Here is a 115,343-nt window from a genome sequence, read left to right as displayed (position 1 = left end):
CCGCTGCATTACTTACATCCAGCAATTTACCTTTAAAATAACCCAATTGATTCAGTTTATAGGTGTTTAAGTTTGCACTCGATGTATTCAACGGAATTTGTTGACCATCATAAATCGTATCGTATTTCATGAATGGACCCTGCAATAAGTTTACAGTTGCCTTAATCAATTTGCTTGAGTCACCATTCAGGTAGAAATTCAGTACGTTTTGTCCTTCTTTAGGTAAAGTATCTACGTAAGCAACAATTTTTTTCACTTGTGTTGACTTACCATTGATTGTCCGAATCACATCTTGGGGTGAACCCACGGTATGAACGGATACACCAGAAAGCTCGCTAATTGAACTAGGTGTACCATTAACAATGATAAACTCCATACCTACAGGCACAGATGGAGCATCTGTAGTCTTGTTCTTCATAGAACTTCCCGTTAATTTCATAGCTTCATCTATGGCAGCAGCTTGATCAGACCCACTACCATTAATTCTACTTAACAGCTGATTATTAAAATCAGGGAGAAAGTTCACGTCGTCAATATAAGGCTGAGTGCTGCTGCGCAATGTAAATTGAACCGCAGATGCATTGGAGCTTGTTCCATCTGCAAACCCTACACTCAGGGATGCACGAATCAAGTGGTCAGTTACGATACCATCAGGCACAGTTACCTGGAACGGATATACTTTGTAACCACTGGATGTAACAACATTGGCTGTATCAATCGTAGCATCAATTCCATTGGTATCCCCAATGGCGCTACCGTTATTGCTTACATCCGTAAATCTGGCATTAATTTTGCTCACTACTGGATCAGTTGCTCCGGAAGGAACCAGAACATTACCTTTCAAAACCACACCGCTTGTAGACGATACGGTAAAGTCAGGCGAAGTCGTCAGATCAGCAGACACATTGCCGTCCTTATTCAAAGTCAGATCAGAAAATTCAGGTTTCCCCGTATAAATCGTAATCTCACGCGTAACCGTAAGAGCCTGAGTTCCGTTGTTCACTTTAATCGTCACTATATTTTTACCCGGACTGAGTACAACACTACCTGTTAGTTTATAGCCGGTATAAGAGGAGACATTATACGAATTACTGCTTTTTGTTGAAGTGAGCGTTACACTGTCAGCATTAGGAGCTGTACCTTGAATGACTACTTTCACGTCATCTGTGCCGCTATTTTTTGCATCTGTCAGCACTGCTGTCTGATTCTCTAGCAACTGCTGGGTTTGGCCATTCAGCGTAGCAGACAGATCATATAGCTTGGGTCCATCCTGATACTCAATGTAAATGGAATCCTTCATTTCGGCTGAATTTTGACTGCTTTGGAATGTAATTCGGTTCAAACCAGGGAACAGTTTAATATCTGAAATTTGAATTGTAGAGCCATTGACCGTAATTCCGCCCTTTTGACTCTCATTTTTATTAACTACTGTAAGGTTTGTTCCATTTTTGGAGAGTTGGAATACACTATAAGATATAGTACTTCCATTCACTCCGTTAATCGTACCGTTAACTGTAACACGGTCGGTGTTTACCATTCTGGCCGAATCCGCATCATATTTTTCATTTGGAAAAATGAAATAAGTTCCTGTCGCAGCATGAGCCGTACCTACCAGGGCCGCCGGCACCAAGCCAATGATGAGACCAACCGTCAGCAACATGGATAGCAATCGTTTCAAATCATTGTCCTCCTTTGATTCTGTCGCACCTTGGGGTACGTAATCATTCATTACTTTTTTTATCGGTAGCAAACATACAAAAAATTAGTAAATTCTCAAAAAAGGAGGGAGTTTTTTTACAGCAAACATCAAAAAAGCCTTCAAACCCGCGGTATACCGCTAAGCTTGAAGGCTTACATTTAAATTAAAATTATAATTTCGATCGCGTCTGGGAATCTGGCTTAGCCAACAACCGAATTAGTGTGTTAAGAACAGGACGTTTGGTTTTGCCAACGAGCCCAATAACTTCTGCCCCGATCTGTAGGAAGAACATCATGATACATATCACGACAAAGGTGACCCAGTTGGCTTCATTAAGCGCAGCCGACGATTGAATCACGGCTAATATACCGAAAAATACAGCAATACCGTAGATAATCAACACCGTCTGTCTGTGGCTGAAGCCTAGTTCGCGTAAGCAGTGATGCAAATGGCCTTTATCCGGTGAGAATATCGGTTTTTTCTGCAACTTGCGACGAATAATAGCAAAGAATGTATCTGACAAAGGCACACCGATAATAATCAATGGCGTAATAAATGATACGATAGCAATTTGCTTGAACCCAAGCATTGAAAGCATAGCCAGAGAGAAACCTAAAAATAAGGACCCTGTATCACCCATAAATATTTTTGCAGGATGAAAGTTGAAAAACAAAAATCCGATAATACTGCCCAACAGCACAAGGCAAAGCATGGCTACCATGTAATTGCCCATTAGTAGTGACATCACAGCGATCGTTCCAATCGCAATTCCTGAGACACCTGCAGCCAGTCCATCCAGACCGTCAATCAAATTGATGGCATTGGTCACACCTACGATCCAAAAAATCGTAAGCGGAATGGAAATCCAGCTTTCTAAGGAAGAGTATGCATCTTGAAAAGGTACATTTACAAAATCCACACGAATATCAAAAGCAAACACGACCATACACGCCACGGCAATTTGAGCCAAAAATTTCAATTTTGCATTAAGATCAAGACGATCATCGAGAGCACCGATCAATGTAATCAACGTACCACCAATCAGAAAGGCTGCAATAAAGTTAATATCCCGCGAGGACAGCATTCCGTCAGGCACAAAAGGTAACATCGCCAATAAGGACAACAGAAATGCCAAGAAAATCCCCAGACCGCCAAGACGCGGCATAATTCGGGTATGTACTTTTCGGGCATTCGGCACATCGACGGCTCCAACCTTCACAGCGAATTTCTTGACGAGCGGTGTCAGTAACAGCGCAAGTCCCAGTGCCATGATGAAACCAATAATATAGATCAATAACATTTGATCATTCGACCCCCAATTTTAAAGCAATGCCTTTTCAGATGTAACCGCATTGAATTATACTCTGATCAAAAATAAATACCAAGCCTCATATTCTGGCAAATTAGCGGGTTTTAAAGGCAGATTCAAGCTATTTATCACACTTTTGTGACGTTTTCTTTTTCACGCATCACTTTCACTGCGAATTTCGGCAACGCAAGCATTCTTTTGTAACGAGTGGGCTCTTTTAGAAGTCTATATAACCACTCGGCTCGTAGCTTTTGAAACAGTTTAGGTGCGCGTTTTGTTTTGCCTGATATAACATCAAAACTACCGCCGACCCCCATCATCACCGGCACACCAAGTTTCTCCTTGTATTTACCAATCCAAGGTTCCTGTGTGTCCGCTCCACGTGCTACAAACAACAAATCAGGGTTCGCTTCACGAATAGCCGCAATCACTGCTTCGTCCTCGTTAGGACCAAAAAAACCATCGCGCTTGCCACAAACCGTAATTCCGGGATAAAGCTCATGTACCCGCTGAGCGGTCGCCTGAATCACTTCAGGCGTCGATCCAAGTAAGTAAACTTTCCAATGATAGTTTTCTCCAGCTGCGAGCAATTCATGTAACAAGTCAAAACCCGCCACCCTCTCGGGTACAGGATGCCCAACATAGTTTGCAGCCCAGACCACACCAGTTCCATCCGGAACAATCAACTCTGCCTGTTTCATCACATTCATATACACTGGATCTTCCAATGCAGCCATTACCATAATCGGATTGGCAGTGATCACTTGATGGGGGCGGCGAGACTTCACCGCCTGAATTAATACATTTAATGTATCTTTCATATTAAGCCTTGATACCTGAACACCGAAAATCGGGACGGTAGGCACACTCGTAACCTTATCAACTGTCACTGTATCCATCATCCTTTGCGACACAAGTAATTAACGATATGTTGTGCTGGTAAGCGAGCCTCACTTTTTAACAAAGCAATTGCTGCCCCCTGGCTCTCAATCCATTGACTGCGCTGATCCAGCAGTCGTATGGACTCATTAGCCAGCTTTTGCCCATCCAGTGCATCTGTAGTACCTACAGGCTGGCTACCAACACGGCTGAGGAAATGATCAATTTTGGGATCGTAAGATATCCCCAACGGGGGCACCTGATGGGACGCTGCATAAATTAAGCTGTGCAGCCTCATCCCGATCATCAAACTACATCTGCTGACTTCCAAAAGCATCTGCTGCGGATCGGTAACTTGTTCACACATGCTGACAAGGCTTCCCGTCCCCCTAATATCCCCCAACAAATCCATTACCATCCTTGAAGCCTGTACGTCGTCAGGTAAATGGAATGGCAAGAAACGCAAGTGAACACGGCGTTCCGCGGCTAATCTTTTTAAGCCGTCTGCAATAGCCGTTAAATCGCGTTGTTCCTTATCCCAGTAGCGTACAGACACACCAACGACCGGGCGTTTATCCTCATCAGTCTCAGTTGCTGCATTATGCAGCTCGGAACCAGAGGGCAAAGGAAGCCCCATTACAGGGTCAGGAACAACATGAACAACCGGGCGTTTCAGTTTCATGGTACCCAGCAAAGCAGCAGATTGCTCATCTCTGACGGAAACATATTCACAGCGTTGAAACACAGATCGGATCATAGGATAAAATATCTTCCGCTGTACCGGGCCCATGCCCTGAGCGTATACAAACGTAGGCTTTCCAGCCCATTGAGCCAGTTTCAGAATCGCTAGATAATAAGGAATGCTTTTAGGGCTTGTAGCATCCTGGAGCAGACTCCCGCCGCCACTAATTAGCCCATCGCTGTTTTTAATCGCTCTCCGCACTTCTCCTAGGCTCATACGCGGAACAGCTTCTACTCCGTACATTTTCTGTGTCCAAGCAGGGTCAGAAGATAGAACAACAGGCTTGACCGTAATCCCCGCCTGACGACTCTCCTCTTCTAAAGCAGTCAGAATCGACTTGAGCACCGCTTCATCCCCACTATTGCGAAACCCGTAATAACCCGAGATTATTATCGTTTTAGCTGTGGTGACCATTTCTTCCAACATCCTTCCAGCACTTGCCACACGACAATTGCGATGATTCCCAGCACCAGACCCAATCCCAATCCCAACAGCCCGCGACTAAGCGAGAGTGCAGCTGGAGAGTGAATGTGAGCAAAGGTATCCACCATCGAGGCTTGACCAATAGCAGCTATGATCAGCAAATAGATTGCTTTGCGATATTTCAAAGCCAAGAATATCCCTGCAATAAACAGTGGGTGAGCCATTAAAAATTCCTTATTACGCGGGCGTACACCAAACGCATTCTCAAGGAAATTACGGAAAACCAGTTCTGTGTTCGACACCGTACCTGCGTTTCCAGTACGAGTCAAATAGTAGTAGCCTGCCGCTGCGATAACAGCCAATGCGATAACCCACAATACAGTAATCGGCGTACGTAACAGTTTGGAGATTTCCTCCCGTATAGAAACGCCACGATAAAAGAAAATATAAATCGCAGCCAAGAAGATCGGCAGAATGTGAAGCAAGCTTACACCTCTAAATTGGTTTAACACCAGACTGTAGGCAATGCTGTTCAACAGTGCAATAACAAAAGGCACTGCAGCCAGCGACAAGATCGCTGTCTGTACGTATAGTATAAGCGTTTGACTCAAACGTTGACCTACAGAAAGTTCAGGTCCCTGTTCACGTTTAATTCTGATCGTACGCACTGCAATGATCATTGCAACCGTAGGTCCGCTAATCGCTGCGAGCAGCGCCAAACCTTGTTCCATTAAGCTGGAGTTCAAAACATAAAGCCCTGCAGAGCCTACCAAACCGAGTGCAAATGCAAGCAGAGTCAATGCCGGAACGAAATAGGACACCATTATGGAGAAGAAAGCTAGTGCACCCAGTACGACGATCATTTTGAGATAGCGCTGAATGGAGGAATCGACCACTTGGAACGGTTCAGCTTGCCCAAGTTCAAACCCTTTTTTCTCCATTCGTTGTACAGCGTTGCCCGGTTTGTCTAAGCTGTGAATCAGGTTGTCAACCGAGTCTTTCACCTTGGCCTCAGCAACACTACGACTAGGCGCGGTATTCAGATACAACATGCGAATATTCCGATCCTTGGTGGCCAGTGCAAAACGATCGGCCAACGTTTCCACATCGAGCGTTGCATCTTTATCACTTAGTGAGTATAGACGCACCACATTATAATGGATATCGTAAGCAAGCTTATTGAAGCCTGCCTGCGGTTTTTTTAAGTTTTCGATAGCAGCTAGGCCAATATCATATTTGTTCAGCAATTTAGCAAATGCCGCTAAGCTATGCTCTTTCTCATTATCAGTAAAGCCTTTGACTGAATCACCTTCAAACAAAATGCGTTTTACACCATTTTGCTGAAAAGAAGCCAGCATCTCTTCCGTCAACTCCTGGTTATAGGGAAGGCTGTCACTCATGCGTGGAACAATAAAAAACCCTTTGCTCCGAAGCTGCTTCATAGCAATCGGGTCAGGCTGCATAGGCTTGAGATACGCATCCTCGGGGGATGTTTCCACAACAAGCCCCTCCTGTCCCTGATAACTCCACGGCTTTACGTTGATGCCCAAACTTGTAAACGTACGTAAAATTAACGGCTTTAGTGCCTCAGCATTTTCTTTGTCAGCGAAAACAACGTACGTATAATTCTCATTTGCAGGTGAAAGACGTTTTTCTAGATCCGCAACATTCTGAGTCGTATATGTTACAATACGGCCCGCTTTACGGAAATCATCCAGCGTACTTTCATACATCGCCATGCTGTTCACACCAGCCTGTTGTAAGCGGTCAAGCTGCTCATTCAGATAGTCCTGCGGATGAGCCTGATACGAAGCCGCCTCCGTCAAATCCCGATAATCGAATACAATCTCTACTTTTTTACTCGAGGATTCTGTCTTTACACGATCGGCGATGACTGGAATGGAAGCCAGCAAGCCAACAGCGACCAGAATCCACAACCATTTTCGAGAAGCCGTATTCCAATACTGCCATTTCTGATACACCAAAGAACCTCCTTAATATTCGGGATTTTGCAAAATTCAATGCTGCCCACTTGCCATTCTGCCCTTTAGGTAGGTCACTCATTGAATTTTGCAAAATCCTCCGTTGCCGGAATAAGCCTATTTTTCCAAAGCCTCTTCCAGGTTATTCTGCAATACAGAGAAATGACCTCCACGGCGTACTGCCCTTTGCCGTGAGAGGTCACCGATTACTCATTTCATATCTAATTACCTTAACCTATTCTATTATAAAGGGAATTTTCTCAAGCGTCTACGCGAGCCATAACAGCATCGACCAGCTGACCGATTCTTTGCTCCGCGTCTGACAGCGAGGAACCACGTACTGCAAAATATACTTTGATTTTAGGCTCTGTGCCCGAAGGACGCAGGCAGAACCATGAACCGTCCTCCAATAAAAACTTGAGTACGTTTTCCTGCGGAAGTCCGTCCAGGCCTTGTGAGTAGTCCAGTACTTTGTCTACCTTCACACCTGCAATCTCTTGAGGTGCGTTGCTGCGCCAATCCGTCATTTTGCCCTGAATTTGCTCCACTCCATTCTTCCCCTTGAGTGTACGAGACTCCAGCTTCTCAAGGAAGTAGCCAAACTGCTCGTACAGCTCTTGTAAAACATCATAGAGCGTCTTGCCTTGCGTGCTGTAATAAGCAGCAGCTTCAGCGATCAGCATGGCCGCCAAAACAGCATCCTTGTCACGAGCATAATTTCCTGCCAGATAGCCGTAGCTCTCTTCATAGCCAAACAGGTAGGTATACTCGCCAGTTTGGTCAAACTGGTTCATTTTCTCGCCAATATACTTGAAGCCAGTTAGCGTGTTAAACACTGTTGCTCCAAAATGCTCAGCAATAACTGCACCCATTTCGCTAGTTACGATGGTTTTGATAACTGCACCATTATTCGGAAGCTTGCCGGTTTCTTTCAGTTGATTCAGCAAGTAGTAAACCATAATGGCGCCGGACTGATTACCGGACAAGACCACATATTCGCCATCACGGTTTTTCACAACTGCCCCCATACGGTCAGCATCAGGGTCTGTTCCGATCAACAGATCTGCACCAATTTTCTCACCCAGCGCAATGGCCAGTTTGAACGCATCACGTTCTTCCGGATTAGGCGACTTAACGGTTGAAAATTCTGCATCTGGCTGCTCTTGCTCAGGCACAATATGCACCTGTTCAAAACCGATTTTTTCCAGCACACGACGAACAGGTATATTTCCAGTACCATGAAGAGGTGTAAACACAACTTTGAAGTTTTTGCCCGGTCCAGCTGCAATCAGTTCCCGGTTTACACTCACACTGGCTACCGTATCCACAAACGCTTCATCTTCCTCTTCTCCAAGCCAAACCAACAATCCCTGTGCCTCTGCTTCTTCACGTGTCAGACTTTTGATGTCAGCAAAAGAAGGAACCTCACGAATATAGCCAATCACCTTTTCAGCCTGATCAGGAACAAGCTGACCACCTTCATTATTGTATACCTTGTAACCATTGTACTCGGGAGGGTTGTGACTCGCTGTTACAACAATCCCTCCACTGGCACCCAAATGACGTACACTAAACGAGAGCTGTGGTGTTGGACGCAAGGAAGGGAACAACTTAGCTACGATACCATTGCCCGCCAGCACCAAAGCTGCATCCAGAGCAAACTCTGGCGAAAAATGACGCGAATCATGTGCAATGACAACTGAAGGTTTTCCTTCTTTGCCAGCATGCTGCTCTAAGATATAGCGAGCGAGCCCTTGAGTCGCACGTCCAATCACATAACGATTCATCCGGTTACTGCCTGCCCCGATCACTCCGCGCAGACCGCCTGTACCGAATTCCAGTTCTTTGTAAAAACGATCCTCTAGTTCTTGGTCGTTGCCTTGCAATGCGCGCAACTCCTGTTTGGTTTCTTCATCAATATAAGGGTCTTGCAGCCAGCTCTCAATGCCTTCTAATGCTTTTTTACTCAACTGCGTCATACGGAATTTCCCCTCTCCATTTTTGGGTTGTCAAAACAGGATCTCTATGTACACATGCACTCGGTTCAGACGTCGTGCTTATGTCGGCAGGGCTTGTCTATTGTGGTGGGTCTGATAAAGCAAACATAATCTCGCCCTCAGCTACTACCGTGTCGCCCACTTTCGCCGTAGCTTTCCCTTTGCCAAAAGCGCCTTTGGAACGAGTAATTTCCACTTCAAGTGTCAGCGTATCCCCAGGGACTACCTGTCCACGGAAACGGAAACCGTCCAACCCTGCCAAAAAGCCGATTTTGCCGCGATTGCTCTCTAGGTGCAGTAATGCGACTGCTCCGACTTGCGCCAACGCTTCAGTGATCAACACACCAGGCATAACGGGATAACCCGGAAAATGTCCAATGAAATGAGGCTCAGTCATCGTTACATTTTTAATGCCTACTGCTCTCTTCCCTTCCTCCAGTTCAATAATACGGTCCACCAACAAAAATGGCGGTCGATGCGGAATAATCTCCTGAATTTGATTAACATCCAATTGCAATTTGTCCATTTAGCTTAATAACTCCTCCCGCTTGCAGATTTCACTCTGTTCAGCCAGAGTTACTGCAAGCATAATATTACCCCGCTAACGCTGTATAAAAACAGCTCATCACGGCAACAATGTTAGATATCCTTCACCTACTGCAGAAGTGAAGGTTGAGATAAGGGGCTTTTTCCGCCGGTTACGCAACCAGAGGCGAGAAGAAGCCCTTTTGCTCGTGCTTGGTTTTACCCCGCAGTGTTATAAACTCCCCATCATTATACATTCATCAGGTGCAAAAAGAAAATTATGCGGAAGTACCATATTTGTTGCTCCTATTATGGAGTGAAGCGAAGTTTCAATTGAGTCAAGGTGAGCAGGCTACGGGGGATGGATCATTCTTCCGATCGCTGTTATCCTCAGATTTTCCATTATATAAAACCCGAAAGGGTTAAAATCCGAGGATAAAGGCGAACGCTATCGCTTCTTCAGAACGATTCCATCCCCTCCGCCAAGTTATTTTTGACTCATAGAGAAAGCCCACCTCAATAATACTCGCTTGTCGTGAAGGGCAGAGAAACAATCGGAGGACTCTGCGAATGGCCTACATTGGCCGCAATCCATGCGTGCTACGCTGGCGGCTCTTGCCGTCGGCGACATAACAAAACCCTGCGCCACTGGCACAGGGTTTTGTTTTCTATACTCCCCACACAATCGCGGGTGGTTTATTTTAATAAGAGTGGCCCTAATGGCGGGTAGCTAGCGGAGCGGGCAGAATTGTTTTGGAGAAGCACAGCGTTTGCCTTTATCCCCGGATTCAAACCTTGAATGCCTTAAAATCAAAATGAATCTGGGGATAACAGCAATCGGAAAAACAATCTGCACGCAGAGCGACCTTTCCCGCCCCCACTCATTAAAGTAAACTAAGGCGCAAATATAAGATCAATGACATGCTGCCAGGTTTTCCATTCAAATACGCCTGCCAGCCCTTGCTTACCTACAATTACATATCCTGCAATTAAGCCGCCTAACAGCGAGAACAGGAGCAGCAACGGAACTACGAAATAACGAGCAGTACGCCAGCGGGATTTAGTCTTTTCAGGCATCGGACGGGAATCAGATTGTTCTTCCTTCATCACCAAATCCTTAAGCCCTCAAATTGTTAGCCAGGTTCATCATGGTATCGCTAGAGGTTAATGCCCGTGCCGCCATTTGATACATCCGCTGGACTTGCATCATATCCGTCATTTCGCCCGCTAAATCCACATTAGACTCCTCAAGATAACCGGAACGCACAGATACGTCCGTTGGAACAGCACCTGCCACCCCTGCTGCACCGAATACGTCGGCTTCTGTCACGCCATTTGCTAACACAAACAGGTTATCATCCCGCTGTTGCAAACCTTCTGGACGCTGTACATCCATTAGCTTAATTCGCTGACCAACTGTCGGAGCGCCAGTTCCATTAGCACGAATCAGCAATTCGCCATCGGAGTTAATAGCTACTTTGGAACCCGCTGGTGCAGTCACAGGAACATCGTTATTATCCAGCACAGAATAACCTTCGGCAGTGGTCAACATCATCGTCTCATTATCATTCGGATCAGGAATAAAATGAAAGCTGCCATCACGCGTCCAAGCTTTTTGCCCATTTCCTTGGATTTCAAACAAAGCATTCCCCTGGATCGCCAGATCGGTAGGAAGTCCCGTCTCCTTGAGCGGACCTTGCTCCATATTTTTCATAATTGCGGCCGTTTTGACTCCGTAGCCCAAATTATAGCCGAGCGGCATCGCCCGTCCATTTTGGAGATACGTCGAAGGCTGTTGCTGCACATTAGCCAATACATCTTCAAAGGAACCTTGTTTACTCTTATAACCAACTGTATTGACATTGGCGATATTATCGGCAATTAAATCCAAACGCTGCTGCACACTGGCCATAGACACCATTGCGCCAATCATGGAGTTGTTCATCACTTACCCCCTGTTATACACGGCCTACTTCGTTAACGGCCTTGTCCAAGCTTTTATCATAAAATTGAATAACCTTCTGATTCGCTTCATACGCTCTTAACGCAGCCATCATATCCACCATCGACTGAGCAGCATCTACATTAGATACTTCCAGATAGCCCTGGCGAACAGATACAGTATCGTTAGCGGTCATCATTCTAGCCGTAGCACCATCCGTATCATTCAGACGGAAATTACCGTTGCCCTCACGAACGAGCTGGTATGGCCGATCAATAACACTAATTCCAAGCGTCGTTCCGAGCAACTGGTTAGATTGGCTGTCCACCAATTGACCCCGTTCATTTACTTTAAGCGCTGAGACAGGCCCCGTCAATTGAATTGGGTTTCCATTCGTATCCAACACTGCTGAACCAGTCGACGAAAGCAATGCTCCCGTTCCATTTACTTGAAAATGTCCATCACGTGTATAGCGGACATTACCATTATTGTCCCGTACCGTAAAAAACGCTTCTGGACGATAGGTGACTTCACCGTTAGCATTGATGAATTTTCCCGCCTGATCAAAAGCCATAGGTCGACCAGTAGCCGGGTCATTCACATTAATATTGGACTGTATCGCAAAATCCGTAGTTTGTCCACTATCCTTCAACGCTCCCTGAATGTAAGGAGAGAGGCTTTCCTCAGCAAAAACGCCAGTATTAAGCTTGCCGACCGTACGGTCCGGGTTATCAGGGTTTCCCCCCGTCATGGAAATAAGCATTTCGGGGAATGAGCGCTGAACGCTATTCTCCTGTTTATATCCCGTGGTATTCATATTAGCAATATTTTGCGTCACAGTGTCATGACGTCGTTGTTGTGTCATCATTCCGGCGGCCGCAGTATATAAACCTCTCAACATGTATTGTGCACCCCAATCCTATACTCTGCTCATCAATTATATGCTCGCATGGAGGCACTAAAGCCAAAATGCTAGGCAACCTGCCTGACCGCACACGAGTCTCTTATAGTCACTATCGGCAGATTAGAACTTTTTCTTAACCACATGATCCAAATTATCCAGCATAATTCCTGTACCTTTAACGACACAATGCATCGGATCTTCGGCAACCAGCACTGGAACACGCAATTCTTCAGCAAGCAGCTCGTCCAAACCGCTAAGCAACGCACCACCGCCAGTCAAAATGACACCACGGTCAATAATATCGGCTGATAGCTCCGGTGGCGTCTGCTCCAGTACAAACTTAGCTGCAGCTACAATCGCTGACACGGGATCTCTCAGCGCGTCCTGCACTTCTTCCGCGGAAATACTTAACGTTTTGGGCAATCCGGATACCATATCCCGTCCACGGATGTCCATCTCAGCACGTCGTCCGCTCGGATGCACGGTTCCGATAGCAATCTTGATATCCTCAGCCGTACGTTCCCCGATGAGAAGCTTGTACTTCGTTTTCACATATTTCATGATGGCTGTATCAAATTTGTCCCCTGCCATTTTAATAGAAGAAGCTGTTACAACATCTCCCATAGAGAGGACTGCAACGTCTGTTGTTCCGCCACCAATATCTACGACCATGTTGCCGCTAGGCTCAAAGATATCCATTCCGGCCCCGATGGCAGCCGCCTTTGGCTCTTCCTCCAAAAATACTTCTTTCGCCCCGCTACGCTCCGCCGCTTCACGAATCGCTTTTTGCTCCACTGAGGTAATGTTCGTCGGCGCACAAATCAAAATACGAGGGTGGCTGTACCAGCTTTTACCCCCTACCCGATTAATAAAATATTTTAACATCGCTTCCGTTACTTCAAAATCGGCGATGACACCATCACGTAATGGACGGATGGCTATGATATTACCAGGAGTACGTCCTACCATACGGCGCGCTTCTTCTCCGACAGCCAGAACTCTTTTTGTATCGCTTTCTATCGCAACAACGGAAGGTTCGTCAAGAACAACCCCCTTACCTTTGACGTGGATAAGCACGTTGGCCGTACCGAGGTCGATACCGATATCATTACTGAACATATTAAAAAGGCCCCCAAAGTGATATTTTAAAAAGCTAAGATTCGACAAGAAGCGGCAAATATATGTATAAACCTACGGTTACATGTCATTTTTCGTCTTGTACCATCTTTTAACATATCATACTTCAGGGGGTTGATTCAATGGCTTTGCCAGCCAATTCACTATATATTTTTAGGACTTGCCAGAAACAAGAATTCCCCTTCTTTTCCCACTCGTTTTTTTGTATTTAATTTTCGTCGCTTCACCCCCCCGCAGATGACGGATGGATTTATGGTATTCGAGAATGTGCTTCACCTGATCGGCAAGATCCGGGTTAATCTCAGGCAGCCGTTCGGTCAGATCTTTATGCACCGTGCTCTTGGAGACACCAAATTCCTTGGCAATCGTACGGACCGTATTCCTTGTTTCCACGATACAGCGACCGATTTTGATGGTCCGTTCCTTGATGTAATCGTGCACGCTCCCGCCTCCCTACTGTGGATAGTTTGGTACATTATATGAGGAGCGTGCCTATATATTCGCGGTTTGGTGGTAAGACATGCTTCGGAAGGCCTATTTATTTGGCAAAAGTAGCTTATGTTTACCTTATGCGCTAAAACTACACAAGAAAAAAGCAGGGAATATGAATTCCCCGCTTTGCATGCAAAGCTATGACCCATTTATTTTTTAGGAAGCAGACCTGTTGGATTCACCGGCTTGTCATCCTGGTACACTTCAAAATGCAGATGTGTTTTCAAATCCTTTTCGAGCTCATTGCGACCTGCTGAAGCAATCACATCATTTTGTTTCACTTGATCGCCTTCTTTTACTTTCAGATCGCTCAAGCTTTGGTACACTGTTTTGAGATTATTATCATGCGTGATTTCTACGACGTTACCTACCAGCGGATGTTGTTCCACACGGGATACTTTCCCACTCAGTGCAGCTCTCACTTCAAACGCTTGATCGTCGGACCGAGAAAGGTCAATCCCGGTGTTAGCGGTAAATGTTTTATCGTACTCTACCATAGCTGCCGCTTGCTCATCAGCCGTCGCGTTTTCGTCAAAGAAAGGCTTAACGACCTGCACTGCGCTAGCATCTGCCACCGGCCATGCGATATTTTCCGACTGAGCAACAACCTCCACACTTTCTGGTTGTTGTTCGTTAACATCGGTACTCACTGCGCTTGTGCTTTGTACCGATGGACTAGCTGGGTCTGGTTTGAAAGACTTATGGCTAGCATCCTGATAGACCCACACTAAGGTTAGTATAATGGCTGCTGCGGCAATGTAGGCTGCCGGGTATGCCCACCTTTTGGACAACAGCTTTTTCCACGAAGACGGCCGTGAAGCTCTTCCACCCTGAAAGGTTTTGGGTGTATCTTCATGATTTTGGTTCTGGTTTTTATTTTGTTCACTCATTTGCTCATCACCTCAGTAACCAGTGTTACCGGGCGCAACTCTTTTATACTTCAAAGTTACGAAAAATTTACTAACTTAGAATACGAGAGGCATTCGCAAAAGAAATGCCAGTATAATAGTGAAGAAGAATCTGAGTGGCCGTATGGCCTTCCTTGGCCATTCCGTTGGCTCCCCACTGACTCATACCGACGCCATGGCCATAACCGTAGGTCGTTATAGCAATCCGATCCCCTTCGGTCTTCCACGTAAATTCAGCCGATCGTAGCCCTAGTTTGTTACGAATCTCCGGTCCCGTAAAGAGCGAACCTCCCACCTCAATCTTTTTGATGCGATGCCCTTCTGTTTTGGAGAGTATACGAATCTCTGGCATACTCCCCCCTCCAGTAGAAGCAGTGACCGCAGCACGACTCAATCCTAATCTATCGAACAAGCTCTGACGGCTCAGTGTAACGGTTTCTGTAAAACGAGGAGCCAACTGCTTGTCCCATGGACTGGACACACTTCGTAAATAGGGCACGGCCTTCGCCCATACATCCTCTGAATTTTCGGTATAGCCGTTGCTGGTAGAAAAAAAAGAAGCTGTAATGGGTTTGCCATCATATACCATGATTGTATCCTTGGTGTCGCGTACAGCCTGACGAATTTTAGTCAGATCTGCGGATTTACCAGAATGCTCCCATTCTCTAGTAAGTTTAGCTTTGGAGATGTAAGCCTGGTGTTTAACGGTATCTGTCACATCTGCGCCCGCCGGGGCACCACTGGTATCATCAGCCAACAAACGCCGGGTAATGAAGGTACGCGCGGCAATGGCCTGTGCCTTCAATGCCTCTTCCTCAAAGCTGGGCGGCATTTCAGCTGCTACTACGCCGACAATGTATTGCTCCAAAGGCAGTGTCTCCGTCCGGCCAGTAGACGTGACGTACACCCGCACGTCCGGCTCTGCCGCAGCCGGCACGCTGCGCGCTGGAGCAGCCGGTACGGCTGGCATCGGCGGGACACCCGGCAGGCGCGTAACGGGCGCCTCGCTCTTTGCCGCCGTATTAGGCTGCGCGGGTGCGGCTGTGCGGCTCCCAGACGGCAAAGGCTGCACTGCCTGACGTGGCCATGCCATTAGTGCGGGCACCGCCATGGCAAGCACCAGCACCCCTGCCATGGCGGCAAAGGGCAGCCATGGGCGGCGGCTCCCCCAACGCGGGGCTCGCCCGGCTACAGGCCGCAGATGCGGCTGCGGTCCCTGCCGCCTGCTTGCGTCGTATGTGTTACCGGGAGCTGTTCCAGTGTCAGGAAGCATCGCACCGACAGTGTGTATAGTGGAAGTCAACGCTGTGGTACGCCGATGGGTCTTGGCGATAGGCGGCAATGCGCCTGTTGTGCCTGGTTGCTGCTGCATAAGCTTATTTTTCTGCAACGAAGTTGCTATAGAGCCAGAGCTTTCCTTCGCAAGTGAGGCCTGGCGATGTTCCTTAGGATGATGTATTGGTATACGGATGCGAACCTGTGAATCTTTCATAAGCTGAAACCTCCATCAAAGGGTTAAGTGTCCGGCTAAAGTACACATATACTCCAGCAGATATTCTCAATCATATGAGGTCGTCCACTTTGATAGAACCGTTTTGAGAGAACTGAAAGAATGAAAAAGACAGGCAGCAAAAACACAAAAAAACCAAGTCCTTTCGGACTTGGTTCTAATGGTTCAAGTTAATACTTATGCCAATACGTTAAAGGTTAGGCGAGGGAAGGTTGAATCTTCTTGAACAGATTCCCTGACGTTTCTTCTGCCACAACGCGCTCTGTGCTGGCCGAATGATCCAGTTTGGATTCATCTACAGTCACTCTGTAAATATCCGCTCCCAATCCAGTCAGTTTCTCAGCCAAATGAACGTAACCACGATCGATGTGATGAACGCCAGATACCTCCGTTGTACCTTCCGCAATAAGTCCGGTCAGAATTAACGCAGCTCCTGCACGCAAATCTGTCGAGGTTACTTTCGCACCCGTCAGCTTAGCATTGCCAGTTACAATCGCCGAACGACCTTCGACCTTAATTTCCGCATTCATGAGATGAAATTCATCCACATGCATGAAACGATTTTCAAACACAGTTTCCGTAATGATGCTCGTTCCTTCAGCGGCAAGTTGAAGTGCCATCATTTGAGACTGCATATCGGTCGGAAACCCAGGATAAGGCAGCGTTTTAACATCAACGGCCTTTAGCGGCTTATCCGCAATGACACGAATACCATTTTCATCGGGTTGAATCGTTACACCCATTTCTTCCATCTTGGATATAACCGGTCCCAAATGATCGGATATCGCGCCTTCTACATATACGTTCCCGCCTGTGATCGCAGCAGCAACCATATAAGTACCTGCTTCTACCCGGTCGGGAATGACCGTATGTTTTACACCATGCAGCTTCTCGACGCCTTCTATACGAATTACGCCTGTGCCTGCACCGCGTACTTTGGCTCCCATGCCATTCAGGAAGTTGGCGAGATCAACGATCTCAGGTTCCTTAGCAGCATTCTCAATGGTAGTTACGCCCTCAGCAAGAGTAGCGGCCATCATAATATTCTCGGTTGCTCCTACGCTGGCTACATCCAAATAAACTTTAGCTCCGCGCAGACGACCGTTACTTTTAGCTTCAATAAAGCCCTGGCCCAAGCTTATCTCGGCGCCCAACGCTTCGAACCCCTTCAAATGCTGATCAATAGGTCTTGTTCCAATTGCGCATCCGCCTGGAAGCGAGATTCTTGTACGTCCCAAACGTGTAAGCAATGGCCCCATAACCAAAAATGATGCGCGCATTTTCCTAACCCACTCGTAAGGGGCTTCACAGGAAATTATCTTCCGCGCGTCAACACGAATGACCTCGTCTTGGTATGTAACGCCTGCTCCTAAGGACTCCAGCACTTTGTTAATGGTCATCACATCGTCTAGAGGAGGTGCATCCATAATAACACTTTCTCCTTCTTCTCCTAACAGAGAAGCGGCGATGATCGGCAGAACTGAGTTTTTGGCTCCGCTGACTTTGACACTCCCGGTCAATCTGTTGCCACCGCGGACGATAAATTTGCTCATCTATGGTTCCCTCCGCGCGTCATTTCTCTTTTCCATTTTTGAAAAAAAGAACATATTCCGCTATTTTCATGCCTTGCTTTTTCATTACATAAAAAAACAAGATTTTACTAATACCCTAACTGCCATCATACCACTGATTAAAACAAGTATACAAGCGTTTTTTTGTACTTGACGACCATTGCGTTCTAACTGATTGAGCCAGTTATACATGTATGGTTCTTTTGTTTACCATTGTTAACAATATGGCACGATGTTATTCGACAATTCCTGCAACATCCACAGTCATAAAATCATATAACCCGCCTACTTCATGTTAAAACAAATTCTAGAGCATCTGGCTCCAAGAGATGTAGTTCAACAAGAAACCAGAAACCAACTGTCCCAAAATTATAGCAAGAAACAAGTGCAGCAATCTGCCCTGCGGTCCTTTGGGTTGCCGGATTAACAAATCCAGCTTTAAGCTTTGCAAAGCCCACCAAGCTAACGCTATACAGACGAGCGATACGATCATGGAGATCAGCGCGGTCATACTCGCCGATTGACTTAACTGTTCAGCCAACTGCTGCTTCCCGTTCATCCGTAATTCCTCCCATCTGCGTCACAGACTTCTTTATAATACTCGGCGAGCGCCTAATATGCCAGTGCTATTTCTGTTTCCAGTACATTTATTTCGACAAAATGTGAATAATCACTTCTGTTTCGCGAATTTAAAAGGTACTAAATACCTAGCCATCAAACAAGAAATAGGACTATATTTTTGGAAAAGACAGCTAAAAAAGGGCTCGATCACAGTGATCGAAGGAAGCAAAGGCGTCACTTACCTTCTGCAGGCATTCTTGGGCAGAAGTTATGAAGTGGTCTCTTTGTCATTCCATCCGTATACTATGCCGAACCCTTTTAAAATTCCACTCAAAATCCAATATTAATTCTTATTGGTTCTGATACTTGTAGCATTCAATCGGTTAAGCGCCCGTTGCAGAGCGACTTCTGCCCGATGATGATCTATCTGTTCCTGCTTGCTCTGGAGCCGCAGTTCTGCCCGCTCCCTTGCCGCACGGGCACGCTCCACATCAATATCTTCGGAACGTTCCGCACTCTCAGCCAAAATGACCACTTTATCTTTGCGGACTTCAACAAAGCCCCCATTGACCGCGATCACTTCAGTTTGACCACCGATTTTAATACGTATCGGTGCAATCTTCAAGGGAGTGACCAAGGGAAGGTGTCCTGGTAAAATCCCAAGATCGCCTTCCGAGCCGCGAACACTGATGCTGTTTACCTGTTCCGTATAGACCAGGCGCTCCGGCGTCACAATCTCTAGTAAATACGTGCTCACTTGAATCCCTCCTGGAAGCTGTCCGCAGACAGCTCACTTCGTAAGGCTCGGCTATTCTCTGCCTGTATGTTTACAACGTTTTAGCTTTTTCAACTGCTTCTTCGATGGCTCCTACAAAAAGGAAGGCCGCTTCTGGAAGGTGGTCATACTTGCCCTCCAAAATTTCTTTGAAGCTTCGTACAGTTTCTTTAACCGGCACATATTTACCCGGGAAGCCGTTAAATGCTTCGGCAACATGGAAAGGTTGTGAAAGGAAACGCTGGATTTTACGGGCACGTGCTACCAGCATTTTATCTTCTTCACTCAACTCGTCCATACCCAGGATCGCAATAATATCCTGAAGCTCATTGTAGCGGGCCAAAATTTGTTTTACCCCTTGCGCTACATTATAATGCTCTTCACCCACAACGTCTGGAGCCAAAATACGGGAGCTTGATGCGAGTGGATCAACCGCTGGGTAAATACCCATTTCGGAAATTTTACGTTCCAGGTTTGTTGTAGCATCCAAATGGGCAAACGTCGTAGCAGGAGCCGGGTCAGTGTAGTCATCCGCAGGCACGTAGATTGCCTGAATGGAAGTAACTGAACCTTTTTTAGTAGAAGTAATCCGTTCTTGCAATTGACCCATCTCAGTTGCCAGCGTAGGCTGGTAACCTACTGCGGAAGGCATACGTCCCAACAGGGCAGAAACCTCAGAACCTGCTTGGGTAAAGCGGAAAATGTTATCAATAAAGAGCAACACGTCACGGCCTTCTTGATCACGGAAATACTCAGCCATCGTCAGACCTGTGAGGGCAACACGCAAACGCGCACCCGGAGGCTCGTTCATTTGTCCAAACACCATCGCTGTTTTGTTGATAACGCCGGAATCTCTCATTTCATGGTACAAGTCATTTCCTTCACGTGTACGTTCACCTACACCTGCGAATACAGAAATACCACCATGCTCCTGAGCGATATTGTTAATCAATTCTTGAATGGTTACGGTTTTACCTACACCAGCACCACCAAACAATCCGACTTTACCACCTTTGGCATAAGGAGCCAGCAAGTCGATAACCTTAATACCAGTTTCGAGCATCTCTGCTTGAGTTGTCAATTCTTCGAAAGAAGGCGCTTGACGGTGAATCGGATTTCTAGCCGTTTCACTCATATCAGCACCATTATCAATTGGCGTTCCAAGCACGTTAAATACACGTCCAAGAGTAGCTTCGCCGACAGGTACCGAGATAGGCGCTCCCAGATCTATTGCTTCAGCTCCACGAACCAAACCATCTGTGGAAGACATGGCAATACAACGCACACGGTTGTCACCTAGATGTTTTGAAGCTTCGAGCGTCAGATCAATTTTGACTCCGCTCTCCAGCACAGTCCCAATATGAATGGCATTCAGAATTTCCGGAAGCTGCCCACGTTCAAACTCAACGTCGACAACCGGACCCATGATGCTCACTACGCGTCCTTTGTTCATCTTTTGGTTTCCCTCCTACAAGCTTGCACAGCCGCAAATCCGAACCATTCTGATTGGTTTTGCGCCCGCAATTTATCATAATAGTGTAGACCCTGTTATAAAACAGTCGCAAGAAGTCGCATTAAGACTGAGCGTTAGCCCCTGCGACAATTTCCGTAATTTCCTGGGTAATAGCCGCTTGACGAGCACGGTTATAGGTTAAGGAAAGCTCTCCAATCAACTTGGTAGCATTCTTCGTAGCTGATCCCATTGCCGTCATCTTCGCTCCCAGCTCACTTGCTTTACCATCCAGCAAAGCGCCGTAAATGAGCGTTTCCGCGTAACGCGGCAGCAATACTTCAAGCACACCTTCTGGTGAAGGTTCATACTCATAGTTAATTGAGGATGAAGTCGTAGCAGAATCCGGTGTTGCCATCGGTAACAAACGATCAACTGTTGGAATTTGAGTCAATGCGTTGACAAAGCGGTTATAGCATAGATAAAGCTCATCAAATTCTTTAAGTTCAAAGCCTTGTACTGCCTTGCTAGCAATCGTTTTGATATCTGCAAATGCAGGTGTATCTGACAGATCTGTTACCGATTCAGCGATAGGAAATTCACGACGTCTGAAATAATCCCGTCCTTTTCGCCCAATGATGAAAATCATAAATTCATCCTGTGAACGGTGACGTTCAGCAATCGTCTGCGTAACCTGTCGCAAAATATTGGCGTTGTAACCACCAGCCAGACCACGATCAGATGTAATGATGAGATAAGCCGTCTTTTTAACTGGACGCGTCTCTAGCATTGGATGCTTGATGTTATTCGCTCCAGAAGCAATGCTACTCACAACTTCTTTAAGCTTTTCCGAGTAAGGACGAGCCGATTCCGCTTTTTCCTGAGCTTTTCTCAGCTTGGATGCAGCGACCATTTCCATTGCTTTCGTGATCTGCTTCGTACTCTGCACACTTTTAATCTGACGTTTAATCTCGCGCATACCTTTTGCCATGATTTCACCACCTTCAAGCTTTGACAAAGCCAAAGCTAACTTCGTAAGATTCAAATCCAGCCGGACATATGTTAAAGGGCCTGTTAGTGAGGGTAAAACATGCCAAGGAAGCCACAACCCAGAGGGTACGCTTCCTTAGGACATCTTTCATCATAAACAGGCAAATTCCAATGTATTAAACCGACGTGGCGAATGATTTTTTGAATTTCTCGATAGCTGCCTTCAAAGCTGCTTCATTATCAGCAACCAAATCTTTCGTGTCGCGGATAGATTGAAGCACATCCTGATGATCGGACTCCATGAAAGACAGGAAGTCTTTTTCAAAACGTTTTACATCCGCTACAGGAATATCATCGAGGAAGCCTTTTACAGCAGTATACAAGCTCACTACTTGTTGCTCTACAGCAAGCGGTTGGTTAACACCTTGTTTCAAAATTTCCATCATGCGTGCACCGCGATCGAGACGGGCTTTGGTGGATTTATCCAAGTCGGACCCGAATTGGGAGAACGCTTGAAGCTCACGATATTGAGCGAGATCCAGACGCAGGGAACCTGCAACCTTTTTCATCGCTTTAATCTGAGCGGAGCCACCTACACGAGATACGGAAATACCTACGTTGATCGCCGGACGTTGCCCTGCATAGAACAAGTCAGCTTCCAGGAAGATCTGTCCATCCGTGATGGAAATAACGTTAGTTGGAATATACGCAGAAACGTCGGAAGCCTGTGTCTCGATGAACGGCAATGCGGTAAGTGATCCGCCACCGAGCTCATCATTCAGCTTCGCTGCACGTTCCAGCAAGCGAGAGTGCAGGTAGAAAACGTCACCCGGATATGCTTCACGACCCGGTGGACGACGCAGCAACAGGGAAAGTTCCCGGTAAGCAGACGCTTGTTTAGTCAAGTCATCATAAACAACGAGGACGTGCTCGCCTTTGTACATAAAGTACTCACCCATGGCACAGCCAGAGTAAGGAGCAATGTACAGCAATGGTGATGGTTCGGAAGCAGATGCCGTAACGACAATCGTGTATTCCAGCGCACCATGACGACGCAATGTTTCAACAACTTGAGCAACCGTGGATTGTTTTTGACCAATAGCAACATAAATACATTTCATGCCGTTGCCTTTTTGGTTCAAAATAGCATCAATTGCGATAGAAGTTTTACCCGTTTGACGGTCACCGATAATCAGCTCACGTTGACCACGACCAATCGGAACCATCGCATCAATAGCTTTAATCCCTGTCTGCATAGGCTCATGTACCGATTTACGGGCCATAACGCCTGGAGCCTGACTTTCAACCGGACGGAATTCTGTTGTAGCAATCGGTCCTTTACCGTCTACTGGTTGTCCCAGCGGGTTAACTACACGTCCGATCATTGCTTCGCCTACAGGGACTTGCATGATCTGACCTGTACGTTTTACTTGACCACCTTCGCGAATGTCGGAGAATTGACCCAAAATAACAACACCGACATTGCTCTCTTCCACATTGAGCGCCAAGCCCAATACGCCAGTGTCGAATTCGACCAATTCACCGGCCATAACTTTTTCCAGTCCGTAGACGCGGGCAATACCGTCGCCGACTTCAACAACAGTGCCGACTTCAACGACCTCGATATCATTTTTATATTGTTCAATCTGACTTTTAATCAATGAACTGATTTCCTCAGGTTTGATACTCAAGTGTGTTCACCCCTATCTTCTATACTCGTCTGTTAAAGGATTTCTCGAGACGATCCAGCTTGCCGGCCAGACTGCCGTCGTACAGTGTATCGCCGATAACCACTTTCAATCCGCCCAGCAGACTCGGGTCCACTATATTTTCCACACGGATTGTTTTATGTTCACGGGTTCCGAATTCCTCGGCTACCGCTGTTTTTTCCTGATCACTTAAAGCATAAGTCGAATACACCTTAGCATGGGCAATCCCCAGCTTGTATTCCTGAATATCGAGATATCCGGCCAGGAGAGATTCGAACAAATCTGCTCTACTGCGCTGAATCAGCAGCTTAATCGTGTTAATCAGCGACGCAGACAACTTGCCTTCAAAATTGCTAGCCAGAACCTGAAGCTTGACTGCTTCCGTAATGTTAGGAGAATTAATGAATTTACGGATTTCAGCATCCCCCGATACAGCTTCTACAAAAGCACGTAGCTCCTGTTCGGTTTCCATAATGGTTTGCTCCTGCTCTGCTACTTCATACAAAGCTTTCGCATACCGTTTGGCAACTACCGTATCTCGGCTCATGCTTTGCCTCCTACCTCTTTAAGGTATTGGTCGACAAGCTCTCCCTGGACTTGGTCTTCCTTAATTTCCTTTTGAATCAGTTTGGAAGCAATTTGTACCGAAGCTTTACCCACTTCGCTGCGCAATTCGGCAACTGCCTTATTACGCTCGCTTGTGATTTCACGAACAGCTTCGTCTTTCAGGCGGACAGCTTCGTCTTTGGCCTGAATAATAATTTGTTCCGCTTGCTTGTTACCTGTTTGTTTTGACTGCTCTATAATATCGTAGGCTTCCTTACGCGCCTGCTGGAGAGCCTGCTTTTGCTCCTCAACATAAGCAACAGCCTGTTCACGTGTTTGTGCCGCCTCATTCATTTGCTGTAACACGAGTTGACGCCGCTTTTCCATAACGGAAAAGAGAGGGCCAAATGCATAGCGCGTCAGTAACCAGTACAAGATCAAAAATGCAATGATAGTGAAAACGATACTTGTCCAATTTAAACTCAATTGAAGTCACTCCTTTCCGGTGAACGTCGGTTCTGGGTCTTTCATGTTCAAACGAACAAAGAAGGCGCGGATGGCTGTGCCTTCCCCGCCAAACCTTGCTTCCATTCAATTAAGCACCTGCGTAGAAAATGAATGCCAGAACGACCCCGATGATTGGCAGGGCTTCGACCAGACCTACACCGATAAACATTACCGTTTGCAATGTTGCTTTAGCTTCAGGCTGACGAGCAATACCTTCAACTGTTTTACTTACGATCAGACCGTTACCAATACCTGCGCCCAAAGCGCCCAAACCTACTGCGATTGCAGCTGCGATATATGCCCAAACTCCCATTTTAAAAAATCCTCCTTAGTGATGTGTATTTGTGTTTTACATGTATTTGCAGTTAAGCGCGAAGCGTACTCCTGAACTTAACTAAAAACCGGAAAACGTGCTTGTCTAATGCTCTTCTTCATGCGTGTCAATGGACTGCGAAATATATACAAACGTTAGAATCGTAAAGACGAACGCTTGGATACTGCCGACAAAAATACTGAATCCCTGCCAGACTACGAGTCCCAATACGGAAGCAACCATACCTCCCACACCAAGTGCTGTCATTTTCAGCAGAACACTAATCAAAACTTCGCCGGCAAAAATATTACCGAATAGACGCATACCGTGTGTCAATAGTTTTGAGAACTGCTCAATCAAGTTAATTGGCAAAAAGAACGGAAATGGCTGAACGTAATGCTTGAAGTAAGCTTTGGTATTACGGAAGATCCCCAGGAAATGAACCAGGACAAAGATCATCAATGCCAGTCCAATGGATACCCCTGCATCTGCGGTAGGTGATTTCCACCAGCTGATACCTACATGGGCAGCTTCGCCCGGGTGAGACGCCTGTGCTTGTTCTAATGCTTCTTTGACTGGAATGATTTCATGTCCAAATACTTGGGCACTTTGCACATTATCGAATTCAGTCACAATGCCGAACGGTAAACCCAGCATATTGCCCACGAAAATGAACATGATCAGCGTCATCCCCAAGGAGAGGAATGGCTTCCCTTTTTTCAAATCCATCGTGCTGGAAATCAGTCCTTGAACGAATTCTACGACCCATTCCATAAAATTTTGCAACTTGCTCGGATTGTCCACAGACAAATTGCGCGTTGCAGCAAATGCCAGTCCAAATACAATCGCGCAGGTCACAACCAGCATAATAATGACGGACAAGTCAATGTTAAACCCGCCCAATTGGATAATCGGTGATTCATGCAACATGTTTTCTCACCCCTTTCTCAGTTGAGCTATCATTTTTCCTGAAGCGCGAATATGATGCCTATAATTAACAGAAGGAATTGTCCGGTCACCAAGCTTGCCATTACAGCGATCTCATGGAAATAGGCCGGGAATTCTATAGCCAGCACCACTGCCAAAATTGAGGTCCCTAATCGAACGCCAAAGCCAATACCAAACACTCTCTTCTTTCTTTCACCGGCGGCCGCACTCGCAACCTGTCGAATTTTGTAGGCCATATACAGCACATTTAGACAGCTTACTCCCGTTCCCAGAATGATTCCGTGAGCAATGTCACGATGTTGGGGCATGAAGGCGGAGACCAGGAAACACAGAGCCATAATACCAAGCGCCACGATCCATAACATTTTTTGCATACGGGTCATCTCATTCATGGTTATCCCTTAATACCTTTCCGATCACAAGGGCAATACTTAATGCGCCTACAACCAAGCCTGCGAGAACGCTTACGCCAATCCAAATTCCGGAGCCACCAAGTTTGGTATCAAGCCATTTTCCGGCATAGAAACCACCCAGTGTGCATATCGTCAAATCAATGCCGATCGCGCTCACCAGTCCTATAGCCTTAAAGGCATTTCCGGTGTTGTTTCGGTTGTTGTTTTGCTTGGAAGGTTTGACCACTTTTCTCATGTCACCCCTGCAATTCCAGTCCATTTTACTTAAATATAAGATGCTTTGTCAATTGAGATATTTTAGCGCCCTAAAGTATAAAAATCAGTCGACAAAGCATCTAAAAATGCTGTATCCCTTGGTAACCGTACAGTTTAACTGTATGCTTACCTTGTAAAGATTAATTATTACGAACGGACGCCTTTTGTGAACATTGTGTGAAATTCTTCAGGACGTTCTGTTTGAACACCATAATGGTGCAAAATCGCATTGACAATTCTTACAGATGCCTGTCCATCACCGTAAGGATTCGCTGCCTGACTCATAGACTCATACAACACGGAATCTGTCAAAAGAGCCTTGGTCCGATTGTACACGTTCTCTTCACTTGTACCCACCAGTTCCAAGGTACCCGCTTCAATCCCTTCCGGTCTTTCGGTCGTATCACGCAGCACTAGGACAGGTACTCCGAACGAAGGTGCTTCTTCCTGAAGACCACCGGAATCCGTAAGAATCAGATGCGTGTGTGGATAAAAATTGTGCAGGTCCACTACATCCAGCGGATCAATCAGCTTAATACGCGGATGGTTGCCCAAAATTTCAAATGCAGGTTCCTTCACAGCCGGGCTCGGGTGAACTGGGTACACAATAGCAATATCCTCAAATTCGTCTGCGATCCGCTTAACCGCATTAAAAATCTGACGATGCGGTTCCCCTTGGGACTCCCGGCGATGTGCTGTCATGAGAATCAGGCGTTTGCCCTGAGCCCAGTCCAGTACCGGATGCTCGTAGTCCTGGCGAACTGTATACTGAAACACGTCAGTTACTGTATTGCCTGTTACATATATTCGCGATTCAGGTTTATTTTCCTTCCGCAAATTTCCAGCCGATAAAGAAGTAGGCGAAAAATGCAGATCGGACAGCACACCTGTGAGCTGACGATTCATTTCCTCAGGATATGGAGAAAGCTTGTTCCATGTCCGCAAACCTGCTTCCACATGCCCTACTTCAATTTGCTGCATAAAGGCTGCATAGCTAGCCAAGAAAGTCGTCAGCGTATCGCCGTGAACCAACACGATATCAGGCTTGGCTTCACGCAATACGGGTTCCAGACCTTGAAGTACACGTATGGAGATTTCATTGAGTGTCTGGCGATCCTTCATTACATCCAGATCATAGTCAGGGTGGATATTAAAAACTTCCAGAACCTGATCAAGCATCTGGCGATGTTGAGCTGTTACGCATACTACGGACTCGATATGCTCCGGATGGCGCTGAAGCTCCAAAATGAGAGGTGCCATCTTAATCGCTTCCGGACGCACACCGAAAATGGTCATCACTTTAATTTTAGACATTTTCTGTTGAACCCCTTTTCATAATAAACGTCTGCTTCCCAGATCTTCCGTGATTCAGATAGATGATCTGTCTTAGCGTCCATAGATTGTGCCGAACCGCTAAAAGCAGTCTACTTAGTTCCGTACAAGCGGTCTCCCGCATCCCCAAGACCCGGAATGATGTAACCATGATCATCCAAACGCTCGTCCAGTGCAGCGACATAAATGTCTACATCAGGATGCGCATCCTGCACAGCTTTCACTCCTTCAGGAGCGGCAATCAGATTCATCATTTTAATTTGAGTACAGCCTCTTTTTTTCAACACATCAATCGCTGCGATCGCCGACCCGCCCGTTGCGAGCATCGGATCAATTACGATCAATTCACGTTCAGTTACATCCGTAGGCAGCTTCGTATAATATTCTACGGGTTGCAATGTCTCAGGATCACGGAACAACCCCACATGTCCTACTTTTGCAGCAGGCAAAAGCTTTACGACACCATCCAGCATACCCAGGCCTGCACGCAAAATCGGGATAAGGCCCAACATACGACCAGAAATCACTTTACCTTCAGTTTCAGCAACTGGAGTCTGTACCGTAATGCTCTCTAGCGGAATATCTCTTGTAATTTCATAAGCCATCAAAGTTGCTACTTCATCAACCAGTTCACGGAAATCTTTCGTGTTGGTCCGCACATCGCGGATAAATGTAAGTTTGTGTTGGATCAAAGGGTGATCGCAAACCACCAGTTTTGCCATAATATATTCCCTCCGGTATTATCGTCACGTTCTTCCGCACCAGCATATCGAACATCCTGATTCGAAAGGATCTATGTAACCTATTTGTACAAACCAAATAAGCACAGATGCAATGCGTGCCTGTAAATCCTGTTTATTATAACATTCCCTTGATTGATTTAACACCTGCCACTGCAACCTTTTGTCAAGGGAAAGATATGACAGGCAAAATACTTGGCAAGGCCCATTTACGTGTGACTTTTGTCATATGAAATCAATAAAAAGGCTCTGACGGTCCTTGACCGTCAAAGCCTACCAGTTCTAAACTTCCTGCCTGAGATATAGCCTCTGCTATCCCACGCATATATTCTTTATCTATACTTCAGATTGTCCCACGCTCCCTGAAATTGCTGAAGCATTTCGTCCTTCGTAATAACGCCTGCGATATAGGCTTGCATACTACTGCTTAAATCCTGATTTAGCCCCTTTGGAAAGCGCTGGAAGTTCCAGCTCCATATCTTGCCTTCCTTCACGTGCCGAGATATTTCCGCACCCAAATCACCTGTGGTCTCGTCACTAGACGTGATACTTTTGAAAGCAGGAACGAACTTAAACTCCTTGGTAATATAATGCTTGCCTGTTTCTGATGTGACCAGCCAGTTGAGAAATTCCTTTGCCTCCTGCTTCACAGGCGAGTTTTTGTTGACAACCCAGTTCGAGGCCACTCCCACAGCCAGTTTGTCTCCAGTGGAAGAATTATTGTCTATAGGCGTAGGAAGAATACCCAAATTCAAGTTAGGATTAATTCCATCTATTTGCGGCTGCGTCCAGTTCCCCTGGTGCATCATAGCGGCCTTGCCTGTTGAAAACAGTGTCACTTGTGTATTGTAGTCCGTCGTGAGCGGATTGGGGTTTCCATATTTTAAAGTCAGGTCAAGCAACTTCACCCACTGATCGAACACGGGGTTACCAGGAATGCGAGCAGTTCCTTGGTTTAAATCCGCAACGTAACTCTCCGGGTTCGGCTGTCTGGCAAAGGGGATATTGATAAAATGGTTTCCCAGAACCCACCATTCTGCATAGCCGTTAGCAAAAGGGATAATCCCTGCTGCTTTCAGTCGCTTGGCTGCTTCCTCCAATTCATCTAACGTCTGAGGCAATTTGGTTATACCCGCTTTTTTGAACAAATCCTTATTATAAACAAAACCAAATCCCTCCAGGTTCATAGGCTGTCCATAAATCTTACCGTTAACCGTCATCGGCTTACGGGCGAAATCGTCCAGGTCCTTCACCCATGGCTGATCCGACAAATCCTCCAGATACTCAAACCACGTATCGCGATCCTGGTAACCCTCATTCGTGAAAATGTCCGGCTGGTCGCCTGAGGCGAATTTAGCCTTCAACGAAGCACCGTAGTCCGTACCCCCACCGACAGATTGAATATCCAGCTTGATACCAGGGTGCGTTCTTTCATACTCAGCCTTCAGTTTGTTCAACGGTTCCGAAATCTCCACTTTGAATTGATAAATGTGTATCGTTTTGGTCCCACTCTGTTGAGCCTTTGTATTACCACAACCTGCAAGCATACACGTAAGCAGCAACATCAGGGAGATGACAAGCAGCACTGTCTTTTTCATCCGATAACCCTCCCATCAGCCTTTAACCGCTCCGGCCGCAATGCCAGAAACGATGTATTTTTGCATCACCAGAAAAAACACAACGATTGGCGTGATTCCGAGCACCAGTGCGGGCAACGCCAAGTCCCATTGCTTGGTATATTGACCAAACAGCATATAGGTCGCAATCGGAATCGTACGCAGCTCAGGATCATTCAAAATGAGCGAAGGCAGCAGATAATCATTCCAAATCCATAACGTATTCAAAATAAGTACGGTCACGAACATCGGGAGCAACAGGGGACAAACGATGCGAAAGAACACCCCGTAACGAGAGGAACCATCCACTCTCGCCGCTTGCTCAACCTCAATAGGCACCGTTTTAATAAAGCCATGAAACAGAAAAACTGATAAAGGTGCTCCAAAACCCAGATAGCACAAAATCAGTCCTGGTATGCTGTTGTTCAGGCTCAATACGTTGGACACTTCCATAAGCGGCAACATAATCGATTGAAAAGGTACGACCATCGCAGCCACAAGTAAACCGAACAGGAACCGATTAAAAAGAGTATCATGCCGAACCATTTGGTAGGCGGCCATCGAGCTGATCAGCAGCAAAAGCGCATTGCTGACGATGGTGACGATCAGTGAATTCCCCAGTGCTGTGGGAAAGTTTATTTTATTCCAGGCGTTAGCATAATTTTCAAAACGGAAGGTCGTCGGCCACGAAGCGGAATGAGCCAAAATGTCTCCAAAAGATTTAACCGAGTTTACGAGCAAAAAATAGAACGGAACTAGAAAGATCAACCCAACCACAATAAGCAATATTTCAGCTACCCATGTGCTTAAACGATGGTTCGATGTTTTTTCCATTACATTTCGACCTCCTTTTTCTTCGTGAGACGCACCTGAATGCTGGTAATGATCGCAACGACCACAAAGAAAATCATAGCCTTAGCAGTCCCCAATCCAAGTCGATTATTTGTAAACGCTTCATTATATATGTCCAACGCTACAGACTCTGTCGCCTTGAATGGTCCACCCTTTGTCAAAGCCAAATTCAGCTCAAATACTTTAAAGGACCAGGATATCGCCAGGAACAAGCAGACGGTCACTGCTGGCATAATAAGCGGCACCACGATATGACGCAAAACCTGTCTTCGGCTCGCACCATCAATTTGGGCTGATTCAATAAGAGCATGCGGGACATTATTTAGAGAGGATATGTAAATAACCATGAGATAACCTGCGTATTGCCAAACAAACACAATGACAGTTCCCCAAAATGCAGTAGGCCCATCACCCAACCACGGCAGTTTGAAAAAGGAAAGCCCTGTGGCCTCTCCTACCGCCGAAAAGCCACGTACAAATATAAATTGCCAGATGAAGCCGAGCAGCAAGCCGCCGATCATATTAGGCATAAAAAATACAGTTCGCAGTGCATTGCGAGTACGCAACGGCTTTGTAAGCGCATAGGCCAGGAAAAAGCCCACCAGGTTAGTTAGAATGACACCACATACGGTAAAACGGACCGTAAACCAAAATGCATTACGGAAGTCCGGATCATCTTTAAAAATATGAACGTAATTCCCTAGCCCGAGCCATCGGACATGTTCAGATACGCCATCCCAGTTCGTCATGGAATAATACAGCCCCAACAGAAACGGAATGACCATAATTAAGACGAAAAACAACGCCATCGGTCCTACAAATATGAGCTGCTGCAATAATTGCGCGGATTTTCTTTGGCTCAATGCAATCACTCCTTTGTCGTAGATCATGAAGGAAAATGCGCATAAATCCTTACTTTAATCGCTTATTACCCAAAAACGTAAGTTTCGAGTCGTCTGGAATCAAAAAAAGGCTGTTCTCCCTTCGCTAACGAAAGGAAAACAGCCTTATCATATAAAGATTAAAAGGAATGGCGATGAATTAGTATTGTGTTCCTGGATAGATCGGGAACTTGTCTGTCAACTCGCCCACCGCTTGGCTTGCTTTGGACAATACAGTATCATCTTTTGGATTTTTAAGAGTATCAGCAATGATTTTACCGATTTTAACCATAGCCTCTTCATCCATACCACGAGAAGTTGCAGCAGGTGTACCAATACGAATGCCGCTGGTAACGAACGGACTCGTTGGGTCGAAAGGAATAGCATTTTTGTTGACCGTGATACCCACGGAATCCAATACATGCTCCGCTTCTTTACCTGTAATATTCAAATTGCGAGTATCCAACAGCATCAGGTGATTATCCGTACCACCGGATACAATGTTGATTCCCTCTGCCAGCAATGTCTCAGCCAGCACCTGTGCGTTGCGAACTACGTTTTGCGCATAGGTTTTGAATGATGGCTGGAGCGCTTCACCCAGAGCAACTGCTTTGGACGCGATCACGTGCATCAGTGGTCCTCCTTGAGTACCAGGGAAGATAGCTTTATCAATCGCTTGCGCCCACGCTTTGCGAGTCAGAATTAGACCCCCACGCGGACCACGCAGCGTTTTGTGTGTCGTTGTTGTCACAAATTGAGCATGGGGAACCGGACTAGGATGAATCCCTGCTGCCACGAGACCTGCGATATGTGCCATATCCACCATGAATAAAGCACCTACATCATTAGCAATGGAAGCAAAGGCTTCAAAATCGATAGTACGCGGATATGCACTTGCACCAGCTACGATCAGACGAGGGCGGTGCTTGAAGGCTGCTTTGCGCACTTCATCATAGTCGATGCGGAAGTTGTCTTCACGTACACCGTAAGCAGCAAAGTTATACAACAAACCGGAGGCATTAACCGGGCTTCCGTGTGTTAAGTGGCCGCCATGCGCCAGATTCATACCCAGTACAGTATCTCCAGGTTGAAGAGCTGCCAGATATACCGCCATGTTAGCCTGCGCTCCAGAGTGAGGCTGCACGTTCGCATGCTCGGCGCCAAATAGTTCTTTCGCACGGTCACGTGCAATATCTTCGACGATATCTACATGCTCACAGCCACCATAGTAGCGTTTGTTCGGATAACCTTCAGCATATTTATTGGTAAGCACGGAGCCCATGGCTTCCATTACTGCTTCACTGACGATATTCTCAGATGCGATCAGCTCGATATTGTGGCGTTGCCGTTTCAGTTCAAGCCCCATTGCTTCCATCACTGCCGGGTCACTTTTACGCAGATGTTCCATCATGATTGATTACTCCCTCTCCATGGTCAAATTGTTGGGTATACAAGCAAATGCCTGCTCCTCTGTTGGGTACCTCATCATCAATGCAAAAAAGATCAGTACAAACATGCCGACATGCCAAATGTTAATCGCAGTTTCCGCCGGCTTCTTGTTCCAGACTGTACACTGCCCGTTGTCCGCCAATAAGTGGAGGACGAGTGAACGCAGCCGTCACACGTGCTTCACCAATCCAGCGAAGGCTTGGGCGAAACGGAACGGCAATCGGGCGCAAATGCATGCCAATCAGCGTTTCGCCGATGTCTATCCCGGCATGAGCCTGCACATTCGCCGCCAGACACGCATCGTCCATAGAGCGATAGGCAACGGTAGCCATAGAGCCCCCTGCTGTACGAACAGGAACAGCCGCAACCTCCATCAGGCCTAATCGCTCCAGTAGAGAACGTTCAACGACCAGTGCTCGGTTCAAGTGCTCACAGCATTGAAACGCCACATCAAAGCCATACTCTCTGCGAACGGATTCTACTCCAGACAACACTTGCTGAGCCACATCCAGCGCTCCTGCTGTGCCGATCCGACTTCCAGCCACTTCACTCGTGCTTGCGCCAATAACCAGCAGGCGACCAGCTTTAAGACTGGCCACTTCTGCAATTTCCCGCACGACAGAAGCGGTCTGTGCTTCGAGTGAAATCTCATGATCCAATTGTTCTACCATTGGAACCTCCTTTGGTTGAACAGCCTCTCAGAGACTAGGCATGGTCCCATGCCCCAAGTTCAACACACTCTCTCCTGATCACAATCTGACTATATTATAGCCGATGTTTCAGATTTCGAGCAGAAAAAATGGAAGAACAAGAAGGCAACAGAAGATCTGCTGTAGCTCGTATACGAAAAAAGAGCAGTCCACACCTATGTGGAATTGCTCTTTTGCCCAGGCGACCGGCCGTATATCCGATGCTCCATCGTGGTTAATCCCACTTTTGTCGCCAGTTACATCGGATTCTCATTTTTCCACCTTATCTTAACGGATTAACTGTCGAAAATCAACAGATTCCGTACAAAATAGAGGAATGGTACCGACTTTATTCGGAAGATCCCTTTAGCTTGTCCAGCAACTTATGCAAAGCTACACGGATTTCCGCAGCTGTGACATCGTAGTCCTCCCGCGAACCGCCAAACGGATCTGAGATATCGAAGCCCGGAATCCGTTGATGTAATTCAATCATTCGCTCACGTTCCTGCGCTGATAGCTCTTGTCCAAGTGAAGCCATCAACTGCTGTGAAGCATACAAGCCGTCTAATTCCTGTACGTCCTTCAGCACTGCGTCCCGGTCCTCCACATACTCCTTCAGCGTAAATACTTTGCCCGCCGTTTGTGGAAACCGTTGAATGACATGCTGTTTATGTCCTTGCGTCAAGGTTAAGATCAGATGTGCCCACTCGGCAAGCCCGTCGCTTAAAGGGGTTGAAGTGATCTGATCGGATATATCGTGATCACGTAGAACCGCCTCTGCATGCCGGGATATCGACGCCCCGTCCATCGCAGCTACTCCAGCGGAACGCACTTCCAGTTCCAGTCCATGCTCAGCAGCCAACTTACGCAGCATCCCCTCAGCCATTGGACTGCGACAGGTGTTCCCTGTGCATACAAATAAGATATTCTTCAACGTCTTCACCCCCCGTATGTTGAAAAAATATATAAACAGAGGATTACTCAAATCCTGTATTTATTTTACACTGTCTACGTTAAAATCAAAACATAAACATAAAACCGAATGCCAGCAAAACGGCACCGCCCACCGCTTCTCCATAATCCCCCAGATTGCGGCTGACCTTGCGCCCCAGTAACAGCCCCAGCATCGCCATCGCTCCCCCGCAAAAACCAAAGGCCAGAACAGTCAGCACCAGGTCACTCTGGAACATCCCCAGGGACACTCCCACAGAAAATGAGTCAATGCTCACCCCAAGTGCAAATAGCAAAAGACCCAAAGGCGACCGATGATCCAATACGTGTACGCCGTCTCCCTTGAAGGAATTGTACACCATATGCCCGCCCAAAAGGATGAGTAATCCCCCTGCGAAATAGGTCGTCACATGGCCTAATAAAGAACTCATATAATGGCCTGTGAACATTCCCAGCAACGGCATCAGGATGTGAAAAAAACCAATCACAATGCTGATGCGCAGCACGTCTCGCAGGCGTATCCCCTTCATACCGATCCCTACGCCCAGCGACAGCGCATCCATCCCTAGCGCTACCGCCATGATCAGAATCGTTACAACCTGCCCAGCATCGGCAGAGGCTGCCAGCATACTCCATCCCTCCATTATCCGTCTGTTCTTGTACACGTTATGCGGACAAGGGGCAAATCAGTACAAGCAGGTACTAAAAATACCCAAAACAGAGAGGAGGAATTAAAATAAGAGACTCCATACTTTACAGAAGCTACAATCGGATAATTCGATGACCTGCCGCTTTAAGCAGTCGATTCATGACGGCGTCTCCCAATCCCTTCGGCGGGCAGGCTTCCGCCAAAATGTAGGTGACGCCGTCTTCATCGCAGCGTCGGAGCACGCCGTACAGGCGCTGCGCCGCCTCATGGAGCGCGTCCAGCTTGCCCAGCGTGTAGACCCGTTCTCCGGCGTAGCCGGCGGCATGGTCGTCGAACGCGAGCACCGCCGTGCGCTCCCCGCGCGCGGCAGCCTCCGCCAGCGCGTCGCGAATCCAGCCCGTCACTTCAACAGGCGACGGGCCTTGTACCACGCTCAAGCGGCCTCGCGGCGCGTAGTGCGTATACTTCATGCCCGGCGAGCGCGGCGCCAGGCTGTCGACATCCCGCCCGGCTGTGGCAGCCAACGCCGGGTCCAGTACGACGGCACGAGCAACCGCAGCGAGCTGTTCAGCCGTCACGCCGCCAGGGCGCAGAATGGTGACGGTTCCGTCGTCACCCACTTGCACTACCGTGGACTCCAGTCCCACCCCCGTGGGACCTCCGTCCAAAATACCGCCGATGCGACCCTCCAGGTCCTCCAGCACATGCTGTGCTAGAGTCGGACTGGGTCTTCCCGAGCGGTTGGCGCTTGGTGCAGCCAGCGGACAACCGGCTTCCGTGATCAAGCGCAGCGCGATTGGATGATCCGGCATGCGCACACCGACCGTGTCCAAGCCTGCTGTCACACGCGATGACAGTGCCTGCGGCACTACCGGCAATACGAGGGTCAGCGGTCCTGGCCAAAATGCATTCATCAGCGCTCGGGATGTATCGTTAATTTCCGCTACCATGCCTTTTAATTGAGCAGCATCGGAAATATGTACAATGAGCGGGTTATCGGAAGGACGACCTTTGGCAGCAAATACCGCCTCCACCGCTTTAGTGCTGCGTGCATCGGCCCCCAGTCCGTACACGGTTTCCGTAGGGAAGGCTACCGTCTCTCCAGCCTGGAGAAGTACGGCGGCCTCGCGTATGCCCTTTTCCGCTGCGATCAGAGCCTGTCCAGCTGAAAGTTCGTCAGAACCATCCCCGTCAGTGTTGTTCACAGAACCAACAGAATCCACTTTTTCCACCTCAAAAGACGAGGTAGCAGATACAGTCGTGCTCTCTACAGGAACCAGACATCTTACATCCCACCAGTGTGTATGAGAAGGCTGTAACGCCTGCTCCTGCTCTGCTATCTCTTTTTTCACAAAACCTACGTGCATGTCATGCATTTGATTCACTTTATCACTCATATCAGATCATCCCATATCTTATTGTCATACAGGCCATTTCATGGCCCTGATCCCCAAAAAACCTACTTTAACAAATCAGTTCGAATTGGCTCTGTCCTCTGTATATCTATCGTAAGTTCCATTATAACATATGGGGAAACTTACACTCGTTGTTCTCTTTTCCATAGCACTGACGAAACATTTAGGCAAACAAGCCACTCACCCAGTTCAACAGACCCGTAAGGGCATCCCACAGGAAAAAACGTACTTCCGGCTCCTTGTCAGCGGCGTTCGTTCGATTGTCTTCATGACTTGTTTTTGCCGATACAGTTTGTGCTGCTGCTTCACCACTGCCTGCATCAATAAAGCACAACGGCGGGAACAGCACACACCACCAATTTTGCCCTTTCCCTTGCCCCAGTGTAACCCGAAGCGCCTCATAATTCCCTGCCGGGTAGACAAGACCACCGTACATTTTCGTCGGAAAAGGTACACTTGCCAGCTCCACCTGATGATCATACGCTATACCGCGAAGAGCCAGTTCTTCACCTACCAAGCGATCAATTTCAGGTAAATGTTCGTCAATCAACACTCTGGCTTGATTTAGGCTTTGTGGATTGTCCAGCTCACCCACCCACGCATTCATCTGCTGCACGATGGCATCCCGTATTTCGCGCTTAACCAACTGATCCTCCGGACGATCTGAATTAGCCAAAATGCGCAGTCGAATGGAATCGTGCGGAATTACTTTCAACCCTGTGGTGGCCACTCCAGATGCTAAAGTTCCTCTTGCCCCCGTGGTCATAGCTGCATCTGTTTTTTGACCTTCCCAAGACATCATTAATATTGAAATACAAAAGAGTATCATTGCAGCTTGCCTTATCCAACTTCCCATCTTCGTCCCCCCAAACCCAAACTCTATCATGTCTATCAGTCTGTCCGGTTTGGGAGAGTCCTAAACCTATGAATCTCGTAAAATAATTCAGGCTATTGCAAGCTAGATCGTCACCTAGGAATATAAAAAAGCCCAGATTTCACAATCTGGACTCTTTTGTTGCACCGTTTCAACTCGTACAAATAACTATCAATATTTAGCCACAACCCACCTGTACTAGGCTTTTTTCGCCTTCGTCAAGCTTACTCTGGAAGGCTGCGGCAGGTCATCCTCTAGCTCCTGACCATGCACCTTAATGCTCATAACTAAGCCAATACTAGCCATGTTAATAAGCAACGAGGTACCGCCATAGCTTATGAACGGGAGCGTAATCCCCGTAAGTGGCATAATGCCCAGAAACGCACCAATGTTCTCAAAAATCTGATACAGCAACATGGACACAATCCCGACAATTATATACGGGCCAGCCCGATCCCGACATTCCAGTGAAATCAGGATCATTCGGTGAATCAAAATAAAATAAAGCAATAGCAGAATGGATGAGCCTACAAACCCAAACTCCTCTGCTACAACTACAAAAATAGAATCCGCATAGGTATAGGGAACACGTCCGGACTGTACCGAGGTTCCTTGCAAAAAGCCCTTGCCCATCATACCGCCAGAAGCTATGGCCAGTTTGGCATTTTTCGTATGATAAGATGCCTTCGCAGTCGCTTCTTCTGGTACCAGCCAAGGGTCTAAACGCTCTACCCAGTGACTACGTCCAATGCCTTTCATAAAGGAATCAATCTCATCATGAAACGAAATATACGCTTTGATCCCGCCACCAACGGCGACTGCAAATACGATAAATCCGATTAGCGCATGGGACGCCTTCACATTACCAATCCATAGCATACCAATGACGATGACAATGTAACCGAGCGCATTACCCAAGTCATTTTGTGCCATGACCATTGCGAATGGGACAAAGCTCACCAGAGCAACTGGAAGGACATCCTGAATAAAATACAGCTTGCTCTTGCGCTTTTTAATCAGCATATACGCCAAAAAAATGATAAGAACCAGCTTGAATACCTCAGCAGGCTGGAGATTTAAGCCACCAATTTTCAAAAAGCCTTGAGAGTTATTAACCGTCCCGCCAAAAAAGCCGAGAATCAGCAGAAATATCCCGCCTCCATATACATACAAGGCTTTTTTAATGAATATCCGAAAATCAACTATCGCTAAACCCAAGATCGCTACAAAGCCCAATATATAATACCCGATCATCTTCTGGTAATCGTTGCCGTGCTCTGCCAAGTTCGTAGGACCCCTACCAGCACTGTATACCGTTATGATACTAATCGCCATGAGCAAAACCAGAATAAAAATAACCGGACCATCAATTTTTTTCAATTTCTGAAGCATGATTTCCCCCTGAGCCGTTTCTCGGTCATACTCCTCTTATTCTAAAGGAAAGACTCGCAAAAAGAAAATGCAGCATTACTCCGAGACGCCTAGGACATGTCGCTCAATCCCCGCAAGGTCAGGAATGATTAGAATGTTCTTCCAATGACCTGCCTGTTCCAGCAGGTCAGCCACGTCTCGGGCCTGTCCCATCCCCAGCTCAAACCCGATTAGCCGGGGTGGGGCCTGAAGGAGCCCCAGCTGCTCCAGCATTGCCCGATACGGGCCAAGCCCGTCAGGACCGCCATCCAGCGCCATTCGCGGCTCATGGTCGCGCACCTCTGGCTGCAAGCCAGCGATGTCAGCAGCCGGGATATATGGCGGGTTGGACACGAGGATGTCCACCGCTGTTCCCGCAAACGGCACCAGTAGATCGCCCTCGCGGAATTCTACGGCTGCGCCGTTTGCGGCGGCGTTCTGGGACGCCATTTCAAGCGCAGCAGCAGAAATATCCCCCGCTGCTACGTGCCAGCGCGGCCGCTCAGCCGCCAGCGTCACGGCAATCGCGCCGCTACCCGTGCCAATGTCGAGCGCGTGCGGAGCACTGCTCGGCCACAGCCGGTCACCGTGCTGGAGTATCGCCTCGACGAGCAGCTCTGTCTCGGGGCGCGGAATCAGCACCGACGGTGAAACCGCGAACGGGCGGCCATAAAATTCCTGCCGTCCGATAATATACTGCGCCGGTTCACCCGCAGCTTTGCGGGCGATGATCCGTTCCCACGTCTCCTTAACGGAGGAAGGGAACGGATCGCCCAGAGCGACGTAAAACCTCGTACCTTCCAGCCCAAGCACATGTTCCAGCAGCAAGCGGGCATTATGCTGCGGCTCCAACACGCCGCAACTTCCTAAAAAAGAAGAAGCCTCAACTAAGGCTTCTCTGACACTCATGTTCCGTTCCGGCGGCATCCGATACACACAATCGCGTTCGTTCCCCAAAACTTAAACCTCTTGTTCCATCAAATCAGCCTGCTCTGCAATCGTGAGCGCTGATACGATTTCTTCGATCTCTCCGTTCATCACCTGGTCCAGCTTGTGCATGGTCAAACCAATGCGATGATCCGTTACACGGCTTTGCGGGAAGTTGTAAGTACGTATACGCTCACTGCGGTCCCCGGTACCTACTTTGCTCTTACGCTCGCCTGCATATTTGGCTTCCTCTTCCTGACGCATCATATCCGAAATACGGGCACGCAAAACTTGCAGCGCCTTCTCCTTGTTGGAGTTCTGGGATTTGCCGTCCTGGCAGGTTGCCACAATACCTGTTGGCATATGCGTTACACGCACCGCCGACTTGGTTGTATTAACGGACTGACCGCCCGCACCGCTGGAGCAGAAAGTATCCACGCGGATATCCTTATCTAAAATTTCGATATCCACTTCCTCTGCCTCAGGCATCACGGACACCGTGGAGGTAGACGTATGAATACGTCCGCCAGATTCTGTTGTCGGAATCCGCTGTACACGGTGTGCGCCGCTTTCGAATTTCATTTTGCTGTAGGCACCGCGTCCATTAATCATGAAAATAACCTCTTTAAAGCCTCCAAGGTCATTCATGTTCGCATCCATCAATTCTACACGCCAGCCTTGTGTATCTGCATAACGAGTGTACATCCGGTACAAGTCCGCTGCAAACAGTGCAGCCTCGTCCCCACCGGCAGCACCACGAATTTCGATAATAACGTTCTTATCATCGTTCGGGTCCTTCGGCAGCAGCAAAATGCGAATTTTCTCGTCCAGTTCCCGCTTACGGGCACTCAGCTCTTCGATCTCCATTTTGACCATTTCACGCATCTCGTCGTCAAGCTTTTCAGCCTGCATGGCTTTAGCAGCGTCCAGCTCCTCAACGACAGTTTTATATTCGGTATATGCTTCATAAGCAGGCTGTAAATCAGACTGTTCTTTGGAATAATCTCTAAGTTTTTTGCTATCGTTCGCCACATCCGGATCGCAGAGCAGTTCGCTCAGTTTATCGTAGCGGTCCGCCAATGATTGCAATCGGTCCAACAAGCGATTCACCTCTTCAGTTAAATTAATATGAAACCAGCTTTGAATTCACTGGCTACAGCTCTTTATTATAACAACTAATCGATTAATTAGCTACATAAAATACTTGCTAATTTAGGATTTTACAAAAATCAACAAATCAATTGAAGTCGAATAAACAAAATTCCGCTAAAGATTTGGTAACTAACTCTTAATCAGGAAAAAGGAATACGAATCAAATAAAAAGTCGCCGCCCGGGACAGGCAGCGACTAAGTAAGTTAGTACATGCGGATAACACATATACAATGACCTAATATGTTTGTATATAAACCCTGTTTGCTATACGCCGAGATGCATCCTAAACATTAAAACGGAAATGCATAACGTCTCCGTCCTGAACCACATATTCCTTACCTTCCAAACGAAGCTGACCACGTTCTTTGGCGCCGTTCATAGATCCAGCAGCGACCAAGTCATCGTAGGATACAACCTCAGCGCGAATAAATCCGCGTTCAAAATCCGAGTGGATTACGCCTGCAGCGCCAGGTGCTTTTGTTCCTTTGTGAATAGTCCATGCGCGTACTTCCTGCACACCTGCTGTGAAATACGTATACAGTCCCAGCAAGCGGTAAGCTGCTTTGATCAGACGGTTCAGACCAGATTCAGCCAGCCCCAGCTCCTCAAGGAACATTGCCTTGTCTTCGCCTTCCAGCTCAGCAATTTCAGCCTCTACTTTGGCACTGATCGGTACCACTTCAGCATTTTCCGCTACTGCAAATTCACGTACCTTTTGCACATATGGATTGCTATCAGCTTCCGTTACACCATCTTCACTGACATTAGCTGCGTACAATACAGGCTTCATTGTGAGCAAATGAAGGTCGCGTATAATCAGCTTTTCGTCTTCTGACAATTCTACGCTACGTGCAGGTTTATCGGCATACAGCGATTCCTTGATCCGTTCCAGTACTTCAACCTCTTGGGCATACTGCTTGTTGCCGCCCTTCATGTTCTTACGGGAACGATCAATGCGCTTGTCTACACTTTCGATATCCGCCAGAATCAATTCTAGATTAATCGTCTGAATATCGCTGATTGGATCAATTTTGCCGTCCACATGAGTAATATTCTCATCTTCAAAGCAGCGTACCACATGAACAATGGCATCTACTTCGCGAATATGAGCCAAAAACTTGTTACCCAAACCCTCGCCTTTGCTGGCACCTCGTACAAGCCCTGCAATATCAACAAATTCAAAAGCCGTTGGTACCGTTTTGTTCGGTACTACCAGTTCAGTCAGCTTATCCAGTCGCTCGTCCGGTACTTCAACGACCCCTACATTAGGGTCAATTGTACAAAATGGATAGTTTGCGGATTCCGCCCCCGCCTGCGTTATTGCGTTAAACAGTGTTGATTTGCCCACGTTCGGCAGACCCACGATCCCCGCTTTTAAAGCCATAATCAGAACAACTCCCGTTTATATAAAATATGCGCTATACCCTCTGTTAGTTTACCAACCCACATTATATAGGAGAACCTATACATGCGGCAAGCATACGGCTGTGAATTTAGGATTTTGCTGCATCCCTATTTAGATAGCTTTATTTAGATTTCCTTGCTCATCTGGATATCCGTAACCCGATAACCAGACTTGCGATATACATGTAAAGCCCGCTCATTATGCCCAAATACATGCAGACCGATGCGAACCGCACCCAGCCTCCGAGCTTCTTGTTCCAACGCCTGCATCGTCAACGTACCCAGGCCTCGCCCCTGATATGAATCGTAAACGAGAATATCCAGCAAAAAAGCTTCTTTGCCTTGCGTACCTTCTGTAATGTTGAACCAGATATATCCCGCTTCCTCGGAGCCTTGACCCACACTACCTGAATACTCAAGCATGTACAGGTGAGCATGGGGCGTATCCAGTCTTTGTGGCAAAAATGTTGCAAAGCTTTCCTTTGCCCGTTCTGGTGCCTCTTCCACCGTCCACGCGCCTGCCTGGATTTTCTCTTCCGCGTAATCTGCGAGTGAGCGTTGCTCAAAGCGATCATACTGCTCTGCGTTCATCGGAACCAACTTGATAAATCCACTCATCCGTTCGCCTTCTTTCTTAGTCTGGTCGTTTCTTTAAGACCTTCGATCCCAGCTACTCCGATGCCAAACATGACTGTACGCAATTCCAGCTCCACTTGCTCCAATCGCGCTTCCAGCGCCTCGCTGGAGGTAACCGCCGAGCCAAGCAAAGAGCGACCGAAGCCTGCCATGTCAGCGCCCAAAGCAAGTGCTTTCGCAGCATCAACACCGTTTTTCAGTCCACCACTACCGATCAGAGCGCCATTAAGCTGAGCTGCTCTAACCTCCACGATACAATCAGCGGTCGAATTGCCCCAATCGGCGAACGCCTCTGCCGCTGCACGGCGCACAGGATCAGGATTGCGAAATTTCTCCACTTGGCTCCAGCTTGTCCCGCCCGCACCTGCGACATCAATAAAAGCAGCGCCTGCATCATATAATCTCGATGCCGTCTCACCATCTATGCCCCAGCCAACTTCCTTCACGCCTACAGGCACCGAAAGACGATGACACAACTCCTCAATGCGCTCAAGCAGCCTGCTAAAATCCAAATTCCCTTCAGGTTGGAATATCTCCTGCAAGCCGTTCAAATGCAGCACCAACATATCCGCCCCGGCAATTTCCACTGCACGTTGGCAATCGTCCACACCAAACCCGTAGTTCAGCTGCACTGCACCCAGATTGGCAAGGATCGGGATGCTAGGTGCTAGACGGCGAACTGCAAAGGTTGAAGCCAACTCTTCTTTTTCCACCGCAGCTCGTACGGAGCCGACACCGAGCGCCCAGCCACGTCTCTCTGCTGTCTCTGCCAACCGCTCATTAATCGCTCCTGTCTCGGCGCTACCGCCTGTCATCGAACTGATGAGCAGCGGTGTCCGTACAGTGCGCCCCATAAAAGTTGTATCTAGACGCACCTCGTCAAAATGTAGCTCCGGCAAAGCGCAGTGCTTAAAACTATATCGCTCCAGTCCGCTGGTAATGCCGTGTCCGGCCACATCTTCCTGCAGACAAAGGCGGACATGCTCAATTTTCCGTTCACCTGTCTGCGTGGCAGGCAACAAAGAGCCGGATCTGTCTGAGCCGTCAGGTGATCCATTTTTATTTTCTGTATTACTCATCTATGTTCCACCTCATCCAAAGTCAATCTGTGCATTCCATCAGGTTCGTGAAGCACAAATAAGACCGTTCCCGAACACGGTAACCGATCTATTTATCATCTCATATATCAAATATCCAGGCCCTTAAAGCACTATTTTAAGATATTTTCATTGTATCATGGATGGAAAAATATATACATGACCGTGAACATTTTTCTTTGCCTATGGGATCGAAAAGCAGCACCTGCTTAAGATGCAGCTTCTCTGCAAAATGCAAATTACCCCTCCGAAAGTGGGACCCCAATCAAGCAGGATTAAGGTCATCACAACCTTCTTTAGCTCTTCATCGAATCAGGTATAGTTGTAATATTTTCTTGTGGTTCCTTTGTACGCCCATGTCCAAATTTGAAAACGAGAATACCACCGATAATGACCAATACACCAATCAACTTATTGAAGGTAAACGGAATCTTCTCTAGTCCAAGCCATCCTAATGAATCCCACAACAAGGCTGTACCTAATTGTGCCGTCAATACGATGGAGATCGCATAGGTAGGGCCAAGTCGCTTCATTCCTTGCACCAGACAGAACACAACGCCGACACCAATCATGCCACTGAACCAGTACCACGGCTGCATATGCTGTAAAGCAAATGTATTTTTCCCTTCAAAAATAAGACTCCCGAGCAAGGAAGCCAAGAAACCTGTTCCCAGTACCAATGTCGTTGTGGCCCATGAACCTGTCCGCTCATTCACCTTATTATTGAATATCGTTTGCAGACTGACCAAAGCACCTGCGATAACTGCCAATATAGGCCCTAATAACATATTTAACTCTCCCTTGATAGTCCCTTTATTGTGCTGCACTTATTCAAAGCACTATGATTACAACGATTCATAAATATTATGGCCAGCCAGTTCACTCAAACCTCTTCTGTCCTTAATGACAATATAGCCTTTTGCCCGTTCAACCAATCCCTCTTCGATCAGCTTGCGAATGACACGGTTGAGGTGTCTGTAGCTGGTTCCGATCAAATTCGCCACATCCACCAGACTGGATGCCCGTAGTTCCTCATGAAAGGCAGAATTGGATTCGTCAAAAGAAACAGATAGCAGGTAGCTCGCAAGCCTAACTTCCACCGGATACATCAGGTTGAAATTGGAGAAATCAGAGTCCAGGCAAAACTTCCGCGTGACAATATCCAATAGAAATTGCAGCAAAGGAGCATAATCTCTGCCGTACTTATTCATCCATTGATGATGAACACCAATCACATAGATCGGCGACACTGCCTCTACTGTATTGATGACGTGACTATTACGAATATATTCAACATCCCCTATGACCTCGATCGGTGTTTTGAAGCAAAGGATCAGAGTCTTTCCTTCTGTAGAGCTGGTAAAAATTTTGACCTTGCCCTGCACCAGAATATACAGATGCTCAATGGCATCCCCCTGCGAACAGAGCTTTTTCCCTTGCTCCAAACGATGCAGCGACAAATAGGGATGTAGTGGCTCGTAGAGTATGGATTCTAACTGATGCAGATGCAAAAAATACTTTAGCTGCTCTTGATCCTGAATTTCTCTCATTGCTTAGCTCACCTTCATTTTCTACGTTCTAAGCTTTTTCTATAAATAAAGTTTTATTTTAGAGTTTTAATATAATGACACCCGCGATCATCATACCAATACCTATAAATTGTGGCAGCTTCATCTTCTGCTTCACTATGCCGAACCATCCTTTGATGTCTACCAGGAAGGTTAAACATAACTGAGCAATCAACAGCGCCGAGATTGTAAACGTAACCCCAATATGTTGAATGGCTGTGACTTCACTAAATATAATGATAGCCGCAAAAGCACCACCCCAAAGATACATCGGCTTTACCTGTTTCATTTCAGACACACGGCCATCCTTTGTAAACATCCAAACTGATGCTGCCAAAATAAAACCTATTAGCTGAGTAACGGTAGCCGCCTGCCATGTCCCGATATCCTGGCTAATCCGTGTATTCGCTACCCCCTGTAACGTAATACAAGCGCCTCCCAGAAAAGCAAACAAGATTCCTCTCATAAATCGTTATTCTCCCCATATAAATGACTTTTGTATCTATTTAAGTATAGGTCAGCCTGCCTATAAAGGACATATGTCCTCAATTAATAAAACGTTCTTCATTTCATTCCGTTCAGCATTCCGCTTCAATCCTGTGGACTTGCGGTAATAATTAGACAGTATCTATATCATAATCTGCATGTTCGGTCACGATAAAATGGAATGCAGCATTCAATGGAGGAGCTGATCGTCGTATGACTAAACAAAATCCGCTGCATTCTGCGCCGGAATCCCAAAGAAAATTCATGTACAAGGGCCGTGCTCTTAAAATCGCCATTTTGGTGCTTATCCTATGGCTGATTGCCGTCATGCTGTATCAAACCCATAAACCATTGCCTCCGTTCGTCTCTTATGAGAGTCAGGAGTATTCAACGAACGAGGTAAACTTTTGGACGGATTTGACCTACCCTACTGGGGATGGAAGCACTGTACAACATGAAGGGCAAATTTTGAATCGTATGCTCGGAATCATTGATGAAGCCCAGCAATTTATCGTCATTGACCTGTTTCTGTTCAACGATTATAAACATAAAGGGCAGCACTTCCCCGAAGTCAGCGCGCAAATGACCCAGCATCTTATCGCCAAAAAGAAAGCCCATCCTGAGATGCCTATCTTTTTCATTACAGATGAAGTCAATACCAACTATAATTCTGCTCCCAATCCTTTGTTGGAGAATATGAAGCAAGTAGGAATTCAGGTCGTGCAGACCGATGTAGATCCATTGCGGGACTCCACGCCCATCTATTCAGCGGTGTGGCGTACCTTTTTCCAGTGGTTCGGGCAGCAAGGCACAGGCTGGATTCCTAATCTGATGGCCAGTGACGGACCTGACGTTACGGCTCGCTCCTATTTAAAGCTGTTAAACGTCAAAGCCAATCACCGAAAATTGGTTACCAACGAGCAAACTGCTCTCATTTCTACAGGCAATGTTCACGATGCAAGTGCCTATCATTCCAATGTTGCCCTAGAGGTGAAGGGGCCGATCATCGGAGATATTTTACAAACAGAGCAGGCGGTATTGGACTTCTCGGGCGGAGGGCAACTTCCTGTCTACACACCTCAAGCAAAGCCCCTAGTCCCATCAGGTAAGGACAGCTACCGGATCAAATATCTCACTGAAGGTAAAGTGTATACCTCCATTTTGAATGGCATTAAGCATACGAAGCAAGGTGACAGCATTCATATGGGCATGTTTTATTTGGCTGACCGCAAAGTATTGAATAGCCTGTTGGATGCCTCGGCGCGCGGTGTGAATATCCAATTGCTGCTGGACCCCAATGAAAACGCGTTTGGTCAGGAAAAAATAGGCATACCTAATCGTCCGGTTGCCCAAGAGTTATCCGATAAATCGGATGGAAACATTCAAATTCGCTGGTATCATACTACCCATGAGCAATTCCATACGAAGCTGATTTATATTGCCAAGGCACAAGGAGAGCATTTGATTTGGGGTGGCTCTACCAATTTGACCCCCCGTAATTTGGATGATTTGAATCTGGAGAATGAACTGTGGGTGGCCGCTCCGGCGGACAGCAAGCTGACCCGACAGGTGGCGGCCTATTTTGATAAGCTGTGGAATAACCGGGGAGCTGAATACAGCCTGGAGCTGGCGGCTTACGAGGATCATTCAACATTTTGGAAAGATATTGTATACCGTCTCCAGGATATTTTGGGCTTCACTACATTTTGACTCTAAGATCTGCTTCCATATCCACAGCTCATCGTTTGTACATTACAGCAGTGGTGAAAGCAGCCGAGCGAGCGATTCCATCAAACGTTTGAACAGACGCTTTTTCATGAATTCCTCACGTACGATCAAGCTGGCATTGTGCAAATCTCGCTCATAGTCGTTCACCATCTGCTGCACACTGTGTGTTTGAATCAACAGAGCGTTCACTTCAAAATTCAAATGGAAGCTGCGCATATCCATATTGGCTGTCCCAATAGTCGCAACTTCCCCGTCAATAATGAGAAGCTTGGAGTGAAGGAACCCTTTTTCATATTCATATACCTTGACTCCCACCTCTAGCAACGATTGGAAGTACGAATGGGATGCGAGAAAAGGCAGCCATTTATCCGGTTTCGCGGGGAACAGAATACGCACATCCAACCCGGATAGAGCAGCCATCCGCAAAGCAGTCAGGATATCTTCATCCGGGATAAAATAAGGAGTGGCAATCCAGACGGATTTTCGAGCGGATGTAATCATGGAGAAAAAGAGATTTTTAAGCACTCTCCGCTCGTTATCTGGACCGCTGGCAATAATCTGTACGCCGCCGTCCGTGATCGGTTCAATATCGGGAGACAGATATTCGCTATCCAGCACCGATTCGCCCGTCATATGAAGCCAATCCTGTAAAAATATAAGTTGCAGCGTCCGCACAGCTTCGCCCTTCACAATCATATGCGTGTCACGCCAAAAGCCGTAGGCTTTGTTGCGGCTGAGATACTCATCTCCCACATTTAGGCCACCGATTAATCCAATCTTACCGTCGATAACTACAATTTTACGGTGATTACGGTAATTTACCCGGCTGGAGAAGAACAAAATCCGAGCGCCGCCGTATGCAACAACCTCGACTCCTGCATCTTTCATTTCCTTCAAGAATGCCTTCGATAATTGTATACTACCGACCGCATCGTACATAAACCGAACCTTAACACCCGCTTTAGCCTTCTCGATCAAAATTTTCTGAATGCTGGTACCAATATCATCCGAGCGGAAAATGTAATATTCCATATGGATATGATGCTGCGCCTTGCGCAGTTCTTCCAGCAGCGTGGAGAAGGTTTCATCTCCATTATTCAGAATCTGGGTTTCTGTCGCAAAATAAATCGGGGAGCGTGCCAGTCTGCGCGCTAGACGCATCAACTGCTGCTGCTCATCTGTAAAGCAGGTCAAATCTCGTTTGACCCGCAAAGCATCCTTTTCGATACGCTCATAAGCCTGTTGGTCACGCAATGCCTTTTTGTCATACTTACGGCGCTTGAATACATTTTGCCCAAACAAAAAATAAAGAGGAAGTCCAACGACTGGCAGCAACGCCAGCAGCAAAATCCATGACATGGTGGTGGAAGGATTACGATTCTCCGTAAAAATAATCAGACTTATGGAAATAACCGTCAGCGTGGAGAAAATACTGATGACAGTTCCTTCATTTTTACCGATGTAATTAAACAAGCCAAAATAATAAATAATAAACACCATAGCCGCGATCAATACGGCCAGTAAGCTTCGCCTCATAACTAACCTCACTTCCAATGGACTGCATTTAAACAGGTATTCCTCATTATATTGTACATGAGCCCCTTATTTCTTCCCACTTTTTTATTTAAATGTTGAATAAAAAAATCCAAAGTACATTACGAAATGTTGATGGGTTGACACTTACTTTTTTTCATGTAAAAATAAACTAACGAACGTTAGGTAGGTGATGATAATGGGAATGGAAGAGATTCGAAAGGCCGCTCTTTTCCAATTTGCCGCCAATGGGTATGAGGGAGCATCCTTGAGCAGTATTGCCGCCGAGGTTGGAATCCGAAAACCGTCTATATATGCGCATTTTCAGGGCAAGGAGGATCTGTTTTTGCAGGTGGCACGTTATGCGTTTCAAGAGCAGAATTTACGTATTTTCGAATACTTTACGGAACGTAAAGAACAGTCGCTGGAGCACACACTGCATGATTTCCTGTTCTGGATGGAACAGGAATATGAGGGCAACAACTCAGCCAAGTTTATGCTCCGCTTTTCCTTCTTTCCGCCTGTATCTTTATATAACGAGGTACTGAATATTGTGAATCCTTTTCTGGAACAAATGGAGCGAAAATTAACTCGTCTCCTCCGAAATGTACGGGATCGGGAACTCTTTGGGCATATGGAACCAGCAGATGTGGCTTTAGCCTACATGACACTGGTGGATGGAATCATGGTAGAGCTACTATACAGTGGAAGCACCAACTACCACCGAAGGCTGAACGCTGCATGGCCTATTTTTTGGCGTGGGATTACGTTAACTTCATCTCATGAAGGGTGAAGCAGTCGTAATTGAAATTATACTGAATTGAGGAGAAATTCATCATGAATCGCAGTTGGATTTACGTTTTTGTTGGAGGCCTGATTGAGGTCGTATGGGTATCGGGTTTGAAGCATGCAGATTCTGTATTCACCTGGGCTGTAACTGTGCTGGCTGTGGTGGCCAGCTTTTATTTAATCATGAAGGCTGCAAAGCGTCTGCCTGTAGGCACGGTGTATGCTGTATTTACCGGACTGGGGACAGGGGGAACCGTCGTAGGCGAAATGCTGCTTTTCGGGGAACCGTTTCAATGGTCCAAAACGCTGCTAATCGCCCTTTTGCTAGCAGGTGTGATCGGCTTGAAGTTAGTTACCGATCGTGATGCTCAGGAAGGGAGTGGTGCATAATGGCTTGGATTGCATTGGTTATCGCGGGCTGCTCGGAAGTGCTTGGAGTCATCGGCATGAAGGGAGTTACGGTCGGTAAAGGGTGGAAGGCTTTAGCACTTATGATTTTATCCTTTATTCTTAGCTTCTCTCTGCTCAGCTTCGCCATGAAAAGTTTGCCGATGGGAACTTCTTATGCCGTATGGACAGGCATTGGAACCGTCGGCAGTACGATTACAGGCATGTTCTTGTATGGTGAGCAAAAAAGCGTACTGCGTGTTTTATTCATCGCCATGATTCTTGCCGCAGCATTGGGCTTAAAGCTGATTTCTTAAAGGAGTGATGCCTTGTGATTACCACCGTAACGCTTAACGCAGCAGTGGATAAAATCTACACAGTTGCAGGCTTTGGACTGAATGCCGTCCACCGCATTGAAGGGGGCTTAACCGTACCAGGCGGCAAGGGCGTGAATGCCGCTCGTGTCATTCGCACGCTAGGTCAGCCTGTACGGGCGGCCGGATTTGTAGCTGGACATACCGGACGGCTGCTCATCGACGGGTTGAGCACGGAGGGCGTAAGCGCCGATTTCATCGAAACGGCATACGGGGAAACCCGTCTCGCCATAACCGTGCTCGACCCGGCTACTCGCACGCAGACCGAGCTGATTGAGAGCGGCCCGACCGTTGGGCCGCTTGAACTAGCTGCGCTGCGGTGCAAAATCGCGACCCTTGCCGAGGATTCGGCTTGGGTCGTTCTCTCTGGCAGCCTGCCACCCGGCTGCCCGCCCGATCTGTACGCCGAGCTGTGCACGCTGGCAAAGGAACGCGGCGCGCGCGTGGCGCTGGACGCGAGCGGCGAGGCGCTGCGCTTGGGGCTGCGCGGGAAGCCCGACCTCGTGAAGCCTAACGAGGACGAGGCCGCCCGCTTCGCGGGGATCGACGCCACGCGCCCAGATGCCGCTGAAGCGGCGGCATCACAGCTGCTGGAAGCCGGAGCGCAGTTGGCCGTCATCTCTCTCGGCGCACGCGGGGCACTAGCGGTAACGCGCGATGCACGCTACCGCGTAAGCCTGCCGGACGCGGACATTGTCAGCGCGCTCGGCAGCGGTGACGCCATGGTCGCCGGGCTAGTTAGCGGCGCGGTGGCGGGGCTGGGGCTCCCTGCCATGCTACGTCAGGGAGCGGCCTGCGGCACGGCGGCTGCTCTGCACGCCATGGCCGGCAAGATCGAGCTTCAGGACGTGGAACGTCTGAAGCAAGGAATTACGGTGACGCTGGTGTAATTCAGCGTCACTTTTTTTATTTCATCCAATCATTCGCTTAATTCAATGCTACGAATAACAGCTTTCTGAATGATTTATGTTCCAAATATGCGTTGCCGGATGACTTACAACCAAACCCTGTTTTCCAGTATATTTTTCATACAAATATGCGATTTGGAAGACCCCAGCTTGACTAGTGAATCCTGAAACTCTGCAATTTCCTCTACAGACGCGCTTTGTACCTTAATGAGATAATTAAATTCCCCGCTGATGCGAAACAAATCGGTAACCTTCTTCGCCTCCTTACAAAAATCAATCACCTCTTGGCAATGTTCTGTTTTTATCAGAATAAACGTAGTTGTCCCCCGATCCAGTTCCCGTAAATTAAATACAGCATTATATCCAGAAATAATCCCTCGTTCTTCAAGCTTGGTCATTCTTTCTTTAACGGACGGTTGTGACATCGAAATTTCTTTGCTGATTTGGGAAATCGTTATTCGCGCATCATGCTGTAACAATTTCATGATTTTGTAGTCTATCTCGTCTATGTGATGCTGCATATCAAGTACCTCCTGATTCGAGTTTAAAAAGTAACGTTTTTCATCTAAAATATCTTCGGTTTCATAACCAATATAGTATAAAAAACTTATTTTAAATATATATGTAGCACATAATTATTCATATAATAAGGTTTACTTACATATAAGGAGGATCTGAAATGAGTGTGAAGGGACTAGCTCATGTGGCCATCCAAGCCCGTGATTATCAAGCAACCATTGCATTTTATACCGAAGTACTGGGATTTAAAAGAGGACATCACTGGAGTCTTCCATCCTTTCGGATTCAAGAAGCTTCCATGCTGATCTCACCTGACCAAAGAACCTGTCTCGAAATCTTTGATAACGATGCCGTCATTCCTGCCCAAGGGAAAAAGGCTGCATCCGAGCAGGACATTGCTCATGGGGCTTTATTACACCTCGCATTTTACGTAGACAATGTGGATGAAATATACCAAAAAGCCCTTGTCCACGGAGCAAGAACCTTTGTGGAACCCAATCAGCTTACACTTGGCGAACCACCTCTAGTTGTAACCAATGCATTAGTCCACAGCCCTAATGGTGAAGTTATCGAATTTATCGAAGATGTTGATTTTGACATGTCCCAATCGAGCAAGAAGTAATCCGCACAGCTATTAAAAAGATCCACTTCCCAGGGAAGCGGATCTTTTTTTATACTCCATTCATCTCCACCTTATTCTCTATGGAAAAATTAAACTATTCCTAAGTATATCCGATATATTGTTTATCACTTGGTTTGAAGGAGTAGATTATCATTTCAATTGATTTCAATGTGTACTGGTTTCATTTTAGCTCCGATCTGCTCATGCCGTTGTTCAGCTTGATCGGTCTGCTGCTCATCTATTTCGGATTCAGAACGATCCGTCGCCACCGTTATCGTAAACGCCACTGGGTCCGTACCAAAGGGCAAATCGTTGACGCGCATATCGAAGTAGACATAGATGTCGTTCCCTTTGACCGTGATGATCCGGTAGATACCAGCTACACCCGCCGATTAAAGGTACGCTTCTATACCGCTTCAGGTGAAGTCGTGGAATTCTGGAATCCTTATAGTACCAATCTCAGCCTCAACCGGGTTGGCAGCAAGATTAAGGTACTATACAATCCGGCCAACCCTCGGGACGCCCGAATTGCTGGCGGTGTAAATGGTGCAGGCTGTCTGGCCTTTATGTTGTTTTTGATCGGTGTCCCCTTTGCTTTGAGCGGGGTATTCGCTTTATTGAAATTTTTCTTCTAACAAGGCTTGGGTCACATACTAGTCATAAAAGTTATCGCCATATAAATGGCCAGACCCAAAATAATCAGTGCCGATATTTTGTTGAGCATAGTACCAAACTTTCCTTCTGAATCCATACGTCCTACAAGCCGGCCCGCCGTTGCCAGACCCACAAACCATATCCACGATACTGACACGGCAGCCAGACCGAAGGCCCAACGTTCCCCGCCGTTATATTGAAGGGAGCTGGTTCCAATTACACCAACCGTGTCAAGTATGGCATGTGGATTCAGTAGCGATACCGAGGCAGCAAAAATCATCTGGCGTTTCGGCAGCATCGGCTGGCTTTCTCCCGAGGAAGCAGCCTTGGACCTCCAAAGAGTCCAAGCCATATACAGCAAAAACAAACAGCCCGCCGCATAAAGCACATTCGTGAGCCATAGAAATTGCTGCAAAACAAGGGATACACCCCCAACGGCAAGCGTGATCAGAATGGTGTCACAGATACCCGCTGTAATGACCGCAGGCAAGGCATTGCGAAACCGCGACTGGGACGCCCCCTGATTAAACACAAATACATTTTGTACCCCTAAAGGCAAAATCAATCCCAATGCCAATAAAACGGCATGAATAATAGCTTCCAGCATGTTATGTACTCCCCCAAATTCATTGCTTAATATTCTCTAAATGCTTCTAATCCTTCCGGAACTGCTCTAACACAAGCTTGTAATCCTGAGGTTTGTTCATGTTGAACACGGCATTGTGCCACATATTCTCTGTCACTCCCGGCATGTCCTCTATAGTGGCATAACGAACATTCAACGTTTCCAACCATTCGGTGAGACGGAGCCGTTTATTCCGCAAACGTTCCTCAGCAGATGGCAGTATGCTCCGATGATACACTCCCAGCAAAGGATGCATACGTCCAGCCACAGAAGCAATTACCGCTTGCAGTGGTGATTCCGCTGCTTCTTTGGGTGCCGCCCACTTTTCAGTTAAAACGAGCAAGGCTTGCAGCACTTCCAGCTGTACAAAAGGCATATCACAGGCCACGACTATTCCCCATTCGGTAGTAGATGCAGATAAGCCTGCATGAATACCACTCAAGGGTCCCATACCCGGATAGATATCAGATATAGTCTCAATACCGCTCAGTCCATATTCTTGATCGTCACGAGTGACTACTACCACCCGTTGGACCGCCTGCTGTAAGGTAATAAATGTCCGTTCAAGCATAGTAGCTCCCTCAATCTCAAGCAGGGCCTTATCCTGTCCCATTCGGCTGGAACGTCCTCCTGCGATGATAATACCAGTCACTTCCACGGAAAACTCCTCCTTTTTTTCTAAAAACAATCACAAATATGCATATGGAATTTTGGACAAAATTGAAATTTACATAATTGTAATTTTATTGGTTTGTTAACCCTTTCAACACATGATACATTGGAATAAAGAACATTCCCACAGATCGACATCGGTGCGTAGTTCTCTATCGGGCTAAGAAAGGAATGGCTTGTCTTGCAAAAGAGAGAAATTCAAGAGACTCCCCTATATTCCCTAAAGCTATATAACTTTTTTCTATATGGAGCTATGGTCATTTTCTCCAGCTTCTTTCCGTTGTATCTACAAGATATCGGCATGGACAAGCTGGAAATCGGGAGTCTGATGGCCATCGGACCTTTTGTATCTGTATTCGCGAATCCTTTCTGGGGATATACAAGCGACCGCAGCCGAAATCTCCGACGTATCCTACTATTTATGATTATAGGTACACTGTTACTGCTCCAAGCTTTATTTCATGTTCACACGTATGTCATGATTTATGTGTCGATGATTGGCTTTTACTTTTTTCAAAGCCCGTTATTTGCTCAAAGCAATACCCTGATTCTCAGTTATATTGAGGGCACGGACCGGAAATTTGGTTCATTTCGCATATGGGGTTCCTTCGGTTGGGCTGTGACTGCGGCAGTTGCCGGCATCGTTGTTGACCACACAGGAGTATCCAGTATATCGACTATCTTTACGATACTTCTTCTGGCTGCATTGATCTGCACTTTGGCAATTCCACCACTGAAAAGCACTGTGGAGACGGCAACCATTCATTTGCGTGGCTTTGGCAGTATTATATTAAACGGATATTTCATATCCTTCATTTTGTTAGGCATCCTTGTATCAATTCCTAATTCAATCAACGGCGCCTTTATGTCCTTGTACATCACCGAACTGGGTGGGTCCAAGCTGATGCTTGGTTTTGCCGTTTTTATGTCATCGGTATTCGAAATTATTGTCTTTTTACTGTTTGATCGCTTCTTGAGGAAAAAAATGACCGTGATGGTCGGCTGTTTGGCACTCGTCAGTTTGCTGTTTGCCTTACGTTGGGAACTCATGGCGCTGGCTACAGACCCGATCCAGATTGTGTTCATTCAGGCACTTCATTGTGTCACCTTCGGTGGATATTTCTATGTAGGCACCCAGTTGACCGTCCTGTTCACTCCTGCAGCATACCGATCATCCGGACAGGCCGTATATACCTTGACCTGGAGTGGTATATCCGGTATCGTAGCAGGTTTTGCTGGCGGTTGGCTATTCCAGAACTTCGGCGGTGAAATGATGTACCATGCAGGTGTCTTCTTCGCCCTGCTGGGCTCTGCGGGATTCGCTATCATGTGGTATATGCTGTACAAGAACGGCTACCAGCCAGGGCATGGCGGCGAGCACAAACCAGGCGAGCATAAACCAATAGAAGAAGCACCACAACGACAATAGAGTGTCTCCAAGTCAATGGTCATGCTCTGAAGAACGGTTGTGCGTAAAATAAAGGAGTCTGCCGTTGGCAGACTCCTTTTCACTTGGTCGCACGAAGCAACCATCCGTCCCACTATTTCCAACGTCTTATTGCTTAGGCAATTGGAAAGAGCTTTTCAATGATACCACACGGTTAAATACAGGCTCACCCGGTTTGGAAAGCTTGGGATCTACACTGAAATAACCATGACGGAAAAATTGGAACTTGTCCTGCGATTGTGCTTCTTTCATATTCCGCTCCACATAGCCATGAGCAATTTCCAAAGAGTTCGGATTTAATTGATCAAGGAATGTTTTTTCCGATCCATCCTCTTCCAGCACCTCTGGTTCCTCTGCGTTAATCAATGGCTCATACAAACGGAATTCAGCCGGAACAGCCTGAGTAGCCTCAACCCAATGGATTGTACCTTTCACTTTACGTCCCGTAAAGCCCGATCCACTCTTGGTTTCTATATCATAAGTACAGTGAATCTCCGTTACATGACCGTCCGCATCCTTAATGACATCGTTGCATTTAATGAAGTAAGCATGTTTGAGACGCACCTCATTACCAGGGAACAAACGGAAGTATTTGCTCGGCGGATTCTCCATGAAATCCTCACGCTCAATATAAATCTCACGAGAAAACGGAATTTGGCGTGTTCCAAGCTCCGGATTTTCTGTATTGTTCTCCGCCTCCAGCATTTCCACTTGTCCTTCAGGATAGTTCGTAATGACCACCTTCAACGGATCTATAACTGCCATCGTACGAGGAGCCTTAAGCTTCAAATCCTCACGTGCAAAATGCTCCAGCACCTGCAAATCAATGACTCCGTAGGCTTTGGAAATGCCTGTCTCATATACGAAGCTGCGAATGGCCTCTGGCGTATAGCCGCGACGACGCAAACCTGAAATGGTTGGCATCCGCGGGTCATCCCAGCCGTCTACGTGTTTTTCATCAACCAGGAGCTTGAGCTTACGTTTGCTGGTTACCGTTTGAGCTAGATTTAGCCGTCCAAATTCGTATTGATGAGGTACGTTTTCCATCTCGCATTCAGCTACAACCCAATCGTACAGTGGGCGTTGATCTTCGAACTCCAGCGAACAAAGCGAATGGGTTACGCCCTCAATTGCATCTTCCAGCGGATGAGCATAGGAATACATCGGATAGATGCACCAGGTATCGCCTGTATTGTGGTGGGCCGTGTGTGAAATGCGGTAAATAACTGGGTCACGCAAATTGATGTTTGGCGAAGCCATATCAATCTTGGCACGCAGCACCTTTTCACCATTCTGGTATTTGCCTGCACGCATCTCTTCAAACAGCTTCAGATTGTCTTCCACACTGCGATCCCGATAAGGGCTGTTTTGTCCCGGTTCTGTCAGTGTTCCGCGCGTTTCACGGATTTGGTCCGCACTTTGGTCATCTACGTAGGCTTTCCCCTTTTGGATCAGCAGGATAGCACGCTTGTACATCTCTTCAAAGTAATTGGAAGCAAAATGTTTTTCTTCCCATTCATAACCAAGCCACTTCACGTCCTCCTGAATGGAGTTCACGTATTCCGTGTCTTCCTTCGCCGGATTGGTGTCATCAAAACGCAGGTTCGTGCGTCCTCCGAATTCATCTCCCAACGAGAAATTGATCCAGATGGCTTTAGCATGTCCAATATGCAAATATCCGTTGGGTTCAGGTGGAAAGCGTGTAACAACCTCCTTGACCTTACCCGTACGTAAATCCTCTTCAATAACATTTTTAATAAAATTGGGGGGAGTAATCGGCTTCTCCACACTAATCAACCTTTCTTCCGTATAATCTGTATACAACCTGTTCCCTTAAATATACCCTTTCACACCGCATAACTCAATAAAATGAAAATCGGGATGCTCTCTTCAGCAAAAAAAGATGCAAGTTATGAAAAAGAGTTAACATTTTCGGCAAATAAATTCGTTATAGTGTATATATCTTTTATTTTACCGGAAAAGGAGACCCACCCGTGTTTAAGCTGTTGATCGTCATCCTGCTGTCTATGCTACTGTCCTCTTCCGTTATGACTACCGATCATCCTTCTTCAAGCATGGTGACCGAAACTGCATTATCTCATCCGCTGGCCAGCGCGCCAGAAGACTCATCTGTCCGCTTATATGCCGTGAGCCCGTCTCAGGGGCTCTTTCATTCAGCCGTACTGGAAATCGGCCAGCAACGCCGCACATTCCAGTGGTCGGGCTCGGCGGATATTTCCACCGCACCACAGTTATTTTACAGAGATGTAAACGAAGACGGGATCCGTGAAGCCGTTGTCATTCTCACGCGTGCCTCGGGGACGGGTGTGGACTTGCAGGAGTTGCATATTGTTAACGTACAGACAATGGAGGAATATGCCGTTGAATCAGCGGAAAATGCTGTATCCCAGCGAGTACACAGCTCCGTGGAGCTACGTGACCACAACCGCCAGGTACATATCGCTGTTATGATTGACGGTACTACACACACGATGGACCCCAAAGCGTCTGTATTTTACGATGATCCAGCCCAGTTTACAAAGCATCTCGATTTTAGCTCTGTTGTAATGTATGACGCCGAACAATTCCCACTCCATGCCACTGTATCCGGTAGCGTATCGCCAAGCGAATTTGTAGGGGATTTGGATCTGAAATATGTATACGAGCAGGGGCGGTTCCGGGTGGGACCTATAAAATTTGAAGCTTCCTCTCCCTTTTGACGACTCTCGCAGAATAAGGTAGCATGGGATTAAATGCTAGACTGGCTGGTTTAGCGATTTTCCGAGTGAAAGAGGGGATTAATCATGTTTACATATGCGTTGGACGAACGCACAGTCCTTCGGCCGCTCACCAAGGAGCATGTGCAGCCTCTGTTTGAGCTGATCGAAATGTCCCGTGACCGTCTGCGTCAATGGCTTCCATGGGTAGACTCCACCACGGAAATCAGCCATACAGAGCAGTTCGTGCAAGGCGCCTTGAAACAAGCCGCAGAGAACGGTAGCCTGACCGCTGGAATTTGGATAGACAACGAGCTTGCTGGCATCATCAGCTACCATGAGATCAATTGGGCTCACCGTTCGGTTAGCATCGGATACTGGCTTGGGCACGGTTACGAAGGACAGGGTCTCATGACCAGTGCCTGCCGCGTATTCGTCGAATATGCGTTGGTGGAGTTGGACTTGCATCGGGTCGAAATCCGTTGTGCAACGACAAACCGCCGCAGCCGCGGTATTCCAGAACGCCTGGGCTTTGTGCTCGAAGGCATTGTACGCGAAGCAGAGTTGCTGCCAGATGGCTATATGAACCACGCAGTGTATGGTATGCTCCAGAATGAATGGAAGCAACTTCGATAGCCTTGTACTGCACAACAACGCCGCAGGCCTGATCAGGTCTGCGGCGTTGTTGATTATGAACTGGACATCACAACCGAATGTTGCTGCCTGTCTGTCTGTATCCTCCGGTCTATTTTAGGAAATAGGCCATTAGAACATCATCCACAAATTGGCCTGCGATATAAAACTCCTCATGCAGCCGCCCTTCAATTGCAAAACCGCATTTTTCATAAAACATAAGGGCTTCCGTGTTACAGGACAGTACACGCAAACTTAACTTGCGGATGCCCTCCGCAGCTGCAATCTCCTTCATGGAGTTCATAAGCGCCGTCCCAATACCCTTGCGATGATAGTCTGGACGTACAGCTATATTTATTTCGAGTACATGACAATTACTAGCCAACAGCGTTGGAGGACGAAATCCAATATACCCGCAGAGCACTTCCTGTTCGATGGCAACCAGTTGAGAGCCTGGAGGCGTATTGCGCAGAAACTCTCCGCGCGACTTCCATGACAGCGAAGCAGGAGCCGTGCGTTCATTCCATACCAATTCATCCAGCGCAATCAGATCAGGAGCATCCTTCATCTCCGAATGACGTATCGTCAAGGGTTGACTTGTAAACAATTCCTTTCAATCCTTCCTGTGAAGGCTTTCCTGAGCAATAACTGCAACCATTCGTCACTTATTGTACCATAATCGCAGCTCATTACTGAACTTTTATTAGGACTTAAGAACTGGGAACGTCCACCTTGGAAGAAGTATCAAAATCACCCATATTGTGACGGTAACGATTCAACCAGCTATGCAGGACAAAAAATAGAATCGACAACACCGCTACGCCCGCTGCCAGCCAAAGTGTAGGAGGTAACCCACCACCATCATACAACTTCCCCATAAAATAAGGTCCCATCACCCGTCCGGCTGCACCAATGCCCCCCACAAGTCCAATGTAAAAGGGTGCGCCCCGACCTCCATGATCAGACAGGAATGCTGGAACCGCAGGTGCAATCAGCATTTCTCCCAGAGTCGCCAGTACCATAGCGAATATCATCCCAGTATAGTTCTGTGTGCCCAGTATGACAATATAAGCTGCCAAATAAAATCCTCCAGCCCATGTCATTTGCGCAGAAGCGTGATGAGCGTACAGCCGTTTGATCCAGAAAATAATAGGTTGTGCGGCAAAAATGAGAATACCATTCAACGTCCATAATAATCCATACATCGTTTTAGGCAAGCCCTGTTCAATAATATGGGGAGAGACTCCCGTATTCCAGATCGAATTGCCAAACCATAAAAAAAGCGAGCCTAACCCCACAAAGAGATACAGCCTGGTATCACAAAACAGCAACCGAGCGGGTATTTCTTCTTTTTTCATCACAGACTTGCTGAGCTGGACTTCTCCCTCTTCCCGATCTACCCTGCTTAGATAAGACCAGAAGAATCCAGCAAATACCGCAGAAGTCACCCCGTTCATCACAAAGCTGAGCTGATAGGAAAGGTCGGCCAGAACGCCGCTCAGTCCCGTTCCGAGTGCCACCCCAATATTGTTCGCGACATAAATGATATTAAACAGCTCTCCACGTCGGTCAGCAAAACGAAAACCTACAAAGGCCTGAATCGCAGGCACAGATACCACATTAAAAAAGCCGATAAAGCCCATCATGATGACAAAAGCCACCCAATGACCACTGGTAAATGGAAGCGAGAGAAGTCCCAACGCATTCATGGCCAGTGAGCCGACAATCAGTTGCTTGGCTCCAATACGATGATAAAGGGCTCCGCCCAGCACTTGACCAAAAATTCCGCCTAAAGACTGCACTAAAATTGCAATCCCCGCATCTTCCATACTACGGTTCAGTTCGTCAAATACATACATGCTAACGAGCGGCCACATGAGGGAACTTCCAGCGGAATTAATCAGGCTGGCAATGAGAAATACTTTTACTTCTTTCGGATAAGACTCCAACCATTTCATATGTTTTGCTTCTCCTTTTGCACCTGGCGCCATGAAAGGCAGTTTCTCATTGGTGCTTCACATTCACCACCGTTGAGAAAAAAGTAGCCCCCTGCCCCATATCCGACAGCCGGTCAGAGGTTAACGCATTGGCGCGCTGTCTGCGTCCTTTGCCTTTCCACCATAATCCTTGGCTAATCACCGTGCCGGGCAGCATCAGATCGGTGACCTTGGCTTTCAATTCATACATTCCCCTGTCATTCCAGACGGTAACCGGATCACCATCTGCGATGTCTCTTGCCTGAGCATCCTCCGGGTGAATTTGCAGCAAGGGCTCCCGTTCCAAGCGCTGATGTTTGGGCAAATTAGCAAATGTAGAATTCAAAAAATTATGGTTTGGCGGTGAAACAAACATCAATGGAAAACGATCATCCGCTTGCGGCCGATGCTCTCCGTCATACCCTTCGACCAGCGGTACATAGGAGGGCAATGCAGGCAGACCTGCTTGTTTCATCTTTTCCGAATACAACTCTATCTTGCCTGAAGGCGTAGTTAAACGCTCCAAATAAGTAGCCTTTGGCGTCATATCGAGCTTTACAAAAGGCGACTTTATTAAGGCATCCAAGGTTACACCATTGAGATAAGGGTTCGTTGGATTATCAAGCGCTCCTGCGATCATATCCTCTTCACTTTCCGTAAAGGCAGCTTCATCAAAGCCCATTGCCTGTCCGAGCAGGCTAAATAGCTCATAATTGCTTTTGCTTTCCCCTAGCGGATCAATAACAGGCTTCTGCATCTGGATATAGTGGTGCCAGTACGATTTGTATAGATCTGTTCCTTCAAAAGAAGACGCAGCAGGCAGCACAATATCTGCATAGCAGGCCGTATCGGTAAGGAACAGGTCATGAACAACCGTAAACAGATCCTCTCGTTCAAATCCCTCCGTTACCCGTTGCGAATCGGGTGCTACAACTACTGGATTACTACAATATACGAATAACGCCTTAATCGGCTGTTCCTTTTGTAGCAGCGCCTCTCCAATCCGGTTCATGTTGATCACCCGGGCATCCGGGTTCTGTCGCAGATCAGGACGCTCCAAATGGGCGCTGTTAATCTTGGCATAAGCGCCATTGGAGCGCGACGCTCCTCCGCCGTGCTTCAACCATTGTCCAGTGAGTGCAGGCAAGCATGTAACTGCGCGTACGTTCATACCGCCATTATCATGATGCTGAAGCCCATTTCCAATATTGATATAGGCCGCTCGCGCCTTTCCATACATTTCCGCCAAACGGATAATATCCTCTTTCGGCACGCCGGTAATCCGCGAAACCCGCTCTGGTGTATAGGTCTTAACATGCTCGCGCAGTTCCTCGTGACCTACAGTATAGCGATGTAAAAATTCGTCGTCTGTCAGTCCCTGATCAAACAGTACATGCATAACCCCCAGCGCAAGCGCCGTATCCGTACCCGGATATAATGGAATGAACCAATCCGCCCATTGCGCCGTCCGGTTGCGATGAACATCAATTACGACCACCTTAGCACCTTTTTTACGTGCTTTCTCAGCCAATACGACCTGATGCATGTTGGTGCTAATGACATTTCCACCCCATACAATAATGAGATCTGCATCTTCTGTATCCTCCGGGCTCGTGCCGCCCTTAAACCCCATAACGGATGCCCAGCCTTCATTCCCAGCCACGCTACAAATCGTCTGATCCAGCTGGCTTGAACCTAGTGCATTGAAAAAGCGACGATCCATTCCATCCACACTCAATACGCCCATATTGCCATAAAAGCTGTAGGGGAGTATGGATTCCGGTCCATCCGTACGTATCAGCTCCTTGAACCGACCTGTAATGGTATCGACCGCTTCCTCCCAGCTAATTCGTTCAAATTTCCCTTCCCCTTTGGCACCTACACGCTTCAACGGATAAAGCACCCGATCCGGATCATATACGCGCTCGGTCATATTGCGGACTTTGTTGCATATAGCCCCTTTGGTAATGGGATGATCCGGATTACCAGTCACCTTGACTATCTTTCCATCTTCCTTGTGAAGCAGGAGCCCACACGTATCCGGGCAATCCAACGGGCATACAGCCGGAAAAATACCATTCTGCTGCTCCGTCATCCGCTGTCCTCTTTGTAGATTTTGTTGAAGTGTGGCCTCAAGAGGCGCGCTATTGCGATGATCCATGGTTAAATGCTCCTTTCCGTTACCGTTTCCAAAAATTACACTGTTCTTATCATATCTACAGCTTTGGCCTATGGCAAGAGAAGGATTTTACCACACAGTAGCTCTCCAAAATATAAAAAAATCCGTCTGCTGCATAGAGCAAAACGGATTTTAAAAAGTAAAATTATTTTTTTATCATTCTGTTTCATCATTACATACCCAGGGTAAAAGAGATCAAGGCATTATGGACGAGAGCACACTCATCCTCCATGCCAAATCATGGACCACTCCCAAAAAAATCCGCCATGACAGGTTTCGTTCCCCCGGGCCTGTCATGGCGGATTTGCTTTGTTTATTGCTTCATAAAGTAACGTGATTATGCATGATCACTCAACGGCTTGGATGTAACTGAAGAAGTAGTTTGAGGTTCATTCACGGAATGTGTGTTGGCTTGAGTTTTTTTCAGATAGGCCAGCCAGTAGGCTCCAGCCACAAACAGACTGCCTCCTACCAAATTCCCCAACCAGACCGGAATAAAATTCATAACATACTCTGCCCACGAAAAATGACCTGCAAATATAGCCGCCGGAATGAGAAACATATTGGCAACAACGTGCTGGAATCCAATAGCAACAAAGGCCATGGTCGGGAACCAAATTCCCATAATTTTGCCGCCGATAGAGTCTGTGCTATATGCCATCCATACAGCCAGTGCTACGAGCCAGTTACATCCTATACCTGATATAAAAGACTGCAAAAAGCTTTCATGCAGCTTATGTCCTGCCATATCCACCACTTTATCCAGGTAAGGACCCGTTTCGGTCAAGCCTAGAACATGCCCAAAGAAAAACGCAACAAATAATGCACCTGCAAAATTACTGAGCGTAATAATTGCCAAATTACGAAGCATGGCCCCTGTCTTAATTCGCCCTGCCCATCTCGCCAAAGGGACTGCCATCATATTGCCGGTCAGCAATTCCCCACCAGCTATCAAAACTAACACCAGACCTACAGGGAACACCGCAGCTCCAATAAAGGTAGCAATGCTTCCCCATTCTTTAGGTGCACTTGCAATAACGCGTATATCCAGCAAAAACCCGAGTGCAATAAATGCACCTGCCAAAAATCCCAATACCACCGCCACAGTCCACGGGTTGTTCGCCTTGGCCACTCCTGTTTCCACCGTCTTTTCGGCAATTTGCCCCGGTTTATAGCTTGCCATCTGCCCCCGCTCCTTTAATATCTTTTAAACAAAATATTCTTCTTTCATATTTTATTTAAAATCAGTGATTTTGTTTGTGAAAAAAATCACTTTCTCAACTATAAAAAAAACAGCCCTCGAAAAAGGACTGTCTTTCTATTTTATTACATCTACTGCTACTGCGCTGCTATGCGCTTTACATTTAATTATATTCTTCCTTTTCAACGGCTTTCAAGAACCAAAGTACTCCGCCCAGACCGATGGCTGCGACAACTACAAGAAAAAGGATATAAAACAAACCCATTATCTACTTCTCCCCCTAATCCTTATGCTCTCTATATTGTACTATAAGGATTCATCCGTACGCTTTCAGATTGTTGACAAACTTATGAACAATGTCACAGACAAATCGGATTATACAGTAACTGGGTTCCGTTCGGATATTGTAGGCAATGCCTGCAAACCTGCCGCGTTCAGGAAATTCCAAGGCTTGTTATAGTGCGGCTGGAAGAAGAAATCGACAAAGGCCAACTGATCAATGGTCATATGATTTTGAATGGCTACAGACAGGGTGTTAATGGATTGCGTCAAATCGACCTTCGACATAATTTGTGCCCCAACAATTCTCCGTGTCTCCTGCTCATATACAACCTTCAGCAACACCTTTTCAGAAGTCGGCATAAACTCAGGACGGTAGCTGTCCTCAATGGTTACAGCTTCTACAGTCATCCCCTCGTCCGTTGCTGCGGCTTCCGTCATTCCTGTTCCCGCAATATTATCTTCGTAAATTTTGATACCCGAGGTTCCTTGTGTTCCCATGTAGGCAATGGTAGGTTGTACCAGATTACGCGCCACCAGCGTACCCATACGAACCGCATTGGTCGCCAATGGGATATAAGCTGTTTTGCCAGTCGGATTATAACGAATTGCACAACTGTCGCCTGCTGCAAACACGTCTGGGCAGCTACTTTGCATATAATTGTCCACAATGATCGCACCGTTAGGCAACATATCTACCTGACCTTTGAGCAGATCCGTTTGAGGTCGGAAACCGATACAGAGTATAACAAGCTCTGTTTCATATTCTCCTTTGGAGGTCACGACCTTACTTACTTTACCGTTAGTCCCCTCAAAACGACTTACTGTCTCGCCAAGTACCAGCTTAATGCCATGTTCTCTCAGGGAATTCTCAATCCGGTCTGTATACTCATGGTCTAAATACTTATTCAATATACGATCAGCACTGTCGATCAGCGTTACGTTCTTACCGTTCATTTGAAAAGCTTCTACCAGCTCAACACCAATGTATCCAGCTCCCACGACAGTAATGTTCTGTACGTGCTGGGCTTTCTCTATGATTTCATTCGAATGATTATAGTTTTTGCAGAGCAAAATATGATCAAGTTCAATGCCTTCCAGCTTCGGAATAATTGGCCACGATCCAGTAGTCACAATCAATTTATCAAATGTATCCGTAAATTCCTCACCGGTTTGGAGATTACGTGCATGCAGCGTCTTGCCCGCTGTATCTACACTCGTTACCTCATGAAGCATCTTGGTCACTACACCCATATCAGCCAGTTGATCTGGGGACGAATAAAACAATCCGTGCGGATCTTTGACGACACCACCTACATACAGTGCAATACCACAAGATAAAAATGAAATATTGTCATTACGCTCATAGACCGTAATTTCGGCATCTGGATAACATTTAGCTGTGTTGACTATGGCTGCCGTACCTGCGTGTGTACATCCGATAACTGCTACTTTCATGTTGAATTCCTCCTTGGTGTGTGGGCATAAAATGTATAATAATTGTGAATACTTTCACTTATATAACTCGTTACTTCTTGTGATTTATTTCACTTCATGTGCTTATTATAGTGTGATATTTTTCACATTACAATAGCTTTTTATGATATTCACAATTTGTCCACATTTTAAAAGGCAAGGATATCTGAACTCAGCCGTTTGCTGAAATCTTTTTTGCTCCATTCAGTTTTCCCTACCTGCCTCTTGATTATGCTCCTGGAACAGACTTTCACACGATACGTCAATCTTTAGGCAAATGCGTATGTAGGGAATAAAAAAAGGTCCGTTTCCCCTAAGACAAGCGGAAATCAGACCTTGTTTACACATATACTTTGGAATTACACGAAGCTATTATAATAACTGCTCAATGGCAGTTTTCATCGCTTCTGGTGACTCCTTGGGCTCAAAGCGTCCCACAGGCACACCTTCACGATTCACAATGAATTTTGTAAAATTCCACTGAATTGTACCATCTTCCTGTTCTCCAGGCTGTTGCTTCTTCAGATATTCAAACAGAGGGGCTGTATCTGGTCCGTTCACATCCACTTTAGCGAATACCGGGAAATTAACCCCGTAATTCAATTGGCAAAATTCAGCCGCTTCCTCGCTGCTGCCCGGCTCCTGACCGCCAAACTGGTTGCAAGGGAAGCCTAAAACAACGAGTCCCCGATCCTTATATTCGTCATAAAGCTTTTGCAAATCCCCATATTGCGGGGTAAGTCCGCACTTACTAGCGGTATTCGCAATAACCAGCACTTTACCTGTGTAAGTTTCCAGAGAAACCTCCTGATTGGCTGGTGTTACGGCATTATATGAATAGACAGACATATAGCATCCTCCTTCGTGTCGCTTGGTTTAGGTTCTCAACCTATTTTACCCAAAACGTGACGGACATGCCAATATTCACAAAACCTTACCGTGATGCTGCCACTTGGCGCACCCTCTAACCTCTTGCTGCTACTTGTGGTCTAGCATCACGCCGCTCGGCAACAGAACCCACCGTTTGTTTCTCTTCTACATTCATTCCCTTTACTGCTTGGCTTACCGCAGGCTGACCAGCCAAAGCATACGGAAGACAGAGTGGTACCCCCGTACGAGGATCAGTAACAATATCCGCCTCAATCCCGAACACCTCACGCAGCACATCTGGGGTCATAACCTCCGTCGGGGCTCCTACCGCCTTCGCTTTCCCTTTTTTGATCGCAATCATATGCTGAGCATAGCGGGCTGCGTGGTTCAAGTCGTGCACGACCATAACAATGGTGCGTTCTGCCGAAGTATTCAGATACTCTAGCAGATGCAGCACTTCCAGTTGATGCGCCATATCCAAAAATGTAGTCGGCTCATCCAAAAACAATATATCCGTATCTTGTGCAAGCGCCATAGCAATCCAGGCACGCTGACGCTGCCCCCCAGAAAGCTGATCAATCGGACGATCGTGAAATTCGCTCATTCCTGTTACTTGGATGGCCCACTCTACCATTTTGCGATCGTCCGCTTTCATGGAACCAAAACCTTTTTGATAGGGAAAACGTCCGTATGATACCAGTTCCGTCACGGTCAATCCTTCCGGTGCCGTCGGATTCTGCGGCAAAATAGCCAACTGCTTGGCTACCTCCCGGGTGGATTGCTTATGAATGGATTTACCATCCAACAGAACGCTACCGCCTTTAGGATTCATGATGCGAGCCATCGTTTTCAAAATGGTCGACTTACCGGAGCCATTTGCACCCACCAACGCTGTAATTTTCCCTTGCGGTATTTCTACGTTCAGATCTTCTACTATTAATCGATCTTCATAAGCAATATCCAGATTTGCCGTTTTCAGACGAAACATTTGGAATCATCCCTTTCCCTAATCCAATATATATAATCACGGGCTTAACGCACGACATTCATCAAAACTTCATTCTATCTTTATATAATAAAGATATTGATAATCATTATCAAGTGTTAACTCACAAAAAAAGATCACAGCCCTCAAGCTGTGATCTTCTGATTCTGGCCATTCGCATTAAGCCTGTACAGAGGACAGTCCAAATGCTTCAGCCATGAGACGTATAGATTTCATTTTGGCATCGAAGTCGTGAATAATGCTCGCAACCATGATCTCCTGTGCATTATAGTCCTTGGATAATTGCTCAAGCTGACGCTTGACCTGTGCGGGTGAACCAACCACCATACGCTTGCGATTCTCACGAATGCGCATCCGGTCAAATGGCGTATACGGATACGCAAGCGCCTTTTCGACGGAAGGTGTTCCTGCGGAACGCGTTCCCTGTTCCAAAAGCACCAGGGACAAGTCCATGCTGGAAGCCAAACGATTGGCCTCCTCTTCAGTATCCGCACAGATCGCAAATACGGAGACAAGCGAACGCGGTTGGTCACTATGCTGGGAAGGCTGGAAGTTTTCCTGATATCCCTTCATAGCACCTGTGCCGCCTTCACCATTAATAAACTGCGCGAACGCAAAGCCTACGCCACGCTCGGCGGCCAGACCCGCGCTATCACCGCTGGAGCCAAGCAGCCACATTTCCGGCACAGTCTCTACGAGCGGCATCGCCTGTAGCGAACCGAAGCGATGCTGGCTGCCTGTGCTATCGTGCAAGTAGGCTAGCAGATCATCCAGCTGCTCGGGGTACAGATCAATGCCGCCCCGCATTTTCCCCTCATGCAAAGCTCTGGTAGCAATCGGCATTCCTCCGGGCGCTCGCCCCAGACCCAGATCAATGCGCCCCGGATACAATCCCTCCAGTACCCGGAAGTTTTCCGCTACTTTATAAGCGCTGTAATGGGGCAGCATCACACCGCCCGACCCTACCCGAATCGTCTGGGTACGAGCAGCCAGGTGTGAAATCAATACCTCGGGGCTGGACCCTGCAAGATTAGAGGCAGCATGATGCTCGGATACCCAAAAGCGATGATAACCCAAGCGTTCCGCCTCTATAGCAAGCTCAGCAGTCTTTTGTAATGCTTGTGCATGCGTCATGCCTTCCGATACCGGAGATTGGTCAAGAATGCTGAGTTTTATCATAAAAAGTCTGACCTTTCTATTTTGGAATAAGAATAGGCATTAAGTATAGCACGTAAAGCCACAGTTAACCAAGAGGGGCAAAATAGTAGATTTAACGCGCCCATTAGTCATGTTTACTTTTCATAGAGACTGCTTTTTACTTTACCTTATCTGCTTCATAAAGATGTGAACGCTTTTGAAAAAAACTAAACAGATGGGTCACGATGACCTTCAAGACGGCATAACCTGGAACAGCCAGTACAATCCCTACCACACCAAACAAATTGCCTGCTGTCAAAATAACAAAGATAATCGTAATCGGATGTACTCGAAGCGATTTGCCCATAATTTGTGGTGAAATAAATTTACCCTCAATAAGCTGGACAACTGTCCATACGATAACCATTTTGAGCAGCATGATCGGTGAGGTAACTATAGCTACGATTAACGCGGGTGTAATGGCAATGACAGGACCTAAGTAGGGAACCACGCTCGTAAAAGACGCAATGACCGCAAGCGTCAAAGAGTAGTCCAATCCAATAATCAGATAACCTATATATAGCAGCACTCCAATACAGAAGCTAACAATAATTTGTCCACGAATGTACGAGCTGACCTGATGATTCATTTCGGTCATGATACGATCTGTCTCTTTACGAAACATAGGTGGAAGCATTTTTAGAATCCACTGCGGCAGCTTGTGTCCATCTTTCAGCAAATAGAACAGAATGAACGGAACCGTAGCGATCGCAAGCACAGTTTCCGTAATCACACCCAAAAAGCTTCCCACACCCGTCCATGCATTATTGATAAAGCCAGATAACTTTTCAGAAGCTTTGGAGGCCAGTTCAGATGGATCTATTTGAATGGTGTTCTGGAACTGGTTCACAAAGTTACTGCCAATCAGTCGCTCAAACTGTTGTTTGACTTGCTCGGTATAAGCAGGGACATTTTGGATAAGGCCCTGTATCTGATCACGGATCACAGGTACCACCGACGTAACCACAATAGCGATAATCCCTATAATGAGCAAAAACAGAACAACAATGGAGTATACTCGCTTTACCTTATTCCGCTCCAGTACATCTACCAACGGATTGAGCAGATAGTACAATACACCGGACAAAATGACAGGGAGAATAATCGTTTTCAGCAGCACGATGACAGGGGTAAATATGTATGAAATTTTGGTAAGCACTAAGATATTCAAGCCGATCAGCAGCAGTACCAACAGGAATAACACAAACTTGTTGTTCAGAAAAAACTTCTTAAACCGGTCTTTCCATGCCGGAGTTATTTCCACATGACATTCCCCTTCTCTTTAGACAGATGAGTATACGTTCTTCATAATTACGATATATTTTTGGAACAAAATATACAAGGTTATACCCAAATAAACACAAAAGCAAACAAAGTTGTACGTTATTGTACGAACTTCGCTTGCTTTGAATGGTTATGGAGTATCATTTGTCGTGGTGGCAGCCTCCACCGTCGTAGTCACAGGTTTGTTTTCTTGATCAAAAAGATTCTGTATGAACCGCTTGAGCTTTCGTTCATCCACACCCAACACCTGTGCACCCTTGATGGTTTCCCCGCGCACCAGTTCATTTGGCGGGATTTGCTGCTTCCCTACTGTTTTAGCATCAATATTAAAACCCAATGAAGCCAACTGCAGCATTTCCGTTGTACTCAGATTCGTTTCAATATAAGGAGAAATGCTATTTAAAATACTTGGCAGTTTAATGAGCGACGAGGTCGATTGTATTTTACTGCCCAGTTCGGTAATGAATTTGCGCTGTCGCTCCGTACGTGTAAAATCCGAAGTCGCATCATGACGGAAACGTACATATTGCAAGGCTGTTTTACCGTCCATGTGCTGCATTCCCTTTTTCAAGTCAATATCAAACTGGTGTTTGTCTGCCTTGGACGTGTAATGCATATCTTTTTCGACATCCAGGTCAATACCACCTACAGAGTCAACCAGTGCAATGAAACCATTAAAATCAGTATATACATAATATTGAATCGGTATGCCCAGAAGGTCGCTCACAGTCTGTCTGGTCAAATCCGGCCCACCGTAGGAAAAGGCAGCATTCAATCGACTTTGCCCATGACCCGGGATCTTGACATACGTATCACGAAGAATCGACATAAGTGTGGCCTTTTTCGTAACCGGATCAACAGAAGCAACCATAACCGAGTCAGAACGCCCTGAATCTTCTCCACGGGAATCTCCGCCAAGCAGCAGTATATTTACTCTTTCTGTTCCATCCCATTCCGGTGGGAGTGATACCTCTACAGGTTGTACATTGGTTGAAGTTTGGGTTTGCGGTTTAAATTTCGAATCCTGTCCGGAAGCAACCGAAATTTGGTTCGTAAAATGATATATAGAATAAGCATAATATCCGCCCACTAAAAGGACTGCAGCAGTCACAGAAATACCTAGCCATTTTAAAAATTTTCGCATATTTTCGGGTAACCTCGCTTTTATTCATCATCGTTCGGCTTTTAAAAGCATACCCTTCCGGCAAGTTATCTGTCAATTCGCGTCGTATGTTCTAGGGGCGTTATTTGTATCGGTTATACCTTATCTTCAGGGTCTTTTTGTGTTGATTTTACAGCATGGAGGTCGTCTGCATACCACGGATTCAAATGGACAAGCACCTCATAAACCCGCGGCTCCTGCTTCATGACAGCCCTCTTGATCAGCCGGATAATATCGTGTCCCTGCTGAATCGTCAAAGAGGCATCCACTGAAGCTCGGATATCAACGATAATATAATGACCATGCTCACGGGCACGGATACGATCAATACGCTGAACCTCGACTACACTCAGTGCCGCTGCTGCGTAGCTTTCGATTTCCTCGGTTGCAATGGCCTTCTCCATGAGCACATCTATGGATTCGCGACCCATTTCCCACGCCAATTTCAGAACCAGCAACGCCACTACGAACCCCGCAATGGGGTCGCCGTAAGATAAAATCGGAATATCCCAATGTTCCCCGATCAGTCCTAATCCGATCCCCAAGACAGCCGCTCCCGAGGCATACACATCAGCCAGGTGATCTTTTGCCGTCGCAATGAGACCCTGACTATTGGCCGCTCTGCCAATACGAATCGTGTAGATATACAGCCACTGTTTCCAGAGCAAGGAAATAATGGCGGCCACCAATGCCAGTATATGCTCCTGTGGCATCGGTTCGAACAGTGCGGCAATGGAATGATAGCCGATAAATATGCCTGCCCCGAACAGTATGACCGCCACCACACTAGCACCAATTACTTCTGCCTTGCCATGACCATAAGGATGATCCTCATCCGGCGGCTGGCTGGATATTCTCATCGCTCCCAGTGCCGTTGCAGAAGCAATGACGTCCCCGGCATTATGCACACCATCGGCCACCAGCACCTTACTGTTGAACATGAGTCCTGCGATTATTTTGATGCCGGTTAAGAGGATGTTGCTGATCAGGCTGATCCATGCTGAGACCATGGCACGCTTGCCCATATCCTGTTCCTGCATGATGTATAACCCCTCCAAATTATCTTTTAAAAAATGTCCTGCCCGCTATTCGGTTATCTCAGGGCATCTTTGGTTGCTCTTTATCTTATGATGCTGTTCTTACAGCGGCATATATGAAGATTACAATAGCCCCGGAAGATGAGCCTCCCCGGGGCTATTATGATAACCATAGTGGAGCATTCTATGAGAATACCCCCATTTTATCTATCTGGACCGACCGCGTCGGCCTCCTTGACCTTGACCACCACGCGGACCGCCTTTGGCTTGTCCACCGCGTCCACCTTGGCCTCCGCGTGCGGAACCGCCGCTGCTACGGTCATATCCGCTACGTCCGCTGCTTTGGCCTGCCGAACGACCTTGGCCTCCGCGTGCGGAACCGCCGCTGCTACGGTCATATCCGCTACGTCCGCTGCTTTGGCCCGCCGAGCGGCCTTGACCTTCGCGTACAGAACGGCCGCTACTGCGGTCATATCCGCCACGTTCACTGCTACTGCGGTTGGAGCGACGCTCGCCGCTTGCACCGTCACGACGCCCCGCCTGTTCGCGGCCGCTGCGGCGTCCGCCGCCAGCATCGTTGCCGCCAAAGGAACGGCGGTCGTTTCTGCCTGAGCGGTCATTTCTACCCTGCCGCTCAGGCGTATCGGGAGCAGGTCTACGCTGCCCGCCGCCCTCACTGCTGGTGAATGTGACACCAGCAACTCTTTGGATGTTCCGAAGCTCAGGAACATCCCTTGGCGTGGCGAGCGTCACCGCAACGCCTTTGCCTCCGGCACGACCGGTACGTCCGATGCGGTGGATGTAGCTTTCGGCATCCTGCGGCATGTCATAGTTGAAGACATGCGTGACGCCTTCTACATCGAGGCCGCGTGCGGCTACATCTGTCGCTACGAGCAATTGAAGTTTCGCTTCACGGAACGCCTTCATCACTTGCTCCCGCTTGTTCTGGGACAAGTCCCCATGCAGCTCACCGCTCTCGAACCCCATCTCCTGGAGTTCTTCATTCAGTTTGGAAGCCCGGCGCTTGGTACGGCAGAAAATAACAGCCAGATACGGACGATCCGTATTCAGCATATCTACCAATGCCTGTTGCTTACCACGGTCTGTTGTTTGCACAACGACCTGACGGATTTGGCTCACGGGAACGGAAGAAGCCGATTTCACTTTGACATCAACGGGTTCGTTCATATAGACACGAGCCAGCTTGCGAATACCAGCTGGCATCGTAGCGGAAAACAGCATGGTTTGTCTCCGGTAAGGAACCTCCTGAAGAATCGTTTCCACATCGTTCAAGAAGCCCATGTGTAACATTTGGTCAGCCTCATCCAGGACCAGCATTTTAATGCCGCCTAAATCAAGCGTGCCACGTCTCAGGTGATCCAATAGTCGCCCAGGTGTACCAATAATCAGTTGTGCGCCACCTTTTAGTTTACGAAGCTGACGCTCCACGTCCTGTCCTCCGTAAACAGCTAGCAGAGATAAACTCGGTTCCGCAGCAGCCAAGCATTTTGCTTCCTCTGTAATCTGGAGCGCCAATTCACGCGTAGGTGCAATCACGAGCGCCTGCGGATGCCGCTTGTCCAAATTCAGCTTTTGTAGAATCGGCAGTAAAAACGCAAGCGTCTTCCCCGTGCCCGTATGTGCCTCGGCAATCACATCCTGACCTTCCATCAACAGTGGAATGGACTCCTGTTGTACAGGTGTTGGCGCTGAGATGCCTTGCTCTTTCAAGGCTTCTACCCAATGTTGCTCCACGCCTAATGCTGTAAAATTCTTCAAGTTGTATTCACTTCCCTTATCTGTATTCAATATGTGTCACGTAAAATAGGTTCATGTGCCATATGACATCTATCGTTCCATAGTTCAGAATTCCCATTTTTGTATCGGTTCTCATTCTCCCCTTTTCAGGAAGGGAGCATATCCGTTATCGTTGAATCTGTTCATGTAACTCAACATACGGCCGCAAGGCGGCTCAGGCCGTTCCATATATGACTTTCCTAGTATACGCGAAGTTGAACTGGTTTCCAAACGATTTTAACGAATCCCGCAAAAGGTGAATTCAATCACCATGTCATATATTATGGTAGGATAATTGGTAATTCATGAATAAAGGGTGGATGCTTGTGGTTAACAACCTGCATTATAATTTCATAATGACAGGCTCCTTATCGGAGAAACACACTTTGTTTGCCGAAGACTGCTTTACTAACCTGTTCGATTGTTTTGAAACGCTCCTGAACATATCAGGAATCCGTAACACCCGTGTGTCTATCTATCAATCCAAGAAAGCCAAACACGGCAAGATCCGCTGGGACAAGCAGGAGCTGCTCCGCATTGTAACCGATGATGAAATGACTCCTTTGATGCTGGTTATAGAGGCTCCTAGTATCAAATCGTCCTATAACAAAGGGACGACGCCGGAAGTGTACATTCTTTTGTCCAATGACACCATGTCCCGATCTTCCAACAATTGCGGCATACTCGTTTCGATCCGTCAGGACGTTTATGAACATATCGACCAAACAATCGTCGAAGACGTTATGATGAAGCTGAGCCAGTGGTTGAAGGCAGACAAGTTGTTACACAGCTCGCGTAACTTTTATGCTGGCAGTAAAGCAAGGGCTATTATGGATATTCTCCCATTTATGCTCGAAAAGGATACCCCGGATATGAAGTATGTTTTTCAATCGTGGACTCCGTACCCTTTACGTCACACTTAAACTATCCGTCATCCCATTAATCCTAGGAGGCTGCAATTTATGCAAATTCAAGTTCACAAGGTTGAAAAAAAAGGAAACGAATATCTCATTCATTATCAAGCCGGAAGAGCACTGCCGTTCGTTCCGCATGATGTTGTCCTGATCCATGGCAAACAGTATTTTATTGGTACGATGTTGAAGGTAGAGTCGGAACAGGCCCTTATCCGTATCAATCCAGAATATGAAGACCAACTGACAGGGTCCATCGGACTGGAACTCGCTTTCTCTCCAACCGTTTCTATTCAAGGTGCAGACAGCATTATCGAAAAGCTCGGCTATTTTCCACCTTTTCACTATGACCGAATCACGGCTGCCAACATGACGAAAGACCAGATTACACTGACGATTGAGCTATCTCCCGCTAGTGTGCTGGTTCCTAAATCACCGGATCTGGAGCCTTCGGCTGAGGCACCTGTGATCCCTGAAGCTCCAGTCCAGGACATTCCACGCTATGCAGTGACTTTTACATTTCTGGAAACCAAAGAGCATGTATTAACTCCTGTAGAAACAGAAAATATTATCTTGCAGCTTGATTTCCGCTATGAAGAAGCAGACATGGTCGTTGATATCGATGCCTTGTCGGGACTGTCAGGTAGCTTTCTGTGCAGAGGTATCCGTGCAGAGATTACGGAACTTCATGAATAAACAAGAAGCCCGTGAGCTGTTGCGCTGTCATTCTTTTATTCACGATGATTTGGAGCATCCCAAAATGCAAAGCGGATTTCTAGGGATGCTTCGTCCCTTTCAAGGCGAACTGATCGAGGATAATTTTCATGAGCTCATGACTATCATTGAGGTTCTGGCAGATGAGTTGGAGAAACCGTCCGTAGAACGAGAGCTTATATCCGCTCTGTGGGGAATTTGCCAATATACACGGGCATGGGCGTTGTATCCTGATGGTATGCTGCAGCGAAACAACCTGCTGACCGTAGAGCAGATTAGTACCCTTGGCGATTGGATTGATACAATCTCCTATGCGATTATGGTGCTGCTGGAGGGGGGCGGAACGGAAGAGGCTTTATCGAACTACAGACATAAGAGTAGGTAATACACAATGCCAAAAGTAATCTGGCTAAGAAATAAGGAGGGTATATGTCCATACAAACCGATGATGAGGGAAAGACATTTTTATCTATTTTCCCTACACTATCGTATGAAGATCGATTGGTATCACTACGCGAATTAACAGCGATCCCCCAGCCTGTGGAGGACACCACCGCATTACTTTTGCAGCTTGCGCAGCAATCATCCGAGGAGGATCTGCTTCGTATAGAAGCGCTGAAGGTCATCGGACTATATGCAGATCAGAGCCAGCAGCCGATGATCATGCGAGGAATTCGCGAGCTGCTGTGCAAGCCTGATGAAGATGATGATGTGCAAAACGCAGCTTTACAAACTTTGGCATGGATGCCTTGTTCAGAAGCAGAGCTACGTTTAGCTTTGGACATAATCTGCAGTGATACATATATCTTAGTCAAGGGGGCCGCTTTTGCACTGCTCCGCGCACATAAAGCCCACCCTTTTGCACAACATGCGCTGAAGCAATTATTGCAACATGAGGAATTCGGCGCATCTGCCCAACGAGAGCTGTCCACATAATCGACAACCAAAGGAGAATTACTCTACTCATGCGTGTAAGAATATTTATATTCATATTGATTATCGGAATTATATGTGTGCCTGCGTATTTCATTATGAGCAGCTTTGGGTTATTCCAAAATGAAAAGGTGCTCGTACATTATAAGGTTGCCGTTGAGGTAAAGGGTAAAAAGTATGATACCTGGCCTTTAATCAGCAGCTATACCGCGATCGATAAAAAAGGGGATCATCGTCAGCTCTACTATCAAGCAGAGGGCTCAGGCATAGAATACCTATTTCAACTCGCATATGGACAATATGAACTCAGACCCTCCAAGGATAATCCTTTTCTGGACGGGGGAATCCACTACACCATGGACCATCCCGATTATGTGCGTGAGGAAAAACAGTATGAGAACGCCAACGACTATACGGAGTTAACCCATTATTACAATCAACAAGAGCAGGTTATTTATACTTACAATCCTGAAGCCAAGCTCGACCAAACCTATGTTCGCTCCATCATCACCGCTGGGATGACTCGCACCACTGGTAATTCAAGCCGTGCGGTAAAGGATAACTATATCAATATCAGTAAGCTGTTTAAGGACAAGCTGGGAGTGAACGTGAAGGTAGATGTTGACGAGGACAACAAAATCGTGACCCTGTCCATGTCATAATGAACGAAAAGAAAGGAAGGCGCTACGGATGACAGAAACACATCATGTTAAATTAGGACCCGCTTATTTGGATGGTTGGGTTGTACCCGAAAACCCGGAGGCATGGGTCGAGCAGGAATGGACAGGTAAGCTCCGTTCACAGGCCGGAAATACGAAATTCCACATTTTTTATTATGGAGAGTTCATGGACGAGCTGATCGCTGTAACGGAGTTTGCACCCCAGCTCATTATTGCAGAAGATGCAGTCACAGGTGAGCAGATCGTGATTTTTGATGGAACCCGCCATGGTTACGATGCACTGCTGTGTGAAGTATATACGGAAGAACAGCAGAACAATCGCACTCCCCTGCTACCTTATCTGGACGATGATGGTGAAGATACCTTTGGGGTGACCGTGACTGCTTTTTATAATGTTGATTGGGATGACGAGTTTGCGGATGATGTGGATGAGAACGGGCAGCTGGAGTTGATCAGCGGCGAACGATGTGATTTTGAAGAGGTAAAGCGAAATGGCTTTGATGCGATCAGCATTACGATTACCAGCGCTAAAGGCTTAAAAACAGAGATCATTCAGGAAGAGCTGGCCTGACGATGGTATTGAAAAGAATCAAACATCAGGAAGGCGACATTTTTGTTATCCCCATGCATGACGGCCGCTTTGCGGTATGTCAGGTGATCTGCGCGCTGTATGGTCGATTCAAAAAAGCATTCTCCTTTGGTGTTATATCCATAGGTCAGAATCAAGCGTACGAGGGTGAAACCACATATCTTCCGTTCACCAATCACCGTGGCCGATTCGAAGTTATTTTCACAGCCACCCAAAATCTGGCGAAGGGAGTATGGCCCATTATCGATCATCGTCCTCTAACCGAGGAACAACAGCAGCTAAAGTATTTTAATTGTGCGGGCCATCTGTATTGCGGGGATGAATATATACGCAATCTGGAACTGGAAGAATATAATCAATATACTGTAATGGGCGTGGCTGGATATGAGCTAGTACAGCAATATTTAGCCCAAACATAAAAGCTAGAAGAATAGCAACGCAAAGAGCCACCTTAGACTTCGAAAACTAGGGTGGCTCTTTAACGATCTAAAAGGGTTCAAATGTATAAGGGAATGGTGTACGATGTGTTCCCAAAACCGACTTTACACGCTCCCCATCCAGCAGTGTTTCGACGAATCTATACAAATCCGGGGCTGCATACCGAAAGTTGCCCCACGTGCGCAGATTTAAAGCATAAATCGGGAATTCCCCCCGTTCATCAGGCGATTGAACATCCCAGATCAGCAGGTCATCCTCTCCACTGGAAGCGAAGGGAACAGCATGCTCCAATAATTCCGGGAAACCGTCTGGCTCCAGCGCCGCTTCTTGTAAAACCTCTTCCGATTCCAGTACATCATCAAACCAGGCTCGCCAGTCATGGTAACGACGAAGCCATGAATCCGGGTGATCACCGAGAGGAATATGAATGTTCCATAAGCTGCATAATCGTCCGTAGCCAAGAGTTTTGACGTAATCTATATAGGAAGGCGGAAAGCCTCGACCGTTTTCAAAACGATGCTCTATAAGAAATTCCTTATCATAGTAGCCCTGGAATTGCGGACGCTGCAAACCTGTAAAAATGCTCATATACCCATTCTCCTTTGCACTACGTAATCCTATTCCCACGCTTCGGCACATTGAAAAGGCCTTTTTCAAGTGTTAAAATGGGAATAAGATGTATATTCTAAAAAAGAGTGAAGATGCGTCAACATCCCCACTCTTTGGCAACAGCCGCTTTTAAGGGCGGTGGCTGCAAGTTTACGGTACATGAAATAGACCGGTTCCTACCACGGGCGGTCTATTTCTTTTTATGGAAGGAAAGAATCAGGACCCTCACCTCCTACACAGGAGACTAGCCGACCGCCCATCTAAGCCATTCTGTTGTTAAGGAATATTATAACATATGATATATAAAAAGTACGTTTTTACGCTCTTTCCGAAAAGGAGGAACGAACATGGAGCAAAAACGCTTCAAAGATGAATATGGATATAAATATGACTTTTCCGCCGTGATCTGGAGGGGAGAACAGGTAGTTGTCCACTGCCCTCGCTGTCAGGGTCAAGCTTCTATTTCCAAATCAAAGGAAGACTGTTATTACGTTGTTCGTTGCTCTCATTGTTACTACACATTTCAGCAGCCAGAATCGTATAAATTCTATGCACGCGGCGTATGCAGCCACTGTGAGCGGTATTTTAATATCGAAATTCATGATGACCGAACGGTTACTCACAAAAATACAAATATACACTGTCCGCATTGCGAGACACGTAATCAGGTTCCGGTGCATCGTATGCAGTCACGTGAATGGCATACGGACGTGATCCAAAATGGGAAAGATCCTATTTTCCAGCTCCAGCTGTACTTCCTTGATTACTATCGGGGGAAACCAGTCTGGGCTCTTAACCGGATACACCTGAATTACCTGCTCTCCTATATCTCTGCCGAGTTGCGAGAAAAACCCTCATCCGGTATGATGCGTACGGCTTCCCATTCCATTCCCAAATACATTAAGGATGCTAAAAATCGCCAGGCCATTTTAAAAATATTACAAAAGCTACAGCATAAACAAGCGTCTAAGGGAGAGCATTACCAAACATGAGTATACAAACTTTTGACAGCCTAGAAGCACTGATCTAGGCCGTTTCCCAGACCATCACGTGCAATCTTGGCTGGAAATGGCGACTGTACAGGATGTTATTGAAGTGCTACGCCGCAGTGGAAGCGAGCCAGATATTCAACACATTGCGCAGGGACTGCGATATGATCAAGAATACGATGCTTTTATGGAATAAGCGGCTCCAGTAACTCTTTTACCTCAGGGACAGCCTGCTTCAGGCTGTTTTTTAGTTTCTTCGCGCCACCCCATATACGATAAACGAGCATCTCTTGTTCGTAGTCTTCCAGTTGTAGAAGCACATCTACTAACGCCTGTGCCTGCTCCACACTTTCAATGCCAGCCGATTTTAGTGGTTTGGCGGAATCATTACCTGCCAAAAGAATCCTCGCCCAAACGGGGATCGTATCCGGTGTCAGTCCATGCGCCTCAGCAAATACAGCAGCGTAACCGTCCTGTACCGACTGATGCTCACTGTCTACCAGCTTCATATAACGATTCACCAGCGAAAAATACTCCGTTCCTTTAAGTCCTAATCCCATCACCGCATAGGTTCCTGGCATCGCCGACTTCTCCCCCGGCTCTACATCGTTGTACCACTTGAATTCTTCCATCACGGTCTCGGCATATTCCGCCAGCAACGGAAGCAGCGAAGGGTATTCAAGTGCATTGGCAAAGAAACGATGTAATGCAGATTTGGCCAACTTGGGTACGGGTAGATAGTTTTTCACTTTGCTTTTAAACTTCATCCCATATTCCTTAGTAAAGCCTTTCCGTAATATATCACATAGATATATGAGTGCTTCTCTGTAGCTCTCTTCTTCCTCAGAACGAATCTGAACCTCTAGTGTTTGCAAAATATCATTCGCTTGGCAGGTGACACGCTCGCTTGTATATGACGCTGGAATGCTGCCTGATCCGCTCTTAAGCCACTGAACAGCCTGCTCTGAGCCCAGTTGTGCAGCAATCTCCAAATACTTCTGCCGTGCATCGGCATCGGTCAGACCCACTCGCATCGCGGTCAGCAGGAACATCTCCATAACCGGGGCGGGAATATCTGAAGGAAGAATATCGGGTCTCACCGTATAATCAAGCCCGTACCTTTTTTCCTGATCTGTATACTTAGCCAAAAATTCATCTTCAGCCCAATGCATTAAGCCTCTGCTCAGCTGATGCCTCCATGCTTCTTCTCGCTTGCGGCTGACCTGCGCTTTTGCATCCATTCGATTCAGCAGTTCATTCACCCGCTGGGCGTCTACAGGGTACAAATGAGGATCAAGCAAGTGCCTTATTAAGAAAAAATCGTCCTCTTCCTTTGGCATAGCTCTACTGGCAGGATTGAGCTTCTGCTCCACAAACTGTTCAATAGAGGCTAACAGGTGCTGCCGCTTATCTTCGTTCAGCAGCGAGAATGTAAAATGACTGGCCTTATTCTCCAAGACCACCTCCAAATGAAATTCCAGCCGATAACGAAAAAACATAGGACCAAATTCTTCCGAATTATACAGAGCCGCTATCCGTTCTTTGAACACTGGCATCCATTCATCCTGCACCTGCTGGAGCGTCACTTCCTCCGTAAAACCAGGAATTTTTGTGTCTGGTCTACGATGATCCCAATCAAACGGTTCGTAGGTATCCACCCATACCCCATCTCTCTTACAGGTAACTTTTAAGTATTCATGAATCCCTTCGTGAAGGACGCTTTTGTTCTTGAATTCCGCGATGCGCTTTTGCTCAGAAGCGTATCTCTGGTCAATCTCTTCAAAAATTGGATCTATGTAGGCCTGTACCCCCGATGTCATACGATGTGTTCCCCTTTCGTACCCTCACAAATTGTAGTTCTTACATAATTGAGATAGACTAATATTTAACTATTTTATTTCCTGATTATAGCATATCTCTCATTTACATTTGGGCTCCATCCCTATAGATAGAGTGCCGGAAAGCAGGTGTATTCTTCATGTATTGGGTTTCCACACGACACACGCCAGTGGCTGCCGATGAAATGACAAATTTCGAACATACCCATGGCATAACTTTACCAACTCCCTATGCTTCATTTCTCACCCAATACGGGCCAGGCACCTATTGCGGCCTGCTGGTGATTGAACCGCCTGATCCTCAACTTTTGCAATCCTATGCAGATTACGAACTGTGGACGCATGATGATAACTGTCCGATCACCGCGCAACAGCTGGGCGAGTGCGTGGTCATCGGCAGCTCCATAGATGGTGATTTTCTAGCGGTGCATCCTCAGGTCGAAGGCTTGCTTTGGCTACCGCGACATTCGAAAGTCATTACTATGAAGCCATTAGATGTTCAAACCCCATTTACAGATACGCTGGAGCATATACTACGGGATGAATTCGGAAAAACAGAGCCATTCCCCCGTTATTTCGAACCTGTCAGTCTGGACAGAACCGCGACATTCCTACTATTTAATCCCCCGGATACGGCAAAAGCTTACGATCCAGCCAATCCGAATGATCAAATTCCGGAAATAGCTCCGGCATCTATACAAGTATTGGCTCAGCGGTTTAAACAGCATTTTGACACAAACCTATGGATCGAAAACGAGCATACCTGCATGGCTTTTTTCCAGCTTCTTGGCGGATATGTGCGCTTCAACTATGCATATGGACGCGAAGTGGCGATCATTTATGAACCCAAGGCGATAGCACTTCATGATGAAATTCTATCATTCTTGCAAAAAGAGCATTGCCGAGTTGTAGAGTAAGAGGAGGACGAATACGAATGACAGTACATTTTGCATATACCTTAGAAAAGCTGGGAGAAATCGCTGATCGTCTGAGACAAGGTGGAATGCCTGACGTGGCATACCAATGCACGAAGGGGATTACCGAAGAGGAACTGACTGTGCTGGAGGAACGGCTCCAGATCACTTTGCCTGCCTCCCTGTCTGAATTATTAAAGCGGTGTGGCAGCTTACATCTGCTATGGTGCCTCCCTCAACACTGTGTTGTAGTCGATGAATCAGAGTATTCATATGAAGGCAGCCATGACCTTGAACAAGAACCGACTAACCTTGACGATATTACAGGAGAATTTGGCTGGAATTATGAGGATATTGGCTATTTTACATCCTATGGAGAAGATACCGACTCAGCAGCGGACGAACAACGATATCTTATTTTGAACTATAACGGTGCTGGTGATCCGATCCTGCTTGATAGAGCGACATCCGCAACAGAGCCAGCAGTGTTCTGTTATGAGCATGAGTTGGACCAGTTCACGCTGCTTGCAGAAAGTCTACCTACCTATATAGAAACCATGCTTACCTTGCACGGACTATGGCTGTGGGACTGGTCTAACGTGTTAGACGAGCATGGTATTCAGCTAAATAGCCCGTCGCTGCAGCTGTGGCAACGCTGGTTGGATATGTTCTGCACGATGAAACTGGAGGATGCCCGGTCGTTGGATACACTGATCCACTACACCACCATGCATGGCGTAGATCATCCTGCTGTACTGCAGGCTTTCCAGGCCTATGATCCAAAGGATATTTTTCTTGCCTGGGAGCAGCGCATTCAGTGTAACCCAGCCCAATTCGCTACATGGGCATTTTTCGTTGGGGAGACCGCAGGTATTGGGGCTGCTGATTGGGTTCGCTCCTTATGGGAGCCGGACACGGATACCGCGCAAGCATGGAGACCTCCCGCTTCAAATAACACACATGCTAGGGCCGCATTTATCTCGACACGTGCCTATCTATCCGCCCGCTGCCTGCCCGAGCAGGAAGGGCTTACAAAAGTTTACAATGATCTGATACAGCATAGGGCGAAGGATGGCAAATTAGAAGGATACACCGTTAGCGGTCAGTTACAGCATTTTCATTCCCCCCAGGTCATTGACTGGATGCGAGATAAGGTCAATCATCCGGTTGATGGCTGGGCAGTACTTTTCGCCTACTCACGTCCTACAGATGAGCAGGTGATTGAGTGGCTATCCGGTAGCGAGCTTCATCAGAAAATTGCAACCGAGGCGCTGAATATCATGATTCAGCGCGATCTTCTGCCCACTCTAGAAGCAGACGCTTGGGCTAGCATCTCAAATCTGCTTCATGCTTCTTTACAGCTCGTGATGCTCAAAAAAGATAAACGTCGCATTGAAGCCGTGCTTGAGCAGCTTTCACATTTGGAACTTCGTTGACACTGGAATCGACGTATGCAGACTTGCATACACAGGGGGAGAAGGATAAAAAAATAAGCCGCTTCATCAGCGGCTTATTCCCCGAATAAAAGTATCTATAGTAAATGAAATCAATTCATCATTTGATTTTGCCATAGGAAGTTCAAAATTCAGGAGCAAAGAAGTCAATCCGTGCAGCATACTCCATACGGATCTAGCCATCAGGCGCTCATCTCCTTGAATGATGCAGCCTTCCTCCATAGCGGCTTTGAGTCCGCCCTCAAGCAACTCAAACCCTTTAAAACTCCCACTGTCTATAAGGGTAACCGAGCTTACAGATTCAAGGTTGCTGATAAACAGGATGTTGTAGTATTCGGGATTAGCCATGCCAAAACGGACATAAGCATCGGACACTGTTTTCAGTGTGTCCAGAGCGTTCAGTCCGGCTGCCTGTGCTTCATCCACGCGCTGCTGAAGAGCCTTCAGGAACAAAGCATTCCCTTCTAACAGCAGTTCACGGACAACCGCTTCCTTATTGGAGAAATAATGATAAATAGTCGTTGGTGAATATTCGATCTGATCCGCAATTCTACGCATAGAGACCTCAGCATACCCTTGGTTCAAGAAGAGCGATCGAGCGGCCTCAATGATTTTGCGGCGAATCTCACTGCTTTCACGTTCTCGGCGTTTGATATGTTTCATGAATAGATATACGTGCCCTTTCTGCCTATCTCAATTTGGCGGCGATACGATCAGCTTCCATTATACCCGAGTTCATAGCTCCTTGAAACCCGCCCCCAGGCTGTGTCCAGGCTCCTACCAATGACAGGCGGTTCACTGCTGATTTGCGCTTCAGTCTGTTTATGCCGGACTGCCGGACCGTTTGTGCATAGCCATAAACGGCTCCGCCGGGATTAGCAGTATACCGCTGCATGGTGCGTGGTGTGCCCAACTCTGCCACCACGACTTTGCTGCTAAAACCAGGATATAGCTGTTCAAGACATTCCAGTATCTGCTGTGTTACTGCTTTCTTTTTGGCTTTATATTCGGGACGTGCACTAGGCCAGTTCTCCAATCTGTCCAAAAATGTAACAGCGATGACACCCTTTCCCGCTTCATTGAGTGTAGGATCCATGGCGTTATAATTTGTGAGCATCCAGTTGCCTTTCATATACTGGCCGCTCATCATGACTTCATAATCCGTCTCCGAATCCGGCTCGTTACACAGGATTAAGTCTTCTTCGCTGATCCCAAGCTCATAAGGCTCGCATGATAGCCCTAGGTACAGCTGAGTGAGAGACGTACCAGTTTCCAGTCTGGTTACAGCATCCGTCTCGCGACGGGCGGCATTGTGACTCTCCAGCAGACGGCCATAGGTATGATGAGGACTGATCCCAGACACAACCCAGTTGGCTTTATATACATCCCCTTTTTTCAGACGTACACCAGCTGCCTTACCGCGTTCAAGTATAATTTCAGACACCTGACTGCGCAGGTGAACTTCTCCTCCAACTGATTGAATAGCTTCGACCAGCGCATTGGACAAGGCCTGTGCACCTCCCTGAATGTAGTACGTCCCCTCCAGATGATAGCCGATCCAGGGAATAAAAAAGTACAAAGCCGCCAACCGCTTCGGGGGCAGCCCATAATAGGGCCAGAGTGCAGTGAAGAACTCCGTGAATCGGTCAGACAAGCCAAACTGACTTACAGCCTCCCAGGTGGTCATTTTCGTCCAGCGGAAGAAGGTGCCTGCTTTGAACAGACCCGCCAGCTTACGCCAGGAAGTAAGGGAAGAAAAAGCGGTAAAGCCTGTCTCAAAACGGCGAATGCCCGCGAATAGCTTGTCAATGGCTGCTACCTCAGCAGGAAACATGCCTTTGAGGAGTTGCACATACTCCTGCACATCAGATGGGATATCAATGATCTGCCCTTCCCAGCGAATGGAGTAAGGGTGCTTTTTACGGAGAGGAACGATTTGCTGGTCCACATGGCAGTCCTTTAACATCCGACCGAAGCTGCCTTCTTCGAGTCCGCCGACGCCGTGCAAGGAGACATCAAAGGTATATCCCTTTCGTGTGAATTCAGTAGCAAAGCCGCCAGCCAAAGTATGACTTTCAAACACAGCTGTCCGGTAACCCAACGCAGAAAGTCTGGCTGCACAAGACAAACCACCCAGCCCAGCACCAATGACAATAACATCATATTGGTTCATGATTTCATCTCCCTTGTTAACGTCGTTATATAAGTTAACGGTGTTAAGTTAAGGAGATTATATACCATCGCATCCCGGTTGAGAAGGAAAATTTTTTATAAAACCATCCAAAATTGTAGCGCTTTCACTTGTCAGATTCCAATGAGGATGCTATCCTTCAATTGGGATTGTTACTGAAAAGGCAAAACCCGAGTACACTTGTGTACCCGGAGTTTGCCTTTTTTTGATTTGTATGAGTTCCACAGCATACAGTCAAGCATCCTGAGCATATAGTAAGCGCTTTATAAAAACGCCAAAGGAGATTATCTTATGCAAAGAAGACGTTTCGCCCTTGTTCTACTATCTTTCGTGCTCCTGCTTACGATCTTTTATCCATCCTCCAGCTCTGCCGCAGCAGCCGATGTTCCAGCACCACAGGCAACCGTGCTTACTGAGGTACAGCCTCTGGGTGAGGTTGTTACTGCCGTTGTACTGAAGTACAGCACCAATATTGACGGATCATCCCTGTCCACTTCCAGTTTTCAGGTTCAATCTGTGCTTAATGATGTATACGCAGACAGAACTGTGACTGGTGTATACACCAATGATACTGGTGCCATCACCAACCGCAGCACTTATGGCAAATATGTCGTGATCGAGCTGGATACACAGGATAAAAATGCAAGCACCCTTACTTACGATTCGACAAGCGCAGTCAATCGTATTAATCCGCTGAACTATTACATTAGCCAAAAGAAAGATATTGCAACTTCGAAGAAAACAGTCGTTCCAGCGACTGCACAGCCTGTAAAAGCAACCGATAAAGTGACACCCATCGTAGATGATTTTCAAAAAAACACTTTTGAAAATAAAGCCGGCTTCAAACTGAACTACTTTACGTTTGAGCCTAAAGTAGAACCTGGCAAAACCTATCCGCTGGTTGTGTTTCTACATGGCAACGGCGAACGTGGTGACGGAAACGGGGTTAACCTGTTAGCGAATGCCGGGGCCGTTACTTGGGCTTCTCCTGAGCAGCAAGCCAAGCACCCATCCTTCGTCATCGCTCCTCAAAGCCCGATTGACCTAGAGCATAAATTTATTTGGGCAGATGAACCGCGCAACAGTGCTGTTGCCGATTTGGTACGTGAAACGGCCTTGAAATATCCGATCGACACCAACCGCATCTATATCGTAGGTATTTCTCAAGGAGCCATGGGTACATGGAGATTGTTAGAAAAAAATCTTGATCTGTTCGCTGCTGGCGTACCGATTGCCGGACTGACCAACTATGAAAAGGCTGTTAACATGTATGCCCCTGTTGACCCTGCACACGTTGAAGTATTGAAGAACGTTCCTATTTGGGCCTTCCATGCGGTGGACGATACGACAGTAAGTCCTAAGAACTCAGAAGAAATGGTTGCTGCTATCAAAGCACAGAACGGAAACCTCATTCACTTCACTGAATACGAAGCAGGGATTATCAAACCTACAGGACACTTCTCCTGGGTTCCGGCTTTACAAAATCAGGATATGATTGAATGGCTGTTTGCACAAAAGAAATAAAAAAAGACACCTGCCTTCCTGTGTACCACCATCAGGAAGGCAGGTGCAATATCAAAATGAGGAGACTAAAAAATTTGACACTGGTATTGCCATTTGCAGTTAACTTGAAGCTTGTTACTTCGCGCGCTTCGCAGCTTTGATCGTTCTCAAAGCCCGTTTGCGCGTTACCTTGTTCGGACTGCTGAGCTGTCTTCTGGCAGTAGCCACATCCGTTTTAGCCATGTGTAAAGCACCATCCTATTCACTTAGGCTCATATTGGGAGTCTGCGCCTAAAGACTTAAATGATAATGAGAATCATAATCATTTAAAATTATATAATGAAATTTACGAGCATGCAAGAGATTTTGGGGAAGTATTATCTCGATTAAGAACTTGCAAATCTCCCTTTCCTCATATGCAAGAAGCGTCGGGACAGCAAGCCCAACGCTTCTTTATGCTTAATAGCAACTTATACGATGATTAATTCACCTTGCCGCCCTCCACAACCAATTGATCCGTAAAGCCTTCTCCGTAAACGGAGGTCAGTGTGTCCTTATAGGCTTGATGGACAAAATTTTCTTTACCCAACGTAGCCAGTTCGTTGTTGATCCAATCCAACAGTTCCTTATTTCCCTTCGCTACTGCAGGGGCAATCGTATCTTGACCACCGAAGGCTGGAATGCTTACGGTAAAGCCGGGATTGGCCTTGGCCCAAGCGATCAGCTCTGTATTATCGTTCGCAATGGCGGCACCGCGTTTGTCTTTGAGAGCCGAGAAGATTTCGGTGTATTGATCGAATTTGAGCAGCTTGATGTCAGGATAATTTTTCGTAAAATAGGTCTCTGCTGTCGTTCCCTTGGCAACAATCAGCTTTTGATCCGAGCCCTTCAATTGGTCAATCGTGGTGATGGGAGCACTGTCGGGTGACACAATGCCAAAGGATAATTTCATGTACGGGTTAGCAAAATCGACTTTTTCTTTACGTTCATCGGTCACAGTAAAGTTAGCCATGATGATATCTACCTTGTTGGATTCCAAATAGGCAACCCGGCTGGCGGCATCCACCAGAACGAACTCCACCTTCGACTCGTCGCCCAAGAGGTCTTTGGCAAACCGTTTCGCAATATACACATCAAAGCCTTGATTTTTCCCTTCTGAATCTACGTAGCCAAAAGGCGGCTTATCCGCAAATACACCGATTCGAATCTTGCCATTCTTTTTAATGTCCTCAATTGAAGCAAATTTAGCCGAGCCTGAACTACCGTTGGTATTGCCAGCCCCTGCACATCCTGCCAAGCCGACAATCAGCAAGCTCAAAGCCAGTAATAACGTTGTGAACTTCATTCCTTTTCTCATCTGTATTCATCCCCTTATTTGTCAGCATTTTGCATCATTCGGTTTCTTTCGCTTCTGGGTGCAATATAGAGACCAATAGAAACATTTCAATCTCTATATTGTGATTGGAAGTCGCTCATGGGATTGATGCAAAATGCTCATATCGTTTCGTACTGAAATATATCCAGAAAGTGCTGGGCACGCTCTGTTTCCGGTTGGGTAAAAAATTGCTGTGGTGTAGTCATTTCACATATCTGTCCTTGATCCATAAAAACGATACGATCTCCTACCGACTTGGCAAACCCCATCTCATGCGTCACGATAATCATCGTCATGCCCTGTTGGGCCAGCTCACGCATGACATCCAGCACCTCTCTGACCATTTCCGGGTCCAAGGATGCGGTGACCTCATCAAAAAGCATAATTTCAGGATTCATACACAGGGCGCGCACAATCGCAATCCGTTGCTTTTGCCCGCCTGATAATTGTCGCGGATACGCATCCTTGCGATCCAGCAGACCGACTCGCTCCAAGAGCTGCTCCGCTTGCGCAAGCGCCTCCTGCTTGTTTCGCCGCTGAACTTTAAGCGGGCCAAGCAATATATTTTCCAAGACGGTCATATGCGGAAACAGCTCATAGTTTTGGAACACCATTCCGATATGCTGCCGCACCTCACGCCAATTCACTTTTGTATCTGTCAAATCCTGTCCTCTATAACGGATATCTCCGCCCTGGACTGGCTCCAGACCATTGAGGCACCGAAGAAGCGTGCTTTTTCCACATCCCGAAGGACCGAGAATGACCACGACTTCCCCTTTCCTTACGTCCAGACTAATCTGCTGCAGCACTTTTCGGTCGCCGAAGCTTTTGTCCAGCCCTCGAATTTCCAATAAAACCTCCACAGCCTCTTCCATGACACCACCCCATCCTGCTAATTTTGCCATCTGCGTTCAAATCTTTTGGAAAGTCTGGATAACGGATAACATACGAGAAAATACAATATAAAAATAAAGCCATACACCCAAAAGGATGCCGAAGGCGCTTTGATTACACCAAGCTCAATAATCTGCTGCCCAACCTTGACCACTTCCACTACACCGATCAGTACCACGAGTGACGTGGTTTTGATCATCCGTGTCGCCAGATTAATAGAACCCGGAAGCATTCGGCGCACCGCTTGGGGAATGAGCACATGACGGTATAATTGCCAATAGGTTAGCCCTAATGCCTGCCCGGATTCCACCTGATGCTTAGGCAGTGATTCCAGCGCACCACGTACGATGTCACCAATCTCGGCTGCTCCCCACAGACTGAATACGATAACGGCCGTTAGTTCCCCGCTGATATTCACATTCAGCAAAGGCGTAAATCCAAAATACACGACATACAACCACACTAAAATCGGAATAATGCGAAATGTCTCCAAATATAATTTCAGCACAAATCGAATTGGTCTTGATTGTAAAGTGCGTAGCAGACCCATCAAAATGCCTAGCAGCGTACCGATAATAATGGAGAGTACTGCAATTTCCAGCGTAACCAGCAATCCCCCTAACAGACGCTCAAAATTCGAACCTTCAAAAAGCACATTAATCCCCGAACTCAGCATATCGCACCTTCCTTTCCACCCACGTCAGCAGCATCGACAAAGGTAAAAGCAGAACGAGATATGCCAATACCAGCAGAATCAACGATTCTGTCGTTTTGTAGTACATACCGATCAGGTCCTTTGCCACATTCATCAGATCTAGTAAAGCAATGGCACCCACAATGGAAGTTTCCTTGAGCAGAAAGATTGCATTGGCTCCCAAAGACGGAATACTGATGGCAAATGCCTGCGGCAAAATAACATATCTCGCCAGTTGTATCTTGGACAGTCCGAGACTCAGCCCGGATTCCGTTTGGGTTTTACTCACAGCTTCGATTCCACCACGGAACGCCTCAGCCATATAGCCCCCGCCCAAAAAGGTCATGCCGACAATAGCACACGTCATTTCGCTCATATGCAGACCTATCTTCGTAAACCCGTAGTACAGAAAATATAACTGTACAAGCAGCGGCGTATTTCGGGAAAGCTCGATATAGGCTACAATAATTCCACTAATTCCTCTCACCCTGTAATACAGCACTATGCTGCACAGCAAACCGACGACTAGTGAAAACAGAATAGCAAAAAAGGCAATCTTCAACGTCAGCCACATGGCTTCTCCATATAGCGGCAAGCTTTCTACAATAAACTCCCAGTCTAAGTTCATATGTACATACCTTTCAATTTTCAATTATTCCTATGTATTTGCTATGCTTAATAACAATGATTGTATTCCTGCCCATTTATTACGTCAATACTTTGCTGAAAATTTGTCATATTTATCTATGATTAAGAAAGAAAACCTTATTTCATTTCAGAAATAAATAAAAAAAGCCCAAAATGGATGAATTCCATTTTAGGCTTTGCTTTATGCTATACGATTCATCACACGATCGGCTCTGTAACTACAGGACCACCGAGCTTTTCCACAATTAAACGGCTTTCCTCATTTAACCCTTGTAAGGTAATAGATTTACCTGCGTTTCTGTATTTTTGCAGCACCTTGCCAATGGCAGTAACCGCCGAGTGGTCCCACACATGTGAATGGCTAAAGTCCACTACAACGCGCTCCGGATCATCCGAAGGTTCGAAATGATCGACAAAATGAGTCGTTGAGGCGAAAAACATCGGCCCTCTGACATGGTACACCTTTGCTTCCTGATCCTCAGTCGCACTGATACGGATTTTAGCCATTTTCCAGCCAAAATGCAGGGCACTCAACAGTACGCCTACGATCACGCCCTTGGACAAATCGTGCGTAGCCACCACGATGATGACCGTGACCACCATAATAAACGTATCTGCTTTGGGAACCTTGGCGATGTTTCGGAGCGACTTCCAATCCACGGTTCCGATACACACCATGAACATGACGCCCACCAATGCGCCCATAGGTACTTCCTTTACAACACCGCCAAGCACGAGCAGCAGAAAAGCCAAGAACACCCCCGCCGTGAAAGTGGACAGTCGTCCTCTTCCGCCTGAGCTTACATTAATGACGGATTGTCCGATCATGGCACAGCCACCCATACCCCCAAAAAAGCCATTTACAAAGTTGGCAATCCCTTGCCCACGGGCTTCCCGGTTTTTATTGCTTTTCGTTTCGGTCATTTCATCCAAAATACTGGCTGTCAGCAGTGATTCCAGCAGTCCAACCAGCGCCATCGTAAAGGAATATGGCAGCAATATCCGCAACGTGTGCCACGACCACTCAATTTGCGGCAAATGGAATGAAGGCAGTGAGCTGGTTAGCGTACCGATATCTCCTACCGTTTTGACATTCAATCCAAAAACATACGTAATGATCGTCATGATAATAATTGCTGTCAATGGAGCGGGAATGCTTTTCACAAATCTCGGTAAAATATACACAATGAGCAATGTCCCCGCTACCATCGCGTACATGATCCAATTCGCCCCATGAAAGTGGGTGAGCTGCGCCATAAAGACGAGGATCGCCAGCGCATTCACAAACCCGGTCATGACCGGCTGCGAAATAAAGCTTATAAAGCGACCAATTCTCAAAACACCCAGCAGTACCTGAATGATCCCAGCCAAAATGGTAGCTGCAAACAAATACTCCACGCCATAATCTTTGACCAGACCCACAACCAGTACAGCTACAGCCCCGGTTGCTGCCGAGATCATCGCCGGACGTCCACCTGCAAAAGAAATGACAATCGCCATCGAGATGGAGGCATACAGTCCGACCATAGGGTTGACACCTGCAATGATGGAGAAGGCAATCGCCTCTGGAATCAATGCCAGCGCCACGGTCATGCCCGCAAGTATATCAGCCCGGATATTACCGAACCATTGTTGTCTAAGATTCATACTGTTTCGTTCCAGCCTCCTATATTCACAGAGAACAGCATTTTGACCCGCAACCCGATCTTGCTTTGGGCATCCGTCCAGCGGTCAATCGCTATAGCTCTCCTATCATTCAGCTCGTCTCTCTCAAACGAACCCCTTCCGTTACATCCAGTCCATCATTATAACGCAAGGGATTCGCAGAGACGAATGAGTTAAAAGGCTGTTTACAGAATGAAAACGTCTATTTACTTGAAATAGCGCCCGTTTTCTTTATCTAATTCGTTTTCTTATATTTAAAATTTTCGTAATTGCTGCACAAGCTCTGATAGGGATTCAGCAATCTCTGAGTCCGCATAGCGCTGGAGCAAACTCTCAAAATCAGGCAGCGCTTGCTTTAGTAACCGACAGCTATAGACATAATAGCTCCAAAAAGCTACCGGATCATAGCCACGTGCTTCTTCCTCTTCCCACTCCACTTCATCATCTTCTGGAGCGCTGTCTACTGGCCATAAATATTTTTCTTCTAGCAGCATAGTCAAGGATTCTACAGACTTCTGTGAGTCCGCTTGTAGATTTTCCATGTCCAATGCTTGAACAACCGTATGGTACAAATCCAACTCACTCAGCGTGATATCCTCCGGGCTTCTCGCATGCATATTCCGCAATAAGAATAGTAGCGCCCATGGGGTAACCTGCCACAATGTACCTTGATGCTCTATCAGATCAGCGATGGCTGCATACTCCCTATTGGATATCAATTGCGGCAATTCCGTGCCCCTACCATAAGGAGTAGTCAGGCGGTGCCACGGTACATCTGTAATTTGAAGAGTATTCATTGAGACAGTGTTCATCTTATGAGTGTCCATGACGCCTCCTTTGTTGTTGATATCTAGAATCTTCCTGATTTAAAAATAGAATATAGTAAAAAGGCAACCATCAAGAGCGCTACAACAAAACCAATTTCAATCGCAGGTACGTTCCACAGCATGGTCGCCTGATGATTTAGTGATGAACCGATAATCAGCCCGACCATAATAATGCTGAATGCTAACAGCACAATACTGAATGACAGGCGATTGCTGATCTGATCCAGCTTGCGCAAAAGCTGTTCCAGCTCTGGTACGGTAACTTCCAGTTTTAGCTTGCCCTTGCTGATAATTGAGGTCAAATGCCTCGTCTGTCTCGGCAGTTCCATCAGCGTCTCCACCAGCTCGGTCGCACCACCCAACAGCTTGCCCCGAATACGGCGACCGCTGAAGCGTTCCTTCAGCAGCTTGTTGCCAAAAGGCTCGGCCAAAGCAATAATGCTGAGATCAGGGTCCAAATGCTCTACGACCCCTTCCAGTGTCAGCAGCGCCTTGCCCAGCAGCAGGACGTCTGATGGCAAACCAATCCGATGGCGCTGTGCTGCGCCAAACAGGTCGTTCAAGGCATCGCCAATGCTGACCTGTGAGAAAGGAACGTCCGCGTAATCTTCGCGTATTTTGTCCAGATCGGCTCGCAGTGCATTCAGGTCAGTATCCGGTTCGACCAGCCCTAGTCGTTCGATGGCGCGAACCATAGCATCGGTATTTTTGCGCATCAGGGCGATCATGAGAGAAGCGAGATGATTCTTCATTTCTTCGCTTAGCCTTCCCGCCATGCCAAAGTCCAGATAAGCGAGGCTTCCATTATTCAGGACGAGCAAATTCCCCGGATGGGGATCGGCATGAAAAAAGCCCTCTATAAAAATTTGATGCAGCATGCTGTTGACCAGCCGCTGCGCCAGTTCTTTCAAGTTATAACCACGGCGCAATAACTCTTCACGACTCCCTAAGTGAGTTCCGTCCAGAAACTCCATGGTCAATATACGTGAGGAAGTATGGTCCCAGTATATTTTCGGAATATAGATATGTGGGTCCTGCTCAAACTGGAGCGCAATCTTTTCCGTATTACGAGCTTCATGGTTGTAATCCAGCTCCTGAATGAGCGATCTCCCCAGCTCTTCTACCATCTGGCGAAGCTGATAACGCTCCACCCATTCCCAGCGCTTGGCTGCCATTGCGGTCAGTTCCCGTAAAATGTCCAAATCCCGCCGAATGATGCGATTAACGCCTGGACGCTGGATTTTAATCGCGACCATTTCGCCGCTGTGCAGCTTGCCCAGATGCACTTGCCCGATCGAAGCAGCCGCCAGCGGATCATCGTCAAAACGAACCAGTATGTCCTCTAATGACGTATCCAGCTCCTGTTCCAGAATGCCACGCGCCGTGTCAGGCGAAAAAGGCGGTACCTGATCCTGGAGCTTAACCAGTTCGCGAATAATAGGCTCTGGCAGCAGGTCAGCACGTGTACTTGCCAACTGTCCAAGCTTGATGAATGCAGGCCCCAGGTCCTCCAGCACAAGCCGAATCCGTTCACCTAAGGTTTTGGACTCGGGGGTTTCTCTCGTTAGCCACTTGCGGGGCAGGGATAGCAGCTGGAACAGTCCCATTTCTTCCACCATATAGCCAAAGCCATGACGCGCCAGCGCCATGGCAATTTCCCGGTAACGACCGGCGTGCTTCATGCGAACGGCCATTTTAATCCAACCGGTTCGCTTCTTCAGCGTCACTCGAACCCGTAAGCGCCGCCTTTTCTTTTTCCAGCTCCGCTACCTTTTTTTCCAACAATGCCACACGCTGCTCCAAACTTGTGACATCATTTTCGGTAGGTACTTCCAGCTCCTGCAAAATGCGGCTAACCTGCTCGCGGATCACGGTTTTGAATTGTCCCTGCTCCTCTGCCCCCCGTTCGATCAGACGATCGACCAGCGCTTTGGATTCCGAGGGCGCAAGTTCTCCACGGTTTACAAGATCCTCGACGGCTTTCTCCACCTTTTCTTTGCTGACAACGGTGAGGCCCCACCCCAATGAGATGGCTTTTTTGAACAAATCGCTCATAATATATCCTCCCCTACCTGTGATTACCTATAGTATAACCTGAAAAGGGGAGCCGCATAAAGTTCGCAGCTCCCCCCACAATGGTTGGAATGAATGATTATACTTAACCTGGAAAGCGTCCGGCCCACTTAGCAGCCTGAAGCAGTAGCTTACGGTATCCCTCGTGCTGGAAACTTGGCTGATTATGTCCAGGCATCAGGTAGACGACTCTGCCCAAGCCATAGGACAATGACCATGCAGCTGGCCACCACTGACCTTCATACTCGTATTCCATCAACAGTGTTTTTTTAGTGAATGGATCAAAATCAAAACGATACGGCTCCTCCTGAATCTCGAACGGCTCGATCCCTTCCATAATCGGATGATCCGGCTCTGTTACCTTGAAGGAAAGCTGCTCCGCTGACGGATGCCGCAGGAAACGTGCTCCCATGAGCTGTGCAATTTCATAACGTCCTTGCAATGTGATTCCGTTATGCAGCACAAGCAGTCCACCTCCGCCGCTGACGTAGGACAGCAGTCCTGCTGTTTGTTGAGGAGACAGAACCTCCTTACGGCTATCACAATACGAGATGCATAGATCAAATGAAGCTAGATTTTCCTTGAGCAGCATTTTACGATTCTCACTGCATTGAACCGTCATCCAATCTTGTAAAATATGACTAATCTCTTCGTCCACCCCTTGTAGCGGGTGAAACTCCGGATATGAATAATCTCCTAGCAGCAATGCTTTTCTTTTTTCCATCATAAATCCTCCTTGCCTGACTTGTATATAAGGACTTTAAAGGCGGGTCCCGTACCAACGGTCTCTTGTTTGTGGGGTCAAAACGCTCTGAAAAAATCCTTTGGCCCTCATCTATTTCCCATAACACCGCCATCGTTGTCCAAGCTACGGCATATATAAATAATTCTACAGACGGCCTATTAAATCCTTTAGCAGAAGATTATAGCATATATGTTCGCTCGGAATAAACTAATTATAAATTTATAAACATGAACGCTGGCGATTCCGCCCGTTTATGGTATACTCGTAAGAAAAAAAGTGCGTCCATGCATGAATAGCAATGAAGGGCCGCTTTTCGTAAGAAATCTATGCTTGCGGTTATAGAATTGATAAGAATTGCCTCAAAGCTTATACATTCTATAAATCTTAAAACACTGGGGAGGTTGCATGAATGAAAAGGACTGGAATGACCCGGCCCTTGGACAGCTTGGGACGAATTGTGCTTCCTAAAGAGTTGCGCATGACGATGGAGATCGACATCGGCGATCCATTAGAGTTTTTTATTGAAGACCAAACACTCATGCTCCGTAAGTACAAATCAACTAATTGTATATTTTGCGGTTCGGTTGATACCAACACCTATTTTAAAGATCAGTTTATCTGCGATGCATGTGCCACCTCGATGAAAACGGAAGATTTACTTCCGGTCACAGCGACTGAAACCCAGTCACCTCCACTGAAGCAAAATATGCATATGAAAAAGATTTATCAGCGCACGGATGTTATTTTGGAGAAAATGAGAGAGCTTATGGAAGAACATCCAGCATCTTCACAAAAACAACTCGCTTCCATGCTTGGCGTGAGTCAGGGAAGGATTTCCCAACTGAAAAAGCTCATGTAGGCGAATCGCCCAAAAAAACAATGTATACGCTTCCATGTTATGTAAGATTTAATTCTCTTTATATTTAGAACAGCCGGACCCTTATAGGGACCCGGCTTTTTTGTGTTTTAGTCGTAAGCTCGGCATTTTTCAACCCAGCGTGCTGCTGCCTTGGGTAGAGAAGCGAGATGAATGTGTGTGTAGGCTGCCAAGAGGTTCCCTTTGGCATAACCTTCACTCTGGAGTCCGCGCATCCCCTTGGTTTGATAGGCAAAGGGATAGGGGGCGGCAGATTCATCATAGCTCATGACCGAATAATGAAATTCATGTCCCCGAATCGTCTCTCCAGCCTCCAGCAGCAAGCAATCTTGCAATGCGGTTGCTTCCCGGTATCCCAATGCAGCCCGCTTCTCCTGCATGCGAACGTCCGAAGGGATCACCCCGGCCATGTGATGGGCGTGACCCGCCCGATCCGTAAGTGTCCGGGCCAGTATCATATAACCACCGCACTCGGCGAATACAGGCATATCCCGGCTCACTGCGGTGCGGATATCTTGCAGAAAGCCCGTATTGGCAGCGATATCTGCCGCAAACTCCTCAGGAAAACCGCCGCCCAGATATAGGCCGTTGGCGTGCTCAGGGACGCGCTCTCCCGCCAGCGGACTAAAATAGACAATCTCTGCTCCCGCTTGGCGCAGCAAATCCATATTTTCGGGGTAGTAGAAATTGAACGCCGCATCTCTGGCGACAGCAATGATGGGACGTTCCCCAGTCTCGACTTCATGTCCTGCTGTGGGAGGCTGATCTGGAGGAAATAATGGGTGCTCGGGCAGACTGAGCGGCGGAGCCGAATCCGCCAATGCCCGCAGTGCATCCAGATCCGTACCCGCGCGAATCAGCTCTGCCGCCCGTTGGAAGAGCGGCTCCAGCTCGCCGCGTTCTACAGCAGGCACCAGGCCCAGATGACGCTCGGGAATATCCAATCCGTCATCGCGCTTTAACCAGCCGAGCACAGGAATGTCGCACTCCTGCTCGATCGCCTTTTTGACAATGCCGTAATGCCCCTGGCTACCGCAGCGATTTACGATTACGCCCGCAATGCGCAGTTTGGGCTCCAAGCGCTGAAAGCCGAGCACAATAGCGGCCGCACTGCGTGCCATGCTGCGTACATCGACGACCAGCAATACCGGGCTATCCGTCAGCATGGCGATTTCGGCGGTCGAGCCAATATTGCTGAGCGGGTCCTTGCCGTCATATAGCCCCATGACGCCTTCAATCACGGAGATATCTGCGCCTTCGGATGCGCGGATAAAAGTTTCACGCACCGTATCCGGCGAGGTCATCCAGGAATCGAGATTACGGGAAGGCGTTCCGGTCGCGGCCGTATGATAGGTCGGATCAATATAATCCGGACCGCACTTAAACCCCTGCACTCGCAGGCCGCTGTCGGCGAACGCCTTCATCAGCCCGAGAGTCACAGTCGTTTTGCCCGCGCCGCTGCCCGTACCGGCGACAACGATACGACTTCTGCGTGCCGTGGCAGACGAGTCTGGCTGTATAGCCTGATTCATATCGTCAGTCATAGGAAACCCGCGCTACAGACAACGTCATATTTCCGCTTTTTTTCTTCTCCAGCAGCCAATGGTCCGCACCGGAAGACAACAGGGCTGATGGTTCGCTGACCCCATAGGCGCCAGTGTATTTGAAGACAGTTTCCGATGGATTGGGAAGCTGCACCGTGTTCAGCTCTGACGGAGTGTACGTCACCAGCTCCCAGCCGTATTTGGCGCAGAGGGCGAGCAAGCCCTCTTCATCCTTTTTCAGGTCAATCGTAGCAATATTCCGTACGCTTTTGACAGACAAACGCAGCTCTTGCAAGGTGTTCAGCACCCCAGCCTCCAGCTCCTCCAATGCAGTTCCCCGATTGCAGCCAATGCCAAGCACCAAGCTTTTAGGACGATACAGCACGCCATTAGAAAGAAACCTCTCCTCTTCCTCAGGCTCCAACAAACGGTCACTTACGACCAACGCGGCGTTGAACGGTTCTTGTGCCGCTTCCGCCATTGAGGCATATACCTTGATATGTGCAGGTACTGGCTTGTCATAGCGCCACCAGTTCCGTTCGCCTGTCTCTTGTATGAGTACGACGGGCTCCTCGTTCACAACAGCGGCGCTCACAGGCGTGGCCTTATCGAAGCTATCGACCACCCAACCCAATTCCCGCCCCAACATATCCACTGGAATCGTGCCCTGCACGTCCGATGCAGTCGTGATTACCGCACGTGCCCCCAGTACAGCGGCTACATGACGGGTCAATTCATTTGCGCCGCCCAAATGCCCAGACAGTACGCTAATGACATGTTCTCCGCAATCATCAATGACGACCACGGCTGGGTCTACCTTTTTATCCACCAAAATCGGTGCAATCATACGAACCACCGCACCGAGGGAAATAAATAAAATAATACCGTTATATTGTTTAAATAAATCCGGCAAAATCAGTTTGACCGAACCTTCGAACAATTGAATGCCACGCTCCTGCTCGTCTCCACGCTCAAACTTGGACATGTAATACACATCCGTACCCGGAAAGCTGGCTCCCAAATTGCGGACCATCTCGACTCCATGCTTCGTGATCGCCACAGCGGCAAATGGATTACTCACCAGGCTTCACTCCCTTTCGGTAGCCGTGGGTGAACGACTTGTCATACAGCTTGGAACGATGTGCGTCCTTGTCCACTAACCCCGGGTCGAGCGCCCACCCTGCCAAAATCATGGCATGCATCGTAATGCCTGCTGCACGCAGATCGGCTGGCAATTGGGCAAGCGTCGTGCGCACGATTTTTTGGTCTGGCCAAGTTGCGCGCTGCACAACGGCTACAGGCGTGTCTTCGCTCCAGCCAGCCGCCAAAAATTCAACGACTACCTTCTTCGCCAGCGTTGCACTGAGGAACAGCGCCACTGTACAGTGATGGGATGCCAGATCACGCAGCTTTTCACGATCCGGTACAGGTGTACGGCCTTCGGCACGCGTCAGAATGACCGTCTGCGTCAAGTCAGGCACGGTTAGCTCTGCACCCAGCACGGCCGCAGAAGCAAAGACCGAGCTGACGCCCGGTACGATTTCGTAGGCTACTCCGCGCTGCTTCAGCAGCACCATTTGCTCCAAAATCGCACCGTATACTGCCGGATCACCTGTATGTACACGGGCTACACTGCGCCCAGCCTGCACAGCCTCGCTCATAATCTCGACCTGCCGCTCCAAATCCATGCCTGAGCTTTGCAGTACCTGTGCCTCGGGCTTAGCCGTAGCAATCAGCTCATCGTTCACTAGTGAATCCGTGTACAACACCACATCTGCCGTACGTAGAATCCGGGAGCCTTTGACCGTAATCAACTCCGGGTCACCAGGGCCTGCTCCTACGATATATACCTTTGGCTCCAACGTCATTTGCTCACCACCATTAAACTCAAATATTCAAGCTCCTGTCCGCGCAGCTCACGGGCGTTGTGCCATACCATTTCATAAGGAGACGTGACTTTGGTAATGACAGAGGCACGATCGCCAAGATTGAGCTCGTCCAGTGCATCCAAAATCAAATCCAGTACCTTGGCAACCTTGATAAACACGACCGTATCGTGATTCTCAATCGCCCGCTTCATCGCTTCGCGATCCTCCGTAGCCGGAATAATACCAACCTGCTGATCTCCGTCAGCCAAAGGCAATTCCAGCGCTGCCGCTGCTCCCAATACAGAAGAGATGCCTGGAATAGATACAATCGGCACCTCGGGATGGAGATCCTTCATCAGACGCGCCAAGTGAATAAAGGTACTGTACAGATTAGGGTCTCCTTCTGTGACAAAGGCTACATCCTTTCCTTGACTCAGAGCTTCCCAGCAAGCAACTACCGTTTTGTTCCACTCCCGCTCCAGTACAACCGGGTCTTTGGTCATTGGAAAAATGAGTCCCAACATCTCCTTTTCCTCCGGGTTAACGTATAATTCCACAATCTCGTGAGCATACGATTTGCCTCCCCGGCGCTTTTTCGGATATGCCACAACTGCACATTCCTGAATCATCCGGTACGCCTTGACCGTGATCAGCTCGGGATCACCCGGCCCCACGCCTACGCCATAAAGTGTTCCTACTGCCGCCGTATTCATGCTGTCTCTCCCCCTCTTGATTTACCAGCTTACTCCTCTGCTGCTCCGTCAGCCACGTCTACCGGCGGCTGTCCTGTGATGACATATATCGGATTGAGTCCGTCAAAACGAGTCATATTCAAAATCGGCTTGCTACGCGCTGTTTGCAGTAACGTCACCGAGGTTTCGAGTCCTACGGCTTGCATCGCCTTCATACCGTCATGCAGCGTCTCAATGGTTGCAGCATTCACTACAATTCGCCCATCCTTACGCAGACGGGAAGCGCACAGACGAATCAGTTCTGCCAGTTCTCCTCCACTCCCGCCGATAAACACGGCATCCGGGTCTGGCAGCTCGTCCAATCCGGCAGGCGCTTTGGCATGGATCACTGGAAAATCAGTGCGGAATTTGACCTTGTTCGCTTCCACATTGGCCAGATCGCCTTCATTCTTCTCAATGGCAAACACTTGCCCGTACTTGGCCAGCCGCGCACATTCCACAGCTACAGAACCGGAGCCTGCGCCGATGTCCCATACGATGCTTCGCTCGGTCAATCGCAGCTCGGACAAGCTAAATACGCGCACTTCACGCTTCGTGATCAGCCCTTTTTCCGGCTTGCGCTGGTGAAATTCCGCATCCTCGAAGCCAAATCCCCGGCGAATTGCTGCCACGTCTTCTCCCTTACGGCGGCGCAAAACAACCACGTTCAGGGGTTGGAAGGTTCCCTGCGCCATCTCTTCCAGCGTATAATGCCGATACGTCTCATCTGGTCCTCCCAAATGCACGCCGACAAAGGCATCATATTCCGTCATGCCAAAATGCAGCAGATAAGCGGCAACCGCGGCGGGATGATTGCGGTCATCCGTCAGCAGCGCGATCTTGTTCTGTCCATCGATCCGCTGCGCCAGTCCGGTCATCGGACGACCATGCACACTTTCCAGCACCGCATCCTGCCAGCTTTCACCAAGACGCGCAAATGCCAGTTGAACCGAGCTGAGATGTGGTAAAATATCCAGGTGCTCAGCCCCCAGCTTGGCAGACAAATAGCCTGCAATTCCAAAAAAAAGCGGATCGCCTGACGCAAGCACGACAATATCCTTGTGCTCACGCAACCGTCCCAATTCTTCCACCACGGCGGATAAGCCGCTCTTTAATGTTCGTTTTTCTCCTGCGGCTGCCTCAAAAAAGGCTAGCTGGCGCTCACCACCAACCAGCAGGTCGGCACGCTCAATTTGTTCCAGCGTCTCCTGCGACAGACCTGCCGCTCCATTTTCACCGATACCAATGACACGAATTACTCTACTCACCGACTCTCGCCCTCCCCAGCACGTTCCCTTTCAGCGTTACCAGTACCATTTCCACGGTGATTCCACCACCTGCATGCTCCAGACAATGCTGACACCCATAGGTACATAACTTTTCAAAAAAGCTCAGCGCATTCGCTTCGGTCATCATATCCGCCACCTGCGTAGCTGTATTCGCCTCAGCTACTGCTGTTGCAAGCGACTCATCCACACCTGCCTCACGCGCAACCTGGGCCAAAAATCCAAAATCCACCGGAGCGCTCTTGGAATGAACCATCATGACGCCCTGAGCAACCTTCGACAGCTTGCCGGGCATACCGACGAGAATAATCTTTTTCATTCCCAATCGTTTGCCATGCTTGACTGCAAAGCCGACAAAGTCGCCCATCTGAATAAAGGCTTCTTCCGTCAGCTGATCATACATTTGCATTGCATATTTTTCACTGCTGCCGCCTGTGGTCAGGACAATTTCCTCGCAGTTCATCGCTTGTGCAACCGATATAGCCTGCACCACGCTGGCTTTATAAGCAGACGTGGAGAACGGAACGACTACACCGCGTGTGCCCAGTATGGAAATACCGCCAAGAATGCCAAGTCGCCCGTTCAGCGTTTTCTTGGCGATTTCTTCGCCGTCCGGCACACTGATGACGACACGGACACCCTTGGCCGATCCGTGCTCCTCAAGCACGCCAGATACCGCCTCCGTAATCATCCGGCGCGGCACCGGATTGATCGCGGCTTGTCCGACAGGCACAGGCAGACCGGGCTTCGTTACCCGCCCGACGCCGATGCCGCCATCCAGCTCAATGCCCGGCTCCTCGCGCCAGCTAACAGAGGCGCTAATTCTCGCCTGATGCGTGGCATCCGGGTCATCGCCACCGTCCTTGATCGTCGTGCAGGAAGCTTCGTCCGCATCCAACACAGGCTCGATCAGTTCAAATGCATGATCGAAGCCCGCGGGCAGCGATATCACCGCTTCCTTCGGCGCTATGCCCGTAATGAGCAGTTGTACCGCTCCTTTGGCTACTGCAGCCGCACAGGCCCCCGTCGTAAAGCCTGACCGCATCGGCTTGTCCGGCGCGGGAGCTTCACCACTTTTCATCCGTTTGGGCCTGTCGGCGGACGCCGCTTCCTTTTCCATGCCAATTCCTCCTTAACCTCTTCTGCTGATCATGCTCTAATTCATTTCATGATACAGCAAACGGACAACCGCATCTAGCGGACAGCCATTAAGGAGATTGCATTCAATGCTGCTACGACAATCGTGCTGCCGCCCTTGCGTCCAATATTCGTAATGAACGGAATATCCAGCTTGCGTAGCTCGTCCTTGGATTCTGCCGCCGATACAAAACCTACGGGCATACCAATCACCAGTCCAGGCTTAGCCGCTCCTTCTTTCACCAGACGAATCAGCTCCAGCAACGCTGTAGGCGCATTGCCAATCGCATAGATTCCACCTTCGCCCGCCTGAATCGCTTTGCGCATCGAAATAATGGCTCGTGTCGTGTTCAGCCTTTTGGCTTCTTCCATCACGTCCGGGTCAGATATGTACACATGAACATCCCCGCCAAATTGACGGATACGATCCTTGCTCAACCCCGCCTGAATCATCTGCACATCTGCCACCACCGGCTGTCCTGCGCGAATAGCTGCAATTCCGGCTTCAATGGCTTTTGGATGAAATACCATGCTGCGGCCCAACTCAAAATCAGCAGATGCATGAATGACACGCTGTACGACAGGATATTGTTCAGCTGTAAATGGATGCTCTCCCAATTCTTCTGTGATCATCGCGAAGCTTTTACCCTCAATCTCCTGCGGCTGTACCGTTAGCGGTTTAAAGTCTGTTTTAAAGTCCATGGTATCGACCCACTCCCTTATGGAAAATTAGTTTAGGAAAAATAACTGCTCGTGTATTAAAACAACAGATATTTCTATTAAAACACGCATTTTAAGATGACTATATTTTAGATACATACCAGCAGTCGTTATGGATTAACTGAACCCGTAGGGACTTGAACCAACTCAAATGGAAATCTTCCCTGTTGCTGTGCGCAATGTATCAATTACTCCGTCGAAATGATCAAATACCGTACCAAACTCTACTTCCGGTCTGGAAATCAAAATGACGTGAATACCCAGATCCAGAGCAGATTGAACCTTCTCATCCACTGCTCCCGTGCGTCCGCTTTCCTTGGTGACCATCACGGTTGTACCAAAGTGCTTGTACAATGCTTCGTTCATCTCACGGGAAAAGGGCCCCTGCATGGCAATAATATTTTTTTGCTCCATCCCCAGTTCGCCGCATTTCTCCATATTGTCGAGGCGCGGCAACATACGTGCAACCAGACGAATCTCCGGGTCTCCGAGTAGATGCTTGGTGAATGTGCCGAGCGTCTTACTGCCCGTCGTAAGCATGACAGAGCCTTTGAGTTGCTTAGCAATTAATGCGGCCTCTTCATAAGAAGACACAATATGGAGCAATGGATGATTGTCATACACCAGTCCCGTCCGCTCGTAGCGAATATAAGGAACTCCAGACTCGCGAGCAGCTGTCATCGCATTCGCATGTGCTTCTTCTGCAAAAGGATGACTGGCATCAACAACGGCCTGTATCCCCTTCTCCCGAATCATTGCACCCATTTCATTGGCTGTCATTCGGCCTGTACGTACGTCCAGCCCTGCTTCGGACAAGCTGGCCGCCGCGCTTTCGGTTACGACCGAAGTTAATACGTTAAAGCCGGTGTCACGGATTTGCAGCGCCAATTCCCTTGCATCGCTCGTTCCGCATAGCATAAAAATCATGAGCCATTCACCTGCCCGGTTACGTTCACTACAGACGGCGCATGTGAATGATCGTGATCATGGTCATTATGGCTGTGAGCATGGACATGCGCATGATCGTGAGCGTGGCTGTGTGTATGGTGCTCGTGATGGTGATCATGCTCATGTGCATGATGGTGATGATGGTCATGATCATGGTCGTGATGGTGATCGTGGTCATGGTCATGGTCGTGATCATGGTCGTGATCATGGTCGTGGTGATGGTGATGCTCCTGCGCTTCCAGACGGAACTGGCAGTTATCGCAATTAGCCGTAACCTTGCCGAACAAGCCTTCGTTAGCTCGCTCCAGCACCAGCTCAACTAATTGAGGATGGAAGCCAAAATATCCGCCCATTTCCACTTGTAATGCAGGGTGAGCCTCGGCGAATTCCTGAGTCATTTCTCCAATGCGCTTAATCAGCACACCCGTGAATAGAAAATACGGAAGCACGATAATCTTTTTGGCCCCCAATCGTACACAACGCTCTAGGCCATCGGGAAAAGAAGGCTGCGTCACACCGATAAAGCTGCTTTCTACCCACGTATAAGAAAGCTTCTCCCACAGCATACGAGTGATTTTGAAAAAGTCACTGTTCGCATCAGGATCGCTACTTCCGCGTCCTAATACAAGTACCGCTGTTTCTTCGTCAGATACCTGGGCAGATGCCTCTACAGCGCTATTCATCCCTGCTGGAACTGCAACAGGGCGGGCCTCTTTCAAGCGGTTAAGCAGTATGCTAACGATTTTTTCGTGAACGCCAATCGGACGTCCGTATACAAATTCCACCTGCGGGTATTTTGCCTTTGCCCGGTCGATTGCCTTCGGAATATCAATTTTGGCATGCACTGCTGCGAACAAAATAATCGGAATAAAAACGACACGCGTCGCCCCTTTGTCCACACACGCCTGTACTCCTTCGGCAATACTTGGGCGTGCCAACTCCAGAAAACAGGTTTCTACACACGTACCTGGCGCCCGATCTGCCACCGCTTGCGCAAATTCCAGTAGTTCCTGATTACCCTCTGGGTCCCGACTTCCATGTCCAACCAACAATATTGCATCCACTGCTGTGTTTTCCTCCTCATTGATAGGGATAGCCTACATGACGCCCTATTTTATATATATGCTTGTATCCTGTTCATCAAGCCTACCAACCCACTTAATCACCACAAACCGCGTTCACTTCTACTGTTGCTGGTGCATCTTCATGTCGGAAACCCGCAACGATGCCTACACGTTTAAAGAATTTATGAAAACGCTCGTTCGGATGCCCTTTTTCCTTATATTCAGCAATAATGTTCTCCACGATATCCGTAATCTGATCACCCGGAATCCCTTCCGCTACGGGCTGAGCGGCATGAGCATTACGGCCAAATTTTTTGCCGCCGAGAAACAGATCGTATCCTCCCTTGCGATAGACGATGCCGATATCCTCCAGCACCGCTCCATAGCAAGCCATGCCGCATCCATTCAAAGCAATACTCGTTTCCTTGGGTGCCTGTAATCCGCCAAGTACAACCTGTAGATGCTCAGCCACAGGCACCGCATCATCTTTCTCCATATTGCAGAAGTCGCAGGCCTTCACCTTAAACACATCGCCGATCGGCATGACAATGAATCGTTCATCCCGAAGCCGTCCGACCAGTTCCTCGGGGTCTGCGCACGGCACGCGCAGCACGATCTGATGATCTGGCGTGTATTCCAGCTCGCCATCATCACCCGCTACCTCGGCAAGCAGTGCCATCTGCCGAGCAGTGAACTTCTTGTTTCCCACGCCAGGGGAAACCCCCACCTCAAACAGTGCAGGCTTGCCAAAGCCGCCTGACGCCTTCCCAGTCGTAGCCACCGTTGCCGTTCCGACGGCGCTCTGGGCGGTAGGCGCTTGCCCGCTCCAGCGAGCATTGGCTTCGCCCGGCAGCTTGCCGCCGACAGCTAGGCGGCTTAGTGCCTCTGCTGCCAGCGATGCTGGAGCCGCTCCGGTTGGCTTCGCGGGCGCAGCCTGCACGGTAGCCATCGCCTGCGGGCGTGCTTGCGTGGCAACCGCAGCGCTGCTCGCGGAAGGCTCGGGAGACGCAGTCAGAGCTCCACCTCCCTGCGGTGTATCCAGTGCGCGATCCTCTTGCGCGCCCAGCGACCACGGCTCCGCTTCCGTGCGAAGCCGCTGATGCGGTTTGAGCACTTGCTCGGTCGCGTCCAGCGTGTATTTACGCTGATAGCCGCGCGGAGTCACGATTAACCCGTCATACACTGTCGTCGAGGAATTGCCGATGATTACGGTCGTCAGCATCCCGATATCATGGTTCAGCATATCTTCCAGCGTCGTTACAATAACCTGCTGACGTTCACGATAAGCACTCTTCACCAGTCCAACTGGAGTTTGCGGATCACGGTAACGGAGCAAAATGGACTGCGTCTCCACAATCTGGCGGGTACGTCGACCACTGCGCGGGTTGTATAAGGCAATCACAAAATCAGCCGAAGCCGCAGCTTCTACACGCTTCACGATCGTTTCCCACGGGGTCAGATGATCACTCAGACTGATTGTGCAAGCATCATGCATAACCGGCGCTCCCAACAACGAAGCACAGGATTGAATAGCCGAGATCCCCGGCACAACTTCTACCTCAACCCCGTCCTCGCGACGCCAGCCTTTTTGCATCAGCACTTCGTACACCAGCCCTGCCATGCCATAGACCCCAGCATCTCCACTGGAAATGACGGCTACCTTCTTACCCATCTCTGCTTGGCGAACCGCCTCCTGCGCACGGCTCACTTCTTCTGTCATCCCTGTGCGTACAATCTCCTGTCCGTTCAACAACGGACGGATCAAATCAACGTAGGTATTGTAGCCGATAATGACCTCACTTTCGGCCAGCGCATCCAACGCCCGTTTTGTGATATGTTCCATATCTCCTGGTCCAAATCCAATCACCAGCAATTTTCCTAATGGGCTCATCGTGCTCCTCCTATCATCCTTTTCAGGGCAGCTATACTATCTATTTCAATAATTTGTGGCATCCTTTAACTCAAAAAACCCCCATCCTGCCCGGATGGGGTTCCTATGTACGTATCTCTCTTACCAGACGAAACAGCGTAAGAAGACAGTTCTTGTCTTCCTCCTATCTGCCGTTGTTTTCCATCTGTTTTGTTTACGCTTCAAACGCTGCTGCACGTTCATATCCACGCAAACCTGTAACCAACATGGAAAAAGCAACGTGTGCCTGATTTCCTGATTTCGTACACCCATCCTCTCCGCGAAGGTTAACGGTGCATACAGATCAAGGTAGGTCTCCTGGCTTGGCATCAACGGATTCTCTCGTCTTCCCCGTTTTGTACGAGTGACCATTTAAAAGAACCCTCTTCCTTACAGTGGCGGGACCGCTCGGGACTTGCACCCGATTCCCTGTTACCCTTTGCTCAACCGCAAAGGCACCTTGTCTGTCCGCTATTTGATTATGGGTCTTATCATAACCTTGCCTCAATCAGTTGTGCAAGCACGAAAAAAGCTTTATTTCAAGTTCTCTGCTTTATTTTTCAACATATGCAGCAGTTCATCCGGGTCCGCAGATATACTCAGTAGCGCTGGATGATCAGCTCCGGTAAACCCTTCCTGCACGCTATGACGTACCATTTCTACCAACGGGTCAAAATATCCATTCACATTCAGCAGCCCAATGGGCTTGCGATGTATACCGATTTGCGCCCAGCACAATACCTCGAACAGTTCCTCAAAGGTTCCCAAGCCTCCCGGAAGGGCTATAAACGCATCGGCCATCTCGCTCATCGCCGCTTTACGTTCATGCATGCTTGCTACCTCAATAAACTCGGTAACTCCCCGATGAATGATCTCTGCATCGAATAACAGGGTGGGCATAATGCCGGTGACCTGACCGTCACCCGCCAACAGTCCATCCGCCACCTTACCCATCAGCCCTCTGCTGGAGCCACCATAAATTAAACGGATATGCTGGCGAGCCATAGCTTCACCCAGCTTGCCTGCCGCCTCAACATATACCGATGAATGTCCAGGTCTGGACCCTGCAAATACACAAATAGAATTCATAAATGTCTCAGCTCCTGTCCTCAATATCATGCATCGAAACTTATTCATTATATTAGATAAATATTTTCGCTATAACAAAAAACTTTGCGATGCATGTCCAACAAAAAAAGATAAAGACCTCGTAGGCCCTTATCTCTATTTTACTCTGTATTAGTAAATATAAGTTCATTTTTAGCTTACTGCATTTATCAGTTCTAGCTCATTTCAAATGACCGTTCACGCTCTTCAGACCACAGCCATGCACCGAATCGCTATGTTCGAAATATTTGCCCAGTTCCACCATCATCGCACCCATGCGCTCTTCAGTTGGAAATACGACTCGTTCAATCCCTTCTTCCAAAATGGATTGTGCAGTCACCTTGCCTACCGATACAGCAATGACATCTTCACGAAAAGCTTCCAGTAAATCCTCCATTCGATTTTGCTTTCTGGCATATTGGGCCAAAAATCGAATTTGCGGACCACTCGTGAACGTAACGGCATCAATCGTACGGTTTATAACATCATCTAGTAGCGCCTGCAATTTTGCTTCTTCAGGTGGGATATGCTTATAAGGAAGTACTTGGCGGGTCACTACGCCTTGCTCATCCAGCCACTCTACCAACCGGGGGGCCGGGTCTCCATGCAGTTGCAACAGTACTTCCTTCCCCTTCAGATCATATGGGGCAAAAGCCCGTGTCAATCCGATCAAACTTCCGTCCTCGTCCCGTACTGCTGGCGTAAAGCCACGCTTTTTGAGTCCATTGACCGTCTTGTAGCCCCGTGCTGCAATGTTGGAGGATTGCAGCAACTCTATAATCTGCTCGGCCACGCCCATATCCTCTGCCATATCGAACAGAGCATCCAGTCCCATACCTGTCGTGAAGATGTACCAGTCCGGAGGGTTCTTCACCCACGATACAACAGCGTTGCGCAGCTCGATATCATCCAGAAAAACAGTCCCCTGGGCCGGGCGTTCTACTGGCTCGCCCCCCATCTTCATAACTAGCAACGCCATTTCTTCTGCTTTACGGGGACCGGCAAGAGCGACTCTCTTACCTGCCATGCGTTGTGCCATGCTGTTGCCTCCCTTGTAGATGTCGTATTTCTTTCTACCAAGTATACAATCAGAAAGGCAAAAGACAAATAAGAATTACTTTTTCGATAAATACAGTAATCTTATAAGTGGGCGTGTCCTGTTTCGCTTTCCTGCTGGCCTTCTTTCTGATCACTTCTATCCCTCTCCCTGCCAGATGATGAATTATCATCACCTCTCCCTTTAAATTTGGGTCGGAGCAACATCCACAGCAAGAAGGGCATGAATACAAAAAAGATGACCATCACCGCAGTCCATTCCCGGCTGAAATCATAAATTTGTACGATGTTGGAGAACAGCATAAACGAACAGACATAACCTAACAAACCTAAGGGCCAAACCATCAGACTCCCCCAGACATGGGCAAACATGCGCTTTACCGCCAAACTGGTAACGTACAGATCAATTCCAATCTTCGTAAGAAAGGCTGGTACGGTCAGTGCTGCCACGAACAAGTCGAACCGATCCAGAAAGTCCGTTAGTTGCAACTGACGCACCAGTTCATACGATGGATAAAACAGTCGTGACAAGATAGGAACTCCAATCACCAACTCCGACAGCAACACCAGCATGATTATAGTAGCGGTTCCGAGTAAATGCCCCAACCACGCACTACGTCCATTATAGCTCTTCCCAGAAATCACAAAGGGAACCATCATGATATCGGCCATATAACCTAGCATCCGCCAACTGCCTTTAATAACTCCATCTACTTCCGGATGTAAATAGGGTCTCAGCATCGAAAAATCCATATTACGTCCAAAAAAAAGCGGCATAGTCAACAACGTCACAATCAACAACGGTACAAAAATCTCGGTCATATTGACGAGGGTACTTATCCCCCCTTTAACCATAAATGCCAGAGTCAACAGCACAATAAGAGATACGATCACAATCGGAGTCAGCGGCAAAAGCACCACCTCCACCAGATCGGTAATAATCCTCAAATCCCGCGCAAAAATGATCAGAAATAAAATAAAGTAAATTGCAAGCAGCACACGCCCCGACACAGGGTGAGAGCTTACCATCGCCTGCATCAGATCCTGATCAGGGAAACGGCGTTTGAGTTTCAACATCGCCCAGATCGGCAAGCAGAGCACAATGGCTGCAATTATACAGGTCCAGTAGGCATGCTGATTCGCGTGATCTGCTGCCTGCGCCGGAGCATGTATAAGGGTAATACCGACCTCCATCAATACACTAAACAGCACAATTTGTCTGGTTGTGAACTGTTTCATGCAGGTACATCCTCCTTTTGCCCGCAGGCATCCATTACACGATTTACAACGCGGTGGGGAGCCACATGTCAATAAATCGGGTCAGCCAAGTAGCCACATAAACAGTGCTCTTCGTCGATGTGCCGTAAATCCAGATACCAATGCTAATGACATACAGTACGCGGGAGACCCAGCGATTGACGGCAGGTGCATTGCTAATACGTTTACGGTCAATCAGATACATGAAGAGCATAGCCAGCAATAAAGGTAATAGAAATACTTTATTCATTCTGGATTTGCTCCTTTTTGACCCCGAATGGCTTGGTGACCGCCCCGATATTCTCAATATGCACGACCGGATCTATGGTGACCTCCACCTTGGGATACAATTGCTCCCACTGAGGTTTAATCCGTTTCCACTCATCCGGGTGATTCGTAATAATAGCCCGGCCCAGGCCAAGCACGTCTGAATGATACTTTTGCTGAATCACATGAACACCCTCTCCCAGCTCCCTCTTAATTTCCTCGACCGTTTGCTGCTCCAGCCACTTCAAATTCTCCTCCCTGGAAATATCGAAGCTCGTCTCATTTTCCTTCACATTCCCATTGCAGTTCATATGAACCGTCATTCGAATTTCGTCCCCCCGAATAAAAGGCTCGATATGAACTTTATTTTCGATGAGATGCACAGATATATAGCCTCTACCTTTGGGAGGGGGGATAAAAATTTCCGTTTCCTTGGCTTGCTCCATACCCAACAGCAGAAACCGACTGAGGTGGTTATCAATAATCCCTGTTAATCTGTCTTGGCGAAAGACAGCCAGTCCATCAACCTGAATATTTGTCTTCTTGTCTTTAAGACTATCAGGCCCATTCTTCACCAGAGACATTACCGGAACTATCGGGTCAATGCCTTCCAGCAGGACGGAATTCATCAGCAGCTTAACGGAACGAGGTTTTTTCATATAGGAAAAGTTGAGCTCACGCACCATTTCCGCTGGATATTGCTCAATCGGAGCATCTGCCTGAAGCACTTCCATCGCTGACCCCTTTGTGATAACAACTAGGGAAGACAGACGATTCTGCGGAATACGTGCAATGACATCCATCATTTTGCTAATCCCTTCTCGTGCCAGCGTCTCCCCGAACAGCAGCACCCGTCGATGAGAGTAATTCAGTGTTCGCGAAACCTCTCGCTGTTCCTCAGTACTTGCTCCCCGAAAGCTTGGACCTGTTTTGGACTCCAGGTAGTAGGACTTCGTACCACTGGTACCTCCCCCTCCTCCTGTGCTACCCGAAGATCCGAGCTGTCCGGGCAGAGCAATTTGCATCGTTACCCGGTATTGATCGCCTTCCTTATCCAGTCCGGTACCCATCACAAAGGCCACATCATTCACTTCACGGCGATCCCAACATCCTCCTAAAAGAACAGAACAAAGCAGTAGACAAAAAAGTACAGCTGCTTTACGTATTTGCTGTGTATTTGATGTGGGCTTCATCACCATC

Annotated in this window: 116 protein-coding genes and 2 riboswitches (2 of these 118 only partly in view); of the genes, 23 read left to right on the top strand and 93 right to left on the bottom strand. The window is 47.6% G+C overall.

What is annotated here, in order from left to right; all coding sequences use genetic code 11:
• From ACXHJ1_RS09155 to ACXHJ1_RS08930, 46 genes are all read right to left on the bottom strand, one after another.
• Positions 1-1,678: the 5' portion of an S-layer homology domain-containing protein gene (locus ACXHJ1_RS09155; RefSeq protein WP_457905983.1), read on the bottom strand. Its footprint begins 2,339 nt before the window's first position; 1,678 of the gene's 4,017 nt are visible here — the first part of the coding sequence; it begins with the start codon at positions 1,676-1,678; the stop codon falls past the left edge of the window.
• 190 nt (positions 1,679-1,868) lie between these two features.
• Positions 1,869-2,999, bottom strand: a complete 1,131-nt coding sequence (locus tag ACXHJ1_RS09150) for a glycosyltransferase family 4 protein (protein WP_019688811.1) — start codon at positions 2,997-2,999, stop codon at positions 1,869-1,871.
• 137 nt (positions 3,000-3,136) lie between these two features.
• Positions 3,137-3,898 (bottom strand): WecB/TagA/CpsF family glycosyltransferase, encoded by a 762-nt coding sequence (locus tag ACXHJ1_RS09145; protein WP_025366004.1) that lies wholly within the window; start codon positions 3,896-3,898, stop codon positions 3,137-3,139.
• Positions 3,899-3,906: 8 nt separating this feature from the next.
• Positions 3,907-5,043, bottom strand: coding sequence for a polysaccharide pyruvyl transferase CsaB (csaB, locus tag ACXHJ1_RS09140; RefSeq protein ID WP_107733895.1), 1,137 nt, complete (start codon positions 5,041-5,043; stop codon positions 3,907-3,909).
• Positions 5,019-7,034 carry a DUF5693 family protein gene (locus ACXHJ1_RS09135; protein ID WP_017427129.1) on the bottom strand — a complete coding sequence of 672 codons (2,016 nt, stop codon included), beginning with the start codon at positions 7,032-7,034 and terminating at the stop codon, positions 5,019-5,021. The genes csaB and ACXHJ1_RS09135 overlap by 25 nt, the downstream gene beginning before the upstream one ends.
• 260 nt (positions 7,035-7,294) lie before the next feature.
• A complete protein-coding gene (locus tag ACXHJ1_RS09130) occupies positions 7,295-9,013 on the bottom strand; it encodes a phospho-sugar mutase (protein ID WP_016822897.1) in 1,719 nt (572 codons plus the stop codon).
• Positions 9,014-9,110: 97 nt separating this feature from the next.
• Complete coding sequence (gene fabZ / locus ACXHJ1_RS09125) at positions 9,111-9,557, bottom strand: 3-hydroxyacyl-ACP dehydratase FabZ (protein WP_013373420.1); 447 nt, start codon at positions 9,555-9,557, stop codon at positions 9,111-9,113.
• Between the two features lie 893 nt (positions 9,558-10,450).
• Complete coding sequence (locus ACXHJ1_RS09120) at positions 10,451-10,663, bottom strand: DNA-directed RNA polymerase subunit beta (protein WP_019688814.1); 213 nt, start codon at positions 10,661-10,663, stop codon at positions 10,451-10,453.
• A 10-nt stretch (positions 10,664-10,673) separates the two neighbouring features.
• Positions 10,674-11,501, bottom strand: coding sequence for a flagellar hook-basal body protein (locus ACXHJ1_RS09115; protein WP_025366008.1), 828 nt, complete (start codon positions 11,499-11,501; stop codon positions 10,674-10,676).
• Positions 11,502-11,514: 13 nt separating this feature from the next.
• A complete protein-coding gene (locus ACXHJ1_RS09110) occupies positions 11,515-12,399 on the bottom strand; it encodes a flagellar hook-basal body protein (RefSeq protein ID WP_016822894.1) in 885 nt (294 codons plus the stop codon).
• 123 nt (positions 12,400-12,522) lie between these two features.
• Complete coding sequence (gene mreB / locus ACXHJ1_RS09105; RefSeq protein ID WP_016324820.1) at positions 12,523-13,521, bottom strand: rod shape-determining protein; 999 nt, start codon at positions 13,519-13,521, stop codon at positions 12,523-12,525.
• A 171-nt stretch (positions 13,522-13,692) separates the two neighbouring features.
• Positions 13,693-13,980: a sporulation transcriptional regulator SpoIIID gene (spoIIID, locus tag ACXHJ1_RS09100; protein ID WP_013373425.1), complete on the bottom strand. Its 288-nt coding sequence runs from the start codon at positions 13,978-13,980 to the stop codon at positions 13,693-13,695.
• A gap of 200 nt (positions 13,981-14,180) precedes the next feature.
• Complete coding sequence (locus ACXHJ1_RS09095; protein WP_016822893.1) at positions 14,181-14,921, bottom strand: M23 family metallopeptidase; 741 nt, start codon at positions 14,919-14,921, stop codon at positions 14,181-14,183.
• 70 nt (positions 14,922-14,991) lie between these two features.
• The gene (spoIID, locus tag ACXHJ1_RS09090) at positions 14,992-16,431 is read right to left on the bottom strand and encodes a stage II sporulation protein D (protein ID WP_457905982.1); all 1,440 of its coding nucleotides are present in this window, start codon (positions 16,429-16,431) and stop codon (positions 14,992-14,994) included.
• Between the two features lie 215 nt (positions 16,432-16,646).
• Positions 16,647-18,002: a UDP-N-acetylglucosamine 1-carboxyvinyltransferase gene (murA, locus tag ACXHJ1_RS09085; protein WP_017427134.1), complete on the bottom strand. Its 1,356-nt coding sequence runs from the start codon at positions 18,000-18,002 to the stop codon at positions 16,647-16,649.
• Between the two features lie 325 nt (positions 18,003-18,327).
• Positions 18,328-18,579, bottom strand: coding sequence for a DUF1146 family protein (locus ACXHJ1_RS09080; protein ID WP_016822891.1), 252 nt, complete (start codon positions 18,577-18,579; stop codon positions 18,328-18,330).
• Between the two features lie 345 nt (positions 18,580-18,924).
• Entirely contained in the window at positions 18,925-19,338 is a 414-nt protein-coding gene (locus tag ACXHJ1_RS09075; RefSeq protein WP_016822889.1) for a F0F1 ATP synthase subunit epsilon, read from the bottom strand.
• Between the two features lie 70 nt (positions 19,339-19,408).
• On the bottom strand, positions 19,409-20,809 hold the full coding sequence (atpD, locus tag ACXHJ1_RS09070) for a F0F1 ATP synthase subunit beta (RefSeq protein WP_016822888.1): 1,401 nt from the start codon (positions 20,807-20,809) through the stop codon (positions 19,409-19,411).
• Between the two features lie 121 nt (positions 20,810-20,930).
• Positions 20,931-21,797, bottom strand: a complete 867-nt coding sequence (gene atpG, locus ACXHJ1_RS09065) for an ATP synthase F1 subunit gamma (protein ID WP_025366011.1) — start codon at positions 21,795-21,797, stop codon at positions 20,931-20,933.
• A 175-nt stretch (positions 21,798-21,972) separates the two neighbouring features.
• Entirely contained in the window at positions 21,973-23,487 is a 1,515-nt protein-coding gene (gene atpA / locus ACXHJ1_RS09060) for a F0F1 ATP synthase subunit alpha (RefSeq protein WP_016822886.1), read from the bottom strand.
• Between the two features lie 19 nt (positions 23,488-23,506).
• Positions 23,507-24,052 carry a F0F1 ATP synthase subunit delta gene (locus tag ACXHJ1_RS09055; protein WP_016822885.1) on the bottom strand — a complete coding sequence of 182 codons (546 nt, stop codon included), beginning with the start codon at positions 24,050-24,052 and terminating at the stop codon, positions 23,507-23,509.
• On the bottom strand, positions 24,049-24,537 hold the full coding sequence (gene atpF, locus ACXHJ1_RS09050; protein ID WP_013373436.1) for a F0F1 ATP synthase subunit B: 489 nt from the start codon (positions 24,535-24,537) through the stop codon (positions 24,049-24,051). Before atpF ends, ACXHJ1_RS09055 begins: the two co-directional genes overlap by 4 nt.
• Positions 24,538-24,646: 109 nt before the next feature.
• Complete coding sequence (gene atpE, locus ACXHJ1_RS09045; RefSeq protein ID WP_007432750.1) at positions 24,647-24,871, bottom strand: F0F1 ATP synthase subunit C; 225 nt, start codon at positions 24,869-24,871, stop codon at positions 24,647-24,649.
• Positions 24,872-24,976: 105 nt separating this feature from the next.
• Positions 24,977-25,801, bottom strand: coding sequence for a F0F1 ATP synthase subunit A (gene atpB, locus ACXHJ1_RS09040; RefSeq protein WP_016822883.1), 825 nt, complete (start codon positions 25,799-25,801; stop codon positions 24,977-24,979).
• Between the two features lie 29 nt (positions 25,802-25,830).
• Positions 25,831-26,211 (bottom strand): ATP synthase subunit I, encoded by a 381-nt coding sequence (locus tag ACXHJ1_RS09035; RefSeq protein WP_013312329.1) that lies wholly within the window; start codon positions 26,209-26,211, stop codon positions 25,831-25,833.
• A complete protein-coding gene (locus ACXHJ1_RS09030; protein WP_016822882.1) occupies positions 26,204-26,467 on the bottom strand; it encodes an AtpZ/AtpI family protein in 264 nt (87 codons plus the stop codon). Before ACXHJ1_RS09030 ends, ACXHJ1_RS09035 begins: the two co-directional genes overlap by 8 nt.
• 167 nt (positions 26,468-26,634) lie before the next feature.
• The gene (gene wecB, locus ACXHJ1_RS09025) at positions 26,635-27,801 is read right to left on the bottom strand and encodes a non-hydrolyzing UDP-N-acetylglucosamine 2-epimerase (RefSeq protein ID WP_457905981.1); all 1,167 of its coding nucleotides are present in this window, start codon (positions 27,799-27,801) and stop codon (positions 26,635-26,637) included.
• 110 nt (positions 27,802-27,911) lie between these two features.
• The gene (gene upp, locus ACXHJ1_RS09020; protein ID WP_013312332.1) at positions 27,912-28,541 is read right to left on the bottom strand and encodes a uracil phosphoribosyltransferase; all 630 of its coding nucleotides are present in this window, start codon (positions 28,539-28,541) and stop codon (positions 27,912-27,914) included.
• A 350-nt stretch (positions 28,542-28,891) separates the two neighbouring features.
• On the bottom strand, positions 28,892-30,157 hold the full coding sequence (locus ACXHJ1_RS09015) for an ABC transporter substrate-binding protein (RefSeq protein ID WP_017427137.1): 1,266 nt from the start codon (positions 30,155-30,157) through the stop codon (positions 28,892-28,894).
• Between the two features lie 15 nt (positions 30,158-30,172).
• Positions 30,173-31,009, bottom strand: a complete 837-nt coding sequence (locus ACXHJ1_RS09010) for a carbohydrate ABC transporter permease (RefSeq protein WP_457905980.1) — start codon at positions 31,007-31,009, stop codon at positions 30,173-30,175.
• The gene (locus ACXHJ1_RS09005; protein WP_414477681.1) at positions 31,009-31,917 is read right to left on the bottom strand and encodes a carbohydrate ABC transporter permease; all 909 of its coding nucleotides are present in this window, start codon (positions 31,915-31,917) and stop codon (positions 31,009-31,011) included. The genes ACXHJ1_RS09010 and ACXHJ1_RS09005 overlap by 1 nt, the downstream gene beginning before the upstream one ends.
• 151 nt (positions 31,918-32,068) lie before the next feature.
• Positions 32,069-33,319, bottom strand: coding sequence for a serine hydroxymethyltransferase (locus ACXHJ1_RS09000; RefSeq protein WP_016324828.1), 1,251 nt, complete (start codon positions 33,317-33,319; stop codon positions 32,069-32,071).
• Between the two features lie 121 nt (positions 33,320-33,440).
• Positions 33,441-34,028, bottom strand: coding sequence for a TIGR01440 family protein (locus ACXHJ1_RS08995; protein WP_016822875.1), 588 nt, complete (start codon positions 34,026-34,028; stop codon positions 33,441-33,443).
• A 207-nt stretch (positions 34,029-34,235) separates the two neighbouring features.
• A riboswitch (ZMP/ZTP riboswitch) is annotated at positions 34,236-34,317 on the bottom strand.
• 78 nt (positions 34,318-34,395) lie between these two features.
• Positions 34,396-34,980, bottom strand: coding sequence for a low molecular weight protein arginine phosphatase (locus ACXHJ1_RS08990; protein WP_016822874.1), 585 nt, complete (start codon positions 34,978-34,980; stop codon positions 34,396-34,398).
• An 85-nt stretch (positions 34,981-35,065) separates the two neighbouring features.
• Positions 35,066-35,626 carry a manganese efflux pump MntP gene (locus ACXHJ1_RS08985; protein WP_016822873.1) on the bottom strand — a complete coding sequence of 187 codons (561 nt, stop codon included), beginning with the start codon at positions 35,624-35,626 and terminating at the stop codon, positions 35,066-35,068.
• Positions 35,627-35,759: 133 nt separating this feature from the next.
• Positions 35,760-37,043: an L-threonylcarbamoyladenylate synthase gene (locus ACXHJ1_RS08980; RefSeq protein ID WP_107733815.1), complete on the bottom strand. Its 1,284-nt coding sequence runs from the start codon at positions 37,041-37,043 to the stop codon at positions 35,760-35,762.
• Between the two features lie 181 nt (positions 37,044-37,224).
• Complete coding sequence (gene spoIIR / locus ACXHJ1_RS08975) at positions 37,225-37,917, bottom strand: stage II sporulation protein R (protein ID WP_167437856.1); 693 nt, start codon at positions 37,915-37,917, stop codon at positions 37,225-37,227.
• A 216-nt stretch (positions 37,918-38,133) separates the two neighbouring features.
• A complete protein-coding gene (locus tag ACXHJ1_RS08970) occupies positions 38,134-39,327 on the bottom strand; it encodes an FtsW/RodA/SpoVE family cell cycle protein (protein WP_013373452.1) in 1,194 nt (397 codons plus the stop codon).
• Positions 39,328-39,402: 75 nt separating this feature from the next.
• Positions 39,403-40,302: a peptide chain release factor N(5)-glutamine methyltransferase gene (prmC, locus tag ACXHJ1_RS08965; protein WP_457905979.1), complete on the bottom strand. Its 900-nt coding sequence runs from the start codon at positions 40,300-40,302 to the stop codon at positions 39,403-39,405.
• Positions 40,303-40,305: 3 nt separating this feature from the next.
• Complete coding sequence (gene prfA, locus ACXHJ1_RS08960; RefSeq protein ID WP_013373454.1) at positions 40,306-41,373, bottom strand: peptide chain release factor 1; 1,068 nt, start codon at positions 41,371-41,373, stop codon at positions 40,306-40,308.
• A 335-nt stretch (positions 41,374-41,708) separates the two neighbouring features.
• The gene (gene ychF / locus ACXHJ1_RS08955) at positions 41,709-42,809 is read right to left on the bottom strand and encodes a redox-regulated ATPase YchF (RefSeq protein ID WP_016822869.1); all 1,101 of its coding nucleotides are present in this window, start codon (positions 42,807-42,809) and stop codon (positions 41,709-41,711) included.
• Positions 42,810-42,955: 146 nt separating this feature from the next.
• Complete coding sequence (locus tag ACXHJ1_RS08950; protein WP_025366017.1) at positions 42,956-43,447, bottom strand: GNAT family N-acetyltransferase; 492 nt, start codon at positions 43,445-43,447, stop codon at positions 42,956-42,958.
• Positions 43,444-44,544: a type 2 isopentenyl-diphosphate Delta-isomerase gene (gene fni, locus ACXHJ1_RS08945; protein ID WP_457905978.1), complete on the bottom strand. Its 1,101-nt coding sequence runs from the start codon at positions 44,542-44,544 to the stop codon at positions 43,444-43,446. The genes ACXHJ1_RS08950 and fni overlap by 4 nt, the downstream gene beginning before the upstream one ends.
• 314 nt (positions 44,545-44,858) lie before the next feature.
• Positions 44,859-45,350 (bottom strand): DMT family transporter, encoded by a 492-nt coding sequence (locus ACXHJ1_RS08940; protein WP_457905977.1) that lies wholly within the window; start codon positions 45,348-45,350, stop codon positions 44,859-44,861.
• A 57-nt stretch (positions 45,351-45,407) separates the two neighbouring features.
• The gene (locus tag ACXHJ1_RS08935) at positions 45,408-46,112 is read right to left on the bottom strand and encodes a Crp/Fnr family transcriptional regulator (RefSeq protein WP_107733810.1); all 705 of its coding nucleotides are present in this window, start codon (positions 46,110-46,112) and stop codon (positions 45,408-45,410) included.
• Between the two features lie 58 nt (positions 46,113-46,170).
• The gene (locus tag ACXHJ1_RS08930; RefSeq protein ID WP_016822864.1) at positions 46,171-46,596 is read right to left on the bottom strand and encodes a DMT family transporter; all 426 of its coding nucleotides are present in this window, start codon (positions 46,594-46,596) and stop codon (positions 46,171-46,173) included.
• A gap of 233 nt (positions 46,597-46,829) precedes the next feature.
• On the opposite strand from ACXHJ1_RS08930, the gene ACXHJ1_RS08925 reads away from it, so the two are divergent.
• Positions 46,830-48,326 carry a phospholipase D family protein gene (locus ACXHJ1_RS08925; protein WP_025366020.1) on the top strand — a complete coding sequence of 499 codons (1,497 nt, stop codon included), beginning with the start codon at positions 46,830-46,832 and terminating at the stop codon, positions 48,324-48,326.
• 42 nt (positions 48,327-48,368) lie between these two features.
• On the opposite strand, the gene cls is transcribed toward ACXHJ1_RS08925, so the two are convergent.
• A complete protein-coding gene (gene cls, locus ACXHJ1_RS08920; protein WP_016822862.1) occupies positions 48,369-49,880 on the bottom strand; it encodes a cardiolipin synthase in 1,512 nt (503 codons plus the stop codon).
• A gap of 196 nt (positions 49,881-50,076) precedes the next feature.
• Between cls and ACXHJ1_RS08915 the strand changes: the two genes are divergently transcribed.
• The 4 genes from ACXHJ1_RS08915 to ACXHJ1_RS08900 are packed head-to-tail and all read left to right on the top strand — an operon-like array spanning position 50,077 to position 52,317.
• Entirely contained in the window at positions 50,077-50,670 is a 594-nt protein-coding gene (locus tag ACXHJ1_RS08915) for a TetR/AcrR family transcriptional regulator (protein ID WP_457905976.1), read from the top strand.
• Between the two features lie 44 nt (positions 50,671-50,714).
• Complete coding sequence (locus ACXHJ1_RS08910) at positions 50,715-51,056, top strand: DMT family transporter (protein ID WP_025366022.1); 342 nt, start codon at positions 50,715-50,717, stop codon at positions 51,054-51,056.
• Positions 51,056-51,370, top strand: coding sequence for a DMT family transporter (locus ACXHJ1_RS08905; RefSeq protein ID WP_016822860.1), 315 nt, complete (start codon positions 51,056-51,058; stop codon positions 51,368-51,370). Before ACXHJ1_RS08910 ends, ACXHJ1_RS08905 begins: the two co-directional genes overlap by 1 nt.
• 14 nt (positions 51,371-51,384) lie before the next feature.
• The gene (locus ACXHJ1_RS08900; protein WP_457905975.1) at positions 51,385-52,317 is read left to right on the top strand and encodes a 1-phosphofructokinase family hexose kinase; all 933 of its coding nucleotides are present in this window, start codon (positions 51,385-51,387) and stop codon (positions 52,315-52,317) included.
• A 104-nt stretch (positions 52,318-52,421) separates the two neighbouring features.
• Here ACXHJ1_RS08900 and ACXHJ1_RS08895 read toward each other — a convergent pair whose 3' ends face one another.
• A complete protein-coding gene (locus ACXHJ1_RS08895) occupies positions 52,422-52,856 on the bottom strand; it encodes an Lrp/AsnC family transcriptional regulator (RefSeq protein ID WP_457905974.1) in 435 nt (144 codons plus the stop codon).
• A gap of 158 nt (positions 52,857-53,014) precedes the next feature.
• Between ACXHJ1_RS08895 and ACXHJ1_RS08890 the strand changes: the two genes are divergently transcribed.
• Together ACXHJ1_RS08890 and ACXHJ1_RS08885 are read left to right on the top strand one after the other, a co-directional pair.
• A complete protein-coding gene (locus ACXHJ1_RS08890; RefSeq protein ID WP_016822857.1) occupies positions 53,015-53,476 on the top strand; it encodes a VOC family protein in 462 nt (153 codons plus the stop codon).
• Positions 53,477-53,646: 170 nt separating this feature from the next.
• A complete protein-coding gene (locus tag ACXHJ1_RS08885) occupies positions 53,647-54,111 on the top strand; it encodes a DUF3592 domain-containing protein (protein WP_016822856.1) in 465 nt (154 codons plus the stop codon).
• A gap of 11 nt (positions 54,112-54,122) precedes the next feature.
• Here the strand turns inward: ACXHJ1_RS08885 and ACXHJ1_RS08880 are convergent, their stop codons facing one another.
• Both ACXHJ1_RS08880 and mobA read right to left on the bottom strand, forming a co-directional pair.
• Positions 54,123-54,737, bottom strand: coding sequence for a LysE/ArgO family amino acid transporter (locus ACXHJ1_RS08880; RefSeq protein ID WP_025366026.1), 615 nt, complete (start codon positions 54,735-54,737; stop codon positions 54,123-54,125).
• A gap of 46 nt (positions 54,738-54,783) precedes the next feature.
• The gene (mobA, locus tag ACXHJ1_RS08875; RefSeq protein WP_107733808.1) at positions 54,784-55,413 is read right to left on the bottom strand and encodes a molybdenum cofactor guanylyltransferase; all 630 of its coding nucleotides are present in this window, start codon (positions 55,411-55,413) and stop codon (positions 54,784-54,786) included.
• Between the two features lie 195 nt (positions 55,414-55,608).
• On the opposite strand from mobA, the gene ACXHJ1_RS08870 reads away from it, so the two are divergent.
• Complete coding sequence (locus ACXHJ1_RS08870) at positions 55,609-56,856, top strand: MFS transporter (RefSeq protein ID WP_016822853.1); 1,248 nt, start codon at positions 55,609-55,611, stop codon at positions 56,854-56,856.
• A gap of 126 nt (positions 56,857-56,982) precedes the next feature.
• Here ACXHJ1_RS08870 and ACXHJ1_RS08865 read toward each other — a convergent pair whose 3' ends face one another.
• Complete coding sequence (locus ACXHJ1_RS08865; RefSeq protein WP_025366028.1) at positions 56,983-58,662, bottom strand: glutamine--tRNA ligase/YqeY domain fusion protein; 1,680 nt, start codon at positions 58,660-58,662, stop codon at positions 56,983-56,985.
• 206 nt (positions 58,663-58,868) lie between these two features.
• Between ACXHJ1_RS08865 and ACXHJ1_RS08860 the strand changes: the two genes are divergently transcribed.
• Entirely contained in the window at positions 58,869-59,594 is a 726-nt protein-coding gene (locus ACXHJ1_RS08860; protein WP_113051044.1) for a copper amine oxidase, read from the top strand.
• Positions 59,595-59,678: 84 nt separating this feature from the next.
• Positions 59,679-60,227 carry a GNAT family N-acetyltransferase gene (locus ACXHJ1_RS08855; RefSeq protein ID WP_107733806.1) on the top strand — a complete coding sequence of 183 codons (549 nt, stop codon included), beginning with the start codon at positions 59,679-59,681 and terminating at the stop codon, positions 60,225-60,227.
• A gap of 109 nt (positions 60,228-60,336) precedes the next feature.
• Here the strand turns inward: ACXHJ1_RS08855 and ACXHJ1_RS08850 are convergent, their stop codons facing one another.
• The 12 genes from ACXHJ1_RS08850 to ACXHJ1_RS08795 all read right to left on the bottom strand — a co-directional run bounded on the left by ACXHJ1_RS08850 (position 60,337) and on the right by ACXHJ1_RS08795 (position 75,670).
• Entirely contained in the window at positions 60,337-60,831 is a 495-nt protein-coding gene (locus tag ACXHJ1_RS08850) for a GNAT family N-acetyltransferase (protein ID WP_016822850.1), read from the bottom strand.
• Between the two features lie 103 nt (positions 60,832-60,934).
• Positions 60,935-62,182, bottom strand: coding sequence for an MFS transporter (locus tag ACXHJ1_RS08845; protein ID WP_107733805.1), 1,248 nt, complete (start codon positions 62,180-62,182; stop codon positions 60,935-60,937).
• Positions 62,183-62,228: 46 nt separating this feature from the next.
• Positions 62,229-64,361 (bottom strand): molybdopterin-containing oxidoreductase family protein, encoded by a 2,133-nt coding sequence (locus ACXHJ1_RS08840; RefSeq protein ID WP_457905973.1) that lies wholly within the window; start codon positions 64,359-64,361, stop codon positions 62,229-62,231.
• A 355-nt stretch (positions 64,362-64,716) separates the two neighbouring features.
• Complete coding sequence (locus tag ACXHJ1_RS08835) at positions 64,717-65,562, bottom strand: formate/nitrite transporter family protein (RefSeq protein WP_016822847.1); 846 nt, start codon at positions 65,560-65,562, stop codon at positions 64,717-64,719.
• Between the two features lie 393 nt (positions 65,563-65,955).
• Positions 65,956-67,317: an FAD-dependent oxidoreductase gene (locus tag ACXHJ1_RS08830; RefSeq protein WP_016822845.1), complete on the bottom strand. Its 1,362-nt coding sequence runs from the start codon at positions 67,315-67,317 to the stop codon at positions 65,956-65,958.
• A 390-nt stretch (positions 67,318-67,707) separates the two neighbouring features.
• A complete protein-coding gene (locus tag ACXHJ1_RS08825; RefSeq protein WP_016822844.1) occupies positions 67,708-68,184 on the bottom strand; it encodes a glutathione peroxidase in 477 nt (158 codons plus the stop codon).
• A gap of 115 nt (positions 68,185-68,299) precedes the next feature.
• Entirely contained in the window at positions 68,300-69,193 is an 894-nt protein-coding gene (locus tag ACXHJ1_RS08820) for an ABC transporter ATP-binding protein (RefSeq protein WP_016822843.1), read from the bottom strand.
• A 177-nt stretch (positions 69,194-69,370) separates the two neighbouring features.
• Positions 69,371-70,390 (bottom strand): LLM class flavin-dependent oxidoreductase, encoded by a 1,020-nt coding sequence (locus ACXHJ1_RS08815; protein ID WP_457905972.1) that lies wholly within the window; start codon positions 70,388-70,390, stop codon positions 69,371-69,373.
• A gap of 136 nt (positions 70,391-70,526) precedes the next feature.
• Entirely contained in the window at positions 70,527-71,672 is a 1,146-nt protein-coding gene (locus ACXHJ1_RS08810) for an AI-2E family transporter (protein ID WP_016822839.1), read from the bottom strand.
• A gap of 150 nt (positions 71,673-71,822) precedes the next feature.
• Positions 71,823-72,836, bottom strand: a complete 1,014-nt coding sequence (locus ACXHJ1_RS08805; protein ID WP_457905971.1) for an LCP family protein — start codon at positions 72,834-72,836, stop codon at positions 71,823-71,825.
• A gap of 113 nt (positions 72,837-72,949) precedes the next feature.
• Complete coding sequence (locus ACXHJ1_RS08800) at positions 72,950-73,894, bottom strand: cation diffusion facilitator family transporter (RefSeq protein WP_019688844.1); 945 nt, start codon at positions 73,892-73,894, stop codon at positions 72,950-72,952.
• Positions 73,895-74,098: 204 nt separating this feature from the next.
• Positions 74,099-75,670 carry a DEAD/DEAH box helicase gene (locus ACXHJ1_RS08795; RefSeq protein ID WP_457905970.1) on the bottom strand — a complete coding sequence of 524 codons (1,572 nt, stop codon included), beginning with the start codon at positions 75,668-75,670 and terminating at the stop codon, positions 74,099-74,101.
• Between the two features lie 323 nt (positions 75,671-75,993).
• Between ACXHJ1_RS08795 and ACXHJ1_RS08790 the strand changes: the two genes are divergently transcribed.
• Genes ACXHJ1_RS08790 through ACXHJ1_RS08760 form a run of 7 tightly spaced genes read left to right on the top strand, consistent with a single transcriptional unit; the run spans position 75,994 to position 79,934 of the window.
• Positions 75,994-76,611 (top strand): hypothetical protein, encoded by a 618-nt coding sequence (locus ACXHJ1_RS08790; protein ID WP_457905969.1) that lies wholly within the window; start codon positions 75,994-75,996, stop codon positions 76,609-76,611.
• A gap of 39 nt (positions 76,612-76,650) precedes the next feature.
• Positions 76,651-77,295, top strand: a complete 645-nt coding sequence (locus ACXHJ1_RS08785; protein WP_457905968.1) for an immunity 50 family protein — start codon at positions 76,651-76,653, stop codon at positions 77,293-77,295.
• Positions 77,288-77,698 carry a hypothetical protein gene (locus ACXHJ1_RS08780; RefSeq protein ID WP_290402552.1) on the top strand — a complete coding sequence of 137 codons (411 nt, stop codon included), beginning with the start codon at positions 77,288-77,290 and terminating at the stop codon, positions 77,696-77,698. The genes ACXHJ1_RS08785 and ACXHJ1_RS08780 overlap by 8 nt, the downstream gene beginning before the upstream one ends.
• A gap of 44 nt (positions 77,699-77,742) precedes the next feature.
• The gene (locus ACXHJ1_RS08775; protein ID WP_167437869.1) at positions 77,743-78,249 is read left to right on the top strand and encodes a HEAT repeat domain-containing protein; all 507 of its coding nucleotides are present in this window, start codon (positions 77,743-77,745) and stop codon (positions 78,247-78,249) included.
• A gap of 29 nt (positions 78,250-78,278) precedes the next feature.
• Entirely contained in the window at positions 78,279-78,908 is a 630-nt protein-coding gene (locus ACXHJ1_RS08770) for a hypothetical protein (protein ID WP_457905967.1), read from the top strand.
• 28 nt (positions 78,909-78,936) lie between these two features.
• On the top strand, positions 78,937-79,497 hold the full coding sequence (locus ACXHJ1_RS08765) for a hypothetical protein (RefSeq protein WP_457905966.1): 561 nt from the start codon (positions 78,937-78,939) through the stop codon (positions 79,495-79,497).
• A 2-nt stretch (positions 79,498-79,499) separates the two neighbouring features.
• Complete coding sequence (locus ACXHJ1_RS08760) at positions 79,500-79,934, top strand: immunity 26/phosphotriesterase HocA family protein (RefSeq protein WP_044786188.1); 435 nt, start codon at positions 79,500-79,502, stop codon at positions 79,932-79,934.
• Positions 79,935-80,001: 67 nt separating this feature from the next.
• Here the strand turns inward: ACXHJ1_RS08760 and ACXHJ1_RS08755 are convergent, their stop codons facing one another.
• A complete protein-coding gene (locus ACXHJ1_RS08755) occupies positions 80,002-80,541 on the bottom strand; it encodes a hypothetical protein (protein ID WP_457905965.1) in 540 nt (179 codons plus the stop codon).
• Between the two features lie 368 nt (positions 80,542-80,909).
• Between ACXHJ1_RS08755 and ACXHJ1_RS08750 the strand changes: the two genes are divergently transcribed.
• Positions 80,910-81,554, top strand: coding sequence for a hypothetical protein (locus ACXHJ1_RS08750; protein WP_457905964.1), 645 nt, complete (start codon positions 80,910-80,912; stop codon positions 81,552-81,554).
• Between the two features lie 58 nt (positions 81,555-81,612).
• Positions 81,613-81,747, top strand: coding sequence for a hypothetical protein (locus ACXHJ1_RS08745; RefSeq protein ID WP_457905963.1), 135 nt, complete (start codon positions 81,613-81,615; stop codon positions 81,745-81,747).
• On the opposite strand, the gene ACXHJ1_RS08740 is transcribed toward ACXHJ1_RS08745, so the two are convergent.
• Positions 81,737-83,371, bottom strand: a complete 1,635-nt coding sequence (locus tag ACXHJ1_RS08740) for a DUF6138 family protein (RefSeq protein ID WP_457905962.1) — start codon at positions 83,369-83,371, stop codon at positions 81,737-81,739. The genes ACXHJ1_RS08745 and ACXHJ1_RS08740 overlap by 11 nt on opposite strands.
• A gap of 158 nt (positions 83,372-83,529) precedes the next feature.
• Between ACXHJ1_RS08740 and ACXHJ1_RS08735 the strand changes: the two genes are divergently transcribed.
• Both ACXHJ1_RS08735 and ACXHJ1_RS08730 read left to right on the top strand, forming a co-directional pair.
• The gene (locus ACXHJ1_RS08735) at positions 83,530-84,306 is read left to right on the top strand and encodes an SMI1/KNR4 family protein (protein WP_457905961.1); all 777 of its coding nucleotides are present in this window, start codon (positions 83,530-83,532) and stop codon (positions 84,304-84,306) included.
• Positions 84,307-84,323: 17 nt separating this feature from the next.
• Positions 84,324-85,739 (top strand): SMI1/KNR4 family protein, encoded by a 1,416-nt coding sequence (locus ACXHJ1_RS08730; protein ID WP_457905960.1) that lies wholly within the window; start codon positions 84,324-84,326, stop codon positions 85,737-85,739.
• A gap of 66 nt (positions 85,740-85,805) precedes the next feature.
• Here ACXHJ1_RS08730 and ACXHJ1_RS08725 read toward each other — a convergent pair whose 3' ends face one another.
• On the bottom strand, positions 85,806-86,420 hold the full coding sequence (locus tag ACXHJ1_RS08725) for a TetR/AcrR family transcriptional regulator (protein WP_457905959.1): 615 nt from the start codon (positions 86,418-86,420) through the stop codon (positions 85,806-85,808).
• Positions 86,421-86,445: 25 nt separating this feature from the next.
• A complete protein-coding gene (locus ACXHJ1_RS08720; protein WP_126666445.1) occupies positions 86,446-87,930 on the bottom strand; it encodes a phytoene desaturase family protein in 1,485 nt (494 codons plus the stop codon).
• A 309-nt stretch (positions 87,931-88,239) separates the two neighbouring features.
• Between ACXHJ1_RS08720 and ACXHJ1_RS08715 the strand changes: the two genes are divergently transcribed.
• On the top strand, positions 88,240-89,472 hold the full coding sequence (locus tag ACXHJ1_RS08715; protein ID WP_167437878.1) for a PHB depolymerase family esterase: 1,233 nt from the start codon (positions 88,240-88,242) through the stop codon (positions 89,470-89,472).
• 114 nt (positions 89,473-89,586) lie between these two features.
• Here the strand turns inward: ACXHJ1_RS08715 and ACXHJ1_RS08710 are convergent, their stop codons facing one another.
• From ACXHJ1_RS08710 to ACXHJ1_RS08665, 10 genes are all read right to left on the bottom strand, one after another.
• Complete coding sequence (locus ACXHJ1_RS08710; protein WP_167437879.1) at positions 89,587-89,694, bottom strand: putative metal homeostasis protein; 108 nt, start codon at positions 89,692-89,694, stop codon at positions 89,587-89,589.
• Positions 89,695-89,932: 238 nt separating this feature from the next.
• Positions 89,933-90,808 carry a cysteine ABC transporter substrate-binding protein gene (locus ACXHJ1_RS08705; RefSeq protein WP_017428606.1) on the bottom strand — a complete coding sequence of 292 codons (876 nt, stop codon included), beginning with the start codon at positions 90,806-90,808 and terminating at the stop codon, positions 89,933-89,935.
• Positions 90,809-90,945: 137 nt separating this feature from the next.
• Positions 90,946-91,701 (bottom strand): amino acid ABC transporter ATP-binding protein, encoded by a 756-nt coding sequence (locus tag ACXHJ1_RS08700; RefSeq protein WP_107733789.1) that lies wholly within the window; start codon positions 91,699-91,701, stop codon positions 90,946-90,948.
• A 17-nt stretch (positions 91,702-91,718) separates the two neighbouring features.
• Positions 91,719-92,396, bottom strand: coding sequence for an amino acid ABC transporter permease (locus ACXHJ1_RS08695; protein WP_457905958.1), 678 nt, complete (start codon positions 92,394-92,396; stop codon positions 91,719-91,721).
• Positions 92,377-93,042 carry an amino acid ABC transporter permease gene (locus ACXHJ1_RS08690; protein WP_016822815.1) on the bottom strand — a complete coding sequence of 222 codons (666 nt, stop codon included), beginning with the start codon at positions 93,040-93,042 and terminating at the stop codon, positions 92,377-92,379. Before ACXHJ1_RS08690 ends, ACXHJ1_RS08695 begins: the two co-directional genes overlap by 20 nt.
• Before the next feature lie 218 nt (positions 93,043-93,260).
• Positions 93,261-94,709, bottom strand: coding sequence for a SulP family inorganic anion transporter (locus ACXHJ1_RS08685; RefSeq protein WP_457905957.1), 1,449 nt, complete (start codon positions 94,707-94,709; stop codon positions 93,261-93,263).
• Positions 94,710-94,981: 272 nt separating this feature from the next.
• Positions 94,982-95,554, bottom strand: coding sequence for a hypothetical protein (locus ACXHJ1_RS08680; RefSeq protein ID WP_090888836.1), 573 nt, complete (start codon positions 95,552-95,554; stop codon positions 94,982-94,984).
• Between the two features lie 23 nt (positions 95,555-95,577).
• Positions 95,578-97,248 (bottom strand): ABC1 kinase family protein, encoded by a 1,671-nt coding sequence (locus ACXHJ1_RS08675; RefSeq protein ID WP_330720854.1) that lies wholly within the window; start codon positions 97,246-97,248, stop codon positions 95,578-95,580.
• Position 97,249: 1 nt separating this feature from the next.
• Complete coding sequence (locus ACXHJ1_RS08670) at positions 97,250-97,609, bottom strand: phasin family protein (protein WP_167437880.1); 360 nt, start codon at positions 97,607-97,609, stop codon at positions 97,250-97,252.
• A 103-nt stretch (positions 97,610-97,712) separates the two neighbouring features.
• A complete protein-coding gene (locus tag ACXHJ1_RS08665) occupies positions 97,713-98,351 on the bottom strand; it encodes a ThuA domain-containing protein (RefSeq protein ID WP_167437881.1) in 639 nt (212 codons plus the stop codon).
• Positions 98,352-98,781: 430 nt separating this feature from the next.
• On the opposite strand from ACXHJ1_RS08665, the gene ACXHJ1_RS08660 reads away from it, so the two are divergent.
• A complete protein-coding gene (locus tag ACXHJ1_RS08660; RefSeq protein ID WP_016822806.1) occupies positions 98,782-99,231 on the top strand; it encodes an AbrB/MazE/SpoVT family DNA-binding domain-containing protein in 450 nt (149 codons plus the stop codon).
• Between the two features lie 107 nt (positions 99,232-99,338).
• Here ACXHJ1_RS08660 and ACXHJ1_RS08655 read toward each other — a convergent pair whose 3' ends face one another.
• The 16 genes from ACXHJ1_RS08655 to ACXHJ1_RS08580 all read right to left on the bottom strand — a co-directional run.
• Positions 99,339-100,793, bottom strand: coding sequence for a cobyrinate a,c-diamide synthase (locus ACXHJ1_RS08655; RefSeq protein WP_167437882.1), 1,455 nt, complete (start codon positions 100,791-100,793; stop codon positions 99,339-99,341).
• Entirely contained in the window at positions 100,786-101,874 is a 1,089-nt protein-coding gene (locus ACXHJ1_RS08650; RefSeq protein ID WP_167437883.1) for a cobalt-precorrin 5A hydrolase, read from the bottom strand. The genes ACXHJ1_RS08655 and ACXHJ1_RS08650 overlap by 8 nt, the downstream gene beginning before the upstream one ends.
• Entirely contained in the window at positions 101,867-102,661 is a 795-nt protein-coding gene (gene cobM, locus ACXHJ1_RS08645) for a precorrin-4 C(11)-methyltransferase (RefSeq protein ID WP_013373518.1), read from the bottom strand. The genes ACXHJ1_RS08650 and cobM overlap by 8 nt, the downstream gene beginning before the upstream one ends.
• The gene (cobI, locus tag ACXHJ1_RS08640) at positions 102,658-103,374 is read right to left on the bottom strand and encodes a precorrin-2 C(20)-methyltransferase (RefSeq protein WP_167437884.1); all 717 of its coding nucleotides are present in this window, start codon (positions 103,372-103,374) and stop codon (positions 102,658-102,660) included. The genes cobM and cobI overlap by 4 nt, the downstream gene beginning before the upstream one ends.
• Positions 103,375-103,403: 29 nt before the next feature.
• Positions 103,404-104,660: a precorrin-6y C5,15-methyltransferase (decarboxylating) subunit CbiE gene (cbiE, locus tag ACXHJ1_RS08635; protein ID WP_250247961.1), complete on the bottom strand. Its 1,257-nt coding sequence runs from the start codon at positions 104,658-104,660 to the stop codon at positions 103,404-103,406.
• Positions 104,653-105,798, bottom strand: coding sequence for a cobalt-precorrin-5B (C(1))-methyltransferase (locus tag ACXHJ1_RS08630; protein WP_025366058.1), 1,146 nt, complete (start codon positions 105,796-105,798; stop codon positions 104,653-104,655). Before ACXHJ1_RS08630 ends, cbiE begins: the two co-directional genes overlap by 8 nt.
• 74 nt (positions 105,799-105,872) lie before the next feature.
• Positions 105,873-106,517, bottom strand: coding sequence for a precorrin-8X methylmutase (locus tag ACXHJ1_RS08625; protein WP_013373522.1), 645 nt, complete (start codon positions 106,515-106,517; stop codon positions 105,873-105,875).
• 165 nt (positions 106,518-106,682) lie between these two features.
• Positions 106,683-107,462, bottom strand: coding sequence for a precorrin-6A reductase (gene cobK / locus ACXHJ1_RS08620; protein ID WP_016822798.1), 780 nt, complete (start codon positions 107,460-107,462; stop codon positions 106,683-106,685).
• On the bottom strand, positions 107,459-108,547 hold the full coding sequence (locus ACXHJ1_RS08615; protein ID WP_457905956.1) for a sirohydrochlorin chelatase: 1,089 nt from the start codon (positions 108,545-108,547) through the stop codon (positions 107,459-107,461). The genes cobK and ACXHJ1_RS08615 overlap by 4 nt, the downstream gene beginning before the upstream one ends.
• Positions 108,548-108,641: 94 nt before the next feature.
• The gene (gene cobJ, locus ACXHJ1_RS08610) at positions 108,642-110,438 is read right to left on the bottom strand and encodes a precorrin-3B C(17)-methyltransferase (RefSeq protein WP_019688873.1); all 1,797 of its coding nucleotides are present in this window, start codon (positions 110,436-110,438) and stop codon (positions 108,642-108,644) included.
• 309 nt (positions 110,439-110,747) lie between these two features.
• Positions 110,748-110,933: riboswitch (cobalamin riboswitch) on the bottom strand.
• A gap of 57 nt (positions 110,934-110,990) precedes the next feature.
• Positions 110,991-111,545 (bottom strand): LOG family protein, encoded by a 555-nt coding sequence (locus ACXHJ1_RS08605; RefSeq protein ID WP_016822794.1) that lies wholly within the window; start codon positions 111,543-111,545, stop codon positions 110,991-110,993.
• A gap of 199 nt (positions 111,546-111,744) precedes the next feature.
• The gene (locus ACXHJ1_RS08600; protein WP_167437886.1) at positions 111,745-112,602 is read right to left on the bottom strand and encodes a uroporphyrinogen-III synthase; all 858 of its coding nucleotides are present in this window, start codon (positions 112,600-112,602) and stop codon (positions 111,745-111,747) included.
• A gap of 101 nt (positions 112,603-112,703) precedes the next feature.
• A complete protein-coding gene (locus tag ACXHJ1_RS08595; protein WP_457905955.1) occupies positions 112,704-113,858 on the bottom strand; it encodes a GerAB/ArcD/ProY family transporter in 1,155 nt (384 codons plus the stop codon).
• A gap of 43 nt (positions 113,859-113,901) precedes the next feature.
• On the bottom strand, positions 113,902-114,126 hold the full coding sequence (locus tag ACXHJ1_RS08590; protein ID WP_013373530.1) for a hypothetical protein: 225 nt from the start codon (positions 114,124-114,126) through the stop codon (positions 113,902-113,904).
• Positions 114,119-115,336 carry a Ger(x)C family spore germination protein gene (locus tag ACXHJ1_RS08585; RefSeq protein WP_457905954.1) on the bottom strand — a complete coding sequence of 406 codons (1,218 nt, stop codon included), beginning with the start codon at positions 115,334-115,336 and terminating at the stop codon, positions 114,119-114,121. Before ACXHJ1_RS08585 ends, ACXHJ1_RS08590 begins: the two co-directional genes overlap by 8 nt.
• A protein-coding gene (locus tag ACXHJ1_RS08580; protein ID WP_457905953.1) for a spore germination protein crosses the window boundary here: on the bottom strand, positions 115,336-115,343 show its 3' end. The gene runs 1,618 nt beyond the window's last position; the window shows 8 of its 1,626 coding nt (coding positions 1,619-1,626); its start codon lies off the right edge, out of view — the gene reads right to left on this strand; it ends in the stop codon at positions 115,336-115,338. Before ACXHJ1_RS08580 ends, ACXHJ1_RS08585 begins: the two co-directional genes overlap by 1 nt.

This window comes from Paenibacillus sp. ALE2 (assembly GCF_054113385.1).
The sequence above is the reverse complement of the archived record's forward strand: the minus strand, read 5'-3'. Positions and strand labels throughout refer to the sequence as shown.

Excerpts from the sequence above, each read along its gene's own strand:
- ACXHJ1_RS09150 (WP_019688811.1), bottom strand. The coding sequence starts at position 2,999 with ATGTTATTGATCTATATTATTGGTTTCATCATGGCACTGGGACTTGCG.
- csaB (WP_107733895.1), bottom strand. The coding sequence starts at position 5,043 with ATGGTCACCACAGCTAAAACGATAATAATCTCGGGTTATTACGGGTTT.
- ACXHJ1_RS09130 (WP_016822897.1), bottom strand. The coding sequence starts at position 9,013 with ATGACGCAGTTGAGTAAAAAAGCATTAGAAGGCATTGAGAGCTGGCTG.
- fabZ (WP_013373420.1), bottom strand. The coding sequence starts at position 9,557 with ATGGACAAATTGCAATTGGATGTTAATCAAATTCAGGAGATTATTCCG.
- ACXHJ1_RS09120 (WP_019688814.1), bottom strand. The coding sequence starts at position 10,663 with ATGAAGGAAGAACAATCTGATTCCCGTCCGATGCCTGAAAAGACTAAA.
- ACXHJ1_RS09115 (WP_025366008.1), bottom strand. The coding sequence starts at position 11,501 with ATGAACAACTCCATGATTGGCGCAATGGTGTCTATGGCCAGTGTGCAG.
- ACXHJ1_RS09110 (WP_016822894.1), bottom strand. The coding sequence starts at position 12,399 with ATGTTGAGAGGTTTATATACTGCGGCCGCCGGAATGATGACACAACAA.
- mreB (WP_016324820.1), bottom strand. The coding sequence starts at position 13,521 with ATGTTCAGTAATGATATCGGTATCGACCTCGGTACGGCCAACGTGCTT.
- ACXHJ1_RS09095 (WP_016822893.1), bottom strand. The coding sequence starts at position 14,921 with ATGAGTGAACAAAATAAAAACCAGAACCAAAATCATGAAGATACACCC.
- spoIID (WP_457905982.1), bottom strand. The coding sequence starts at position 16,431 with ATGAAAGATTCACAGGTTCGCATCCGTATACCAATACATCATCCTAAG.
- murA (WP_017427134.1), bottom strand. The coding sequence starts at position 18,002 with ATGAGCAAATTTATCGTCCGCGGTGGCAACAGATTGACCGGGAGTGTC.
- ACXHJ1_RS09080 (WP_016822891.1), bottom strand. The coding sequence starts at position 18,579 with ATGAACGGGAAGCAGCAGTTGGCTGAACAGTTAAGTCAATCGGCGAGT.
- atpD (WP_016822888.1), bottom strand. The coding sequence starts at position 20,809 with ATGAACAAAGGACGCGTAGTGAGCATCATGGGTCCGGTTGTCGACGTT.
- atpG (WP_025366011.1), bottom strand. The coding sequence starts at position 21,797 with ATGGCAAAAGGTATGCGCGAGATTAAACGTCAGATTAAAAGTGTGCAG.
- ACXHJ1_RS09055 (WP_016822885.1), bottom strand. The coding sequence starts at position 24,052 with ATGAGCCGAGATACGGTAGTTGCCAAACGGTATGCGAAAGCTTTGTAT.
- atpE (WP_007432750.1), bottom strand. The coding sequence starts at position 24,871 with ATGGGAGTTTGGGCATATATCGCAGCTGCAATCGCAGTAGGTTTGGGC.
- atpB (WP_016822883.1), bottom strand. The coding sequence starts at position 25,801 with ATGTTGCATGAATCACCGATTATCCAATTGGGCGGGTTTAACATTGAC.
- ACXHJ1_RS09035 (WP_013312329.1), bottom strand. The coding sequence starts at position 26,211 with ATGAATGAGATGACCCGTATGCAAAAAATGTTATGGATCGTGGCGCTT.
- ACXHJ1_RS09030 (WP_016822882.1), bottom strand. The coding sequence starts at position 26,467 with ATGAGAAAAGTGGTCAAACCTTCCAAGCAAAACAACAACCGAAACAAC.
- wecB (WP_457905981.1), bottom strand. The coding sequence starts at position 27,801 with ATGTCTAAAATTAAAGTGATGACCATTTTCGGTGTGCGTCCGGAAGCG.
- upp (WP_013312332.1), bottom strand. The coding sequence starts at position 28,541 with ATGGCAAAACTGGTGGTTTGCGATCACCCTTTGATCCAACACAAACTT.
- ACXHJ1_RS09015 (WP_017427137.1), bottom strand. The coding sequence starts at position 30,157 with ATGAAAAAGACAGTGCTGCTTGTCATCTCCCTGATGTTGCTGCTTACG.
- ACXHJ1_RS09010 (WP_457905980.1), bottom strand. The coding sequence starts at position 31,009 with ATGGAAAAAACATCGAACCATCGTTTAAGCACATGGGTAGCTGAAATA.
- ACXHJ1_RS09005 (WP_414477681.1), bottom strand. The coding sequence starts at position 31,917 with ATGATCTACGACAAAGGAGTGATTGCATTGAGCCAAAGAAAATCCGCG.
- ACXHJ1_RS09000 (WP_016324828.1), bottom strand. The coding sequence starts at position 33,319 with ATGATGGAACATCTGCGTAAAAGTGACCCGGCAGTGATGGAAGCAATG.
- ACXHJ1_RS08995 (WP_016822875.1), bottom strand. The coding sequence starts at position 34,028 with ATGGTAGAACAATTGGATCATGAGATTTCACTCGAAGCACAGACCGCT.
- ACXHJ1_RS08985 (WP_016822873.1), bottom strand. The coding sequence starts at position 35,626 with ATGCTGGCAGCCTCTGCCGATGCTGGGCAGGTTGTAACGATTCTGATC.
- ACXHJ1_RS08980 (WP_107733815.1), bottom strand. The coding sequence starts at position 37,043 with ATGAGTGATAAAGTGAATCAAATGCATGACATGCACGTAGGTTTTGTG.
- spoIIR (WP_167437856.1), bottom strand. The coding sequence starts at position 37,917 with ATGGGAAGTTGGATAAGGCAAGCTGCAATGATACTCTTTTGTATTTCA.
- ACXHJ1_RS08970 (WP_013373452.1), bottom strand. The coding sequence starts at position 39,327 with ATGCTTCAGAAATTGAAAAAAATTGATGGTCCGGTTATTTTTATTCTG.
- ychF (WP_016822869.1), bottom strand. The coding sequence starts at position 42,809 with ATGGCTTTAAAAGCGGGGATCGTGGGTCTGCCGAACGTGGGCAAATCA.
- ACXHJ1_RS08950 (WP_025366017.1), bottom strand. The coding sequence starts at position 43,447 with ATGAGTGGATTTATCAAGTTGGTTCCGATGAACGCAGAGCAGTATGAT.
- fni (WP_457905978.1), bottom strand. The coding sequence starts at position 44,544 with ATGAGTAATACAGAAAATAAAAATGGATCACCTGACGGCTCAGACAGA.
- ACXHJ1_RS08940 (WP_457905977.1), bottom strand. The coding sequence starts at position 45,350 with ATGTTATTAGGGCCTATATTGGCAGTTATCGCAGGTGCTTTGGTCAGT.
- ACXHJ1_RS08935 (WP_107733810.1), bottom strand. The coding sequence starts at position 46,112 with ATGAGAGAAATTCAGGATCAAGAGCAGCTAAAGTATTTTTTGCATCTG.
- ACXHJ1_RS08930 (WP_016822864.1), bottom strand. The coding sequence starts at position 46,596 with ATGAGAGGAATCTTGTTTGCTTTTCTGGGAGGCGCTTGTATTACGTTA.
- ACXHJ1_RS08925 (WP_025366020.1), top strand. The coding sequence starts at position 46,830 with ATGACTAAACAAAATCCGCTGCATTCTGCGCCGGAATCCCAAAGAAAA.
- cls (WP_016822862.1), bottom strand. The coding sequence starts at position 49,880 with ATGAGGCGAAGCTTACTGGCCGTATTGATCGCGGCTATGGTGTTTATT.
- ACXHJ1_RS08915 (WP_457905976.1), top strand. The coding sequence starts at position 50,077 with ATGGGAATGGAAGAGATTCGAAAGGCCGCTCTTTTCCAATTTGCCGCC.
- ACXHJ1_RS08910 (WP_025366022.1), top strand. The coding sequence starts at position 50,715 with ATGAATCGCAGTTGGATTTACGTTTTTGTTGGAGGCCTGATTGAGGTC.
- ACXHJ1_RS08905 (WP_016822860.1), top strand. The coding sequence starts at position 51,056 with ATGGCTTGGATTGCATTGGTTATCGCGGGCTGCTCGGAAGTGCTTGGA.
- ACXHJ1_RS08895 (WP_457905974.1), bottom strand. The coding sequence starts at position 52,856 with ATGCAGCATCACATAGACGAGATAGACTACAAAATCATGAAATTGTTA.
- ACXHJ1_RS08890 (WP_016822857.1), top strand. The coding sequence starts at position 53,015 with ATGAGTGTGAAGGGACTAGCTCATGTGGCCATCCAAGCCCGTGATTAT.
- ACXHJ1_RS08880 (WP_025366026.1), bottom strand. The coding sequence starts at position 54,737 with ATGCTGGAAGCTATTATTCATGCCGTTTTATTGGCATTGGGATTGATT.
- ACXHJ1_RS08855 (WP_107733806.1), top strand. The coding sequence starts at position 59,679 with ATGTTTACATATGCGTTGGACGAACGCACAGTCCTTCGGCCGCTCACC.
- ACXHJ1_RS08845 (WP_107733805.1), bottom strand. The coding sequence starts at position 62,182 with ATGAAATGGTTGGAGTCTTATCCGAAAGAAGTAAAAGTATTTCTCATT.
- ACXHJ1_RS08840 (WP_457905973.1), bottom strand. The coding sequence starts at position 64,361 with ATGGATCATCGCAATAGCGCGCCTCTTGAGGCCACACTTCAACAAAAT.
- ACXHJ1_RS08835 (WP_016822847.1), bottom strand. The coding sequence starts at position 65,562 with ATGGCAAGCTATAAACCGGGGCAAATTGCCGAAAAGACGGTGGAAACA.
- ACXHJ1_RS08830 (WP_016822845.1), bottom strand. The coding sequence starts at position 67,317 with ATGAAAGTAGCAGTTATCGGATGTACACACGCAGGTACGGCAGCCATA.
- ACXHJ1_RS08825 (WP_016822844.1), bottom strand. The coding sequence starts at position 68,184 with ATGTCTGTCTATTCATATAATGCCGTAACACCAGCCAATCAGGAGGTT.
- ACXHJ1_RS08820 (WP_016822843.1), bottom strand. The coding sequence starts at position 69,193 with ATGTTTCGTCTGAAAACGGCAAATCTGGATATTGCTTATGAAGATCGA.
- ACXHJ1_RS08815 (WP_457905972.1), bottom strand. The coding sequence starts at position 70,390 with ATGATAAAACTCAGCATTCTTGACCAATCTCCGGTATCGGAAGGCATG.
- ACXHJ1_RS08805 (WP_457905971.1), bottom strand. The coding sequence starts at position 72,836 with ATGCGAAAATTTTTAAAATGGCTAGGTATTTCTGTGACTGCTGCAGTC.
- ACXHJ1_RS08800 (WP_019688844.1), bottom strand. The coding sequence starts at position 73,894 with ATGCAGGAACAGGATATGGGCAAGCGTGCCATGGTCTCAGCATGGATC.
- ACXHJ1_RS08790 (WP_457905969.1), top strand. The coding sequence starts at position 75,994 with ATGAATAAAGGGTGGATGCTTGTGGTTAACAACCTGCATTATAATTTC.
- ACXHJ1_RS08785 (WP_457905968.1), top strand. The coding sequence starts at position 76,651 with ATGCAAATTCAAGTTCACAAGGTTGAAAAAAAAGGAAACGAATATCTC.
- ACXHJ1_RS08780 (WP_290402552.1), top strand. The coding sequence starts at position 77,288 with ATGAATAAACAAGAAGCCCGTGAGCTGTTGCGCTGTCATTCTTTTATT.
- ACXHJ1_RS08775 (WP_167437869.1), top strand. The coding sequence starts at position 77,743 with ATGTCCATACAAACCGATGATGAGGGAAAGACATTTTTATCTATTTTC.
- ACXHJ1_RS08770 (WP_457905967.1), top strand. The coding sequence starts at position 78,279 with ATGCGTGTAAGAATATTTATATTCATATTGATTATCGGAATTATATGT.
- ACXHJ1_RS08765 (WP_457905966.1), top strand. The coding sequence starts at position 78,937 with ATGACAGAAACACATCATGTTAAATTAGGACCCGCTTATTTGGATGGT.
- ACXHJ1_RS08760 (WP_044786188.1), top strand. The coding sequence starts at position 79,500 with ATGGTATTGAAAAGAATCAAACATCAGGAAGGCGACATTTTTGTTATC.
- ACXHJ1_RS08755 (WP_457905965.1), bottom strand. The coding sequence starts at position 80,541 with ATGAGCATTTTTACAGGTTTGCAGCGTCCGCAATTCCAGGGCTACTAT.
- ACXHJ1_RS08750 (WP_457905964.1), top strand. The coding sequence starts at position 80,910 with ATGGAGCAAAAACGCTTCAAAGATGAATATGGATATAAATATGACTTT.
- ACXHJ1_RS08740 (WP_457905962.1), bottom strand. The coding sequence starts at position 83,371 with ATGACATCGGGGGTACAGGCCTACATAGATCCAATTTTTGAAGAGATT.
- ACXHJ1_RS08735 (WP_457905961.1), top strand. The coding sequence starts at position 83,530 with ATGTATTGGGTTTCCACACGACACACGCCAGTGGCTGCCGATGAAATG.
- ACXHJ1_RS08730 (WP_457905960.1), top strand. The coding sequence starts at position 84,324 with ATGACAGTACATTTTGCATATACCTTAGAAAAGCTGGGAGAAATCGCT.
- ACXHJ1_RS08725 (WP_457905959.1), bottom strand. The coding sequence starts at position 86,420 with ATGAAACATATCAAACGCCGAGAACGTGAAAGCAGTGAGATTCGCCGC.
- ACXHJ1_RS08720 (WP_126666445.1), bottom strand. The coding sequence starts at position 87,930 with ATGAACCAATATGATGTTATTGTCATTGGTGCTGGGCTGGGTGGTTTG.
- ACXHJ1_RS08715 (WP_167437878.1), top strand. The coding sequence starts at position 88,240 with ATGCAAAGAAGACGTTTCGCCCTTGTTCTACTATCTTTCGTGCTCCTG.
- ACXHJ1_RS08710 (WP_167437879.1), bottom strand. The coding sequence starts at position 89,694 with ATGGCTAAAACGGATGTGGCTACTGCCAGAAGACAGCTCAGCAGTCCG.
- ACXHJ1_RS08705 (WP_017428606.1), bottom strand. The coding sequence starts at position 90,808 with ATGAGAAAAGGAATGAAGTTCACAACGTTATTACTGGCTTTGAGCTTG.
- ACXHJ1_RS08700 (WP_107733789.1), bottom strand. The coding sequence starts at position 91,701 with ATGGAAGAGGCTGTGGAGGTTTTATTGGAAATTCGAGGGCTGGACAAA.
- ACXHJ1_RS08695 (WP_457905958.1), bottom strand. The coding sequence starts at position 92,396 with ATGCTGAGTTCGGGGATTAATGTGCTTTTTGAAGGTTCGAATTTTGAG.
- ACXHJ1_RS08690 (WP_016822815.1), bottom strand. The coding sequence starts at position 93,042 with ATGAACTTAGACTGGGAGTTTATTGTAGAAAGCTTGCCGCTATATGGA.
- ACXHJ1_RS08685 (WP_457905957.1), bottom strand. The coding sequence starts at position 94,709 with ATGAATCTTAGACAACAATGGTTCGGTAATATCCGGGCTGATATACTT.
- ACXHJ1_RS08680 (WP_090888836.1), bottom strand. The coding sequence starts at position 95,554 with ATGGACACTCATAAGATGAACACTGTCTCAATGAATACTCTTCAAATT.
- ACXHJ1_RS08675 (WP_330720854.1), bottom strand. The coding sequence starts at position 97,248 with ATGGCCGTTCGCATGAAGCACGCCGGTCGTTACCGGGAAATTGCCATG.
- ACXHJ1_RS08670 (WP_167437880.1), bottom strand. The coding sequence starts at position 97,609 with ATGAGCGATTTGTTCAAAAAAGCCATCTCATTGGGGTGGGGCCTCACC.
- ACXHJ1_RS08665 (WP_167437881.1), bottom strand. The coding sequence starts at position 98,351 with ATGGAAAAAAGAAAAGCATTGCTGCTAGGAGATTATTCATATCCGGAG.
- ACXHJ1_RS08660 (WP_016822806.1), top strand. The coding sequence starts at position 98,782 with ATGAAAAGGACTGGAATGACCCGGCCCTTGGACAGCTTGGGACGAATT.
- ACXHJ1_RS08655 (WP_167437882.1), bottom strand. The coding sequence starts at position 100,793 with ATGACTGACGATATGAATCAGGCTATACAGCCAGACTCGTCTGCCACG.
- cobM (WP_013373518.1), bottom strand. The coding sequence starts at position 102,661 with ATGACGTTGGAGCCAAAGGTATATATCGTAGGAGCAGGCCCTGGTGAC.
- cobI (WP_167437884.1), bottom strand. The coding sequence starts at position 103,374 with ATGAATACGGCGGCAGTAGGAACACTTTATGGCGTAGGCGTGGGGCCG.
- ACXHJ1_RS08630 (WP_025366058.1), bottom strand. The coding sequence starts at position 105,798 with ATGGAAAAGGAAGCGGCGTCCGCCGACAGGCCCAAACGGATGAAAAGT.
- ACXHJ1_RS08625 (WP_013373522.1), bottom strand. The coding sequence starts at position 106,517 with ATGGACTTTAAAACAGACTTTAAACCGCTAACGGTACAGCCGCAGGAG.
- cobK (WP_016822798.1), bottom strand. The coding sequence starts at position 107,462 with ATGATTTTTATGCTATGCGGAACGAGCGATGCAAGGGAATTGGCGCTG.
- cobJ (WP_019688873.1), bottom strand. The coding sequence starts at position 110,438 with ATGAGCCCATTAGGAAAATTGCTGGTGATTGGATTTGGACCAGGAGAT.
- ACXHJ1_RS08605 (WP_016822794.1), bottom strand. The coding sequence starts at position 111,545 with ATGAATTCTATTTGTGTATTTGCAGGGTCCAGACCTGGACATTCATCG.
- ACXHJ1_RS08600 (WP_167437886.1), bottom strand. The coding sequence starts at position 112,602 with ATGGCACAACGCATGGCAGGTAAGAGAGTCGCTCTTGCCGGTCCCCGT.
- ACXHJ1_RS08595 (WP_457905955.1), bottom strand. The coding sequence starts at position 113,858 with ATGAAACAGTTCACAACCAGACAAATTGTGCTGTTTAGTGTATTGATG.
- ACXHJ1_RS08590 (WP_013373530.1), bottom strand. The coding sequence starts at position 114,126 with ATGAATAAAGTATTTCTATTACCTTTATTGCTGGCTATGCTCTTCATG.
- ACXHJ1_RS08585 (WP_457905954.1), bottom strand. The coding sequence starts at position 115,336 with ATGAAGCCCACATCAAATACACAGCAAATACGTAAAGCAGCTGTACTT.